Below are 114930 nucleotides of genomic sequence, written 5' to 3' on the forward strand. Positions count from 1 at the left end.
CTGCGAGAACTGCCCAACACGGTCCGGTGCATCTGCATATCGCGTACACTGCCTGGTGGGGGCGTGGCCGAACTCGCGCTCGCAGGCAAGCTGCCGGTCATCGGCCAGACCGCACTGGAATTCTCGGAGGACGAAGCACGCTGCCTCGTCGGCCTCAGGGAACCAGGCCATGAGAAGGGGATCGATGTCACCGCCGCCAGGGGGTGGGCGGTCGGCCTGGTCATGATCGCCAACCAATCAAGTGCCCCGCAGTTGATGAGCGCCATGCCTCTGGGGCAGGGAAACTTCCAGGAGGTGGTCGGCAGACTGTTCCTGCAGAACGTTCCAGGCGACGACCAGAACACCCTGCTGAAGCTTAATCTGCTTCCCGAAATCAATTCCGGTCTTGCCGACGCCTTGCTCGGACCCAGAGTCGGCGGCCCGGTGCTGGAGCGGCTCTTCCAAATGCAGCTGTTGGTTACCCGAACAGGCCTCGGAAGCGGAGGATTCCAGTTCCACGACCTCCTGCGCGATTACCTGTCCAGGCTCTTCGAAGCGCGGCTGCCGCCGGAAGAGCAGGCAAGTCTGCGCGAAAGGGCAGCTCGGGTCCTGCGCGACGCAGGATTGGTCGACGCTGCCGTATCGATGGCTCTCCAAGCAGAAGCCTGGCCGCTTGCCCGCGAGTTGGTTATCGAGCACGCCGAGGCGATGCTGTCCCAAGGCCGCAGGGCTACCTTGATCGAATGGGGCACCAGATTTCCTGCTGAAGAACTGGAAGGCTGGCTTCTCCACTGGATCGGGGCCGCTCATGTTCCTGACGACGCCGCAGCCGAGCGATGGTTCTCGCGGGCTTGGGAGGCGTTCGAGAAGGACGGCGATTTGCGGGGGCAGTGGCTGACCGTGATCCGCGCCGTGCTCGTAAAGACAAGCAGCTGGCGGACGCACGGGGGCCTGGACGGGTGGACGCGAAGGGCAGCCGCCATCCTTCGCGGAAGGCAACCCGATCTTGTCCCGAGAGAGCGGATGCTGGTTGGTGTCGGCATGTTGCGCGCGGTGGATTACGGGGAGGCCGACGAGGAGACCGCACAGGCAGGAGTGAAGATGGCCGACGAACTCCTGCAACAGCTGTCGAACCCGACTGGTGAAGTTCCGGTTGACCTGAGATTGCTTGCCAGTGAAGCCCTTGTTGATCATGCGGTCTGGTCAGGGCGGCAGGACATCTTCGAACAGGCGGTCGACAGCGTCGCTTCCGAATTGAACGACCCGAAGGTGACGCCTTGGGTGCTCGGCATGTGGTTGGTCTCTTTCGGCGCCGCCAGCGGAAGGTATTTTTCATTCTCGAGGCGCGGGTTTCCATATGCCTCGGCCGAAGACGCCCTTCGCAAGGCAATCGAGATGGGCGAGAGGGAAGCCCTGAGAAGCGTCGAGTTCAGCGGTCTCTACCATCTCCAGCTGCTGCTCAAGCTGCGTAACGATTTCGCCGGCTTCGCAGATCTCGTGACGAGGCTCAGCAAAATCGCGGACAGCCGCTTCACAACTCAGGTGGCTGTAGTCGCCGATTGCCGAGCCGCCATGCATGCGCGGCAAGGCAGCTTCGTCGAAGCCTACAGGGATTGCGACACGTTCATGACCGCGATCGAAGAGGCGAACGAGCCGATGGTCGAGCGCTGGCCGCATTATGTCACCAAATTCCAGGTTCTTCTCGCCGACAGAAGGCCCGCTGAGGCCGCCTCGCTGTTGGCAGATATCGTCGACCGGCTGGACGGTGGCCCGCGGGAACGGGTGAAGATTTGCATTCTTGCCGCTGCCGGTTTTGAAGAGAAATGGAGGGGCGGAGCCGGTTATGAAGAGAAACTGACGGAGTTCATGACAGCCCTGAGGACCGTCAACCCGTCTGCAATCCTACTCAACCTGCCCGATCTCCTCGCCGAATTGCTGGCCGATGCACTTGACCGCGGAATCGAAGTGGATCTCTGCCATTCGGTCATTCAGACGCGGCGTCTCGTCCCGCCAATGAGACGGCCTGCCAAATGGCCATGGCCACTGAAGATCTTTGTGCTGGGCGGCTTCAGGATCGAGCTCGACGGAACTCAGTTCGATCTCGGATCAAAATCGCCGACGCGTGCCCTCGACATCCTGCGGGTTCTCGCCCTGGCGCGCGACCAGACCTGTCCCCTCGAAAGCATTCATGACTGGCTTTGGCCCGACCTTGACGGGGATCAAGCCAAACCGGCGTGCGAGCAAGCCCTTCACCGCCTGCGCAAGACGCTCGGCAAGGGCGACTTCATAGTTCAGAGGGAGGGGCGCATCAGTCTGCCCCCGGACAAGGTGTGGGTCGACCTTGCCGATTGGGAAACCCGTCTCAACCGCGGTCTTTCCCGGAAAGGGGATACGACAGTCCCCGAAAAGGAACAGCTTCTGGCGAGATTCCCCGGCCCGCCACTGTCGCCGGGTTCTCTTCCGTCTTGGGCGATACCGGTGGCCGACAAGGTTCGGGACGGCTATATCGACCTGGCGATCAACGTCGGAAGACATTGGGAGAATGCCGGAGAAGGTTTCCGGGCGCGAGAAGCCTACCTGAGAGCACTCGAGTACTACCCGGATTCGGAAAGAGTGTACCAAGCCCTCATCAGGGAACGTCTGTCCAGCAGTGATCCTGCCGCAGCTGTAGACGACTTCTCGCGTTACGAGAGGGCGGTTGGAGCGAACGGGGAATACAAATCCTCTCACGTGATCCGCACGCTGGTGCGCCCGTATCTGAAATCCTGAACGCCCAAAGACCCGAAGCCACCCGTAAGCTGTGTCTTGCCAGCGTGCTCCGAACCTCTTCTTTGCACGGCCCGATAATTTCACGGGCAATCCCTGGCCGATCGTGTGCGGGGCGGTTTTGTCCAACCAGCAATCCGGGTCGGAAACACTGAGACCCCGGAGCGATAAACTCTGCGCTTGGGCAGCGTGCCTGCGTAATGCTGGATTCTACCCAGCAGCGTGCAGGACTACTCGCGCAGCGAGCGGGCGGGCAAGATAGACCGGCGGAATCGGGCTTTCGATACAATCCACTCGCTTGTGGTTTCTTCCTGAGCGAATGGATCCAAAAAATTTCGATCTGTAAGCCATCCGTAAGCTGCGGTCAGAGAAAGTCAATCCGTCGAAACCAAACAACCGCTTCGTCCGGCCCCTCGAGAGGCTACCCCGCTCGCGAAACCGCGCATGCAAGCAGCCCGATGAGGATCAAAAACATGTCTACATGGCAGGATAGAGCATACCGGATATTAAATCTTTTCGAGGGTTCGGCCGACGAAGCTGGTGACCGAACCTGGCAGATCATGAACCACGTTCTCGACGAGAACAATCAGGACGATTACATCAGCAGAGACTTCTACAACGTCCAGCAGACCGCAGGCGGGCTGCCGGAAGGCGTCACCTTCGAAGTCTTCCTGTCAGCGGTGTCCGGTCATGTCAGGGACGAGCTGCAGGGCGGAAGCTTCGACGAGGAGCTTGGCGATGATGACGTTCGCACGGCAGGCCTCTCTTTCGACGACAACATTCGCCGGCATATCCGGTTCCTCAACGGAGTGGTCCACCAAGGCGCTCCCGGCGAGGTTCATCTCGGACTATGGGAGAGAATTCTGCAGGCCCGCGACAATGGCCGGAGCATCCACTCGCTGTACCACGACTATCTCGTCGATGCCTAACCGGCCCAGACACTCACGGTTTTTGTCACAGGCACAGGTCCGCAGGAAGCCATCGCCCTAGCGACACGTGCCCGGAAGGGACAGCAGCAAACTTCGGCTGGGAGATGCTCGGCAGCCAAGGAGGCGGCTGGGCCCGGCAAGGACATTCCTGACCTGGTGATTGTCTGATCGGCCGATGTCCGAACGAGACGTAACTTGCTCTTGGGCCTGGGCTCTCGGATCGACGGAGCGCGGGCTTTGCACATCCGCAACCTGACGTTGGTCTTTCCCCCCGTCCGCGTGACGATCCATGGTCCAGCGCCGCAACAAACGAAACAAGGAGAGTTCTCATGCCTGGTAACGATCTTCAGGTCACCGGCGGCATCACGCAAGCACTGCTTGACGCGCTGAACCAGATACACACCGCCGTTGCGGCCCAGCTTGTGAATCCCGACGGCACGCCGTCTGGCTCGGCAGTCTACATGCACCTTCCAGTCGGCCAGCCGATTGACCCGAAGATGTATGCCAATCCCTGGACGCCGGCCGGCGGCAGCGCCTACGGCGCGGTTTCCACCACGGGCGCCTTCTCAGCACCACCCGCGCCCCCTTCGGCCGGAACGCCCGCGACGCAGGCCGGTCAGCTGTCCGCAATGCCGGCACCAGATCCCAGGCTGCAATTGGCGATCAGCAGCGCCTTCAACACGGCTCAGCGGGTTGATGACATGTTGATGGTCACCAACAAGGGGGTTGCGGTGTCGTGGCCTCAGCGCACCGTCAGTATCGAGTATTTCACAGCCCTGGCCGGCATGCAGGCGGAACCGATCCCTGAGCCCTCGACCGATATCAAGAAGCGCATCGCCGATGCCCAGAAGACATTGTATCTGATGGATGCCGACGGCAATTTTACCGGCTACACGCCGCGCCACACCGCCTACAGGCACAACCAGAAGGTGCTGGCAGATGCGCGCAGCGAGTTCGCGCTCGCTTACTCCCAAGCCATGTCCGATCCTATCCAGGGACAGGCATGGCCGGTCACCAGCGCCAGATACCAGAACGTCGTCGACCAAGCCTATAACGACTTCAAGGATATGGGCGGGCAACAGATCGACGACGCGATTGCAACCCTTCAGTCCGTCGGCGGCAGCGCCGCGGCCGCCCTGATTGCCAAGGCCCGCAAGATGTACGACGAGTATAGCGTTGGTCTCGGTGGCGCCGTGGCAATCAAGGTGCCCTGGTCGTATATCGATCCGGTCTCCTGGTGGGATCACACCAACGATGACTTCGGGGTGATGAAGATCACCGCCACATCGAAACAGTACCAGGCGAGCGGTGGCGGCGGCCAACACAGCTTCGGACACAGTTTTTACAACAACGAGTCGTCATCAACATCGGGGAGCGTCGGCTACAGCGTTCTGGGTTTCGGCGCCTCCGCCAATGCATCACATAGCGAGACCAGCCATAACGACGGGTGGAATGCCGACCAGTCCTCCTGGCAGTCGCATCAGGACAGCAGCTCTTCGGCAACTGTCACGTTCGAGTGGTTCATGGCCAGCATCGAACGGCCATGGCTGCTTGGCGATCTTTTCCACATGGACGGCTGGTATCTCGCCGGTCAGAAGAAGAATGCGATCAGCGACGGGACCATCGAAGGTCAGATCGGCGACGTGCCCAAGCTGCTCCCGATGATCCCGAAGGGTTTTCTGATTGTTCGAAACGTGAAGATTAGCGCTAATTCCTGGGGCAGCATGGGCAGCGCATTCCAGAGCGCCGTCGACAGCGCCAGCGGACACACTGAAAGCAGTTCCACCTCCTATGGCGGCAAGGTTGGTTGGTGCGGTATCGGCGGATCGGTCCAACATTCCAATTCGGACAGCAGCGGCGCATTCAGCAACCAGCACGATGCATCTCAGGGATTTTCCTTCAGCAGCAATGAACACGGTGGAACGCTTGAACTTTTCGGTTCGCAGATCGTGGGCTGGGTAGGCCAGATACAGCCGGCCGCGCCGCGCAAGGACGACCCTGCACTCAACGCCGGAGTCGTGGCCAACCCTGCGACAGCCGCCAATGCCGGGGCGCCTGTGACACCGGCCGACGCGCCCGCTGCTCCGCAAGGCTGAGGTGTCCCTGTGAGCACGAACAGCGATCAGCTCGCGATCCTTGGCCAGCAAGTGGTGGACACGTTAATCGCGACCTACAACCCCAACAATGACCCGTCGTTGGCGCTTGCCATTCATCCGGGGCAGGCGCTAGCCGATGGCATCGTCCAAAATGGCGTGACCAATCCGCTGCGGCTGTCGGAGTGGCTGGAAGACCAGTACGACTATCCGCTATGGCTGAAACGGTCCGATGCCTCCTTCGTTTCCGCCTCGTCTGTCGGCAGTCTTACCGCCAAGTCTGCCTATTTGGCGATGATCCCATGGGCGCAACCGGGGGTTCCGGTGGACGCTCCTTCCTATGCGCGCATCGCCGCGATGGTTGCCGAGGCACGAAAAGATATCGGGGACAATCCCGATGCGCTGCCATTCAGCTGCGAGCCGACAGATTTCGCCGAGCCCAGCTGCACGGCCTGGCATGTCTTCGATCAAAGGATATCCCGCACTGCCGCAACCACGACCGAGACACCCGGCGCGATTAAGGCAAACCCCCTCTTATGGAAGATGCGAGTGTTAACAAAAGAAGGGGTTTCGAACCTCACCGCAGTTTCCGAGGCGGTCGAACGGCGCAAGGCATTTGCCGCCGAATTAGCTATCGTGCCAAGGGTTCAGGCGGTCAGAAAGCTGCGCACGCAGCCACATCTCACGGACTACGCTACCCAGCCGGTCGAGTTTCTCGGTATCCAGGATGCAGCAGGCACCGCGGTCAATCTGAGCCAGTTCAGCGCGAACCATCTGGATGGTCTCACCGCTTCGCCGCTCCACGCCCGGGCGCTGGCCGCCAACCTGCCAAGATTCAGTCGAATTCGCGCTGCCCGGCGACACCTCACAGCCCAGGCAGATCAAGTCTCGCCGCCCAGAGAGCAGCCAAATGCTTCAAACACGCAAATGCAGTTGGACACGTCGCTCGTGAACCGATTGGCCACAATCCAGCTTCACGATCTCATTAGAAACCCCGTCGTAACGGAGGTAACTACCTCGGACAGTGAACTGCATGTGCATTTCGAGTACTGCATGCTCACCATCAGCCGGCGGATCGCCGGCACGAGATGGTGGCATCCCGACCTCATCGACGAGGAGGATTGGTACGTACCGGGAATGAAGCGCGGCGACATGATCAAGGCTTCGACCGACGACGCCTATGCGCATTGCCTGCCTCAGGGCCTGCTTCTGGTTCGAAACGTGGAATTCAGCGGCTCGTGGACCGCCGAAGCCCGCACGACGATGCAAAACGCCGTCTCGTTTCTGGGTCCCTTCCTGATGCAGGCGCCAACCAGCTCTACATCCAGCACGTCCGACCTCGAACAGATGAGTGTGCTTGGCGTGGGCGTTCAGGTAATAGGCGAGCTTTGTTTTCCATTGCCGCCGCTCCCGCCGATGGATGATCCAGCGGAATCGGAACGTCCCGTTGTCTAAGCAATCCACGACGCTCAATGAAGAGGGCAAATGCGTTGTGGCCGAGCCGGGACGACGTACCCTAGGCGACCGATGTCATTGCGCTGCACTCTGCGGTGCTGGCACGCTGCGAGCAACAACTAGACCAACTTCAAACAGGGCTTGCCAAAGGCATTGCAGCTGGCGATTCCGAGGCGATGCGTGACTTGATCGAAACCGTTACTGCGTTTCGAGATCCATCGAGGGCCGGCGGAATTGAAGTCGAAATCGCTGGGCCTCTCACCGTACTCCTGACGAGAATGCCGTTCCTTACGGCGTCGAAGGACAGTGGGGAAAGGTGGTCGCGAGAGCGCGCTGTCGCCTTTCCCACAACCATCAGATCGGCCGTTCCGGCTTCGCTGCCGCAACTGAACGAAACGGGTAGTTCCAACCGCGATCAGAGTAGGGCCTTCGCGGTTCGCTTAGATTTCATACTCCGCTTCGAGTGAACGTCAAGATCAAAGCGTGGCGAGCTACTCGAAAACCATCGGCGTATCTGATGGGACACTGAGCTGTTTGCCATTCACAAAGAGACGCAGAGCCCAGCCCCTGGATTTTCAGCTAATTTCTTCGCGCGTCGGGGGAGTTAAAGTGCTTGCGTTCAACAACTCGGCACGTTGTAGGAACAGGGCTCTGCGCGACGTCTCAGCTCTGCGGGCTGCACCAACGCGGAAAAAGGCGCTGTAATCGGTGGTGTTGGCGGTGCCGCGCTCGGAACAGCAGCTGGCGGGAACGACGTGCGAAATGCGGTCGTTGGCGGTGCAATCGGGGCCGTCGCCGGTACGTTGATCGGAGCGGCGGCCGACCGCCGCGGATACTGTCGATACCGGGATCGGAACGGGCGAGTCTTCGAGGCGCGATGCAGGTGATCGCGTTTCGTGTCTTGCCCCGCCGTGACGCTCGCAGGGCGTGAACGATGCCTGACCCGCCCGCGAACGCAATCAAGAAAAGCAGACCGGCGGTCAGCCCAACAACACGTGGAGGAGGAAATCGTCATGAAGGGTTTTTGTGAGCGCCATCGAAGAACTCACCGAAGAAACAACCACTACCGGCGCGTGCTCTATACGGCCAACAGGATGCATCCCGGCCGCGTCAGGGCAAACGGTCTAGATGTCGTTGCAATTCCGCTATCTGCTGCAAGGACACCGGTTGAGGCATAGATCGCAGCGGGCTCACCGCCAACGACCGACCCCGGCGCTATTGTGCAGTTCAGGGGGACTCGTCCGACTCCGGCAAACGATCGCGAATGGCTTCCTCGGTTTTGCTTGCCGTCGATTTTACGACTTCCCCGACGCGGTCGACCAACGTCTCGGCATCGCCGCTGGTGCCCTGTCGGTCAGCCTCTTCTTTTGCGGTCTCATAGGCTTCGGCGGCGACCTGCTTGGCCTGCTCCAGGCCCTTCTCGAAGACGTCCTCGGCACTGTCACGAAGCTTGTCACGGTAGGCGCCAAGTTGCTCGTCTTCCGTGGCGGTGTGAGGCAGCATCACGCCGATGGCGGTGCCCACCGCAAGGCCCACCGCGGCTATCGCCAGAGGTTCGCGCTGGAACAGGTCCTGCGCCGACTGACGCGCCCGTGCGGTCACATCGCTGGCGGCTGAGCCGAGCTGTCCTGCCGTGCTTCTCACTCCTTCTCTGGCGTTACCCGCAAGGTCTGCCACAGCTTTAGTGGCGCCGCCTGCAACGGAAGCAACCGAACCAGCGGCATCGGAGAGCGTGGTGCCGATTCCGGAACCTTCGCTCTCGGCACCGTACTCGTCGCCGCTCGAGCCCTGCCATCCCTCGCCGCCCAAGCTGCGCCGGTCAGAGAAATCCCTGGCGGGGTCAGGTCCTCTGCGGGTCTGATAGACACCTAGTGCTGAACTGTCCACGGACGTGCCCTTGCCGAGCATCAGCCAGGCCAGGCCGGCGCCGACCAAGGTAAGCGGCAGTGGATTGTCCCTGACCTGCGCCTTGAGGTTGGTGAGCATAGCGGATCCCTCACCGCTGAACATCCCGGTGAATTCGTCGATCAGCTGACCCGGTGTCATCTTGCTGCGGATCGAGTCTGCGGTATCTGCCACTTTGGCGCGGGCAATATCGGCATCGCGTTCCAGCTCGGCTGCGGATTTGTCGGTCATCTTATCTGTTCCTTGATCACGCGTGCGTCGCGCTTGAGTTGGTCTTGTGTGCGGTCGGGCGTCAGTTCGGAGGGAGCCATGCTTGCTTTGCCGGAGCGCAAGAGTATGACTCCCAGTATCGCCACCACGACGCCGACCAGCAGCGAAGACCATCCGGCTCCCAGTCCGGCGCTCGCCAAGGCAATCACCAGCGCCTGCAAAAGCACCATCAGGGCGGCGAGCAGGCAAATGGCGCCTCCTATCACCTCCACCGCGCCGGCGCCGGCCTTGCTCACCTTTTCCGACATTTCAGCCCGCAACAGCCTGCTTTCGGTTTGAAGCAGCGTTGTAACCTGCTGTGCCAGATCGCCGACAAGGGTTGTCAGGCTGCGAGTGTCCTGATTGTCGGTCATGGGTTTTGCTCCAGACTTGCATCGGCCCAGTCATCGCCGGACTGATCTGAGCGGGATAACGTAGGCTCAACTGGCTCTGCCGATCGCCGTCCGAACTCATTCGAGCTCGAATCCGTCTCGGACGCCCGGCCTGCTCCCGACTGATCCGGAGTCCCGGTCGAAGCAGATGGCGGCGAGCTCTTGATGAACCGTCCTAACGCCAAGCCAGCCAATACCGAGCCAGCGATCAGCGCCCCGGAGTTTTCACGGCCGAAGGACTGGATTTCGCCGAGCACCTCATCGAACGGCTTATCCTTTAATGAGGATGAAAGCCGCTCAAGCCCGCCTGCGGCATCGAGGGCGAACTTTGAAGCGGTCCGTTGATCATTATTGGCCAGATGCTCGCTTGCCGCGCGCAATGCACCGCTAAAGGCCTTCAAGTTGGCGCTCACGTCGCGTTGTGTTCCCTCTGCCTTATCGAACAATGCTTGCTTGGCTTCCGAAGCGTAATCGCTGGCTTTCCGAGTGACCTCGTCGCGAGCGTCATGTAGCGCCTCGGTCGCGGTCTGCTTTTCTCGTTGTAATCTTTCCGAAAGCTCGCTTTTGGCTGTCTCGAAATCGGCCGTCTGACGGCCCTGATCGTTTTGGTGCTGCATGGTGTCTCCTAGTGGAATCCGAGGAAGGAGAGGATCGCAAGCACGACGACGACAAGGCCGATGAGATAAATGACACTGTTCATGGCGCAATCTCCTCCACTTCGCACAGAACTTGCCTGGGCTTCCTGAGTTCCCTTCCGGCGAATCTTTTTTGGTAAGCGCTGCCTGACCGTTCTGAGGCCTGCTTCGCCCCTGCGAAACGGCGTCACGAAAGACGTTTTCTCGCGCCGTCCGCAATGCCTCTGCGAGGGCCGTGATCGGCAAGCCGTGGCAGCTGCCACGGCTTTTCTTCACCAGTCGATCGCAGGCCGCGCGATCATCAGCACCTCAGGTCCTTCGGAAACAAGGCGTGCACAAACCGAGGCACCGATGACCCCATTCTCCGGCTGCGAGAAAGCATCGTTCATCCCAGCCAGGAAAGACGCTACCGCGCCGTCGGCTACGACATTAATCTCTCACGTGCCGCAGAAGGTCTGGTGCACACGCTCGTGCGGTGGTGGTGGATCGGCGTAGTGTGCCATCACCGGCTGCTCCTCGAAGGGACGGGCCAGGACGCACTTCTTACGGAGCCCACTTGAAGGTCAGGCACGAATAGACTAAGTTGGATAGACTAAGTCATAGGGCCTGCAATGCACACCGTCAATATCCACGAGGCCAAGACGCATCTGTCACGCCTTATCGACAGGGCGGCCAAAGGCGAATCTTTCATCATCGCGAAATCCGGCAAGCCGATGGTGAAGGTCATTGCGATAGACGCTCCTGCGGCCGGCGAAACGCGTCGCGTCGGGTTTATGGCCGGGCAGTTTTCTGTTCCGGACGATTTTGATCACATGGCCGGTGAGGAAATCGAGAAGCTGTTCGGCGGCGACGCATGAAACTTCTGCTCGATACCCATCTTCTGCTCTGGGCGGCGGGCGAGCCCGACAAGCTCCCGCCTGCCGCTCTCACGCAGATCGAGAATCGCGACAACGACCTGATGTTCAGCGCCGCAAGTCTGTGGGAGATTGCGATCAAACGCGGTCTGGGCCGCGCTGACTTTACGGTCGATGCGCGGCTTTTACGTCGGGGCCTGATCGACAATGGCTATCATGAGCTGCCCATCACCGGCGAGCATGCCATTGCCGTGGAGGGGCTTCCACCCATCCACAAGGACCCCTTCGATCGGATTCTGATTGCTCAATCGATCGTGGAGGGCATTACATTGCTGACCGTCGACGATCTGGTCGCGCAGTATCCCGCGCCTATCCGCAGTCTTTAACGAACCTGCGCCCTCAGAGCGCGCGCGGGGCGATACGGATTGATCGTGCCGTCGCCTGCGGTCGGCTGCTGGAGTTACCCGGCGGGTCAGAAGGGCCTTGCCGCAGCAACGACGGCTATCTCGAAAGCAAGATCGTCGATGCGCCGACATTCGAAGGCCCGCACGCCGGCGGTGGGTTCACCATGAGGAGTGTGAAAACCGTACAGGTTCGAGCCTTGCTCGAATTTAGCGAAAGATCAGGTGCAAAGGCTGGAGCAACACCCCGTAGCGATTGATGTCCGTGAGCAAGACACGCCTGTTGTCCAGTTGTCTCTGACCCTGGGCCTGTAGGCTACACAAGCGCAATCCGCCTCGCGCTGAAGATAGCCGGCACCCATCGGGAGAGGGAGGAGGGCGGGAGATAGGTGCCGGCCTAGACGGGAATTCGGGTCCGCCGCCGCAACAGCGTAGCTGAGCCTTGGCTTGGTGAACGAACGGAGCCTATCCTGGACCTTCGCGCGCCGATTTTTTACTAGCTTCCCGCCAACGACAACCCAGTGGCGCGCTCGCATAGCAGGGCAAGCAATTCGCTGCGCCGCGCTTCCGGCGTGTCGACGGGCAACACGAAGCAAAGAGTCTTGTTGATGGCCCCGTTACCGTCGCGGATGGGCGCGGCCATGCACCACGTGAAGCGGTCGGCCAGAGCAGCCGTCTCGCTGAAACCTTGCTGGCGCGCAAGAGCGACATCGCCGAAGAACTCAGCTGGCGCAATGACGCGGCCGTCGGGAAGCGTGTAGTCGCCAGGCGGAATGAAGTCCCGTATTTCCTGCTCGCTCATATGGCCGAGCAGCAGTCTTCCGGACGCCGTCCACGGGATCGGCACCTCGACTCCGACATCGCTTGAAATCCGGAACGGGCCAGGCGAGTCCCGGCAATCAAGGACGACATATTTGTTCCCCCGCAGGCCGCACAGTTGGACGGTCTCGCCCGTCTCCGCGGCTAGTCTGTCCAGGGTTTCGATGATGCGCCGGTAATGGGCATTATGATGTGAGTAGGCCCAGCCGAACAGATGCATCGCCTTTCCGAAATAGACATAGCCTTCCGTTCCGACGTTCTCGAGCATTTCGGCTTCCAGCAGGCTGTTGACGATTTCATAAGTGGTTGAACGCGGCGCGCCGATCATCTTGGCGATATCGCCGACGCGCATCGGCGCTCGGTGCCGCAGAAGGGCCTCGAGTAGCATGATGACGCGGTCGATCCCGCGACGCCGTTCGCCATTGCGCGGCTCGGCGCCGGCTTGCGTTTCAATTAGACCAGTGACGCCATCGCTCATGTAGGCCGCACCCGCGCAAAAATCATTTCGGCCCTCGTCTCAAGACGCTTGAAAGATGTCAAGGCTCAGTCTAGCATCCCATTTGTCCGATATACAGGCTTATTGTCTGAAATATCGGACAATAACGAGCCAGGCGCAGAAAGTCCTGACGAGAAAACAGGCGGTTTCCGGGAAGCGGCAACCGGCGGGTTTTCTCGTCCCGACCCCGCACGTCCAGGCATAACTTCAGAAGGGAACAATCATGACGAAATCATCGTTTTTCGCGTCCGCCAGTGCCCTTTGCCTCGGTCTTCTCCTTAGCCTCGGCGCCGGTTCGCAGGCCAACGCCGCCGCTAAATGCATCAAGGGCGATCGCAAAGCGCCATATACGATCGGCTGGGCCAATATCTATTCAGTGCCGACCTGGATGAAGCAGACACAGGGCACGATCGAAGCCGAAGTCGAGACTTTGAAGAAGCAAGGCTTGGTCGACAAGCTCGTCGTGACCGATGCCCAGGGTGACGCCAACGTCCAGATTCAGCAGATCCAGTCGATGATCGATTCCGATGTCGATGCCATCATCTTGATCGCTGGTTCGTCGACCGCGCCGGCGCGCGTGCTGGCGGACGCCTGCGCCAAGGGCATCGCCATCATCAACTTCGACAGCCTCGTCGATACCGACCAGGTGACCGCCAAGGTCAACACCGATTCCTCACAGTGGGGCGATCAGGCGGCCAAGTTCCTGATCGACGCCATCGGCGGCAAGGGCAAGATCCTCATCCTCAATGGCCCAGCCGGCGTTTCGGTCAGCGACGACCGGCGCAAAGGCGCCGATGCCGAGCTTAAGGCCCATCCCGATGTGAAGGTGCTTGCCGAGACGAACACGCCCTACAATGTCGCGCCCGCCCAGGAGGCCGTCACCAGCCTGCTTTTCGCCAACCCCGAAATCGACGGCATCCTGTCGCTGGGCGGCGCGTTGTCGGCGGGCGCCGTGCTCGCGCTCGACAAGCAGGGCCGCGACCAGGTGCCGATCACCGGCGAGAATGCGCGCCAGTTTCTCGAACTGTGGAAGGAAAAGGGCCTGAAGAGCTGGGCGACGATGCAGCCGAACTGGCTCGGCGCCTTCGCCACCTACACCGCCGTCCATGCACTGGAGGGCGAGGATGTGCCGGCTTTCGTCAAGATCCCGCTGCCGGTGATCGACAATTCCAACATCGACGAATACCTCGCCCGGGCGAAGGATTTCCCGGCTGACGGTTACATCTATTCGCCGTACGATGAGGATCTATTCAAGAAGCTGCTAGCCCAGAAATAAGCCCTGAAGGGTTGTAGCATTGACAACCACGGCTCCGCTTCTCGCCGCGCGGGGGGTGTCGAAGTCCTTCTTCGGCAACCCCGTTCTGCGCAACGTTTCCATCGCTCTCCAGCCGGGCCGCGTGCATGCGCTGCTGGGCGAGAACGGCGCAGGTAAGTCGACACTGATCAACCTTTTGTCCGGCGCCTTGCGCCCGGACGGCGGGGCGATCGAGGTCGATGGGCGCCCGGTCTCGCGCATGACCCCCGCTAATGCGCGACAGTCCGGGATCGCCGTTGTCCAGCAGGAACTCAGCCTGACAGCCAGCCTGTCCATTGCCGAAAACATCGGGCTCGGCGCCTATCCCAAGCGGTTCGGCTTGATCGACTACAACGAGCTTGCCGTCCGGGCCAGGGCCGCATGCGATCTTGTCGGGCTTTACGAACCGCTATCTACGCCGGTGGGGCACCTGTCGCTCGGCCGCCGGCAGATGGTGGAGATCGCCAAGGCGCTTTACCGCCGGCCGCGCGTGCTCATTCTCGACGAACCCACCTCATCGCTATCGGCAACTGAGACAAAAATCCTCACCGACCTGCTGGAGAGGCTTCGGGGCGAGGGCATCGCTATTCTCTATATCTCACACCGACTGAACGAGGTGATGACGCTGTGCCAGCATGTCACCGTGCTCAAGGACGGGACCTGCACGGCGGACTGCTCGCTGGAAGGAACCGATGCCGCCGGGCTGGTACGGCTGATGGTCGGCCGCGACCCCGGCGATCTCTTTCCACGATGGCGGCCTTCGCCATCGCCGGCCGACGCCATCTCGGTTCGTAATTTTTCGGCCGGCCTGATGCGCGACGTCGATCTCGACATCAGGACGGGCGAGGTGCTTGGCATTGGCGGCCTGGTCGGGCAGGGGCAGGAAGATCTGCTGCTTGGCCTCTACGGCGCGATCCCCGCCAGGACGGTATCCGCGACGGTAAACGGTGTTCCGGGTTTGCCCGGCGGCGTGCCCAAAGCCAATGCGCTCGGCCTCGCTTATGTCCCGGCTGACCGCAAGCGCGAAGGCCTGCACCTGATCCATCCCATCATCACCAATATGATGCTGCCCGCCTTCGCAAGGCTGCCGGCGCTGAAGCTGCGCAGCCGGCGTGCCGAGCGCGATATGGCAAGGGGCCTCGCCGCCCAGCTTGCCATCAAGGGCGACCTCGACCGCCCGGCGCAGGCACTCTCAGGTGGCAACCAGCAGAAGGTCGCGCTGGCGAAATGGATGCCACACGATCCGCTTGTGCTTCTCCTCAACGACCCGACGCGCGGTGTCGATGTCGAGACCAAGCGTGAGATCTACATGATGCTTCGCAAACTCGCCGCCGCCGGCAAGGCGATCGTGCTGCTCAGTTCCGACACACCCGAACTGGTGCACCTTTGCGACCGTGTCGCCGTGGTCCGCGAAGGCCGCATCGTGGCCATGCTCGAGCGCGACGCACTGAGCGAGGAAGCCATAGTTTCCGCCGCAATGGGCGCCGAACAGCAGAAAGTTGCGGCATGAGCACGGTTGCATCCTCAAGCCAAGCCGGCGCACTCTACTGGCCGGTTCAGCTGCGCCGCAATGTCGGCGTGCGCAGCCTGTTCGCTGTGGTCCTGGCGTTCGTCATTGCCTACGGTTTCCTGTTTCCCGGCCTCTTGACAGCGTCCGGTTTCGCCAAATTCACCCAGAGCTGGTTTCCGCTGGCGCTGGTCGCCATGGCCCAGGCGATCCTCATGCTCACCGGCGGCATAAGCCTGGCCATCGGTGCAATGGTCAGCCTGGGCGCGGTGATCGCTGCGACGACGATGACCGGACCGCTGGGCGTAGCCGGCGGTGCCGCAGCGGTGGCGCTGACCGGTCTCGGCATCGGTGCCGCGATCGGGTTCATCGTCGTGAAACTTCGGTTGCCAGCGATTGTGGTGACGCTCGCTGGCTCCTTTATTGTCGGCGGCGCTGCGCTGCTCATCCTGCCGAGGCCGGGCGGCGCCATACCCGAGTGGCTGTCGGACCTGCTTGCCGGCAACACGCCGGCGGCATTCGTGCTGCTGGTACTCATCGTGCTTCTGTGGAAACTCTATCTCGCCACGCCGCTTGGTTTGAGCATCTATGCTGCAGGCGAAAATCCCGTCGGCGCCTACCGCTCCAGCGTGCCGGTCGACGGTGCCCGAATCGCCGCCTACGCGATTAGCGGCCTGCTTTGCACAGGCGCCGGCCTGTTCGTCGCCGCGCAAACGGGTTCGGGCGATCCAGTCATCGGCACGGCGTTCACGCTGAATTCCATTGCCGCCGCAGTGCTCGGCGGCATCGGTTTCCTTGGCGGCCAGGGTACCATGCGCGGCGCTCTTGCGGGCAGCCTGCTGCTCAGCCTGATGATCAGTGTCATGTTCTTCCTCGGCTTCACGCCGGTCGCCCAATATGTCGCCCAGGGCCTCATCATCATCGGCGCGGTCGCCATCCCGCAATTCCGCAAGGTGCAGCAATGACAGCACGGAAAGAGAGCGTGAGCGGCAGGCGCGCGCTGACGATTCTGCGCAGCCGGCCCTTCCTTACGATCGCTATAGTTGCGGCGGTGTGGATCGCGGCGAGCTTCGCTTCACCTGGCTTCGGCGCTTATGGGCATTTGCGCTATTTGGTTGAATTGGGCGCGGTGATCGGCCTGGTTGCGGCGGGCCAAACTTTCGTGGTGATTGCCGGCGGCATCGACCTTTCCGTCGCGGCGATCGTCACTGTTAGCGCTGTCAGCCTGCCGCTGCTTTCGTGGCAGGCGGATCCGACAGGGCTCACCGCCGTTCTTGCAGTTCTCACGCTGACGACCGCAATCGGCCTGGTGAACGGGCTGGGCGTGGCGCTGTTGCGCGTTCATCCGATGATCATGACACTGGCGATGGCGACATTCCTGCAAGGTCTGCTGATCATCATCGCCGGCGGCAGTGCCGTGACCGCCGAGAACCCGCTGGTCCGCTGGCTCGGCAATGCGCGGCCGGTCGGTATTCCGGCAGGCGTGCTTTTGTGGGTGGTCATTTCAGTTATCGTTCTGACCACGATGCATGCGACATCCCTTGGCGCCCGGATATTCGCAATGGGCGCCAATCCGCTCGCCGCGGCGCTGTCCGGGGTTCCCGTCGCCTCGACCACGCTCGCGGTCTACGGCATCAGCGGCTTCTGTTCGGGACTTGCCGGTGTGTTGGTCCTCGGCATGAACGGACAAGGCTATGTCGGTATCGGCGATCCTTATCTGCTCGCCTCGATTGCCGCCGTGGTGCTTGGCGGCACCTCGATCCTCGGCGGGCTCGGCACCTATGCCGGCACCATCCCCGGCGCCATCCTGCTGGTTACGATCACGGCGCTGATCACCGTCGTCAACGCATCGCCCGGCTGGCGCAGTATCCTGTTCGGGTCGCTGATCCTAGGGCTGCTGCTTCTCTCAGGCAGAGAGCAGGCCCGCCGATGACATATCGTCCAGCCGATAAATGCGCCGTGCATTGCCGTAGAACAGTGCCGTCTGCTCGTCCGCGGAAAGCTCTCCTGCAATGGCCTTGAAGCTGTCATACACCGCATCGAACGATGCATGCAGGCCGGCGACCGGAAAGTCGCTGCCGAACATCGCGCGCCGGGTACCGAAACAGTCGATGCAATGCATGACAACCGACCTTAGGCTGTCGAGCGTCCAATCATGATCGTAGGCGACCAGATCCGATATCTTGATGGCGACGTTCTCGCGCTCCGACAAAAGCCGCAGCCCTTCGCGCCACACCCGCATCCCGTCCGCATCGCGATCGATCGGGCTGCCGCAATGGTTGAGAACAAAGAGCTGGTCCGGAAAGGCCGCTGCGAGGTGCGCCGCGCCGGTGAGCTGGCGCGGAAACACCATCAGGTCGAAAACCAGCCGGTGGCGCCTAAGCAGGGACAGGCCGGCACGCCAGGCCGGATCGTCCATGATGCCGTCACGGGGGGCAAAACGACGGGCGGGATCCGGATCCCAGCTCAGTATGTCGCGTATGCCGACGACACGGTCGAATGCCGCCTGCGCCTCGACCAGCGTCGGCGCTTGGCGGTTCGCCAGTGGTACGTGAACGACATAACGGGCGGCCACGCCGCGCGACTTGTCGAGGGTTTCAAGCCACCGCGTTTCACCGGCGCAGTCATCCCCGGCCCAACCGGCTTCAACATGGACGGTGGCGACGACATTGTGCTGGCCGGCGTCGCGCAAATAATCTTCAGGAAGGTAGTTTCGCCGCAAGGGGCCAAGCTCGCCCAGACCGCCGCGTTCGCCAGCCGTGGGCGTGAGCCAGGGATGGCGGCCGAGGCCGAGATCCCAAAGGTGATGGTGGGCATCGATGATCGGTCCGGAGTAACGCTTTGGCACGCATCTCTCTCATGGTGTGGTGGCCGGCATCGAAAATCGATCCGGACTTCATCCTGCGAAAGCGAAAGGACTAGCATCGGATGACCGAAAACTCACCCGTACTGTCGCTCGCGACCCGTGAAAATTTCCTGCTCGACGATCGTATCCGCGGCGTGCCGCCTGGCACCCTCGGGCTGGACAGCAGCCTTGTCGCATCTGAGCGCTGGCATCCAGCGCATGGACGTATGTCGTTGCCGGTGTTGACCCTCGACGAGGAGGCCTTCATCGCCAATCGTGATCTGTTCCTGGGGTATGCGCGAGAACAGGGCGCCGTGATCGCCCCGCATGCCAAGACCCCGATGGCGCCTGACCTTGCCCGGTCCCTGATCGAGGCCGGAGCATGGGGCACGACCGTCGCCGACATAAGGCAGGCCACAGTGATGCTCAGAGCCGGGCTCTCTCGGCTGATCATCGCCAATGAGGTCGGCGGACCAGGTGGTGCGAACCGACTTGCTGTCCTTGTCGGCGCCTGGCCAAGCGCCGAGTTCTACGTTTTTGCCGACTCTTTCGACGCCGTGAATGCGCTTGCTGAAGCTTGGCGCGCCAATGCGACGCTGCCGCCATTGCGCGTGCTCGTCGAACTTGGTGCGGGGAGGGCAGGCGCCCGGACCACCGGCGAAGCCGAGGCGATCGCCGACGCGGTTGTAGCAGCCGGCGGGCGGCTGCTGATCGCCGGCGTCGCAACCTACGAAGGTGCCGCGGCGCAAGCCGATCCTGGCCGCACCGATGAGGCGATATCCGCCCTGTTGGCAATGACAGCCGATATGTTCCTGCGGCTCCGCGCCCGCGTCGGCGGCGACACCCCGCTGATCGTCACCGCCGGCGGCTCGGTGTACTTCGACAAGGTGGTCGCAGCGCTTTCGCCCCTCGTTTCCAGGGACGGCAATGCCACATTGGTGCTGCGCAGCGGCGCCATCTTCTTTCACGACCATGGCGTCTACGACAGGTCGCTCGGCGCACTCGATGCCCGCGACGGTTTTGCGATCGGCGGCGTCAGTGCTTCCGCACGAAATTCGTTCCATCCGGCTTTGCGCCTGTGGGCCGAGGTACTGTCGCGGCCGGAGCCCGGCCTTGCTATTTGCGGTATGGGCATGCGCGACGTGTCGTTCGACCAGGGCTTTCCGACGGTCGTGACCATCTTTCGTGCCGGCAAGCAGCTGCCGAAAGCGCGTGCCGAGGTCTTCAAGCTCAACGACCAGCACGCCTTCCTGACAATTGCGTCGGGCGACGATATTGCCGTTGGTGACGTCGTTGAATTCGGCATCTCGCACCCCTGCACCTGCCTCGATCGCTATCGCGTGATCTTCGGCGCCGACGCGGCCGGGTATGTCCGCCACGCCTTTCCTACCTATTTCGGCTGACCAGATATCGCGGCCACTTCCAACAAAGAGAACCTCGAAAGGATCTGATATGATCAAGTACTTCCAGTCCGGCTCCCGCATGTCTCAGGCGGTCGTCTATGGCGGCCTCGTGCACATCGCAGGCCAGGTGGCAGACGACCGCAAGGCCGGCATCGAGGGTCAGACGAGCGACGTGCTCTCCAAGGTCGAGGCGCTCCTTGTCGAGGCCGGCAGCAGCAAGTCGAGGCTGGTGGCGATCAACATCTTCCTGCCGCAGATCGCCGATTTCGATGCCGTGAACAGCATCTACGATGCCTGGGTGGATCCTGCGCGCCTGCCGGCACGCGCATGTGTCGAGGCGCGTCTCGCCGATCCCGACCTTCGCATAGAGGTCACTGCGATCGCAGCTGTCTGAGCCGCCGCCATGCACACCGGCCTCAGCCATACGCTCGACTTCGACCGGCACGGCAAGACGCTCGGCCATCTCAGCATTCCGTTTTCGATCGACCGTTCGCCCTATTTCCAGGTCAAGGTCCCGATCTGCCTTGTCCGCAACGGCAAAGGCCCGTCGGTGCTTCTAATGGCCGGCAATCACGGCGACGAATATGAGGGCGAGCTGTCGCTGGCAAAGCTGATCCGCCGGCTCGATCCGAAGCGGATCAAGGGCCGCGTCACCATCCTGCCGATGGCGAACGTGCCGGCGGTGATGGCCGCAAAGCGCTGCTCGCCGCTCGACGGCGGCAATCTCAACCGCGCCTTTCCCGGCGACCCGTCGGGCACGCCGACCAGCCGGCTTGCCAATTTCCTCGAGACGGAGCTGTTCCCCAGCCATGACGTGGTCTTTGACATCCATTCGGGCGGCACCTCGATGGAACATCTGCCGACCGCGCTTGTCGAGCGCAACGCCGATCCCGAACGCCACAGGCGAGGGGTGGAGCTGATGCTGTCGCTCGGCATGCCATACGGATTCGTGGCCGACAACGGCCAGGCCTCACCGACCTCCATGGGTGCGGCGCGCCGGGCCGGCGCCATCGGCGTCAGCGGAGAGTTCGGCGGCGGTGGCACTGTCACGGTCGATACGATGGAGATTACCGCCCGCGCACTCGACGCCCTGATGGTCGCCTTGGGAGTGGTTGAGGCGCCGGTTCTTGCACCGGCAACCAGGCGTTCGGCGCCGACGCGGCTTCTTTCGTTGTCTCGGCACAGTCAGGGCCTTTATGCCACAAGCCGTGGTTGGTTCGAGCCGGCAGTCAGGCTGGGCGACAGCGTGAGTTCAGGCCAACTGGCGGGCTGGAACCACGACCTCGAACGGCTCGACATCGCCGAGGAAGCCCTGCACTTCGCCGAAAGCGGCATTGTGCTTTCGCGCCGGCTGCACACGATGTGCGAGGCGGGAGACTGCCTCATGCAGGTCGCCGAGCCGGTCGACTGATAAGAAGCCCTCCGACCACACGCCCATGTCGGGATCAAGACTGAGGATAACCAATGCAACTATCCATGTGGACCTATCCTTGGGATGTCCAGGATCTGGGCTTGGAGACAGTCGAGCGCGATTTTGTCGAGCGTGCCGGGCTCAACATGATCAGTCTGGCGACTTCGTATCACGCTGGCCGGTTCCTGCAGCCGCGCAGCCCGCGCCGGAAAGCCTATTTTCCGGAAGACGGAACCATCTATTTCAAGCCAGACGCGGCACACTGGGCCGACCTTGCCATCCAGCCCAAGGTGGCGGATGTGATCTCCGAAGGCGGCGACGTGCTTGGCGAGCTTGTCCGCAGACGAGACGCCAATGGGCTGGGTGTTTCGTGCTGGACGGTCTGCCTGCACAATACCCGCCTCGGCATGCTTTATCCGCAGGCCGTCACCCGCAATGCCTTCGGCGATCCCAATTATTACAACCTCTGTCCGTCGCATCCGGATGCGCGCGCCTATGTCCGCGCGCTGGTCGCCGACGTTACGCACACTTACAAGCCGGACAGGATCGAGCTCGAAAGCCCGTCCTTCATGGGCTTCGCCCACGAATACCATCATGAGAAAGATGGTGTCGGGCTGACGCCGGAAGACGATTTTCTGTTGTCGATATGTTTTTGTCCGTCCTGCCTTGCGCGCGCGGCCGGGGCCGGCGTCGACGGCGAAGTAGCGCGCAAGCTCGTCGGGCAATGGATCGTCGAGACCTGCGAGCGCGCCGTGCCCGAACGGCGCTTTCCAGATTTTCCGGGGAGCGGCCTCGACACTTTTTTGCCATGGCCGGAACTCCATGGCTACCTGCTGTGGCGGTTCGAACCGGTGACCAGCCTGGTCGCCGAACTGCGCGAGGTGGCCGATCCGGCGACCCGCGTTGTCATCATCGATTTGAAAGACGGTTGGCTTGGCGGCTGCGATCTCTCGGCGCTCGGCAAGGTCTGTGACGGGGCAATCCTGTGTGCCTACGACATGCAGCCCGGCGATGTCGCCAGACTGATGGCGGCCGGACGCGCAGCCCTTGGCGCGGAAAAATTCCTCGGCGCCGGCTACCGGCTGTTCTATCCAGAAATGGCAGGCCCCGACATCCTCACCGCCAAGGTAAAACCTGCGATGGCGCCGGATGTCGACGGCATCAATTTTTACAATTACGGCCTTGTCCCTGCCGCACGACTCGATTGGGTGAGTGCCGCACGATCCGTTTGAAAAACCGATCCGTTGGCGCAGTCTGCTAGGACTAACCTCGCTTTGCCTTGGAGCTTTATGAGCGTGCCGACTATTCGCTTCGGTCACATTGGCCGGCGGCGGCCGGACAAGCTGAAAGCATGGCCGTGAAGGTCCATGCGGATCGAAGATTATACGCTCTAGCGCATTTTCGTCTTTATACGCTTCCGAGTATACGTAGCAGCGGTGCCGCCTTGGTCAGGCCGGACGGCTTTGTCGCGTGGCGGTCAACGCACGGTGTGCCTGATCCTGTACAGGTCTGATCGAAACACTTGATGGGTTCGGTTTCCACACACAGGCACACGAACACCATCGGTGAGCGGCGGCGAGTGCAGATGCCTCCCGCCTTCGGGCATGACTTGCTTGCTGATGCCATCACTGGGAATGACAGCGATGTCCAGGCACTTGCTCCTTTTCCTACTCGTTGTCGCCGAGTAGTGCCGCGCAAACCGCTTCGGTGACCTTGTCGGTGGTGGCGGTTCCGCCGAGGTCGGGGGTGTGCAGTGAGGCGTCCGCGGTCACGCGCTCAATGGCGCGCATCAGGCGCGCCGCGGCAGTCGGCTCGCCAAGATGCTCCAGCATCATCACCGCCGACCAGAACGTGCCGATCGGATTGGCAATTCCCTTGCCGGTGATGTCGAAGGCCGAGCCGTGGATCGGCTCGAACATCGACGGAAACCGCCGCTCGGGGTTGAGGTTCGCAGTCGGCGCGATGCCGATCGATCCGGCAAGTGCGGCCGCAAGATCCGACAGGATATCGGCGTGAAGATTGGTGGCCACGATCGTGTCGAGCGAGCGCGGATTGAGCGTCATGCGCACCGTCATTGCGTCGACCAGCATTTTTTCCCATGCGACATCCGGGAAATCGGCCGCGACCTCACGGGCGATGTCGTCCCACAGCACCATGCCGTGACGCTGGGCGTTCGACTTGGTGACCACGGTCAACAGCTTGCGCGGCCGTGACCGCGCCATCTCGAAGGCGAAGCGCATGATGCGCGTCACGCCGGTGCGGGTGAAGATCGCGACCTCGGTGGCGACTTCCTCGGCCAGGCCGAGATGCGAGCGCCCGCCCTGGCCGGCGTATTCGCCTTCCGAATTCTCCCGGACGATGACCCAGTCGAGATCGCCTGCCGCGACACCACGAAGCGGGCTCTCGATACCGGGCAAGATGCGGGTCGGGCGGACGTTGGCATATTGGTCGAAGGGCTGGCAGATCGCGAGCCGCAGCCCCCACAACGTCAGATGGTCAGGCACGTCGGGCGCGCCAACGGCGCCGAAATAGATCGCGTCGAAGGCCTTCAGCCGCTCAGTGCCTTCCTTGGGCATCATCACGCCGTTGACCTTGTAGTAGTCCGAGCCCCAGTCGAAGTGCTGCACTTCGAGATTGAAACCACCGTCGCGCGTGGCGCAGGCGGCCAGCGCACGAAGGCCGGCTGCTACGACTTCCTTGCCGATCCCATCGCCTGGAATGGCCGCGATTCTATAGCTTCGCATTGGTCCGGTCCTCCCCTTGTGCTGCTAAACTCCCATGGACCATCGTCCTGGCCGTTGGCAGTCGAGACCGAATGTCGCCGTTAAGGCAAATGGTCAATCAAGCCGTTCAGCAGGAGCAGCAGCACCCCGGCGGCCGCAGCCGCAGCCGCGTCGTCCAGCATGATGCCGGCCCCGCCCCTTACCTTGTCATGCGCGATACGGATGGGCCAAGGCTTGACGACGTCGAAAAACCGGAAAGTAAGGAAGCCTGCTGCCCACCAGAGCGGGTCGAGCGGGAGCATGGAAAGTGTCACGGCGGCGCCGAAGGTTTCATCAATGACGACGATCTGCGGGTCCTCCGTCCCGGTACGGGAGACAATATGCGATGACGCCCACACGCCGACGGCGAATAGGGCCGCATAGGCAAGCACGGTCAGCCAAGGCGATGCAGGTATCAGAGCCGTGGCAACGGCCACTCCAACCATTGCGCCGGCCGTGCCCGGCCATATTGGAGACAATCCCGCGCCGACAGAGGTTGCGAGCAGGTAGGCGAGCTTGGGTGGAAATTTATGCATCGAGTTTCGGCCGGCTTCCCACGGATGGCAAGCATCATAGTCACATCGTTCGGCTGCTGCCGCCAGACCGCCGGTCGATTTGCACAACCGTCACAAGGGCATTGCCCAAACGGTGAAATGCCATCGGGCAGTTGTCGCTGCGCCCGGACGTTCTGTTTCGCCGTCAGCTTGGCAAGCACCTTAATCCGTTGGCCGCATTCGCCAAAAGAAATCGCTGTTGCGGCGAGTTGAGAACGTTGCCGAGCCCGGTTCTGCGCCCGCGTTGACCAAGTCGAACGGTAGCGACGGTGGAACAAACCCGCAAATTGCTGGTAAAGCTCCGTGAAACGACATCATCAGAGGAGCCGAGTCATCCATGATCGCCGGTCTCATGAAAAGTCGCATCGACCCGCTGTGGGAGCAGGCCGCCTCTCCGCTGATCGCGATCGGCATGACACCGAACCAGGTTACGGCCGGCGGGTTCGTGCTCGTCGCGCTGTCCTCGGGTGCCTACCTGTACCACCAGTCAAGCTTGGCCTTCGGCCTGTGCCTGGCGTTTGCCTTCACCTTCGACGCCCTGGACGGCGCGGTCGCCCGCCGGAGGGATATGATCACCAAGGCCGGTGGCTATTTCGACGCAATGGTCGACCGGTACCAGGAACTGGCGGTCTTTGCGGCAATAGGCTGGGTCGCCGATCTGTGGGCGATCGCAATGTTCGCGTTCGCCGGCGGCATTCTCACGAGCTATGCCAAGGCGCGGACGGCGCTGGAAATCCCTGTCGAAAACTACGGGTGGCCGGATTTCTTCGAGCGGATGGAACGTCTGGTGTTCATTTGCGTGCTGCTCGCCGCCGACGGGGTCGCAACCGCCATGGGGGCGGCTTCGCCGTGGATTCTGGCGGGAGGGTTGGCGCTGTACGCGGTGCTGGCCAACGCCACAGCGCTGCAACGGATCAGTCGCGCATGTGCGATGCTCAAACGGGCGGACGGGAAGCAGCCGTGAGACCGCAGGAAAATACTTGCATTTGGCCTCACATGAGGCTATATCATGCTTCACATGAATGGAGAGCAGTGATGTTGGCATTTGGAAATATAGCCGACGTGCTGGGGCTGCCGCCCAAGGAGACGGCTGCACGGTCGCCATTCGGACTGATGGCTCGAATCGAAGACGGATTGCCGTTGGGTGCGCTTGAACGCGTCTCACAATTGCTGGCACCGGCCGATACCCAATTCAAATATCGCCTCGTCCCAAAGGCAACTTATGAGCGCCGCAAGAGAGGTGCTCTTCGACTCTCGTCGGAAGAGGGCATGCGGGTGGCGCGGGTGGCGCGCGTATGGAACCTGGCGCTCGACGTTTGGCAGATCGAAGGTGAGGCTCGTGACTTTCTGTTTCGGCCTCATCCCATGCTGGAAGACCGGCGCCCGATCGACGTGGTCATTCAAAGCGAGATCGGTGCCGAACTGGTGCTCGATATCCTTTCAGGCCTGAAGTACGGCACCGCTGCTTGACGGCGCAGATACTCGATCGCACTCTGCAGTGCTTCAGGATCGGTGATCCAGCCGGCACATATCCGATCTTCGATGCGACGGGCTCGACGATAGCGCCTGGCCGCTGGAACACGCCCGGCAGCCCGTTGATCTACACCAGCGAGCATTATTCGACGGCCTTGCTGGAAAAGCTGGTGCACGGCAGCGGCAGACTGCCGCCCAACCAGCATTACATCCAGATCATGCTTCCGCGCGGGCTGAGCTACGAAATCTTTTCTCAGCCGTCGTTGCCCGGATGGGACATGATGCCGGCAACGGTTAGCAAGGAATTCGGTGAGACATGGTGTGTCGAGCGCCGCAGCGCGATCCTGATCGTGCCAAGCGTCGTCGCTCGCCTCGACAACAACGTTTTGCTCAATCCGGCCCATCGGGAGTTTTCCCTGATCACAGCCAGCCTGCATCAACCCGTATACTGGGATAGCCGCCTGTTCGGCTCCTGAGCCGGGCAGAGGGGCAGGCTTCTACTCAACACATCGCGTTAGCGCCAACCCAAGCCCGGAGCGACATGGGTCAGGATCGCCTCGATGACATGGGCGTTGTAGTCGACGCCGAGCTGGTTAGGAACGGTAAGCAGCAGCGTATCGGCCTCCACAATGGCTTCGTCGCCCTTTAGCTGTTCGATGAGCACGTCCGGCTCGGCGGCGTAGGAGCGGCCGAACACGGCGCGCCTGTCTGCCTCGATGTAACCGAACTGATCTCCGCTCTCATTGCCGCCGAAATAGGCGCGGTCGCGATCGTCGACTAGGGCAAAAATGCTCCGGCTGACCGACACACGCGGCTCGCGCGTGTGACCGGCCGCCTTCCAGGCCTCATGAAAAGCCCGGATCTGTTCGGCCTGCTGGATGTGAAATGGCTTTCCGCCTTCGTCGAATTTGAGCGTGGAACTCTGCAGGTTCATCCCCAGTTTCGCCGCCCATTCTGCGGTGGCGTTTGTGGCGGCGCCCCACCAGATGCGCTCGCGCAGGCCCTCCGAGTGTGGTTCGACGCGCAGCAGGCCGGGCGGATTGGGAAACATCGGCCGCGGATTGGGCTGGGCAAAGCCTTTGCCCAGCAACAGTTCGAGCAGCACTCCGGTGTGTCTCCGGGCCATGTCGGCATCGCTCTCACCCTCTTGCGGGGCATAGCCGAAGTAGCGCCATCCGTCGATCACCTGCTCCGGCGAGCCGCGGCTGATGCCCAGCTGCAGACGCCCTCCGGCGATCAGATCGGCTGCGCCAGCGTCCTCGGCCATGTAGAGCGGGTTCTCATAGCGCATGTCGATGACCGCCGTGCCGATCTCGATACGGCTGGTCTTTGCGCCAACCGCCGCCAGCAGCGGGAACGGCGAGGCGAGTTGGCGGGCGAAGTGATGCACGCGGAAATACGCGCCGTCCGCACCCAGTTCCTCGGCGGCGACGGCCAGGTCGATGGACTGCAAAAGCGCGTCGGCTGCTGTCCGCGTCTGCGATTGCGGCGAGGGCGTCCAATGCCCGAACGAGAGAAAACCAATCTTCTTCATAGGAGAGCCAGCTTAGAGGGAGACAGATGCAGATTATGCTTCGGCGCGGAGCAAAGCATCCCAAAATTCCGCCCTGACGGGAATCTTCAAAGCCGCTCCGGCAGATTTGTGGAGAAGGGCAGGGGAGGAGTTTTGGCAGTTCTGAAGGCGAACGTGTGATCGCGAATGGCGGGATGAATGTGGATATGGCGGTTGAAATCCACCATGACCGGTAATACCTTGTTGGCTGTTGGTATTACCGAGGTGTGAACATGACCACCAAAGTCACAGCCAAGGGACAGGTGACCATCCCAAAGCCGGTTCGCGAACTGCTTGGGATTGTTCCGGGCAGCGGAGTCGATTTCCGCCGCGCCGATGACGGCAGCGTCGTGATAACGCGAAGTGACAAGAAGCAGCCCGCGAGCCGCTTCGCGAAATTGCGCGGCCATGCCGGCAAGGGCCTCGGTACCGCCGCGATCATGGCACTGACGCGTGGCGACGTGTGACGCTAGTCGACACCAACGTTCTGCTTGATCTTGTTACGGACGATCCGGACTGGGCGGACTGGTCGATCGCCCAGCTTGAGGCGCAAAGCCTGAATGGCCCGTTATTGATCAACGATGCTGTCTATGCAGAGCTTGCCGTCCGATACGAGCGCATCGAGGATCTCGACGCCTTTGTTGATGAAGCTGGTCTCGAAGTGGCTCCTATGCCACGGGCAGCACTGTTCCTCGCGGGAAAGGTTTTTACGCAGTACCGGAGATCGGGGGGATTGCGCACCGGCGTGCTGCCTGATTTCTTCATCGGTGCTCATGCCGCCGTCAATGGGCTGCCGCTACTCACGCGCGACGTTGGCCGCTACCGTACCTACTTTCCGTCGCTCAAGCTGATCACACCAAACTCGTGAATAGCCCGCCGAACACGGTCCGCTAGGAAGGTGCCGCGAACGCGAGCAATATCGCGATTAGGATCAAGAGCGGTCCCATCCATTTAAAGTGGGTCCCAAAGTTGGTCCACCATGCTTGCTGCTGGCCGGGTCGAGCTTGAGAGGGGTCCGCGAGAAATCCAAAGCCGACGCCAGCCATCCACAACCCGGCGCAGAACATGATGAACTCGTCGATGTAATCCGCGACCACTCTCTGAAACTTTCGAATTTATGCTGCCGCCACATGCGCCGAATTCGAACCGATATAGTTACGGATCGTTTCGATGATCCGGTCCTGGTCGGCCTCGCTCAGATAGGGATGCATCGGCAGGCACAGGATGCGCTTTGGCAGGTCTTCCGAAACCGCAAGACCGGTCGGCGTGCGCGGATAATCGCGATAGGCGAGCTGGCTGTGCAACGGTTTCACATAGTAGATGACCGACGGAATGCCCTTATCGCCGAGATGTGCCTTGAGCCCGTCGCGCTTCGGCGTTTCGATGGCGTATTGCGCCCAGGCCGAGCGGCCGCCGCCCAGATTACGCGCCGCCTTGACGATATCGCCGAGACCTTCGGCATAGCGATTGGCGACCGCTTGCCTTGCCACCATCTCGTCTTCGAGAATGGCCAGCTTCTCGATCAGGATCGCCGCCTGCAGCGTGTCGAGCCGCGAGTTGATGCCGACGCGGACATTGTCGTATTGCGTTTCGCCCTTGCCGTGGAAGGCGAACGAGCGCAGCTGTTCGGCCAGCGCATCGTCATTGGTGAACATCGCACCGCCGTCGCCGTAGCAGCCGAGCGGTTTTGCCGGATAGAAGCTGGTTGAGCCGACGGTGCCGAACGAGCCGCACATCTTGCCGTCAGCCGAGCCGCCGGTCGCCTGCGCCGCATCCTCGATGACCATCAGGCCTTCCCGGTTGGCGATGGCCACGATCGCCTCGTAATCGGCGGCGAGGCCGAACAGGTCGACTGGAATGATCGCCTTCGGCTTCAGCCGGCCTTCCGCCTTGATCATGGCGATCGCCGCCGCGAGACTGGCGATGTCGATATTGTAGCTGTCGGCATCGACGTCGACGAACACCGGTTCGGCCTTGGTCAGCGCCACCACTTCCGCTGTGGCGGCAAAGGTGAAGCTCGGCACGAACACCGCATCGCCCGGGCCGATGCCGGCAGCAAACAGCGGCAGCAGCAGCGCGTCCGTGCCGTTGGCGCAAGCGACCACATGCTTGGTGCCGATATAGGCGGCGAGCTTGTTTTCGAATTCGGTGACCTGAGGCCCCAGAATATAGCGGCCCTCGTCGACGACGCGGTCGATTGCCGCCTTCAGCCTGTCGCGGATGCGTTCGCGCTGCGCGCCAAGATCGATGAACTGCATGTCGGCCTCAAACGGTTTTAGCCAGATAACCGGCCGCTGGTAGCAGACTTGGCACGGCCGAGAAAGCCGCAGGGCAAAACCCAGAATTGCTCAAGTGTCGCAGCCTGTTACCTCTGATTTCCGATCTGCCCTCTTAAACGCGGGGAAATCCGGGATTCGGCCTGCTGATGTGGCCTTTGTATCCCGCCTCACCAGCTGGGCGAAACATAAAGTGATCGCCGGCAAGCAGTCCATGAGGCTGTTGTCAGCCGGTCAGGCGATTTCATGCCGCCACGGTGGGTTGGCGCCGGCCCGCGATACCGTCACCGCCGCGGCTTTGGCGCCGAGCGTCAGCGCCTTGTGGATGGCTTCTTCCGGCAGGCTGGCGATTGCCGTCTTCGATAGCAGGCCCTGCTCGTGCAAGGAGGCAAGAATGCCGGCATTGAACGTGTCGCCGGCGCCGACGGTATCGACCACCTTCACCTTGTCCGGCACGACCGTGACCCGGTGCTGGCTGCTGTAACCGACCGCGCCTTCGCTGCCGTGGGTGACGACGATCAGCTTTGGGCCGCGATCCAGCCAGTTGCGGACGACGTCCTCATGCGAGCCGGCTTCGCCGAACCAGTTCAAATCCTCGTCCGACAGTTTCACGATATCGGCCATCGCCATCATGCTGCGGATGCGCCTGAGGTGCCTGGCCTTGTCGGGAATGAAGTTTGGCCGGATGTTGGGATCGAGCATCGTCACGCGGTGCTCGTGCTCGCGCCGCATGAACTCCTCATAGGCCGATCCGGCGGGTTCCGAGATCAGGCTGATGGCGCCGAACAGCATCGCCTCGATCTCGCTGCCGAGTTCCGGCAGGTCCTCGATGGTCAGCATGCGCCCGGCCGTGTTCTCGTCGTAGAACGTGTAGGTCGCCTGGCCGTTGGTGAGCCGCACGAAGGCAAGCGTGGTCGGTCGTGGTGAGGTGTGCGCATAGGTCGAGCTGACCTTGCTGGCCCCCAGCGCCTCCCTGAGCTGGCCGCCGAACAGATCCGACGACAGGCCGGAGAAGAAGCCGGCCGGCGCGCCAAGCCGGCCGAGCGCAATTGCCGTGTTGAACACGGCACCGCCGACATAGGGGGCAAAGGCCGGCTCGCCGTCGGTTGTGGTGCGCGGCAGCATGTCGATCAGGGCTTCGCCGCAGCAGAGAATCATGAATTGTTGCTTTCCGGCGGATAGATCACGCCCTTGCGAATGATGATGTTGGCGTAGAGCCGCGGCTCGCTCGTCGCGACGATCGCGTGCGCGGCCTTGACCCGTGCATAGAAGTCGGGGCCGGCAAGCGCAACCACCTTGCGGCCCGGCGCACGTCTGGCGCAGATCGCTTCGATCTCATGATGAACCGGATCGGCGAGCAGGGGATCGCCTTTGGCCGAGGCGCGAAACAGCGCCTGCGGCACGGCGTCGTCGACAGGCAACACGCTCAATACGGCATCCAGCACCGGGACGAGATGATGACCGTCGGCGCGGATCAACCGTTGTGCCTGTTGCTCGGCCGGGTAGTTGCCGTCGACCAGCGCGATCTCGTCGCCATGGCCCATTGCGCGCAATATCGCCAGAAGCTCCGGGCCGAGCAGCGCCGGGATGCCGATCAGCATGCTCAGAAGCTCCGGGAAATCGTGGTCGAGCCGATGAGGAAGCGCTCCGATAGCGGCAGGCTGGCACCACCCAGCGCCCGCGCATGGATGCCGACCGTTCCCTCGCGAACGGCTGGAAGCCGCAGGCCTTCGCCGTCGATCCTGCCGATGGCCTGGATGACCGCATCGACAAGCCGCCTGCGCACGCCGAGCGGCATCCATCCGTCGATCACCGCGGCTTCGAAATCGATGACGGAGGACGCCGCAACAATGGCATAGGCGAGCGCCTGCGAGGCGCTTGCGATCCAGTCGTCGAGCTCGGCGCCGATCTCGCCCCAGTCCTGCGGCGAGGTCCACAGATGCGACGCCTCGACGCCACGCGCGTTGAGCGCCTTTTCCAGCGTGGCGATCGAGGCCACGTCGATCAATTGCGTCGGCTTGCCGTCCGGCCCGGGCACCGGCATCGAGCCCAGCGCGCCGGCATTGCCGGTTGGGCCGCCAAAAAGCCGGCCGTTCAGCACGATGCCGCCGCCGGCAAAGGCGCCGATATAGAAATAGACGAAATCGCGCGCCGCGCCCGCCGTCTGGCCGAACACGAGCTCGGCGCCGCAGGCCGAGGTGGCATCGTTCTGCAGATAGACTGGAAATTCGCATTGCGCCTGGATGTCGCCGCGAATATCGCGATGGCGCCATTCGTCCATGATTTCGCGCGGCGCGCCGGCGGTGTCGGCCCAGTTCCACAATTCGAACGGCATCGCGATGCCAAGCCCGGCAATGCGTTTGTCCTGCGCCGGGGTGAGTTCGCCGCGCATCTTCTTCATGCCGCTTGTGACGAATTCCACCGTCTCGCGCGGCGCCGGATAGCGGTAGGAATGCTGCAGCATCGAGCGTACGTTGCCGAGGAAATCGATCAGCACCAGCTCGGCGCTGCGGCGGCCGATCTTCAGGCCGATGAAATAGGCGCCGTCGGGATTGAGCGCCATCGGGATCGAGGGCTGGCCGATCTTGCCGCGCAACGGCGCCTGGCGGACGAGCAGGTCGTCCTCCTCCAGCTCGCGCATGATGACCGAGACCGTCTGCGCCGAAAGGCCCGTCATGCGTGCAATGTCGGATTTGGCCAAGCTGCCGTGCTGGCGCACCAGCGACAGCACCAGCCGCTCATTGTGGTCCCGCATGCCGCTCTGGTTGGTTCCGCGGTGAATATGGCTTTCGGCTGCCTCGGGCGAACCGTGCCTCGCAATGCCGGTCTCCACCCTGTTCCTCCGTCGTTACCCTCAATGCTTTTGGGTCAGAATGGGGGAACGATGCAAGGCTGTCAATAATAAATAAGAGTGATTTAATTATTGACAGGCGATCGCGATTGGTGTTTCGTCAGCACAAGGGCGCTCGACTGGGAAGAGTGCGCGAACGCCTGCATGATGGCTCCGGGTGGCCCGGTGCTGCATGGCTTGTCTGGGAGGAGTACCTTGATGAAAACGTCCGTACTGAAGTCTGCGTTGCTCGGCGCGACCGCAAGTGCCCTTGTTGTATTGGCCGCTCCTGCATACGCCGCCGACATCGGCGCCTGCCTGATTACCAAAACCGATACCAATCCCTTCTTCGTCAAGATGAAGGAAGGTGCCACAGCCAAAGCCACCGAACTCGGTGTCAGCCTCAAGGCCTATGCCGGCAAGGACGACGGCGACAATGAAGGCCAGGTCGCAGCGGTCGAAACCTGCATCGCGGATGGCGTCAAGGGCATTCTGATCACCCCTTCGGACAGCAAGGCCATCGTTCCGACGATCAAGAAGGCGCGTGACGCCGGCATCCTCGTGATCGCGCTCGATACACCGCTTGACCCGATCGATGCCGCCGACCAGACCATGGCCACCGACAACTTCGAAGCCGGCCGGCTGATCGGCGCCTACGCCGCCGCCAAGCTCGGCGACAAAGCCAAGGATGCCCGTATCGGCTTCCTCGACATCAATACCAAGCAAGTCACCGTTGACGTGCTGCGCGACCAGGGCTTCATGAAGGGCTTCGGCATCGACGTGAAGGATGTCAACGTGATCGGTGACGAGGACGATCCGCGCATTGTCGGCCACGACTATACCAACGGCAATCCGGAAGGCGGCCGTCAGGCCATGGAAAACCTTCTGCAGAAGGACCCCACGATCAACGTCATCCACACCATCAACGAGCCCGCGGCCGCGGGTGCCTATGAAGCTCTCAAGGCGGTCGGCAAGGAAAAAGATGTTCTCATCATGTCGGTCGACGGCGGCTGCCCGGGTGTGAAGAATGTCGCCGAAGGCGTCATCGGTGGAACCTCGCAGCAGTACCCGCTGCTGATGGCGTCGATGGGCGTGGAAGCCATCAAGAAGTTCGCCGACTCCGGCGAGAAGCCGAAGGTGACGGAAGGCAAGACCTTCTTCGACACCGGCGTCACGCTGATCACCGACAATCCGGTGGAAGGCGTTCCCTCGATCGACACCAAGGAAGGCCTGGCCAAGTGCTGGGGCTGATTTGACACGCGCTGACTAAGAGCGCGAATATCGTTTTCGTGCGGGAGGGCGGTCTCCAGGCCGCCCTTTTGCGCGAAGGAGGAAACAACATCGCGGGAGGAATCGAGATGACCGACGCATCGGCGAGCGCCGGGCGACCGCAAGAGTACGAGAAGGTTCTCGCTGACAGTGACGCGTCCGTGGCGAGCTTCGATACCCACAGCAAGTCGCCGATTGAAAAATTCCAGCATGCGCTCCATGCGAACCAGGCGGCTGTTCCGCTGATCGTGCTGGTGGTGTCGATCCTGATCTTCGGTATCCTCGCCGGTCCCAAATTCTTCAACTGGTTCGCGCTCACGCTGATCCTTCAGCAGGTGGCCATCACCGGCATCATCGGGGCGGCGCAGACCCTCGTCATCCTCACCGCCGGCATCGATCTTTCGGTCGGCGCCATCATGGTGCTGTCGTCGGTGGTGATGGGGCAATTCGCGTTTCGCTATGGCTTGCCGGTTCCGTTGTCCCTTCTCTGCGGCTTCGGTTGTGGCGCGCTGTGCGGTTTCATCAATGGCGTCCTTATTGCCTACATGAAGCTGCCGCCCTTCATCGTGACGCTTGGCACCTGGCAGATCTTTTCGGCTGCCAACTTCCTCTATTCCCGCAACGAGACGATCCGCGGCCAGGACGTCGAGGCCCAGGCTCCGCTTCTGCAATTGTTCGGCAACAAGCTCAAATGCGACGGGCACCTCTGGCAGAACTTCGTGTGCGACTACGTACCGCCGGTCAGATGGCTGTTTGACGGCCTGTCCCTCGTCGGGGCGACCATCACGCTCGGCGTCGTCACCATGGTGCTGCTCGTCTTGCTGCTCTGGTATATCCTCAATTACACGGCCTGGGGCCGCCACGTCTACGCGACGGGCGACGATCCGGACGCGGCCGATCTGTCCGGCGTGCGCGTGCCGCGCATGCTGGTCCAGGTCTATACGATCTCGGGCTTGATCTGCGCCTTCGCCGGTTGGGTGCTGATCGGCCGCATCGGCTCGGTGTCGCCCACGGCGGGCGCTTTCGCCAACATCGAATCCATCACCGCCGTGGTGATCGGCGGCACCTCACTGTTCGGCGGCCGCGGCTCGATCCTCGGCATGATCTTCGGTGCGCTCATCGTTGGCGTCTTTCAGCTCGGACTTCGGCTTATTGGCACCGATCCGCAATGGACGTTCTTCCTGATCGGAGTTCTCATCATCGGTGCCGTCGCGGTCGATCAGTGGATCAGAAAGGTTGCAGGCTAATGTCGCGCGAACCCATCCTCACAACCCGCGGTCTGGTCAAGCGTTACGGCCGCGTTACCGCGCTCGACAATGCGGATTTCGATCTCTACGCCGGCGAAATCCTCGCGGTGATCGGCGACAACGGTGCCGGCAAGTCGTCGCTCATCAAGGCGATCTCCGGCGCCATCACCGCTGATGAAGGCGAAATCCGTCTTGACGGCAAGGTTACGTCCTTCAAGTCGCCGATGGAGGCACGCGATGCCGGCATCGAAACCGTCTACCAGAACCTCGCCCTGTCACCAGCGCTCTCCATCGCCGACAACATGTTCCTTGGCCGTGAGATCCGCAAACCTGGCTTGCTCGGCCAATGGTTTCGGATGCTGGACCGCCGGGCGATGGAAAAGCGCGCCCGCGACAAGCTCTCCGAACTCGGCCTGATGACCATCCAGAACATCAGCCAGGCCGTGGAAACGCTCTCGGGCGGCCAGCGTCAGGGCGTAGCGGTGGCGCGCGCTGCCGCCTTCGGTTCGAAGGTCGTCATCATGGACGAGCCAACGGCGGCCCTCGGCGTCAAGGAATCTCGCCGCGTGCTCGAGCTGATCCTCGACGTCAAGAAGCGCGGCCTGCCGATCGTGCTCATCTCGCACAACATGCCGCATGTCTTCGAGGTGGCGGACCGCATTCATATCCATCGATTGGGCCGTCGCCTCTGCGTCATCGATCCCAAGCAATATACGATGTCCGACGCCGTCGCCTTCATGACCGGAGCGAAGCTTCCGCCAGAGGCGGTGCTGGCGGCCTGATGCATGTTGCCCAAAAGTGCGCAGCGGTTTTGGGACAACGACATGCAAAAACAAGAACGTGAAGCGCGTCGGTTTGGATCTCTGCGGCGCGCTTTAATTTGCCAAATTGCCGCGGGGTAAGCCGACCCGTCGCCGCCTAATCGATTGAACATATAGCGATATGCGCTAGCATGGGCTGGGAGGAACGGTGAAAGCCGGTATGATCATAGCAACCGCACGAGAGGCAGCATGACGCGCGCGATGACAACCGAAGCTCCTCTGCCCACACTCGAAAACCCGGATCCCAAGACACTCGCCGACGAAGTCTTGCAGGCCCTCAAATACAGGGTCGGCAAGGGCACCAGCGTTGCAACGCAGTACGATTGGCTCACCGCCTCGATCAAGGTTGTGCGTGACCGCATCGTCGATCACTGGATGCAGGCGACGCAAGAGGCCTACGCCCAGCAGGAAAAGCGCGTCTATTACCTGTCGCTGGAATTCCTCATCGGCCGCCTGATGCGCGATGCCTTCTCCAATCTCGGCCTGATGGACAATATGCGCGAGGCGCTGTCGTCGCTTGGCGTCGACCTCGACATCATTGCTGCGCTCGAACCGGACGCGGCCCTTGGCAATGGCGGTCTTGGCCGGCTCGCCGCCTGCTTCATGGAAAGCATGGCGACCGTCAATATCCCCGCGCATGGCTACGGCATTCGCTACGCCAACGGCATGTTTCGGCAGGAGATCCATGACGGCTGGCAGGTCGAACTGCCCGAGACATGGCTCGATCACGGCAACCCCTGGGAGTTCGAGCGCCGCGAGCGCTCCTTCGAGGTCGGCTTCGGCGGCTCGGTGGAATCGATCACCTCGAAGGACGGCAGGCTCGAGCGCCATGTCTGGAAGCCGACCGAACATGTTCTGGCTGTCGCCTACGACACGCCGGTGGTTGGCTGGCGGGCCAACCGCGTCAACACGCTGCGGCTGTGGTCCGGCATGCCGATCGATCCGATCCTGCTCGACAAGTTCAACGCCGGCGATCACATCGGCGCACTCGCCGAAAGCAACAAGGCCGATGCCTTGTCGCGCGTCCTTTACCCGGCCGATTCCCACAAGGCCGGCCAGGAGCTGCGGCTCAGGCAAGAGTATTTCTTCTCCACCGCCTCGCTGCAGGACATCGTCCAGCGCCATCTCAGCCAGTATGGAGACCTTAAGTCGCTGCCCGACAAGGCGGCGATCCATCTGAACGACACCCACCCGGCGATCGCCGTGGCCGAGCTGATGCGCCTGTTGATGGATGTCCACGGCATGGATTTCGACCAGGCCTGGAGTATCACCAAGCGCACCTTCGGCTACACCAATCACACGCTGCTTCCCGAAGCGCTCGAAAGCTGGCCGGTGCCGCTGTTCGAGCGGCTGTTGCCGCGCCACATGCAGATCGTCTACGCCATCAACTCCGAAGTGCTGCTCGAGGCGCGCGCCTCCGACCAGTTCTCGAACGAGCAGATCAGCCACATCTCGCTGATCCAGGAAAATGGCGAGCGCCGGGTGCGCATGGGCAATCTGGCCTTTGTCGGCTCGCACTCGATCAACGGCGTCTCGGCGCTGCATACCGAGCTGATGAAGGAGACGGTGTTTGCCGATCTCCACAAGCTCTACCCGGACCGCATCAACAATAAGACCAATGGGATCACGCCGCGGCGCTGGCTGATCCAGTGCAATCCCGGCCTCACGGCACTCACCCGCGAGGCGATCGGCGACGGCTTCCTCGACGACATCGACGAGATAAAGGGGCTCGACCCTTTTGCCGAAGACGCCGCCTTCCGCGACAAGTTCGCTGCGGTCAAACGGGCGAACAAGGCACGGCTGGCCAATCTCGTCGCCGACCGGCTCGGCATCAAGGTCGACCCATCGGCGCTGTTCGACATCCAGGTCAAGCGCATCCACGAATACAAGCGCCAGCTCTTGAACATTCTCGAAGCGGTCGCGCTTTACGACCAGATCCGCTCCCATCCGGAGCGCGATTGGATGCCTCGCGTCAAGTTCTTCGGCGGCAAGGCGGCGCCCAGCTATCACAACGCCAAGCTTATCATCAAACTTGCCAACGACGTCGCCAGGGTCATCAACCGCGACCCGGCGGTGCGCGGCTTGCTGAAAGTGGTGTTCGTGCCGAACTATAATGTCAGCGTTGCCGAGATCATGATGCCGGCCGCCGATCTTTCGGAGCAGATATCGACCGCCGGCATGGAAGCGTCCGGCACCGGCAACATGAAGTTCGCGCTGAACGGCGCGCTGACCATCGGCACGCTCGACGGCGCCAATGTCGAGATCAAGGAATGCGTCGGCGACGACAACATCTTCATCTTCGGCCTGTCTACCGATGAGGTCGCCGAGCGGCGCAACAATGGCTACGATCCGCGCGCCGTGATCGAGGGATCGCCTGAATTGGCGCAGGCGCTTGCCGCGGTTTCGTCCGGGGTCTTCTCGCCTGACGATCCGGACCGTTATCGGGACCTGATCAACGGCCTCTACCAGAGCGACTGGTTCATGGTCGCTGCGGATTTCGATGCCTACGCCGCCACCCAGCGCGATGTCGATGCCGTCTGGCGCAACAGCCCGGACTGGTACGCCAGAGCCATCCGCAATGTCGCCCGTGTCGGCTGGTTCTCGTCCGATCGAACGATCCGTCAATATGCGAAAGACATCTGGCACGTGCCCGCCTGATATGATTGCATGAGGCCACGAACAATGTAGCCCTAGTGGAGTGAATTTGACCCTTCGCATCCCATGGAGGGTCAGGCGGCATGCGAATGTCGAATTTCAAAACTTCATTAGAAATATACACTTGGTGCCCGGGGAGGGTCACTGCCTGATGAGCAAGCCGCGCGCGACCGTTGCGACAAGCGGGCCGGATGGACTGGCGCCAGCCGGCGATGTCGCGGCGATTGTCGCCGGCACGCATGGCGACCCGTTTGCCGTGCTCGGGGTGCATGAGGCGGAGAAGGGCTTTGTCGCCCGCTGCTTCGTCCCTCATGCAGAGTCCGTCACCGCCTATACGCTGACCGGCAAGAAGGCTGGCGAGCTGTCGAGGCGCGACGATCGCGGTTTCTTCGAAGGCAGACTGTCGCTGCGCAAACGCCAGCCGCTGCGCTATCACGCCAGGAATGCCGGCGCTGACTGGTGGCTGACCGATCCCTATTCTTTCGGTCCCGTACTCGGCCCGCTGGACGACTATTACATCGCCGAAGGGTCGCATCTCAGGCTGTTCGACAAGCTCGGCGCCCATCTCATCGATCATGAGGGTGCATCGGGTGTGCATTTTGCCGTGTGGGCGCCCAATGCAAGGCGCGTCTCGGTGGTCGGCGACTTCAACGAGTGGGACGGCCGCCGGCACACCATGCGCGACCGTCGCGATACCGGCATTTGGGAGCTGTTCATTCCCGACATCGGCGCTGGCCGCCCTTATAAATACGAGATCATCGGGCCGGATGGCGTGAGATTGCCGCTCAAGGCCGATCCGTTCGCCTTCAAGTCCGAGCTGCGCCCGGCAACCGCTTCAGTGACGGCGCTGCCGCCGGCGCATGAATGGGGTGACGAGGCGCACCGGAACTACTGGCGCAATGCCGACCACAGGCGCGAAGCCGTATCGATCTACGAGGTCCACGCCGGCTCATGGCGGCTTCACGACGATGGCAGCTTCCTGTCATGGGACGAACTCGCTGACCGGCTGATCCCCTATGTGGTCGAGACGGGTTTTACCCACATCGAATTCATGCCGATCTCCGAACATCCTTTTGACCCGTCCTGGGGCTACCAGACGACGGGTCTCTACGCGCCGTCGGCCCGCTTCGGCGATCCGGACGGTTTCGCCCGCTTCGTCGACGGCGCCCATCGTGCCGGCATCGGCGTCATCCTCGACTGGGTGCCGGCGCATTTCCCGGTTGACGAACACGGGCTGGCAAAGTTCGACGGCACCGCGCTCTATGAGCATGCCGATCCGCGCAAAGGCTTCCATCCCGACTGGAACACCGCGATCTACAATTTCGGCCGTCGCGAGGTGGTTTCGTTCCTTGTCAACAATGCGCTGTTCTGGGCCGAAAAATACCACATCGATGGTCTGCGCGTCGACGCGGTCGCCTCGATGCTTTACCTCGATTATTCGCGCAAGGCCGGCGAATGGATTCCCAACGAGAAGGGCGGGCGCGAGAATCTCGAGGCGGTCAGTTTCCTCCAGCGTATGAACAAGGAGGTCTACGGCCACCATCCCGGCGTGATGACGATCGCCGAGGAATCGACCTCGTGGCCGAAAGTCTCGCAGCCGGTGCATGAAGGCGGACTGGGCTTCGGCTTCAAGTGGAACATGGGCTTCATGCACGACACTTTGGAGTATTTCTCCAAGGAGCCGATCTTCCGCAAGCACCACCACAACGACATCACTTTCGGCCTGGTCTACGCCTTCAGCGAGAATTTCGTGCTGCCGCTGTCCCATGACGAGGTCGTGCACGGCAAGGGCACGCTGCTTAACAAGATGGCCGGCGACGACTGGCAGAAATTCGCGACGCTGCGCGCCTATTACGCCTTCATGTGGGGCTATCCCGGCAAGAAGCTGTTGTTCATGGGCCAGGAGTTCGCGCAGCGCCGCGAGTGGAGCGAGGCGCGCGCGCTCGACTGGAACCTGCTCGATTTCCGGCTCCACCGTGGCGTCTGGCAGACGGTGCGCGACCTCAACTATCTCTACCGCTCGCGCCCGGCGCTGCATGCCCGCGACTGCGAGCCGGAGGGCTTTTCCTGGCTGATCGTCGATGACAGCGCGAATTCGGTGTTTGCCTGGCTGCGCAGCGCGCCGGGCGGCAATCCGGTCGCCGTCATTTCCAACTTCACGCCGGTGCCGCGCGACAATTACCGCGTGCCGTTGCCGCAGCCCGGAAAATGGCGCGAGATCATCAACACCGATGCCACGGACTATGGCGGTTCCGGCAAGGGCAACAGCGGCGCCGTCGAGGCCCGGGCGGAAGCGGGAGGAGGCATTTCGGCGACGATGCTTTTGCCGCCGCTGTCGACGATCATGCTCGAATTCGTCCCGGACTGAGCTATGTCCTTGAACGAATAATGTGGGAGGATAAGAATGGCTGAAATAAAACGAACCCAGCCGCTGGCACGCGACGCCATGGCTTATGTGCTGGCCGGCGGCCGCGGCAGCCGGCTCAAGGAACTGACCGACCGCCGCGCCAAGCCGGCGGTCTATTTCGGCGGCAAGACGCGCATCATCGATTTCGCGCTCTCCAACGCGCTCAATTCCGGTATCCGCCGCCTCGGCGTCGCCACCCAGTACAAGGCGCATTCGCTGATCCGCCATTTGCAGCGCGGCTGGAACTTCCTGCGGCCCGAGCGCAACGAGAGCTTCGACATCCTGCCGGCCAGCCAGCGCGTCTCGGAAACGCAATGGTATGAGGGCACCGCCGATGCCGTCTACCAGAACATCGACATCATCGAGGCCTACGGGCCGGAATACATGGTCATCCTTGCCGGCGACCACATCTACAAGATGGACTACGAGCTGATGCTTCGCCAGCATGTCGAGGCTGGCGCCGATGTCACCGTCGGCTGCCTCGAAGTGCCGCGCATGGAAGCCACCGGCTTCGGCGTCATGCATGTCGACACCAAGGACACCATCATCTCCTTCATCGAAAAGCCCGCCGATCCGCCCGGCATTCCCGACAAACCGGATTTTGCGCTGGCCTCGATGGGCATCTATGTGTTCAAGACCAAGTTCCTGATGGAGCAATTGCGTCGCGATGCGGCGGAGCCCGGCTCGAGCCGCGACTTCGGCAAGGATATCATCCCCTACATCGTCGAGCACGGAAAGGCGATCGCCCATCGTTTCGCCAAATCCTGCGTGCGCTCGACCGCCGAGAACGAGGCCTATTGGCGCGACGTCGGCACGGTCGACGCCTATTGGGAAGCCAATATCGACCTGACCGACATCACGCCGGAACTCGACCTCTACGACCGCGACTGGCCGATCTGGACCTATGCCGAATTGAAGCCGCCGGCAAAGTTCGTCCATGACGAGGATGGCCGCCGCGGGTCGGCCGTCTCGTCCCTCGTCTCGGGCGATTGCATCGTCTCGGGCGCTTCGCTGAAGCGAAGCCTGATCTTCACCGGCGCGCGCATCAATTCCTATTCGACGCTGGAGGAGGTCGTCATGCTGCCCGACGTTCATGTCGGCCGCAACGCCAGGCTGAAGCGCGTGGTCATCGATCACGGCGTCAGGATTCCGGAGGGGCTGGTGGTCGGCGAGGATCCCGTCCTCGACGCCAAGCGTTTCCGCGTTTCGGAAAAAGGCATCTGCCTGGTCACGCAGGACATGGTCAACAGGCTGGGATCGTAGTGCATGCAGGTTCTGTCGGTGACGCCCGAGATCTTTCCGCTGGTCAAGACCGGCGGGCTCGCCGACGTAACCGGCGCCTTGCCCGTGGCATTGGCCGGCAACGGCGTCACCATGCGCACGCTCGTCCCCGGCTATCCCCAGGTGATGGACGCCTTCAGGAAAAAGAAGGCGGTTCAACAATATCCGCTGCTGCACGGCGGCAAGGCTTCAGTGCATGCCGTCCAGATCGCCGGGCTCGACCTGTTCGTGCTCGACGCGCCGCATCTTTTCGACCGTCCCGGCGGCCCATACGGCAATGCGACCGGCGCCGACTGGCCGGACAATTGGCGGCGGTTCGCGGCGTTGAGCCGGGTCGGCGGCGACATCGCCGGCGGCGCTATCTCGGGCTACCTGCCCGATATCGTCCATGCCCATGACTGGCAGTCGGCGATGACGCTCGCCTACATGCGCTACGGCAAGGCGGTCGGCACGCCGTCGATGATCACCGTGCACAACCTCGCCTTCCAGGGCCAGTTCGGCGCCAGCATCTTTGGCGAGCTTGGCCTGCCGGCGGCGGCGATGGCGCTCGACGGCGTCGAATATTATGGCGGCGTCGGCTTCCTCAAGGCCGGCCTGCAGGCCGCTTGGGCGATCACCACGGTCAGCCCGACCTATGCGCAGGAAATCCGCTTGCCCGAATTCGGCATGGGCCTCGACGGCCTGATCAACATGCGCTCCGTCGATCTCCATGGCATCGTCAACGGCATCGATACCGAGATATGGAACCCGGAAACTGACAAGCATCTGGTTTCCAACTACACGGCAAAGACGCTCAAGGCGCGGATGCCCAACAAGGCCGCGGTCGAGGATCGCTTCAACCTCGATCGCGACGACAGCCCGATCGTTTGCGTCGTCAGCCGGCTGACCTGGCAAAAGGGCATGGACATATTGGCGGCAGTCGTCGACGGCATTGTCGCGGCAGGTGCGCGGCTGGCGATCCTCGGCTCCGGCGATGCCGGCCTCGAAGGCGCATTGCTTGCCGCCGCAGCCCGCCATCGCGGTCGCATTGGCGTAGTCGTCGGCTATGACGAGGGGCTCTCCCACACCATGCAAGGCGGCTGCGACGCCATCATTATCCCATCGCGCTTCGAGCCTTGCGGGCTGACGCAGCTTTACGGCCTGCGCTATGGCTGCGTGCCGGTCGTCGCGCGCACCGGCGGCCTTGCCGACACGGTCATCGATGCCAACGAAGCCGCCATTTCGGCCGGCGTGGCGACCGGCTTCCAGTTTGCGCCGGCCAATGCCGGCGCCCTGCTGCATGCCATCCGCCGCCTTGTCGAGGCGCATGCCAACCCCACGGTCTGGACGTCAATGCAGCGGCAAGGCATGAAGGCCGACGTGTCGTGGGACAAAAGCGCCGAAAAATATGTCGAACTTTATCGCTTGCTGCTTTCGAAAAGGGCTGCCTGACGCATGATCCGCACTGTCGCTACCAAACCCTATACCGACCAGAAGCCCGGCACCTCCGGGTTGCGCAAGAAAGTCCCGGTGTTCCAGCAGGAGCACTATGCCGAGAACTTCATCCAGTCGATCTTCGACGCGCTGGAAGGGTTCGAGGGCAAAACCCTGGTGATCGGCGGCGACGGCCGCTTCTATAACCGCGAGGTCATCCAGAAGGCCATCGCCATGGCCGCGGCAAACGGCTTCGGCAAGGTGATGGTCGGGCAGGGCGGTATATTGTCGACGCCTGCCGCTTCGCACGTCATCCGCAAATACAAGACCTTCGGCGGCATCATCCTGTCGGCCAGCCACAATCCGGGCGGCCCGCATGAGGATTTCGGCATCAAATACAATGCCGGCAATGGCGGCCCGGCGCCGGAAAAGCTGACCGACACGATCTTCGAAAAAACCAAGGTGATTTCCAGCTTCAAGATCGCCGATATAAACACGGTCGATATCGATACGATCGGCACGGTGAAGGCGGGTGACATGACCGTCGAGATCATCGATCCGGTCGCCGATTATGCCGAACTGATGGAAAGCCTGTTCGATTTCGACGCCTTGCGGGCGCTGTTCAAATCAGGCTTCCGCATGCGCTTCGATGCCATGCATGCGGTGACCGGTCCCTATGCCAAGGAGATCCTCGAAAACCGGCTCGGTGCGCCCAACGGCACCGCCCGTAATTTCATCCCGCTGCCGGATTTCGGCGGCCACCATCCCGATCCCAATCTGGTCCACGCAAAACACCTCTATGACGAGATGATGGGACCGGACGCGCCCGATTTCGGCGCCGCCTCCGACGGCGACGGCGACCGCAACCTGATCATCGGCAAGGGCATTTTCATCACCCCATCGGATTCAGTGGCCATGCTCGCCGCCAATGCCCATCTGGCGCCGGGCTACAAGGCGGGGCTGAAAGGCATCGCCCGCTCGATGCCGACCAGCGGTGCTGCCGACCGGGTCGCCGAAAAACTCGGCATCGGCATCTATGAAACGCCGACCGGCTGGAAGTTCTTCGGCAATTTGCTCGATGCCGGCATGGCGACGATCTGCGGCGAGGAAAGTGCAGGCACCGGCTCCAACCATGTCCGCGAAAAGGACGGGCTGTGGGCCGTGCTTTTGTGGCTCAACATCCTTGCCGCGCGTGCCGAAAGCGCCAAGCAGATCGTTACTGAGCATTGGGCGGCTTATGGCCGCAACTACTACTCCCGCCACGACTACGAGGAGGTCGACACCGATCGCGCCAATGCGCTGGTCGACGAACTGCGCGCCAAGCTGGGCTCGCTGCCTGGCACCAGCGTGCGCGGCATGACGATCGCCAGCGCCGACGATTTCGCTTATCACGATCCGGTCGACGGCTCGGTCAGCAAGAACCAGGGCATCAGGGTGTTGTTCGAGGGCGGCTCGCGTGTCGTCTTCCGCCTGTCCGGCACCGGCACCTCGGGCGCGACGCTGCGCCTTTATGTCGAGCGCTACGAGCCGGACAAGAGTCGCCACGATCTCGACACCCAGGAGGCGCTTGCCGATCTGATTGCGGCGGCCGACGACATTGCCGGGATTCGCAGCCATACCGGCCGCGCCAAGCCGAGCGTGATTACGTGAGCCTATCCGCGTTGCCGATCGGAGGGCTGGTTTCCTGGCGCAGAAGCTTGACAGGTCGGATGTGCTTGCGCTGACGGATCGCACGCCTTGGAAATCGGCCAAAACGCCCATCGCTTCGTCATCCTGGGGTCTGCGCGACGGAGCTTCGCTCCTGCTTCGCCCAGGGATGACGAAGTTGGGAAGGCCTCGGCCAATCCCGAACCTTTGCGATGCTCCACAACAAGGTTGGCGCGCGTGAGCCAGCTCGGCGCAACCATCACCAAAGAAGGCATTCGCTTCGCCGCATGGTCCTCGTCGGCTCGGCGCATCTGGGTCTCGATTTTCGACGTGCGAGGCAACCGCGAGATCGACCGGCTTGAACTCCAGCCCGAAGGCGAGGGCGTGCATACGCTTTTTGTTGCCGGTCTCGCCGCCGGCACCCGATACGGGTTCCGTGCCGACGGCGACTACGCGCCGGAACAGGGTCTCTGGTTCGATCCCGACAAGCTGCTGGCCGATCCCTATGCCGTCGAGATCGACAGCCCCTACAGATATGACAGCCGGCTAGCCGCGCGCCGGAGCGAGGGGGCCGACACCGCGCCGCTGATGCCGAAGGCGATTGCCGGCGCCTTGCCGGAACCCTTGGCCGCCTTGCCGCCTCTGTTTCGGCCCGGCGGCCTCATCTACGAGGTCCCGGTGCGCGCCTTCACAAAGCTGCATCCGGACATTCCCGAGAAGCAACGCGGCACCATTGCAGCCCTCGCTCATCCCCTTGTTGTCGAGCATCTGCAAAAGCTCGGCGTCGCAGCGGTCGAGTTGATGCCGGTGACGGCATCGATTGACGAACGGCATCTGCCGCCGCTCGGGCTGCGCAATGCCTGGGGTTATAATCCTGTGACCTTCATGGCGCTCGATCCACGACTGGCGCCCGGCGGTCTGGCCGAGTTGCGCGGAACGGTCGTCGCGCTGCGCGACGCCGGCATCGGCACCATCCTCGACCTGGTGTTCAACCACACCGGCGAAAGCGACCGGCTCGGGCCAACGCTGTCGCTGCGCGGGCTCGACAACCGCGCCTACTACCGGCACGAGGCCGACGGCAGGCTGGTCAATGACACCGGAACCGGCAATACGGTCGCCTGCGACCATCCGGTCGTCCGGGAAATGGTCCTCGACACCCTTCGCCACTTTGTCCAGCACGCCGGTGTCGACGGGTTCCGCTTTGACCTGGCGCCGATCCTTGGCCGCGTCGACGGCATTTTTGACCCCAATGCGCCGCTGCTGAACGCCATTCGGAACGACCCTGTTCTTGGCGACAGGGTGCTGATCGCCGAGCCCTGGGACATCGGGCGGAATGGCTATCAGCTCGGCAATTTTCCGCGGCCATTCCTCGAATGGAACGACAAATACCGTGACGATATCCGCCGCTTCTGGCGCGGCGACAGCGGCATGATCGGTGCGCTGGCGACCCGGCTGGCGGGTTCGTCCGACGCCTTTGCCAAGCCAGGCCAGCCGACCAGCCGCAGCGTCAACTTCATCGCCGCGCATGACGGCATGACGCTGGCCGATATAGTTGCCTATGAGCACAAGCACAACGAGGCCAATGGCGAACAGAACCGCGATGGCCACGACGACAACCTGTCCTGGAACAATGGCGTCGAGGGCGAGACCAACGACCGGGAGATCGATACGGCCCGTTTCGATGACCGGTGCGCGGTGCTGGCGACGCTTTTTGCCTCGCGCGGCACGATCATGCTGACGGCCGGCGACGAATTCGGCCGCACCCAGCGCGGCAACAACAACGCCTACGCGCAGGACAATGACATCACCTGGCTCGACTGGGCCGGGCGCGATCAGGCGCTCGAGCAGTACACGGTTCTGCTTGCCGCTATGCGTCGTGCCGCGCCGGCGCTTTTGGACACAAGCTTCCTGACCGGAGAGCCGCCTGCGGGCTCGCAACTGCCAGACGTCGCCTGGGTCACGGAAACCGGCGTGCCGCTCGACGAGGCAGCCTGGGGCGACCCTAGGCGGCATCGGCTGGTCATGGTTCTCGGTGGCGATGAGGACAGTCGCCTTGCGGTGATCATCAATGGCGACCGCCGGGCCTGCATGTTCACGCTGCCGGAACGGGCGGGTTTTCATTGGCGCCCAGCCATCGAAACGAATAGTGGCGATATCCCACGGCCGGTGTCGGGGCGAACGGTCATATTTATGATTGAACGCAGCGCCGCGCGGGCGGGCGTAGGGGAGAGCCATGATGGCTGACAATGCCGAATGGTGGCGCGGCTGCGTCATCTACCAGATCTATCCGCGCTCCTTCCAGGACACGACAGGCGACGGCAGCGGCGATCTCAGCGGCGTCACCTCGAGGCTGGCCCATGTCGCATCGCTCGGTGTCGACGCAGTTTGGCTGTCGCCTTTCTTCAAGTCGCCTATGGCCGACATGGGCTACGACGTTTCGGATTACTGCGCCGTCGATCCGATGTTCGGCACATCAGAGGATTTCGACGCGCTGGTTGCCGAGGCGCACCGGCTCGGCCTGAAGGTGATCATCGACCAGGTCTTGTCGCATTCGTCGGATCGGCACGAATGGTTCGTCGAAAGCCGCACGAGCCGCGATAACCCCAAAGCCGACTGGTACGTCTGGGCCGATGCGAAGCCCAACGGTAGCGCGCCCAACAACTGGCTGTCGCTTTTCGGCGGTCCTGCCTGGGAATGGGATGCGAGCCGCAGGCAGTATTACATGCACAATTTCCTTGCCTCGCAGCCGGACCTGAATTTCCACAATCCGGACGTGCAGGACGCCTTGCTGGAAACGGTGCGGTTCTGGCTCGAACGCGGCGTCGACGGGTTTCGGCTGGATACGGTCAACTACTATGTCCACGACCGCTGGCTGCGCAGCAACCCGCCTTTGGCGGAAAGCGTCGCCGGCACCAATACGGCAACCAGCACCTATCTCTATCAGGAGCATCTGTTCGACAAGAGCCAGCCGGAAAACCTGGCTTTCCTCAGGCGATTCCGGGCGTTGCTTGACGAATATGCAGGCCGCGCCGCCGTCGGCGAGATTGGTGACGAAAGCCGTTCGTTACAGACGCTCGCTGCCTACACCGGCGGTGGCGACAAGCTCCAAATGTCCTACACGTTCGACCTGCTTGGCCCGCAATTCTCCGCGGCGCATGTGCGCGGCTGTGTCGAGGCCTTCGAGAGTACGGTGTTCGACGGCTGGGTTTGCTGGGCGTTCTCCAACCACGATGTCGTGCGCCATGTGAGCCGCTGGACAAGGCCGGGCAGCGATCCGGACAGGGTGGCGAAATTCTCGATTGTGCTGCTTTCTTGCTTGCGCGGATCGATCTGCCTCTACCAGGGCGAGGAACTCGGGCTGGACGAGGTCGAACTGGCGTTTGAGGATTTGCGCGATCCTTTCGGCATCCGCTTCTGGCCGGGGATCAAGGGGCGGGATGGATGCCGCACGCCGATGGTCTGGGAGGCTGGCGCCGACAATGCCGGCTTTTCAACCGGCAAGCCGTGGCTCCCAATCGCGGCAAGCCATCGCGCCCGCGCGGTCGACGTCCAGGACGGCGTGCAAACCTCCGTCCTGGCGAGCTACCGGGCGATGCTGGCCTTGCGCAAGCAGCATCCGGCGCTGGTTCGAGGCTCGATCCGGTTTTTCGATGCCGAGGGCGACGTCCTTGCCTTCATTCGAGAAGGCGGTGACGAAAAGCTGCTCTGCGTCTTCAATTTCGCCGACGAGCCGGCCAGCTGGCCATTGCCGCAGGATCTGGATGCGATAGAGCCGATAGATCTTGGCGGTACTGCCGGCGTCTTGCAGGAAAGAACTCTGTCGCTGCCGCCGCTCGGCTGCTTCCTCGGTCGGATCGGCTGACCTCTATTGATCTTATTGAACGAGTACGGAGCGCCCGCAAGTCGCACCGACAACCCGCACATCGGCCTCGCCGACATGCACGCCAAGCGCCGCAAGCACGTTATAGACCAGTGCGTCGACTGGCGCCGTCACGCCGTTCAGAAGCGTTACCACCGCCGGCTTCACTGTTCCGAGCAGCGCAGTCACGTCCAGCCCGAGGCCCAGCGCATTGACCGAGAGCGACAACCCGCTGACCAGTGACGTGGTGAGCGATTGCGTCAGGTTCTTTGTGGCAACAGTTTTTATCGTCTTGTTGGCGATATCGGTGCTGTCGAAGGTCAATGTGGTCGGGTCGTTGTTGGTAATAGCAAGTGATGAAGAACCCTTCACATCGACCAGATTGAGGGTGAGCAGCAGAAGCTTCACGCTTACCTGTGCAATCGTGGCATCGGAGAACGATTGCGGGTTGCTGAAATCGGCGAAGGCGGATGAGCTGTTGTCGGCGTCGCTGGCGGCAAGGTGCAGCGAGGCCACGCCGGGCTGCGCGGCAATGGAAACCTTCAGGCTTTCTGGCCGGCCCGTCGGACAGCTGATGTCGGTCAGCTTGGCTTCGGCATAGGCTACTTCGACATGCAGTGGCAGGTTGACCGACAGCAGGCTGATGCCGCCACCGAGGTTGGAACTGCCGATGCCGACGGTGGCGACCAGCTTGATTCGTGTCTGGGCGGTACGCACCACGGTGCCCTTTTCACCGACCGCCAGCCAGGGCGAGTATTGCATGGGTTCGCCGATGGCGATCGAAAGCGTGGTGGAGGTAAGCCCCGGAATCGTGGCACCGAGATTGACCTGGACCTGGTTTGAGCCATTGGCCAGCGCGGCGGCGGCGCCGAGCATGCCCATCGCGCTTGCGTCGACGGAAAAGCCGGCCGGCTTTTGCCCAAGGCCGAGGCTGCCGATCGAACCAAGATCGACAAGATGATTGAGCGGTATCTTGACCGTGTTGGTGGCCCTCGACGCGATCGTCTGCAGCACAAGTTTGCTCGAACTGCCTGACCCAGAAGCGTTGGCCATCGCGGTCGCGATCTGGCCTACCGTTGCTTTCGAGGCTAGCACGTCGGAATAGGTGACGCCGGTCAGTTGCAACTGCACCGCAAGGGCATCGATGAACGAAAGCACGTTGACGTCGGCCGAAATCAGCGCGTTGTAATCCATAACCGAGAGCGAGATGTTGCCGCCTAGCAGCCCACTGAGAAGCGCGTTGAGAATGCCGCCGTTGACGCTGAGAAGCCTGGATCCGACCGAGAACATCGCTTGCGGGGTCATGCTGGCAATGGCTTCGGTGCCGACAACCGGAGTAGGGATGAGCGAACTGGCGAAATACCGGGCGGGGATTTTGCGCAGAGTGACGCGAACGGCGTTGTAAGGTGTTTTGCCGGCTTCGAAGCGCTTGTCGACGCCGACGGAGGCCGCCGCTGAATATCGGCCGCCGGTGACCGACACGACGGTTTTCCCAAGCGTGGGAACGATTGTCTGACCCGGCTTTTGAACAATGATGCCGGGCATTCGGTTGTCACTGAGCGTGGTTACCGCCGCGGCTTCCATATTGTTGATGTTCGACGCCGCGGTGATCGCCGCCAGATCGGTCATCGCCTGGGCTTCCCTGCGCTCCGTGTAGATCGAACCTTCGTCGACAGCGAAGGCCGCTAGCCCCAGCGCGAATGGCGCTATCAGCGCCGTCATGACGGCAAAGTTCGCCTTCACGTCGCCAAGCATCGAGCGCCCGATCCGGCCGATGCCCCTCAGCAAGAACTGCGACATTTCAAATGCCTCCAATCCTGATGGTCGACCTGCGTGAGATCGTGGTTTGCGGCATCGCAAGGCTGGGCAACAGATTCCAGATCGGCAGGTTGCTGGCATCGTACTGGATCGACACGACGAACTGATTTCCGTCGGCCGTGCTGTCCGTCGCCTGATACGTCAGCTTGCCGGAATCGACGAACGGGTATCCACTGGCGTTATTTTTGACGAAGCCCGCCACCAGCGCTTGGCGCTCGGTCTGGTTCAATCCGGCAATTGCAGTGCGGGCGGCATCGGCGGCGATTTGCTGCAAGGAGTTGCTTGCACCAAAATAGATACCATATGCAACCATTCCGAGTACCAGCAGGATGAAAATCGGCGAAAGCAGGGCGAATTCGACCGCGGAAGTTCCGGATTCGTCTCTGATTTCGCGTAGATTTGCCCTTATTTGAGGTGCTATCTTACGCTTCAACGCGACAGTTTTACTGTCTATCTTGTTCATTGCCCTTGCCCACTGGAACATAAGGTCGACGTGCAGAACCCATCGAAGTTTGTAACCCTTGGTTGCCTAAGAACGGATTAAGACATTCCGGCAAACTGAAGTGATCGGCCAGATTATTTTCCCCGAGGTGAGCGGTTCCGGGCGAGGAAACCCAGCCAAGCTCATGGTTTCGATTAATGATTGGCCGGTTGCAAAGCGACTGTCCCGGCGCCTTACTTTGGGTTACCCCGAGAGTCTGTTGAAATAAAAAATCTCCACGTTACTGTTTGGCCACCAGCTACCGGAAAGGGAACCGGCTGCGCGCTCGAAAGGAACCAACCAATCGGTTTCGGGGCGTCAACACTTAGAGACGTGGCTGAAGGGCGACGTCATTAGGGAGAACTCCATGCTGAAACACATGCTGAAGGCGACGGTATTCGCCACGACCATGGTCTTGGCCGCCGGTGCGTTCTACACGCCGGCTTTCGCCGAAGTCGTCTATAACAGAGGCACCGCCGCCGAATCGGAGTCGGTCGACCCGCACAAGACCTCGACGGTCTATGAAGCCAACGTCTTGCGTGACCTGTTCCAGGGGCTGACCATGCAAGACCAGAAGGCCAACCTCATTCCGGGCGCAGCCGAGAGCTGGACGGTATCGGACGACGGCACCGTCTACACCTTCAAGCTGCGCAAGGATGGGCTCTGGTCGGACGGCAGCCCGGTGACCGCCAATGACTTCGTCTATGCTTTCCAGCGGCTTGAAGACCCAGCCACCGGCGCCGAATACGCTTCGATGCTCTATCCGGTGAAGAATGCCGAAGAGGTCAACACCAAGAAGGCCAAGCCGGAGGAGATGGGCGTCAAGGCGATCGACGCAAATACGCTGGAAGTGACGCTGAAGGCGCCGACGCCGTATTTCCTGGAGATGCTGACCCACCAGGCGACCTATCCGGTCAACAAGGCTTCCATCGAAAAGCTCGGCGCCGACTGGATCAAGCCTGGCAATTTGGTTTCCAACGGCGCTTACACGCTGGCCGAGTGGGTTCCCAACGATCACATGAAATTGGTCAAGAATTCAAAATTCTGGGACGCTGCAAACGTCAAGATCGATGTCGTCAACTACATCCCGACCGAAGATCGCTCGTCGGCGATGAAGCGCTTCGAGGCCGGTGAACTCGACAGCTATGACGATCTCCCGACTGAACAGCTCGCCGACCTCAAGACCAAATTTGGCGATCAGATCCACGTCGGGCCATACCTCGGCACCTACTACTATGCGATCAAGACCGACAAGGCGCCGTGGGATAATGTCGAGCTACGCACCGCCATCTCGATGGCGATAGATCGCGATTTCATCGCCGAAAAGGTCTGGCAGAATTCGATGCTGCCCGGCTATTCGATGGTGCCTCCGGGGATCGAGGGCTACACGCCGGCAATGGCTAAATACGCCGACATGTCGCAGATCGACCGCGAGGACGCTGCCAAGAAGATCCTCGAGAAACTCGGCTATACGCCTGAGCATCCGCTGAAAATGCAGATCCGCTACAACACTTCGGAGAACCACAAGAACACAGCGGTCGCCATTCAGGAACAGCTGAAGCCGCTTGGCGTCGAGATCACACTCCTCAATACCGACACCAAGACCCACTACTCCTTCCTCGAGCAGAAGGGCGACTATGACGTGGCGCGCGCTGCCTGGATCGCCGACTACAAGGATCCCGAAACCTTCCTCGGCATCTCCCGCAAGGCCAGCGGCAACAACTATTCGGTCTACAACAGCCCGCAATACGAAGCGGCGATGGACAAGGCGGCCGCCGCCGGCGGCAAGCCGGAAGAGCGGATGAAGGAACTCGCTGAAGCCGAGCGCATCCTCATCGACGAGGTCGGCAATATTCCGATCCTCTACTATAGCTATCACGACATTGTTTCGTCGAAGCTTCACGGCTTCGTCGACAATGTGATGGACGTGCATCCGTCCCGCTTCATCTCCAAGGATTGATCCTTGGCCAAACCGCCGCCTCGTTCGGGGCAGCGGTTCTGGTTGCCGGCGTATGACCACGAAAGTCAGAATCGAGTTTCGCTGGCGATCATGCGCAAATCAAAGTGCTGTGGCGTCTTTGCCTGTCCAAAAGGACGCGCGGCACGATAGGCAAGCGGGGCACCGATGCTGCGTTACGTATTCCGGCGGCTTCTGACCGCCATTCCGACGCTGTTCGTCATCGTGACCATGGCGTTCTTCCTGATACGCGTCGCGCCGGGCGGCCCGTTCAACCAGGAGCGGGGCCTGAGCCCCGAGATCAGGGCCAATCTCGAAGCTCAGTTCGGCCTCAACGATCCGCTCTGGTTGCAGTACGTCCACTATCTCGGCAATCTTCTGCGCGGCAATTTCGGCCCCAGCTACAACATGCCGGATTTCACCGTCGGCGAGTTGTTCAAGGAGGGCCTGCCGATCTCAATCCAGCTCGGCGCTTCGGCGCTCATTCTGGCGCTGCTCCTCGGCAGCGTGCTCGGCACTGTTGCCGCGCTCAACCAGAACAAGCTTGCCGACTATTCGGTGATCGCGCTGGCGACCGCCGGCAGCACCATTCCGACCTTCGTCATCGCCCCGGTAATCCAGCTTGTATTCGGATTGACCTGGAAGCTCCTGCCGATCGGTGGCTGGGGCGATGGAGCCCTTATCAACAAGATCGGCCCGGTACTGACGCTCGCTCTGCCGCAGATCGCCATCGTTGCCCGCCTGATGCGCGGCTCGATGATCGAATCGCTGCAATCGCATCACATCCGCACCGCGCGCGCTCTCGGCCTGTCCGGCTGGTCAGTCGTCGTCAAGCATGCGCTGCGCGGCGCCATCCTCCCGATCGTCTCCTTCACCGGTCCGGCAGCTGCAGCCCTTCTCACAGGCTCGATCATCGTCGAGACCATCTTCTCTATCCCGGGCATCGGCCGCCATTTTGTCGTTGCCGCGCTCAACCGCGACTACACACTGGTGATGGGGACGGTGGTGGTCATCGCGCTCTTCACCATTGTCTTCAACCTGATCGTCGACGTCCTCTATGGGGTCGTCGATCCGAGGGTGCGCTATGACTGATATCGCAGTTGCCGCACCGGTCGTCGGCCGATCTCTGTGGGGTGACGCCTGGGCGCGCCTCAAGGCCAATCGCGCGGCCATGTTCAGTCTCTATTATCTTGCTTTCATTGCCCTCATCAGCGTGTTCGGTCCCTGGTTCGTGCCGCATCAATACACAACCATCTATGCCGACTATGTCCGCACGCCGCCGAGCTTCTCCGCCTATCCGAAGATCGACATGATCGAAGGCGCTCTCGATGAGGCGATCAGGCGCATGCGCGTCGACATCAAGGATTGGCGGCAGGAAGGCGATCGTATCTTCGTCACCGTCAGGTCGTCCAAGCCGATCGACGACCGCAACATCCGCTACCTTGATCGTTCCGATACCTTCGACGGCACAAAGATCGAGAGCAAATCGCCGGATGGTCTCGAAATGGTGATGAGTGCATCGATCAAGCAGCAATATTTCCTGTTTGGCACCGACAACACCGGCCGAGATCTGTTGTCGCGAACGCTGATGGCCGGGCGCATATCGCTGGCCATCGGCCTGCTTGCCGGCGTTGTGGCCGTGGTCATCGGCGTGCTCTACGGCGCCACTGCCGGCCTTGCCGGCGGCAGGGTCGACGAGGTGATGATGCGTATCGTCGACGTGCTCTATTCTTTGCCGTTCATCTTCTTCGTCATCATGCTGGTGGTGTTTTTCGGCAGGAACTTCGTGCTGATGTTCCTGGCCGTCGGCGCGGTGCTGTGGCTCGACATGGCGCGCATCGTGCGCGGACAGGCGCTGTCGATCCGCAGGCAGGAATATGTCCAGGCGGCGGAGGCGATGGGCGTCGGCCAGCGCGGCATTCTGCTGCGCCACGTCATCCCCAATTTGCTCGGGCCGGTGGTGATCTACATGACGCTGCTGGTGCCGCAAGTCATCATCCTAGAGAGTTTTTTGTCGTTCCTCGGGCTTGGCGTCCAGGAGCCGATGACCAGCTGGGGCGTGCTGATCTCGGTCGGCGCCCAGAACATCGGCTCGGCCAACTGGTTGCTTTTGTTTCCGGCCTTCTTTCTCGTCTCGACGTTGTTCGCGTTGAATTTCGTCGGCGACGGGCTGCGCGACGCGCTCGACCCCAGGGATCGTTGAGATGGCTGCTTCCGAAACGATCCTCAGCGTCAAGGACCTTCGCGTCCGCTTCCGCACCCTCGACGGCGCGGTGGAGGCGGTGAAGGGCATCAACATCCACGTCAAATCAGGCGAGAGCGTTGCCGTCGTCGGCGAATCCGGCTCAGGCAAGAGCCAGACCATGATGGCGGCGATGAGCCTGCTGGCCTCGAACGGCGAGGCCACCGGGACCGTCGACTACCGCGGCCGCAACCTTTTGACGCTGAGCAAGCCCGAGCTCAACAAGATCCGCGGCCGCAAGATCAGCATGATCTTCCAGGAGCCAATGACTTCGCTCGACCCGCTCTATTCGATAGGCAACCAGCTGATCGAGCCGATCCGCAAGCATCGTGGACTTGGCGCCACCGAGGCACGCGAAGAGGCACTCAAACTTTTGCGGCTGGTCCATATTCCCGATCCGGAGCGGCGGATGAAATCCTACCCGCACGAGATGTCGGGCGGTCAGCGCCAGCGCGTCATGATCGCCATGGCGCTGGCCAACGACCCCGACATATTGATTGCCGACGAGCCGACGACGGCGCTCGACGTGACCATCCAGGCGCAGATCCTCATGCTGCTCGCCGAATTGCAACGCAAGCTCGGCATGGCGATCGTCTTCATCACCCACGATCTCGGCATTGTCAGGCGCTTTGCTGACCGGGTCTATGTGATGCGTTACGGCGAGGTGGTCGAGGAGGGCGAGGCGGAAGCGATCTTCGCCAACCCGCAGCACGCCTACACCAAGATGCTGCTCGCCGCCGAGCCGACCGGCACCAAGGCGCCGCCGCCTCCGAATGCCCCCATCCTGCTCGAAGGCAGGAACGTCGAAGTGACCTTCAAGATCGGCGGCGGCTTTCTTGGCGGAGAACCGCTGATATTGCGCGCCGTCGATCGCGTTTCGATCCGGCTGAAGCGCAACCAGACCATCGGCATCGTCGGCGAATCCGGTTCGGGAAAGTCGACGCTCGGCCGCGCCTTGCTGCGGCTCCTGCCCAGCGACGGCATCATCCGGCTTGGCGACCGCGACATCTCCCACGCCGACCGCCAGGCGATGCGGCCGCTGCGGCGCGAATTGCAGCTGGTCTTCCAGGACCCGTTCGGCTCGCTGTCGCCGCGCATGACCGTCGGCCAGATCATCACCGAAGGGCTACTGGTCCACGAGCCCAATTTGTCGGGCAGGCAGCGTGATCTCCGCGCGGTAGAGGCCTTGCTCGAAGTCGGGCTCGACCCCAACACGCGCAACCGCTATCCGCACGAATTCTCCGGTGGTCAGCGGCAGCGCATCGCCATTGCGCGTGCCATGATCCTGAAGCCGAAAGTGGTGGTGCTGGACGAGCCGACCTCGGCGCTGGACCGCTCCGTGCAGAAGCAGATCGTCGAATTGCTGCGCAAGCTGCAGGCCGACCACGAGCTGTCCTATCTGTTCATCAGCCATGACCTCGCCGTCGTGCGCGCCATGGCCGACTACATCATTGTCATGAAGCAGGGCAAGATCGTTGAAGAGGGGCCGGCCGAGGCGATCTTCAGCAATCCGCAAGCCACCTACACCCAGACGCTGATGGCCGCGGCTATCGACGTGACGCGGTTTCGCCTGAGCGCATAGCGCGATTGGTCAGAACTACAGCGGATGGGGGTTGTTTCGGGAACAAAAACAGCTAAGCCGCTGTTTTTTCTGGTCGGAGTGGCAGGATTTCAGCCTGCGTTCCCAGCGGCCAAACGAGTGTTGCTCACCGGCCGTTCAATAGTATCAGTCACTTACACGCGTCGTCTCACCCTTTTTTCCGGTTCACACTGAGCGAAAAACAGTGTTTTCGGGCGCTTTCTGGGCGAAAGGTTCGGCGCTACGCTTTGGAAATCGGGATGGCGACCATAGGTCTTTTCCAACTGCTTGACGGTCGTGCCAACATTGTCGGCGACCTACCAGATGTCGACGCCGCGCTGCATCAGCCAGGCGATGTAGGTGTAGCGAAGTACATCCGGGACGACATCGTCGCCCAGCCCGGCTGCCACGCGGCAGGTGCGGAACGCCTTCTCAATTCGCTTGATAGGTTCGCCGAGGCTGCCATGGACGACCGGCCCGTGATCCCGATCAATATGCTTCCATCGGCGCATATGGGCAATCAGCCGTGGCGGCAGCTGCTCCAGCAGCCGCCGTTTCTTGCTCTCTCTTGCGCGATGGAATTTGCGATGGAGCACGCCGCGCTGAAGGTCTGGCCAGCTTCCGCTGATCTCGGCATTCCAATTGAGCTGCAGGATCGAACGATGCCGGCCGCCGGTATAGAGGCCGATGATGACAAAGCGGCAGAGATGAGCGTACTGCCCATGCTTCCGGCGCAGCCGCAAGGCCGCGCGCAGCAGTCCCGCCGCTTCCTGGCGCGTCAGCCAGCGTTCGCGCTCTGCTGGTTTGTCTGGCAAGGTGACGGACGGCTTCGGATCGAGACCGTATTCCCTGGCATAGAAGTTGATCGCCGAGCGGAGATCCTCAAGATCGCGACGTGGGCCTGACGTAAAGTCCTTGTCCTGCCACGGCGGCAGTCTCGCACTGCGGGTCGCCATTGCGGCGGCGTTGAGTTTGACGACGCGCTCGCGCTCTACCCGGTTGCGCTCGCGCGAACGGTGCTCGACATAAGCGCGGCAGCGGTCGCTATTGATGCTGGCGACCGGTTCGGTGCCGAAGAATTCGTTCAGAAAACGGATCCTGGCGAGAAATTCCTTGCGACCGGCAATCTTGGCCTGGCGCGCATCGACATAGGCGGCGAGGATGTCACAGACTGTCAGGCTACGGGCGTCGGTCCGGCAGACCGGCGGCTGGTATTTGCCGGCGATGGCAGGCCCGAGTGGGGTGCGCAGCATACCTGCACCGCTGGACACCGCTCCCTTGCTGGCGTGATGACGGGTCGTCACGATGGCCCCTTTTTCTCGCTGTGAACTGGTTCGTCTTGCGGCCGGGGATGAATAAAAGAGGCAGGAACACCGGTTTTGCAACAAGCAAACTGGGCGATGGTGCGGCGACGTGCAGAGACTTGCGAGATGCGGTGCAGGAGTCGCACCGGCTTGGCTATCCCTCCGGCAAAGAGTTTGGCGAGTTCGGGGAGGGGTGACTCACTGCCGCACCGATATGATGGCCACGGGCCATCCCATGTTGCGCTTGCAGCTGAGGTGTTGATCCCCATGCCGGCCTTCGCGGGGCGATTTGGCATTCCGAAGCGGATTGAGGATTCCGATGCCTTGGAAATCCCTCCCGTTGTCGGTGACGACGAGCATCCGCTCGCCTCGGCAATGGCCGCGATCCGAGCCACTGCGGGCAACCCCTTGGCCTCTCCTCGGCCAAACCTTCCTTCTGGTCGAATGCAAGGCGGCGACTTGCAAAGAGAGCCTGTAGGCTCTCCGGGCCGTGAACCATGTCTCCGGGTCGGACATGTTTTTTCTGGTCGGAGTGGCAGGATTTGAACCTGCGACCCCATCGTCCCGAACGATGTGCGCTACCAGGCTGCGCTACACTCCGTGACCAGACCGCGGGCTTATAGCCGCCGCGTTTGGTTCCTGCAAGCGCCAATGGCAGCGCTTCCGTCGCATTTCTTTCGCTTTCGCCGCAACGTCATACAGGTTTCAGTTTCCTGTCGCACAAACACAGCTTAAAGGCTTCCTGGCAGGTAACCGTCCACTTGCCTCGAAACATTGATTCAGCCGCTTGGAGTTCGCAGTCTTGTCGATGAAGATCGTTAGCCATGCCAGACCAAACACATTCGAGTTCGAAACCTCGGCGTTGATCAAGCCGTCCGGGTTTCGCGAATATGATGCACGCTGGTGGTTCGGCCATCCGGGCTCGAACGAGCCGCCGGAACTCAATCTGATCGGCGTCCAGGCGCTCGGCATGGGGCTCGGCACGCTGATCCGGCGCCTGGGTGCCGGACCCGACATCGTCACCGGCCATGATTTCCGCGCCTATTCGCTTGCCATCAAGCTGGCGCTGGTTTCCGGGCTGATGGCCGCCGGCGCGCGGGTCAAGGATGTCGGGCTGGCCTTGTCGCCGATGGCCTATTTCGCCCAGTTCGCGCTCGACACGCCGTCCGTCGCCATGGTCACCGCCTCGCATAACGAGAATGGCTGGACCGGCGTCAAGATGGGCGCGGCGCGTCCGCTGACCTTCGGTCCCGAGGAGATGAGCGCGCTGAAGGCGATCGTGCTGTCAGGCGATTTCGACCTTGTCGGTGGCGGCTCCTACGCCTTTGTTCCCGATTTCCGCAAAACCTACCTTGACGATCTGACCAACGGAAAACGCATATCGAGAAAGCTCAAGGTGGTGGCTGCCTGCGGCAACGGAACCGCCGGCGCTTTCGCCCCCGAAGCGCTGGCGCGGATCGGCTGCGAGGTGATCCCGCTCGACGTCGAGCTCGATCATACGTTTCCCAATTACAATCCCAACCCCGAAGACATGCAGATGCTGCACGCCATTCGCGACAAGGTGCTGGAAACGGGCGCCGATGTCGGGCTCGGTTTCGACGGCGATGGCGACCGTTGCGGCGTGGTCGACAATGAAGGCAACGAGATCTTCGCCGACAAGGTCGGCGTCATGCTCGCGCGCGACATCTCGCACCTCTATCCCGGCTCGACTTTCGTCGTCGACGTCAAGTCGACCGGATTGTTCATGACCGATAAGGTGCTGCGGGAAAATGGCGCGGTCACCGACTATTGGAAGACCGGACACTCCTATATCAAGCGGCGCGTCGCCGAACTCGGCGCCGCCGCCGGTTTTGAGAAATCGGGCCACTTCTTTTTCAATCCTCCGATCGGCCGCGGCTATGACGATGGCCTGGTCACGGCCATCGCCATTTGCCAGATGCTGGACCGCAGCCCGCAAAGCAGCATGGCCGACCTCTACCGCGATCTGCCGCTGACCTTCGGCACGCCGACCATGTCGCCACATTGCGCCGACGAGCTCAAATACGGTGTCGTCGAGCGGGTCGCTGGCGATTTTCGCGAGATGAAGGACGAGGGCGCGGTCTTCGCCGGCCAAAAGATCGCCGAGCTGATCACCGTCAACGGCGTCAGGGTCGTGGCGGAGGATGGTACCTGGGGGCTGGTGCGGGCATCATCGAACAAGCCGGAGCTTGTGGTGGTGGTGGAGAGCCCGGTATCGTCCGAGCGGCGCCGGCAGATGTTCGAAGCCGTCGATGCGGTGCTGCGCCGCAGCCCCGAAGTCGGCGCCTACAATCAGACCTTTTGAATGCGGGCTTGTTTTCATGACCGAACGGATCGTCAGTTTTGTGATGAGCGGCGGCGTCGGCTCGCGACTATGGCCGCTGTCGCGCGAGGACAATCCCAAGCAGTTCCATGATTTCTCGGGCGATGGTTCGATGCTGGCCAAGACGCTGCGCCGGCTGACCGCGCGGCCGGAAGGCGAAACGCCGGTTTTTCTGATTGCCTCGGAAAGGCACGCCGACCGCGTTCATGCCGATATTGCCGGCCACGAGCTTTCCGGCGGCGGCCCGTTGTTCGAGCCGACCGGACGCAACACTGCCGCGGCCGTTGCCTTGGCAAGCCTGCGCACGCTGTCGGAATTCGGCGACAGCCTGGTGCTGGTGGTGCCGTCCGACCATGAGATTGCGACCGCGCAGCAATTCTGGCGGAGCGTCGAGGCCGGCACTGCGGCGGCGCGCGAGGGCAGGCTGGTGGTGTTCGGCATCAAGCCCGCGCAACCCGAGACCGGCTATGGCTACATCGAGGTGGCCGGCGAGCGGGATGGCATCTACGACGTCTCGCGTTTCGTCGAAAAACCCGATCTCGCGACCGCGCAGAGCTATCTCGAGGCCGGCAATTTCTACTGGAACACCGGCATTTTCCTGTTTCGCGCCAGCGCCATGCGCGATGCATTCATGGCTTTCCAGCCCGATATCTGGAGCGCCACCGAGGCTGCCTACCAGGCGGCGACATCAGATCTTTCCGGCCTCTATATGCCTCTGGAGCTCTATGCCGCCATCCCGTCGACATCGATCGACTACGCGATCATGGAGCGCGCCAGCGGCATTGCCATGGTGCCGGCCGGCTTTCGCTGGAACGATCTCGGTTCCTGGCAGTCGCTGCTCGACGTCGGGCCCTCCGACACGCAGGGCAACGTCATCGTCGGCGACGTCGTCGCCATCGACTGCGAGAACTCCTATATCCGCAGCGACGGCCGCCTGCTGTCGGCCATCGGGATGAAGGACGTCGCCATCGTGTCGACCGCCGACGCCACTTTCGTGGCTCCGGTCAGCCACAGCCAGAACGTCAAGAAGATCGTCGAACAGCTCGAAAAGAGCGGCCGCCTGGAAACCAGGTTCACGCCCGCCGACGATCGCGTCATCGAAAGCGGCGCCTGGCAGCGCCGCGTGCACCACTGGCTGTTCGAGGAGACGGTGCCGCTGTGGTCGACTGTCGGCGTTGACGAACGCCATGGCGGGTTCCACGAAGCGCTCGGCTTCGACGCCACCCCGCTGATGAAACCCAAGCGCATGCGCACGCAGGCCAGGCAGATCTACGCCTTCGCCGTCGCCAAGGCGCGTGGCTGGAACGGCCCGGCCGATCGGTTGATCAGCCACGGCATCGAATTCATGGCGAGGAACGGCCGCACCGACAATGGCGGCTGGGTGCGCACGCTCAACATCGACGGCACCGTCGCCGACGCTGCGGAGGATGCCTACGACCATTCCTGCGTGCTTCTGGCGCTGGCGCATGCCCATATGTGCGGCAATCCGGACGCATTGCGGCTTGGCGAGGAAACCTTTGCGTTCCTCGACGCGCATCTCGAGGACCAACGCCTGACCGGTTTTCTCGAGACCTCGAGCGGCGAGGGCGAGCGCCGCTCCAACCCGCACATGCATCTGCTCGAGGCGTTCCTGGCCTGGCATCAGGCGACGGGCGAGCGCGCCCATCTCCGCCGCGCCGCGCGCATCGTCGATCTGTTCCGCAGCCATTTCTTCGATCCTGAGAGCTGGACGCTTGGCGAGTATTTCGACCATGAATGGCGGCCGGCTCCCGGCGAGAAAGGCACCTGGACGGAACCAGGCCATCATTTCGAATGGGCCTCGCTGCTGGTCGACTTCGCCGGCCGCAGCGGCCAGAGCGGCTTGACCGGCCTCGCCAGGAAACTCTACGCGTCGGCGATCGCCAATGGCCTCAACCGCGCCACCGGCCTCGCCTACGGCGCTGTCTCGCGGCAAGGCCTGCCGCTCGACCGCGTCTCGCGCAGCTGGCCGCAGGCCGAAGCGATCAAGGCGGCGATCGCGCTGGACGGTTCGGGCGGTCCCGACCTGAAGCCGGAGATCGAGGCTCGGGTCGGCCGGTTGTTCCGCTGGCACATCAATCCGGCACCGCTCGGCCTGTGGATCGACCGCATCGACGAGCGTGGCCGTTCGCTGGCAAACGAGGTGCCGGCCAGCATCTTCTACCATCTGGTCTGCGCGCTGACGCAATATCTGGACGGCACGGCCCGCAAGGATCAGTACGGGCTGGCGACGTCCCCGGTCTCGACATAGACCGACTTCAGCTGTGAATAGAGTGCCAGTGCCGCCAGCGAATTCTCGCGGCCGATGCCGGACTGCTTGAAGCCGCCAAAGGGGATCTCGACCGGCGTCAGATTGTAGGCATTGATCCAGCAGGTGCCGGCCTGCAGCTCGGCGATGACGCGGTGGGCGCGCTGCAGGTCGCGCGTGAACACGCCGGCAGCGAGGCCGAATTCGGTGTCGTTGGCGCGCTCGACCACCTCGTCCTCGCCGTCGAATTTCAGCACGCTCATCACCGGCCCGAAAATCTCCTCGCGGGCGATGCGCATCGTGTCGGTGACACCTGTGAACACAGTCGGCTCGACGAAGAAACCGCCCTGGAAGCCCTGCAGCGAAGGCACGTTGCCGCCGCAGGCGAGCACGGCACCATCCTGCCTGCCGGCCTCGATGTAGGAGACGACCTTGTCGTGCTGCGCCTTCGAGACCAGCGGCCCCATCTGCGTTTCCTGGTCGAGCGGATCGCCGATACGGATCTTCTTGGTCCGCTCGGTCAGCCTTTCGACGAAACGGTCATGGATGCTGCTCTGCACGAAGACCCGCGTGCCGTTGGAGCAGATCTGGCCGGTCGAATAGAAATTGCCGAGCATGGCGCCGCCGATGGCATTTTCGAGATCGGCATCGTCGAAGACGATCAGCGGCGACTTGCCGCCAAGCTCCATCGTCGCGTTCTTCATCTTCGAGCCGGCGAGCGACAGCACCTTGCGGCCGGTCGGCACCGAGCCAGTCACCGAGACCTTGGCGACGACATCGTGGCCGACAAGGCCGGCGCCGACATCGCCAAAACCTTGCACGACGTTGAACAGCCCATCGGGCAGGCCGGCCTCGGTGTAGATTTCAGCGAGCGCCAGTGCTGAAAGTGGCGTGTTCTCCGACGGCTTGAACACCATGGCATTGCCCATCGCGAGGGCCGGTGCGGATTTCCAGCCGGCGATCTGGATCGGGTAGTTCCAGGCGCCGATGCCGACGCAGACGCCGAGCGCCTCGCGCCTGGTATAGGCAAAGGGACCGCCGAGATCGACGGCCTCGCCATTAAAGGCGGCGACCGCACCGCCGAAATATTCGAGGCAATCGGCGGCCGACGGGGCGTCTGCGACCAGTGTTTCCTGGATCGGCTTACCGGTGTCGAGGGTCTCGATGCGCGCCAAATCGGCATTGCGGGCGCGCAAAATGTCGGCGGCGCGGCGCAGGATACGGCCGCGTTCGACCGGCTTCAGCCGCGCCCAGGCGGGTTGTGCCGCACGCGCGGCCTCGATAGCGAGCTCCAGCACGTTCGGTGTCGCCGAGCGCAGCATGGCGATGGTCTCGCCGGTCGCCGGATAGATGACCGGCAGCGGCGCGCCGCGCTCGTCCTCGATATAGCGGCCGTTGACATAGTGCGATGCCGTTGGCTGGGCGCGCATGGCTGTTCTCCAAATCGTCTATCGCGGCATGCGGGAATATGCGTCCGCCGGATCATGGCCTATCTGTCCGACGCCTGCCAGCGCGGATTGATCCATGGTTCCTGGTTGGAGGGCGCCAGCGGCGAGCGTCCGAGAATGTGGTCGGCGGCCTTCTCGCCGGTCATGATCGACGGCGCGTTGAGATTGCCATTGGTGACGCGCGGGAAGATCGAGGAATCGGCGACCCGCAGCCCGTCGACGCCGATGACGCGGCATTCCGGGTCGACGACGCTCATCGCATCGTCGGCACGGCCCATCTTGCAGGTGCCGCAAGGGTGATACGCGCTTTCGGCGTGGTCGCGGATGAAGGCGTCGAGCTCGTCATCCGATTGCAAATGTGAACCCGGCGACAGCTCCTTGCCGCGGTAAGGATCGAAGGCCGCTTGCCCGAAGATCTCACGGGTCAGCCGGATGCAGTGGCGGAACTCCGTCCAGTCGTCCGGATGCGACATGTAGTTGAAGCGGATCACCGGCTTCGATTTGGGATCGGGCGAGCGCAGCGTGACCGAACCGCGCGACTTCGACCGCATCGGCCCGACATGCGCCTGGAAGCCATGCGCCTTCGCCGCCGCCTTGCCATCATAGCGGACCGCCGCCGGGATGAAGTGATACTGGATGTCGGGATAGTCGACGCCGGCGCGCGAGCGCACGAAGGCGGCCGCCTCGAAATGATTGGTAGCGCCGAGGCCGGACTTGAAGAACAGCCACTGCGCCCCGATCAATGCCTTCGAGAACGGGTTCAGCACCGAGTTCAGGGTGATCGGCTTTGTCGATTCCTGCTGAATGTAGAGCTCCATATGGTCCTGCAAATTGCGGCCGACGCCGGGCCGGTCGGCGATCACCGGAATGCCGTTCTCTCTGAGGTGCTGGCCGGGGCCGATGCCGGACAGCATCAGGATTTTGGGCGAATTGATCGAGGACGCGGCAACGATCACCTCACGCCGGGCTCTGACCACCTGAACCTGTTTGCGCGTTTCGATCTCGACGCCGATGGCGCGTTGATTCTCGATGATCACCCGTCGGGCGAAGCCCTTGACCAGGCTGACATTTTTCCGCCTGAGTGCCGGCCTGAGATAGGCGCTCGCCGCCGACCAGCGACGCCCGCCGCGAATGGTCTGCTCCATCGGCCCAAAGCCTTCCTGCTTCGCGCCGTTGTAATCATCGGTCAGCTCGAAACCGGCCTGACGGCCTGCCTCGACAAAGACGCCGTAGAGCGGATTGGTCCGCGAGCCGCGCTGTACGGTCAGCGGGCCGCCGTGGCCGCGCCAGCCATTCTCGCCGCCATTGCTGTCCTCCATGCGCTTGAAATAGGGGAGCACGTCGGCAAAGCCCCAGCCGGCCGCGCCCTGTTCGGCCCAATGGTCAAAATCGCGGGCGTGGCCGCGCACATAGACCATGCCGTTGATTGAGGATGAGCCGCCGATGACCTTGCCGCGCGGCGTCGCCAGCACGCGGCCGCCGAGATGCGGCTCCGGTTCGCTGGCAAAGCCCCAGTCGTAGAGGCTCATATTGAGCGGTATCGATAGCGCCGATGGCATCTGGATCAGCGGCCCGATATCGCTGCCGCCATATTCGATGACGATCACCGAATGCTTGCCGTCCTCCGACAGCCGGTAGGCCATGGCCGAACCGGCCGAGCCGGAGCCGATGATGACGAAATCCGCTTCAAACATGGGTCATGTGCGCCATGAAATCGGCGAGCGAGACGTTGCCGCCAGTTGCGATCACGAGAACGGTCTTGCCGATTACGTCGACCTTGCCGCTGAGCAACGCCGCCAGCGAGGCAGCGCCGGATGGCTCAAGCACCAGCTTCATCCGCTCGAAGGCGATGCGCATCGCCCGCCGCACCGACACATCGTCGACAGTTATGCCGCGAACGCCGGCGGCCTTCACCGCTGCGAACGGCGCGTCGCCGGGCCGCCGCGACATCAGCCCGTCGCAGATCGATTTCGGCCCGGCCGGCATCGTCTCGATGGCGCCATGCGCCAGCGACGCGCCCATGCCGTTGAAACCTTCCGGCTCGACGCCGATGATCTCGGTCGCCGGCGATAGATAGTGGAAGGCCAGCGAAACCCCACCGATCAGCCCGCCGCCGCCGACCGAGCAGAACAACAGATCGGACTCCGCTCCCATTGCGGCGAGCTGGTCGAGCGCTTCCAGTCCGGCGCCGGCCTGGCCGGCGACGATCTCCGGATCGTCGAACGGGTGCAGCAGCGCCAGGTTCTCGCTCTCGGCGATCTCGCGCGCCTTGGCAGCGGCGACCTCCTCACGCGCGCGCTCGCCATGGTCGGTCAGCACGACGCGCGCGCCATAGCCTGATGTGGCGTCGCGCTTGGCGGCAGGTACGTCGATCGGCATGACGATGGTGACGGGAATGCCGAGCGCTTGGCCGGCGGCCGCCAGCCCTTGCGCGAAATTGCCGGAGGAATAGGCGACGACGCCCTTTTTGGCTTCATCGGGCGACAGTCGCTTCAGCCGCCAATAGGCGCCGCGCACCTTGAACGAGCCGGCCCATTGCAGCGATTCCGGCTTGACGAAGACCCGGGCAGCGCCGGTCTCGCCGGCGAGTGCCGCCGATTCCAGCAGCGGCGTGATCTGCGTCGCCTTGGAGGTGACGGCATAGGCCTGCCTGAGATGGTCGAGCGACGGGACGAGACTGTCGGCCATCATTCGCCTCGCGGAAAGCGCTTCTGCTCTTCGAGCAGGTCGAGGTTCATGTGGTTGCGCATGTAGCGTTCCGACGCCTTCTGCAGCGGCTGGAATTCCCAGGGATAATGGGTGCCGTTGCGCAGCGCCGGGTAGACCACCCAGCGGCGGGCTTGGCTTGCACGCACCGCGGCATCGAACGCCGCCATGTCCCAGCGCGCCCGCACCTTGTCGGTGAAAGCGCTCACCAAAGCCGCATTGGCCGGATCGACGGCGAGATTGGTCAATTCCCGCGGATCCGATTCCAGATCAAACAGTTGCGGCGGATCGATCTCGCAATGGATGAATTTGTAGCGACCCTCGCGCATCGCCGCCATCGGCGCGTTGGAGCCTTCGGCAGCATATTCCATCAGCACCGGCGCGGAGCGTTTCTTTCCGTTCAGCAGCGGCAGCAACGACTGGCCGTCGGTCCACGGCGCAATCGCACTGATGTCGATGCCGGCGAGGCCGCAAAGCGTCGGCGTCACGTCGAGGTTGGAGACCGGCGTGTCGATCAGGCCGGCGGCGATGCCGTTGCCGGCGATCATCAGCGGCACCCGCGCCGAACCTTCGAAGAAGCACATCTTGAACCACAGACCGCGCTCGCCGAGCATGTCGCCGTGATCCGAGCAGAACAGGATGATCGTATCGTCGAGCATGTGCGTGTGGTCGAGCACCGACAGCAATTCGCCGAGCTTGTCGTCGAGATAGGAGATGTTGGCGAAGTAGCCGCGCCGCGCGCGGCGGACCTGCTCCGCCGTGATCTCAAAGCTGTCATAGTCGCTGGCGCGGTAGAGCCGCTGCGAATGCGGATCCTGCCTGTCGTAGGGAATAAAGCCGATCTCGGGCTCGAGCGCCGGGCAATCCTCGTAGAGATCCCAGTAGCGCCGCCGCGCGACGTACGGGTCGTGCGGGTGGGTGAAGGAAACCGTCAGGCACCAGGGCCGGCGCGCCACATCGTCGGAGACGCGGGCGAAATCGTAGAGCTTTTGCACCGCGTGGAAGGCGACCTCGTCGTCATATTCCAGCTGGTTGGTGATCTCGGCGACGCCGGCGCCGCTCACTGAACCCAGATTGTGATACCACCAGTCGATTCGCTCGCCGGGCTTGCGATAGTCCGGCGTCCAGCCGAAATCGGCCGGATAGATGTCGGTGGTCAGCCGTTCCTCGAAGCCGTGCAACTGGTCCGGACCGACGAAATGCATCTTGCCGGAGAGGCAGGTGTGATAACCGGCGGCGCGCAGATGATGCGCAAAGGTCGGGATCGAGGACGCGAATTCGGCGGCGTTGTCATAGACCCCGGTGCGTGACGGCAATTGGCCGCTCATGAATGCGGCCCGGCCCGGCGCGCAGAGCGGCGATGCGGTGTAATTGTTGCAAAAACGCGCCGAACGCGCGGCGAGCGCCTTCAGATGCGGTGCGTGCAGGAAGTCCGCCGGCCCGTCTGGAAACAGCGTTCCGTTGAGCTGATCGACCATGACGATCAGGATGTTGGGTCGCTTGGATGTCACTGCTGCTGCCGTCCGCTGAGTTTAGTTTCGAGATAGTCCTCGACCAGTGCGATCGCGGTCGCGGCATCGGGAACGCCGTCCTTCAGCGCGCGCCTGATAAAGAGCCCGTCGATCAGCGCCGCCGTCGCTTCGGCAACCCGGTCGGCCTCGCTTCTCGGCAGGATGCCGCTCAGCCCACTGAGCAGATTGGAATGCAGCCGCCGCGCATAGACCTTGAGCAGCCGGCGAAGTGCTGCCGACTTCTGCGCCTCGACATAGAAGGCGAGCCAGGCGGCGATCGTTTCCGGCCGGAACTGGATATCAGAGAAATTGACCGCGACCACTGCCGAGACGCGCTGGCGCGCCGTGCCGGCCGCGCGAAGCGCGCGGCGCGTATCGGCGGTGAGCTCGCTCAGGATGTGCCGCATCGTCGCCAATAGCAATTCGTCCTTGGCGCCGAAATAATGGTGGGCAAGCGCCGAGGACACGCCGGCGCGCCCGGCGATTTCCGACATCGTCACATCAAGCGAACCACGCTCGCCGATCGCCGAGATCGTTGCGTCAATGAGCGCCCTGCGGCGCAACGGCTCCATTCCGAGTTTCGGCATACTTGCTCCGGCCTGTTGTGACGAGATTATTTTTTATTGACGCATCAATCAACAAAAAATTCAGCCTGATTTGCTGGCAAAAGCCAGACATTATGACCAGATATCAAGATCAAGCGATTGTGCGGTTCTGGCCCCTTCACGAAGTCGGAGGAACGGTTCATGGTTGAACAATGCCGAGCCGCTGCGACATCGCGTAGCCGGGCCTGCAGGATGGAGATCGCCATGACAGCATGCATCGTCGGTTGGGCGCATTCGCGCTTCGGCAAACTCGAAGGCGAGACGCTGGAGGGCCTGATCACCAAGGTGGCAGTCGAGGCGCTTGATCATGCCGGCATCGGTCCAGATGAGGTCGACGAGATCGTGCTCGGCCACTTCAACGCTGGGTTTTCCGCCCAGGATTTCACCGCGAGCCTGGTTCTCCAGGCCGACGACCGGCTGCGCTTCAAACCGGCGACCCGCGTCGAGAACGCCTGCGCCACCGGCTCGGCGGCAGTCAGGCAAGGCATCCGCGCCATCGACGCCAATGCCGCCCGTATCGTGCTGGTGGTCGGCGCCGAGCAGATGACGACGACGCCTGGTCCGGAGATCGGCAAGAACCTGCTCAAGGCCTCGTATCTGCCGGAGGACGGCGAAACGCCGGCAGGCTTCGCCGGCGTCTTCGGCAAGATCGCCCAAGCCTATTTCCAGCGCTACGGCGACCAGTCGGACGCGCTGGCGATGATCGCCGCCAAGAACCACAAGAACGGCGTCGACAACCCCTATGCGCAAATGCGCAAGGATTTCGGCTACGAGTTCTGCCGCCAGGAAAGCGAAAAAAACCCCTTCGTCGCCGGCCCGCTGAAGCGCACCGACTGCTCGCTGGTGTCGGACGGCGCCGCCGCCCTTGTCCTCGCCGACACGGCGACGGCGCTGAAAATGCGCCGCGCCGTCGCGTTCCGCGCCAACGAGCATGTGCAGGATTTCCTGCCGATGTCGAAGCGCGACATCCTCGCCTTCGAAGGCTGCGAGCAGGCCTGGAACCAGGCGCTGAAGAAAGCGGGCGTGACGCTCGGCGACCTGTCCTTCGTCGAGACGCACGACTGTTTCACCATCGCCGAACTGATCGAGTATGAGGCGATGGGCCTGGCCAAGCCGGGCGAGGGCGCCAAGCTGGCCTTGGATGGCGAGACGGCGAAGGACGGAAGGCTGCCGGTCAATCCGTCCGGCGGGCTGAAGGCCAAGGGCCATCCGATCGGCGCCACCGGCGTATCGATGCATGTGCTGAGCGCCATGCAACTTGTCGGCGAGGCCGGCGGCATCCAGGTGCCGGGAGCAAAGCTCGGCGGCGTCTTCAACATGGGCGGCGCGGCGGTCGCCAACTACGTTTCCATTCTCGACCGGATCAGATAAAAGCGGCCCCGCATTTCACGGGGAATTCATGACAAATCCGGTTCTGGTCGAAGTTTTGCGCGGCGCGATCATCGAGAGCGCCCATCGTGGCGCTGTTGCCGTCTTCGACGCCGACGGCAAGCCCGTCTGGGAGATCGGCGACACGGCACACCCGGTGTTCCCGCGTTCGGCGGTCAAGGCGATTCAGGCGTTGCCGCTGGTCGAGAGCGGTGCCGCCGATTCCTACGGCTTCGGCGACCGGGAACTGGCGCTGGCCTGCGCCTCGCATTCCGGCGAGCCGGCGCATGTCGAGCTGGCGCGCGCCATGTTGGCGAAAGCCGGCCTCGACGACACCGCGCTCGAATGCGGCGCGCATTGGCCGTCGAACCACGGGGCGACGCTGGCGCTCGCGCGCGCCGGCCGTGCGCCGAACGCCTTGCACAATAATTGTTCCGGCAAGCACTCGGGCTTTCTCTGCACCTGCGTTCACAGCGGCATCGCTCATCGCGGCTACGTTAAGGCGGGCCATGCCTCGCAGGAGATGGTGCGCGACGCGATGCAGGCAGTGACCGGCGCCGCCCATGACGCCGATCACCGTGGCACCGACGGCTGCTCGATCCCGACCTATGCCGTGCCTCTCCGCAGTTTCGCGCTTGGCTTTGCCCGCATGGCGACGGGCGCCGGCTTCGAGCCGGTGCGCGCCCGGGCGGCCAAGCGGCTGCTTTCCGCCTGCATGGCCGAGCCGTTTTTCGTCGCCGGTACGGGCAGGGCGGATGTCGCGCTGATGGCGGCCGCCTCCGGCCGGATTTTCGCCAAGGGAGGGGCCGAGGGCGTCCATTGTGCCGCCCTTCCGGAGCTTGGCCTTGGCATCGCGCTGAAATGCGATGATGGCGCTGGCCGTGCCGCCGAAGTGGTGGTCGCGGCCGTGCTGGCAAAGCTTTTGCACGCGGACCAGGCGCTGGCGGCAAAGCTGATCGAACAAGCAAATCCGCCCATCGAAAGCCGGATCGGCGCCAAAGTAGGCGCGCTCCGGCCCACCGCCGCACTCAACTGACGTGGTTGCGCTCGACGGTCAGATGCGCATAGCCGGCATTGCCTGAGGCGGCGAGGTCGCCGGTCACCGGCTCGGCCCAGCGCTGGCCGATGATCGCGCCCTTATGGACCCCGTCGATGACATTGTCCGAAATGATTGCCGTCCCGGCACCTTCGACCACGGTGACGACGATGCCGGTTCCGGCTTTGCGGATGATATTTCCCGTCGCGATCACGTTGCGCATGAATGGTCCCCAGCCGATCTGCATGCCGTAGAGCGGCGCATTCTCGACGACATTGGCGGAAACGGTGGTGTCCGCCTCGACGCTGATGCCGACGCCGAAACCGGGCGCGTCGGCAGGGTAGGGACCGCTGGTCGCCAGGTTGCGGACGATGTTGCCGGAGCACACGCCCATGCGGCCGCCTTCGTTGAAATTGACGATCGAAATACCATTGGCGGCGCCATCGACGATGTTGTTGCTGATGACGGCGCCTTCAAACGAGAATTCGGAATACACGGCCGTCTCGCCCGAACGCGAGCAGGTGTTGCCGGTGATCTGCAAATTGCTGGAACTGTTGGCGCGGATCGCCGAGAACGCGCAATCCGAGACAATATTACCGGAGATGATGACATTGCCGGCGCGGAACGCATTGATGCCGTTGCCGTTCTGGCCGGTTCCGCCACTGCGCGCCTGGATGCGCTCGATCCGGTTGCCGCTGACGATGGTGCCGTCTTCGTCCGCCTGCCAGCGGTGCACGAGAATGCCACCATTGGCGCAGTCGGAGACGCTATTGCCTGATATTTCCAGGCCATTGGCCTCGACCGAATAGATGCCGGCGTCGGCTGCGCGGGAAATCTCCGAGCGCTCGATGCGGCCCGAGGCGTGCTCGAGCGCCAGGCCGTTCTTGCCGCTGCCGGTAAGCTGGCAATTGTCGACGACCAGATGGGCGATGCGGCGCAGATCGAGCAGGCCTTGCGTGTAGTCGCCCATCCAGCGGTTGCTGCCGTCGAACACCAGCCCGCTGAGTTCGATGTGCTCCGCCTGTTCCGCCATGATGAGATGGCCATTGCCGCCGTAGACGATCCGCGATGCGCCCGGCACGCCGGACAGGCGCACGCGGCCGGGCAGCGACAGGTTGGAAACGATATAGGTCCCCGGCGGCAGGAACACCGGCATGTCGCGGTCGTGCGCATCGCGCAGCAGCTTGGCGAAAGTCTTGCTCTGGTCGTCAAGCGCGCCGGGCCGGACGCCGAGCTCGGTTGCGTTGATCGCCCCGCGCATCGCGGCTTTCTCGATGCCGGGCAGGTTTTTCGCCGCTGCTTTCCCGAGCGAAAGCCCCATGACCGCAAAGCCGGCGGTCTGCGCAAGCAGCGTTCTTCTGTTCAACATCGGCACAGATCCATTGCGTTCAACGGTCACGCGGCAGGATTCGTGCCAGACTAGCCCGGTCGAACTCGTGGTGAAAACCTGAAGCTTGCTCGCCAAGACGGAATATCGCTTGCGCCCTTCTGTGGGCGATCAAACGAAGCCCCTTTTGGCCTCTATTCGATCCTCGTCGGTTCAGCGAACACCGCATTTATCCCGTTGAAGGCAAGTTGCCGGAATGTCTGGTCGATCTCCGTGGGGGACAGCTTCGTATCCCTCTCAAGCCACCAGTGCATCACTTCAAAGAACGCGCCAACGATGAAGCGTGTGGCGATCTCAAGTCTGGCTCCGCCGTCATCACCTTGGATATTCGCCAATTCGTGGCGAACCTGCTTGCTTATCCAGCCACGGATCTCTTCTGGCATTTCGCGCTTTTTCCCGCCCATCAGCGCACGGTGCATCTCCCGCGTGGCATGAGCATGCTCGAACACCGGACCGCTGAAGGAAAAACCCTTGGCATTTCTCTGCGAATGGCGTTCGGCACCGCGTGCCTGCAAGCCCTTCATATGCTCGTCGATCGTTGCTTTCCTCAAGCAGTCCTTGTCGGGATAGTGCGTATAGAAAGTCGAGCGGCCGACATCGGCGTCCCTGCAGATGTCCTCGACCGTGATCGCCGTATACCCCTTCTCGGCGGTCAGTCTGAAAAGCGCCTGCTGCAGTCGGCTGCGGGTCCTGGCGATCCGACGGTCGATCGATCCGGCTGGCATCGGCAACATCCTTTTTCCGGTCATAGGACACCAAACCGTCCAGTATTGGGCGGACCGGTGCGATCTGGCCAGTGAAACCGATACTGGACACACTGTCCAGTATCATATGCTGTTGCGAAAGTCCCAGCGCGGGGCCGGCTGGCAGGAGATAAAGCAATGCACCAACGGCTTTTTGGAACAATAGTTGGCGGGCATGCGCTAGTCGCGCTCGTCAAAGTGGCCGTGGTGCTTGCGGCATTTTTCTCGTTGGGACAGGCAAATGCGGTCTTTTCCTTGGGAATTCCCGTCCTTCTGCTTCATGCTGGTGTACTCGTCGTGATCGCAAGCCTATTGATTTGGCAAAGCGCTCACGGGCGGCTGTCCGCCAAGGTCCGCAGACCGGCCGCCGCAGACGAGAAGGCGCCGCATGTCGGCATCACGCTTCATTCCGCCGCCCTATACGACACGCTCGCGTGGCTTCTGACTTTCGGCCGCGAACGTACTTTTCGCGAAAGGATACTAAGCTTTGCCAAGCTGAAACCGGGAGAAGTGGTCCTGGATGTCGGGTGCGGCACCGGCACCACCGCGCTCCTCGCCAGACAGAAGGTGGGGCCGGAGGGGCGTGTGAACGGCGTCGACGCCTCCGTCGAAATGGTTGCGCGCGCAGCGGCAAAGGCCCGGCGAGCCGGGTTACAAGTCGGGTTCTCGACCGCCACCGCTCAGGAACTGCCTTTCAAGGATGGGGAATTCGATGTCGTCCTCAGCACGCTGATGTTCCACCATCTTCCAAAGAAAGGCCGCGAGGAATTCGGCAGAGAAGCCTTCCGCGTCCTGAAGCCGGGCGGTCGTGTGCTTATCGTCGATTTTGCAAAACCGCCACGCCAGAGGAGCACCTTTCGGCTCCACCGGCATGGTTACGTCGATTTGGACAAAGTTGCAGCGGATCTCGGCCGGCACGGCTTCAATACCGTTGAGCGAGGCGACGTCGGAACCAAGGGGCTCCGTTATCTAATAGCGCAACCGGACCTTAGCCTTGCGGCCCTCGGCGCGCGATAGGTATGTCAAGTTGGGGCATTCGCATGGTCCGCTTTCCACCCCCAAGCAACTGTCTAATCTCGGGTGTTGAGCTCAGATCTTCACCACTAGGCTCTTCTTCAGCAATGGCTTGTGGAGTTGCCATTCCGAGCCTAAGTTCATCGGATGAGCAGGGCTTTCACCCGCGAGGAAGACAGCGAAAACGCCATCGCCGGCATCGGCGAGCGGCCGATCAGTCAGCACCGCAATCTTGTGACGGAACGCGGCCTGACGCTGATCGACGCCGAACTGGCTGCCCTGCGCGATGAACTGGGCAGAGCGGAGAAGAGGGCCGACCGCGAGCGCATCGCGCTCATCTCGCGCGACCTGCGCTATTGGACCGCGCGACGCGAAAGCGCCGAGCTTTCCGTGCCGGAGCCGGGTAGCGACCTTATTCGCTTCGGCATGGGCGTCACGCTGGAAAGCGATGACGGCAAAAAGGTACATTGGAAGATCGTCGGCGAGGATGAGGCCGATCCGGCCAAGGGCACAATTTCCCATGTTTCGCCGATGGCCTTGGCCTTGTACGGCAAGAGGGTCGGCGAAATTGCCGTGGTCAACGGCAAGGAGTGGGAAATCGTCAAGCTGACTGCCAGTTAGGCCTCGATCTTGACGACATGGTCGCGGAAGAACGCCGCGGCACCAGCCTCGTCGATCTCGCCGGCGGCAACGCCCATGACGAATTCGTAGATCGTGCCGTTGTCAGCCGTCAGGGCATTACCGTTAACGATCAGAAATGCGCCAGCCGCGACAATGGCGGTGCGCTTGTTGCCGTCGACAAAGGCGTGGTTCCGGGCGATGCCGAAGACGTAGGCAGCAGCGAGATCTTCAATCGACGGATCTCCGTAGTTGGCCTTGTTCTCGGCGCGGGCGAGCGCCGATTCGAGGGCATTTTCATCCCTCAAGCCTTGTGCTCCGCCGTGTCGGCGCAACTGCTCGGCGTGCATCGCTTCGACTGCACGCCGCGTCAGAAACTCACAGCTCATTCGGCGAGCTTCTGAAGCGCGATCTTGTATTTGTCCATGACCTCGCGGGCAGCTTTCATTTGCCGCTCGAAGCTATCGTCCACCGGCTTCAGCGCAAGACCGTCACCTGTTTCAATGATTTGAAGCTGGTCGCCGGCCTTCAGGTTCAGACGATCGAGAAGCTCCCTCGGCAGGATGACGCCTTCGGAATTGCCGATCTTGCGAATGGTCGTGTTCATGGTGAGACATCCTGTTGCAACGCTAATTATAACTCAGCGCGACGGCCGTTGCAACAGACATTATAACCCGCGTCAGCCGGCCTGCAGCAGCCGGTCCATCAGCCGGTCCGCCGCTTCCGGGATGACCGTGCCGGGCGGGAAGATTTCGGTGGCGCCTGCCTGCCGGACTGCATCATAATCCTGTGGTGGGATGACGCCGCCGGCGACGATCAGCATATCGTCGCGGCCGAGCTTCTTCAGCGCATGCTTGAGTTCGGGAATGAGCGTCAAATGGCCGGCCGCCAGCGACGAGGCGCCGACGATGTGCACGTCATGCTCGACCGCGAGCTTGGCGATCTCGTCCGGCGTCTGGAACATCGGCCCGACGGTAACGTCGAAGCCGAGGTCGGCAAAGGCGGTGGCGATCACTTTCTGGCCGCGATCATGGCCGTCCTGGCCCATCTTGGCGACCAGAATGCGCGGCTTGCCGCCGGACTTTTCCTCGAACGCTACGATCTTGTCCTGCAGCCGGTCGACCACCGGATTGTCACCGAGTGCCTTGCGATAGACGCCGGAGATCGTCTGCACCGAGGCGACATGGCGGCCGAAGACCTTTTCCAGCGCCAGCGAAATCTCGCCGACCGTGGCATTGGCGCGTGCGGCCCGGATTGCGAATTCCAGCAGGTTTTTGTTACTCCCAGCAGCACGGGTCAGCGCATCGAGCGCGCTCTCGACGGCGGCGACGTCACGCGTGCCTTTCAGCCGTTGCAGCTTCGACAATTGCCGCGCTCTGACTTCGGCATTGTCGATCTTCAGCACGTCGACATCGATGTCCGTCCCAGGCTGGTGGGCGTTGACGCCGACCACGATCTGTTCGCCGGAATCGATCCGCGCCTGGGTGCGGGCGGCAGCCTCTTCGATGCGCAGCTTCGGTATGCCTTTTTCGATCGCCGCGGTCATGCCGCCGAGGCTCTCCACCTCCTCGATATGGGCAAGCGCGCGCGCCGCCAGATCATGCGTCAGCCGTTCGAGATAGGCAGAGCCGCCCCACGGGTCGATAATCCGCGTCGTGCCGGATTCCTTCTGCAGGATGAGCTGCGTGTTGCGGGCGATGCGGGCCGAATGGTCGGTGGGCAGCGCCATTGCCTCGTCGAAGGAATTGGTGTGCAGCGACTGCGTGTGGCCCTGCGTCGCCGCCATCGCCTCGAGCATGGTGCGCATGATGTTGTTGTAGGGGTCCTGCGCCGTCAGCGACCAGCCCGAAGTCTGGCAATGGGTGCGCAGCGACAGCGAGCGCTCGTCCTTCGGCGAAAAATTCTTCAGCATCAGGCTCGACCACAAAAGGCGCGCTGCTCTCAGCTTGGCGACTTCCATGAAGAAGTTCATGCCGATCGCCCAGAAGAACGAAAGGCGCGGCGCGAAACGGTCGATGTCGAGGCCGGCCGCGATGCCGGCGCGGGCATATTCGATACCATCGGCGATCGTGTAGGCGAGTTCGAGATCCGCCGTCGCACCTGCCTCCTGCATGTGGTAGCCGGAGATCGAGATCGAATTGAACTTCGGCATATGCTTCGACGTGTAGGAAAAAATGTCCGACACGATCCGCATCGAAGGTTTTGGCGGATAGATGTACGTATTGCGCACCATGAACTCTTTCAGAATGTCGTTCTGAATGGTCCCGGTGAGATCCTTCTGCGCGACGCCCTGTTCCTCCGCCGCCACGATATAGAGCGCCATGATCGGCAGCACCGCGCCGTTCATCGTCATGGATACCGTCATCTCATCCAGCGGGATGCCGTCGAACAGCTGGCGCATGTCGAGAATGGAATCGATGGCGACGCCGGCCATGCCGACATCGCCGGCGACGCGTGGATGATCGCTGTCATAACCACGATGCGTGGCGAGATCGAAGGCGACCGACAGACCCTTCTGGCCGGCGGCAAGGTTGCGCCGGTAGAAGGCGTTGGATTCCTCGGCCGTCGAGAAGCCGGCATATTGCCGGATTGTCCAGGCTTGCTGGACATACATCGTCGGGTAGGGTCCACGCACGAAGGGCGGCAGGCCGGGATACGTGTCGAGATGCGGCAATCCCTTGAGATCGCCCTGGTTGTATAGATGCTTGACGGCGATGCCTTCCGGCGTCATCCGCTGGCCTTTGATCTCGACCGGCGCCAGACGTGGGGGCGACCAGCCGATCTGGCTGAAATCCGGGATCATGGTGCGGCTCCGATCGCCTGATCGATGCGGATCGGAAACAGCGGCTCGCACACCGCAACGCCTCCGGTGAACGCTGGCCGCCGCTCCGCCGCCAGCGTCTCGACCGGACGCTCGGTTTTCGACGGGTGCAGCGTCGTGCCGACGATCGCCCGCTCGCCCGCCTGGTAGGCAGTGTTGCGGCGGGCGGAAGCTGCCTGGACGCGTTTCTGGATATGGCCCTGCTCGAGGCTGGACAGCACGCCGCCTTCCGCCTCGATCTGCTGGAACTCTTGCCAGGCCGCCGCGCAGAGCTCCGAAGTCAGCGCCTCGACGGCGCCCGAACCGCAAGCCGGATCGGCGACGTGGCCGATGTGGCTTTCATTGGCCATGATCAGTTGTGCGTTGCGGGCAACGCGGCGGGCAAAACCCGCCGGCAGACCGTGCGCGATGGTGTGCGGCAGGATGGCGATCGAATCCGCCCCGCCGGCTGCCGCGGCAAAAGCGGCGATGGTGGTACGCAGAATGTTGGTTTCCGGGTCGGCCGCCGTCATCATCCGGAAGGAGGTTTCGGCATGGATGCTGGCGGTGGAGGGCGGTATCGAACAGGCCTCCTGGACACGCGCCCACAGTCCGCGCAACGCCCTGACCTTGGCCATCGACACGAACTGGTCCTGATCGACGCTCAGCGCAAAACCGATATGCGGCGCCGCATAGACGAGCGGCTGGCGCGCCTTCTCGAACAGCCTCAAATAGGAGACCGCCGAGGCGAGCATGGTGCCAAGCTCCTGCGCCTCGGTTGCGCCGGCATTGTGGAACACCCGCCCGTCGGCTTCCAGCAGGACGCCGGGCACGCCCATCGAAAAGAAATGCGCGAGCGACTGCGGCATCGAAGCCTGCAAAGCCTCGATCGACATGCGCAGCCTGCCGGTCCCGGCAAATATCGCCGCCGGATCGATGCCGAAGGAGAGGTTGAGCTTTGCCGGGTCGGAACGGCGCTTGGTCAAAAACGCCACCAGCCAATCGGCCACGGCGCGGCTCCAGGGATGGGCGTCGATGCGAATCTGGATGCGGTTGAGCGGCACGCCGTCGAGCACGGTCTCCAGCGCCTCCGCCGTTCTCGGCAAGCCATAGCCGAACGCGTTGGGCGCACCTTCGAAGACGAGCGACAGTCCGGTAGCACCCTGCGCGACGTCTTCCTGCGCCTGCGCCCTGGCGCGGTCTATGTCCGGATCGTCGACACGCTGGCTGACGATCCACGGTGATCTCGGGTTGGCGCGCACCACGGGCTCCGCCGTGACCGAAGGCTCGTAGAGCGGCTCGATGCGGATGGCGTCGTCCGTATGCGAGACGAGCTTTTCCTCGAAGGAGCCGCCGGCCAGCGCCTTCTCCGCCAGCGCCAGCCATCGTTGCCGGTCGGCGTTCGGAATTTCGGCATCGTGGGTCAAGGCACCGGCGCCCATCCGTTCTCCTCGTTCTAGCGGCCGCATCAGCCTATGATGTCAGTCTACGGTCCCCGGTCCCATATCACAATGCAGCACACTTCCCGTGCAACACGCCTTCCGTGACGGTGACCGTCAACCGATTGCCAAATATGGGCAGCTTCCGCAAGCTCCAAAAGCCATTTTCGACGATGCCCATTGTCGCTCCGCAACGGCCTCACTATACCTGCGGCAGGGTTCCCTTTTCTTCAAGGGATCAGGGCTTTCAACCCTATAGGTTTGCGGAGACCGGACACATGGCTGACGACACCAGTATCTTCATAGGAGCCAGCCGCAAGCCGGACGACAGCTATCAGCGGCCCGAACAGCTTTTGCTGCAATATGGAAATCGTCACGGCCTGATCACCGGCGCGACCGGCACCGGCAAGACGGTGACCCTGCAGATATTGGCCGAGGGTTTTTCCAACGCCGGCGTGCCGGTGTTCTGCGCCGACATCAAGGGCGACCTGTCGGGCATCGCCATGATGGGCACGGCGCAGGATTTTCTGGTCAAGCGGGCCGAGCAGGTCAAGCTCGATCCTTACGAATTCCAGGAATTCCCGGTCATCTTCTGGGATCTCTTCGGCGAGCAGGGCCACCCGATCCGCGCCACCATCTCGGAGATGGGGCCGCTGCTTCTGTCGCGGCTGATGAACCTCTCCGAGGCGCAGGAAGGCATCATGAACATCGCCTTCCGCATCGCCGACGATGAAGGCCTTTTGCTTCTCGACATGAAGGACCTGCAGTCACTGCTCGCCAACATCGCCGATCGCGCCGAAGAGATCGGCGCTCGCTACGGCAATGTGACGAAGCCTTCGGTCGGTGCGATCCAGCGCACGCTGCTGGTTCTGGAGCAACAGGGAGCGACCAATTTCTTCGGCGAGCCGGCGTTGCGGATCGCCGACATCATGCGCACCACGCGCGACGGACGCGGCGCCATCAGCGTGCTCGCCGCCGACAAGTTGATGATGAATCCCCGGCTTTATGCGACGTTCCTTCTGTGGCTGATGTCGGAGCTGTTCGAGGAACTGCCCGAGGTCGGCGACCCGGACAAGCCGAAGCTTGTCTTTTTCTTCGACGAGACGCACCTTCTGTTCGACGACGCGCCGAAGGTGCTGATCGACCGCGTCGAGCAGGTGGTCCGGCTGATCCGTTCGAAGGGCGTCGGCGTCTATTTCGTCACGCAAAATCCGCTGGATATCCCTGAAACGGTTCTGGCCCAGCTCGGCAACCGGGTGCAGCACGCACTTCGCGCCTATACGCCGCGCGAACAGAAGGCAGTAAGGACAGCCGCCGAGACCTTCAGGCCCAATCCCGACTTCGACTGCGCAACCGTGATCACCCAGCTCGGCACCGGCGAGGCGCTGGTCTCGACGCTGGAAGCCAAGGGCGTGCCGTCCATGGTGCAGCGGACGCTGATCCGCCCGCCATCGTCGCGGCTTGGCCCGATCACGCCCGACGAGCGCCGCAAGCTGATCGCCGAAAGCCCGGTTGCCGGACAGTACGACCAGACCATAGACCGCGAATCGGCTTTCGAGATCCTGCAGAAAAAGGCCAAGGACGCCCAGGAGGCGCAGGCGCAGCAACAGGACAGCGGCCGCTCGCGCTGGACCATTCCCGGCTTCGGCAATGACGATTCCCAGCCAGCCGGCGGCCGCCGCGCGCCGCGGCAGTCCAACCGCCAGACGGTGGCGGAGGCGGCAATCAAATCCGTCGTGCGCTCGGTCGGCTCGTCGGTCGGACGAGCGATCGTCCGCGGGATTCTGGGGAGCTTGTCCAGAGGGCGGTAAACAGCGTCGGACCCAAGGGCCGGCGTCGGCGTTGGCAAATTCTGTCTTAGGCATCAAGCGCCGGCAGCCAAATTTGGAGGGCAACGGACGGCGGCAATGCTGCCCAAGAGCGGACATTGAACAGGCTCGAGATATTTGCCCGTCGGCGACTTCGAGTCCGGCGCCGCAGATAGCGCCTCCTGGTCTTGCCAGTCCCCTTGTGTGTGACTGGAACAGCGCTATCGCCTCGGTTTTGCTTGGCGGGGGCAAGCATCTGCTCGCCCCGGCCACTTGCAAGAACATCGATCGACGCCGCCGGCTCAGTCCGCGCCGCTGAGTTCGTCGGTAAGCACGCGTTCGTTGGGATCGATCGGACCCAAGTTCTTCACGACCCTGAATCGACCGCCCTGTGCCTGCGCGATGTACATGCTCATGCGAACATGGTGCTGGCCGGGGACCATTTCGGCTGGGCCACCCGGTCCCTCGCTGATCCGGGCGTGATCGAGCGCCCGGATGACCGCGTCGCGCTCGACCGTGCCGGCTTCGTTCACCGCCGCTTCCCACATTTTGATCGCCCGGTAGTGGCCGGTGCACCCGCTGCCCGCGGTCAACATCGCGCTGCCGGGAAATCGGTCCTGGTAGCGGCGCAAGAGCGCGCGGCCAAACGGATCCTCGAGTTCCTGATAATAGTCGAGGCAGCTGTAGAGGCCCTCGATCTGCTCGGACGGCACGAGATTGAAGAAGTTCTCATCGAAGTAGGTGCAGATGATCTTGCCGCCCCGCTTGCCGAAGCCGGCCTTGTGCAACTCGTCGAGGAACGGCGTCAAGCCCGGCGGAACGAGGGTGTTGAATACCACCTCGGCGCCGCTCGCCATGATCTGCTCAACCGTCCGCCGGAAGTCGATGGTATCGAGCGGGAAATACTCCTCGCCGACGATCTTGCCGCCGTTGGCGCGCACCACCCGGCTCGCCGCCTTGTTCAGCAAATGAGGCCAGATGTAGTCGGCAGAAGGCAGGTAGAACTTCTTCGCCCCGGTGCTCTTCATGAACCAAGGGATCAGCGGCTCGACCTGCTGCGCGGGCACTGGACCCGTGCAGAAGATCAGGGGATCGTTTTCCTGTCCCTCGTACTGCTCGGTGTAGATGTAGAGCCTCCTGCCGCGTGCGACCGCCTCGCTCTTGATGGCTTGGCGGGTCGAGCTGTAGATGCCGCCGACGACCAGATCGACTTTGTCGACGTCTATCAGTTTCGCAGTCTTCGCCTTGGCGACGCTGTCGGTGGTCTCGCCGTCCTCGATGACGACCTTCACCGGTCGGCCCAGGAGGCCGCCCTCGGTGTTGATGTCGTCGACGAGCATGGTCGTGAGGTTTGCGTTGGCGATGCCCATGAAGGACAACGGGCCGGTGAGTTCGGCGACAAGGCCGATCTTGATGGGTTTCTTGTCCATCTCATTTCTCCGATCTTGGGGTTTCGTGGGGCGCGCCGCCGCCGGTGGCAGGCGGCGCGAAGTGCACGTCAGGCCTCATAGTGGCCGAGCAGCATCGCCGCCTGCGGCTTGCCGACGTGGCCGGCTTCCTGCAGGATCGCCGGCACTTCGGGGTCCGACACGAAGTTCTTCCAGCCCTCGGCGTCCCAGTCGAAGATCGCCCACACGCGGTCGGGCTCGCTGGGGTCGCGGAACACGGTTGCGCCGTTCGAACCGTGCAGCCGGCGCTTGTCGGCGCCCTTGGTCGAAAAGATACGGATGAAGCGGTCGACATCCGCCACCTTGGTCGTTGCGAGAAGCATCTGATTTTCCTCCTGTCGGTCGCGGCCACCATTGGTCCGTCGACAGGATCACGATGCGCGCCTCGGAGCAGGCGCACATGGGGAGGATTCCCTATGCCTGTGTCTCGCCCGGCCGGACAAGGCCATGCTCGACCGCATAGAGTGCCGCGGCGGCGCGGGTGGTCACACCAATCTTGGAATAGACGCTCTGGATATGATGGTCCGCGGTCTTGGGCGAGATATCCAGCTTCCGCGCCGCTTCCTTCGCCGTAAGGCCGGCGGCGATCAGGCGCAACACCTCGATCTCACGCGGCGTCATTCCGGCCAGCGGCCGGTGCGGCGCGCGGCGCGACGGCTGCCCGGCGAACGACAGCACGGCCTCGGCGGCGTCGGGGCAGATACAGCCCTCACGAACGGCGGCGCGCAACTGGGTTGCCGCCGCCTCGCTGGACAGTGCCCTGCGGTGAGGACGTTCCTCTCGGGACGTCTGGAATGCTTCGGCAGCGGCCAGGATCCTCGCCGCCGGGGACAGATCGGAGCCGCCGACCTTGCGATGATAGCCAGAGCCGTCCAGGCGTTCGTGATGGCGCAGGACGAGCGCGGCCATCGCCTCGCCCTCGCGGCCGAACGAGACCAGGGCCCGCTCGCCGTAATAGGCGTGCAGCTGGGCTGCGTCGCGCTCACGGACCGACAGCGGACCATTGCGCATCCAGGTCGCCACCGGCACCACGAGCTCGCCAATGTCGTGGATGCAACCCGACCAGCGCAGCGCACGGAGGTCGGCGGCGGGCAGCTTCATCTGTCCACCCGCTCCCTCAGCCAGTTCCGCCACCATCCGTGAATGGCCGTAGGTAAGTGGCATGCGCATGTCGATCATATCGGCGATGGCGAGGAACGCCTCGTCGCAGGCTGCCTCGTCCAGCGTCACCGGCGGATCGGGCTCGAGCGCGAGGATCGTCTCGCGGTCGACCGTCGCGCCGATGCCTTCCATCAGCGCCGACGCGTTGGCCGAGACGAGCCGTGCCAGATCCGCTTCGTATGGGCCGTCGGCGCGGCTGGCGATGATTTCGGCCATTCCTTCGATACCGACGGCATCGCTGAGCGCAATGGCGTCCTGCGCCAACGTGATCAGGCGCACGGCCGGCAGGACATCTGCGCCGCTCAGCCCACGCGGCAGACCCTTGCCGTCCCAGCGTTCGTATATCTGTCCAAGATTGCGCCGCATCTCCTCGGACAGGCCCAGCCGCTCGCCGATCCGCTGCGCGACCTCGCAATGCGCGGTCAGGACAGGGCGGCTCACCGCGACCGCCTGCGATAGCCCGGCCTCGATCGCCTTTGCCTGCGCGGCGGGCTCGAGATCGTAGTAGAACCGCTTGAAAGCCTGTACGAAGACTCTGCCCAGTTCCGCACGGTTGCCCATGTCGAGACCGACGAGATCCTGGCGGAGCGCGATTTCGTCGCCGAAGGCGGCCGCCATGAGATCCGTGTCGGCGTTGCAGCCGACATAGCGGAGCATCGACTGGTGGTAGGCGTTGCGCCGATCCTGCTCGGAAACTCCCGCAAGATCGGCGATCCGCATCGCAAGCACGCAGGATTTCAGCGCGAAGTCGCGAGAATGGCCTGTGGCAAGGTCCGACGCATAGGCGAGGACCATCATGAAGTCCGCCCGGCGGATCGAGACGTTTGTCATCGCCCACCTCCCGGTGAGCATGTTAATCCCGCGTGCCGTTAATACCTAAGGGAAAGATTTTACGCCCGATGCGCTGTCCCGCGAGAAAACTTCCGCTTCGGTGACATGAGCTGTCACTGGTGGCGTCTGCACACAGCGCGGCAAAATCCGCTGCTCGGCGTAAGCATCGGACCTGAAGGCGGGCACCGGTACGGGCACGCCGACGCGCAGCAAAACCAGCGGGAGCGAGGAAGATCCCGCCCCAGTGCTTTCGACCAGCTCAGAAGATCGAGTTCGTTACCGCTTTTATCGGGCCGAGCAGGATCGATCCTTCCGGCACGCCAGCGTCGATCGGAATGGCTTTGCGGTTTGCTGTCGCCACCATCGGCTGGCCGATATCGGCCGTCACCACGACCGGGGTCTTGTTCGGCACACGATCGTAGAGATCGATAATGTCTTGGTTCATCAGGCGCACGCAGCCCGACGACACCGACTTGCCGATCGACCGCCATTCCGGCGAACCGTGCAAGCGGTAGAGCGTGTCCTGGTTGCCCTGGAAGAGATAGAGCGCCCGCGCGCCGAGCGGGTTCTTGAGTCCGCCGGGCATGCCGCCATTATCGGCGCTGTACGGTTTTAGTTCGGGCTGCCGGGTGACCATTTCGTCCGGCGGCGTCCATTTCGGCCATTTCTGCTTCCATTGGACCACGGCATCGCCCGACCATTCGAAGCCGGCGCGGCCGAGGCCGACACCATAGCGGATCGCCTGGCCGCCCGGGCGCACCAGGTAGAGGAAGTGATTGGTGGTGTCGACGACGACGGTGCCCGGCTGCTGCCCGGTCGGATCGTCCACGATCTGGCGCAGGAACTGCGGGTCGATCTTGTCGACCGGTATGGCCGGCAGCTCGAAGCCGCCATCGGACATCGGCCCATACATCGTCACATACTCGCTGAGCGGCGGCTCGACATAGGTCGGCGGCGGTGGCTCGACCGGCTGTTGCGACAGCGTGGTGCAACTGGAGACCGCGACCGAGGCGGCGCCAAGCGCTGCTGCGTTGAGGAAACCGCGACGGCTAAGGCGCAGAGAGGACGATGGGGGTGTGAACATGATTGCCTTTTTTAAGTCTCAAATCGCAACAAAGCATGAATGCGCCCGGTTGCGCGGTTACCCGAGCAATGCCCGGCGCGATAGGCGGTTGCAATTCTGGCCGCAGGGTGGACAAACAAAGGCAAAGCTGTGGCTGGATCGTCACTGTTGCGCCGAGGCAACATGTCCGGCCGTCAAACCCCGGAGATCAGACCATCGAGGGACGGCAAGATCAGGGCCGGTGGAAAATCCCGGTATTCCTCAGGCTGGTTCGTGCGGTTGATCCACACCGTCCTGAAGCCGAATTTGGTGGCGCCGGCGACATCCCAGCGGTTGGAGGACTGGAAGGAGACCGCCCCCGGATAGAGACGCCAGCCCGTGGTGACCATGTCGTAGACCGACGGGTCGGTCTTGAAGCGCCTGACGCTGTCGACGGAATAGACGTCGTCCAGGACCTGGTCGAGCGCCGCGGACTTGACGGCCGCTTCCAGCATTTCAGGCGAACCATTGGACAGGATCGCCAGCCTTGCTCCCGATGCCTTGAGCGCCTTGAGCACGGCCGGTACCTCCGGATAGCAGTCCAGCCGCCAATAGGCCTCGAGCAGCTTCGCCTTCAGCCCGGCATCTGCGGATGGAACCTTGCGCAGGGCGAAATCGAGAGCCTGCTCGGTGAGCTGCCAGAAATCGGCATAGGCCCCCATCAGCGTGCGCACCCAGGAATATTCCAGCTGCTTGGCGCGCCAGATCTCGGACAGCAGCTGGCCGTCCGGTCCGATCTGGTCGGCGTGACGGCGCACGGCCGCATGCACGTCGAACAGCGTGCCGTAGGCGTCGAAAACGTAAGCCGCATGGTGCATGCAACAGTTTTGCGGCTGCGCAAGGCAAGGCGCAAGCGCTGATTGCAATTCGCCATCCCGCTGGCCTCAACAAATCTCGGCCATGCCGGTTGACGGCAGCCGCCAAGCATCTTCCAATGCGCCGTAAGAAGCATCGAACGGAACCTGGCAATGACACTGGCGACTGCGGCGCAATCCGCGACATGGACCTTCGTCGACGGCGACTGGTATGAGGGCAACGTCGCCATCCTCGGGCCGCGCAGCCACGCCATGTGGCTCGGCACCAGCGTGTTCGACGGCGCCCGCTGGTTCGAGGGCGTCGCCCCCGATCTCGACCGCCATGTAGCAAGGGTGAACGCCTCGGCGATCGCGCTTGGTCTGAAGCCGACGATGAGCACCGACAAGATCGTCGGCCTGACCTGGGACGGGCTGAAGAAGTTCGACGGCAAGACGGCGGTCTACATAAGGCCGATGTATTGGGCCGAGCATGGTGGCTATATGGGCGTGCCGGCCGACCCGGCCTCGACGCGTTTCTGCCTTTGCCTCTACGAATCGCCGATGATCTCGCCGGCGGGTTTTTCGGTGACGGTGTCGCCGTTCCGGCGCCCGACCATCGAAACCATGCCGACCAACGCCAAGGCCGGCTGCCTTTATCCCAACAACGGCCGTGCCATCCTTGAAGCCAAGATGCGCGGCTTCGACAATGCGCTCGTGCTCGACATGCTGGGCAATGTCGCCGAGACCGGAACCTCGAATATTTTCCTGGTCAAGGACGGCCATGTCCTGACGCCCGCGCCGAACGGTACCTTCCTGTCCGGCATCACCCGCGCGCGCACCATGGCCCTGCTTGGCGAATACGGGTTCACGACGACGGAAAAGACGCTGTCGATCCGCGATTTCCTGGAGGCGGACGAAATCTTCTCGACCGGAAACCATTCGAAAGTCGTGCCGGTCACCCGCATCGAGGGCCGCAATCTGCAGCCCGGACCGGTGGCCAAGAAGGCGCGCGAACTCTATTGGGAATGGGCGCATTCGACTTCGGCCAAGTGACCCGCTAAAAAGCGCACCGGCGCTTCGTTTCCGGAGTTGTTCCAGACCAATCCAGTCCTATGTTAGTCCGGTATCGACACCGGATTTTTCCACGAGGGAGTACGACCGATGGCTTTTGAATTGCCCGCCTTGCCCTATGACTACGAGGCCTTGCAGCCTTATATGTCCAAGGAAACGCTGGAGTATCATCACGACAAGCACCACAAGGCCTATGTCGACAACGGCAACAAGCTGGCTGCCGAAGCGGGCATGGGCGATTTGTCGGTCGAAGACGCCGTCAAACAGTCCTTCGGCAAGAATGCGGGGCTCTTCAACAATGCCGCCCAGCACTACAATCACATCCATTTCTGGAAATGGATGAAGAAGGGCGGCGGCGGCAACAAGCTGCCCGGCGCCTTGCAAAAGGCGGTCGACAGCGATCTTGGCGGCTACGACAAGTTCAAGGCCGACTTCATCGCCGCCGGAACCACCCAGTTCGGTTCGGGCTGGGCCTGGGTCTCGGTCAAGGACGGCAAGCTGGCGATCTCGAAGACGCCGAATGGCGAAAACCCGCTCGTCCATGGCGCGTCGCCGATCCTCGGCGTCGATGTCTGGGAACACTCCTATTACATCGACTATCGCAACGCCCGGCCGAAATATCTCGAAGCCTTTGTCGACAGTCTCATCAACTGGGACTACGTGCTCGAACTCTACGAAAAGGCCTGATCCGTTCCAGAAAAGCCCCGGCAGAACCGGGGCTTTTCTTTTTCAGCACAGAACGACAGTTGCAAAAATTCACGCAAGCGTGAGGCGAAGCGTCGGAATTTTTAAGCCATCCTTGCCGTTATCATCGGGGTGGGACCGTCCAGAATTGCCTTCAATATGGAGCCAAGCGAATGAGAAAGCTTATCCTCGCCATCTCGATGCTCGCCTTCGCCGGTTCGGCGGCGTTTGCCGAACCGGTCGCTGACCGGCAGGCCCTGATGAAGGAACGTGGCAAGATCGCCGCCGGATTGTCGAAAGTGGTCAAGGGCGAGACGCCTTACGACGCCGCTTCCGTGCTGACGGCGTTGCAGGCGCTGCAGGCCAATGCCGAGAAATTCCATGCCGGCGTCGACACGCTTTTCCCGGCGGGCAGCGACACCGGCGACACCGCGGCTTCCCCCAAAATATGGGAAGACATGGCCGGCTTCAAGACGGCCGAGGGCAAGTACCTCTCCGACGTCAAGGCAGCGGTCGCTGCGGCGCCTGCGGATGCCGATGCGTTGAAGGCACAATTCAACACAATTGGCGGCGACTGCGGCACCTGCCACAAGGGCTACAGGGTGAAAAAAGGCTGATCGCGGGCGATGCCCTTGCAGAAGAAACTCGTCGGCGCCGCCCTCGTTCTGGGCGGCGTCGTCGCGATTGCGGGCTGGTTCCTGTTGGCTCCGGCCAGGCTCGATGCTGCCACGCTGGCGCAGCTTGGCCCCGGCGACGCCGCCAAGGGCAAGCGCATCTTCTACGCCGGCGGCTGCACATCCTGTCATGCCAAGCCCGGCTCGCAAGGCGACGCCCGCCTTCAGCTGGTCGGCGGCCTCGAGCTCAAGACGCCGTTCGGCACCTTCGTGCCGCCGAACATCTCGCAGGACGCCAAGGACGGCATCGGCGCCTGGTCGGTCGACGACCTTGCCAACGCCATGCTGAAGGGCGTGTCGCCGTCGGGCGAGCATCTCTATCCGGCATTTCCCTATACTTCCTACGCGCGCATGAAGCCGGCCGACATTGCCGATCTCTATGCGTTCCTGAAGACATTGCCTGCGGTCGCCGGCAAGGCGCCCGCCAATTCGCTGGGGTTTCCGTTCAATGTCCGACGTGGCCTCGGTCTGTGGAAATTGCTCTATTTGAGCGAGCAGCCGGTCGTTTCCTTTCCCGACGGTACGCCCGATCCGGTGCTGGCAGGCCGCTATCTGGTCGAAGGCCCCGGTCATTGCGGCGAATGCCACACGCCGAGAGACTTTACCGGCGGCACCAAGAAGAGCCAGTGGCTGGCAGGCGCCGCCGCCGCCGAAGGCAGCGGCATCGTGCCGAACATCACGTCGGGCGAGGGCGGCATCGCGGACTGGTCGGAGGCCGACATCGCCAATTATCTCGAAACCGGCTTCACGCCGGATTTCGATTCCGTCGGCGGCGCGATGGTCGACGTGCAAAGGAACATGGCCGCGCTGACGCCAGAGGACCGAGCGGCGATCGCCGCCTATTTGAAGGCCGTGCCGCCGCATCCCAACGGCTATCCGGCGCGCAAGAAGCCGGCGAGCTGACGGCTGTTGGGTCAGCGGTCGCCGAGAAAGTCGAAGCCGGTTTCGAAGAAGTGATTGTAGTCGCAGGTCATTTCCTCGCCTGGCGCAATGTCGCGCAAGGCATAGGTCTCCTCAGGCTGCGAGACGTCGCAATTCGGATCGTCGGCATGGTTCATGTAGCGCGCATCGTCGGCTTCGAAGACGATGTAGTTCGGGTCGCGCCGGTCCGGGTAGGCGTAGCGGTCGAGATAGGTTCTGACCGGCCCGGTTTCCTGCTCGTAGTTCTCCACTTCGATGCGCCGGTCGTATTTGGGATCGAGCTTCCAGACCAGCGTGCCGCGGGCAATGTGGTTCTTGGCAAAGACGCCGATGCCCTGGATGGGCGATTTGTCGAGATAGACATCGACGAGCAACATGGCAAATCCCTTGGTGATTGGGGGTTGGCGGCGGCTGTGAAAAGGCCGCGCACTGGGTAGCGCGCGGCCTTTGCAATTGCGAGCGGAAAATCAGCTGTGCCTGCCCATGATTCGAAGCCTCGTACGGCTCGTCGCCTGTCGAGACCCTAGCGCTGTTGCAGCGCCAGCCGGATGCCTAAGGCGCAATAGATACCGCCGACAGCCTTGCCTTGCCATCTCAGCACCGTCGGGTTTCGGCGCAGGAATGCACCGAGGCCGCCCGCACCCACGGCGAAAACCACCGTGCTGAAGAGGCCCAGTAGAACAAAGATGATGCCCAATATCGCCAGTTGAAGCATCACCGATCCGTTTTCAGGCCGCACGAACTGCGGAAGAAATGCGAGGAAGAAAAGCGCGGTCTTGGGGTTGAGCACCTCGGTCAAAATAGCCTGCCGAAATGCCTTGGCAGCGGGGATGGCAAGTGCGCCGGCGGCCGGATAGGCCGGCGTTTTCTCGATGATCGCGTGAATGCCGAGATAAACGAGGTAGGCCGCGCCGATGTACTTCACGATGCTGAAAAGCGCCGCCGACGTGGCAATGATCGCCGAAATGCCGACGATCGCCATGAAGGTGTGAACCACGTCGCCGGCCGCGATCCCGGCGCCGGTCGCAATGCCCACCCTGGTTCCGGAACTGGTTGCCCGCGCCACCGTCAGAAGAGTGGCGGGACCCGGGATGAAGACAAAGCCAAGCACAACCGCGACATAAGCTATCAACGTGGCGAGATCGATCATTGGTGGGCGTCTCCGCAACTCTCACCGCCAATGAAGCCACGTCGCGGAACGGAAGGCAATGACCGCTCATCCGCCGGTGTTCACGCCGCAAGCTCGGCCTTGCCCGTCACCTTGAGCGCGAAGGCGTAGGTGAAGGCGATTTCCTCCAGTCTTGAAAACCGGCCGGAGGCGCCGGCATGGCCTGAATCCAGGTTGATCTTGAACAGCACCGGATTCTCACCTGTCTTGCGGTCGCGCAGCCGCGCCACCCATTTGGCCGGCTCCCAATAGGTGACGCGCGGGTCGGTCAGGCCGGCCAGTGCCAGGATCGGTGGATAGTCGAGTGCGGCGACATTGTCGTAGGGCGAGTAGGCGGCGATGGTCCGGTAATCCTCCGCCGAAGCGATCGGATTGCCCCATTCCGGCCATTCCGGCGGCGTCAGCGGCAAGCTGGCGTCGAGCATGGTGGTGAGCACGTCGACGAAGGGAACCTCGGCGACGATGCCGCCGAAGCATTGCGGCGCCATGTTGGCGACCGCGCCCATCAGCATGCCGCCGGCCGAACCGCCTTGCGCAACGATGCGGTCATGCTGCGTATAGCGTTCGGCGACGAGGTGGTGGGCGGCAGCGACAAAATCGGTGAACGTGTTCATCTTGTTCGCCCGCTTGCCGTCGTCGTACCAGCCACAGCCCTTGTCCTTGCCGCCGCGAACATGGGCTATCGCGTAGACAAGGCCGCGGTCGACCAGCGAAAACAGATTGGTGTTGAACGCCGCCGGCACGGCTATGCCGTAAGATCCGTAGCCGTAAAGCAGGCAAGGCGCCGATCCGTCGAGCGGCGTGTCGCGGTGGTGGAGCAGCGAGATCGGCACCAGTTCGCCGTCGGCGGCAGGCGCCATCAGCCGGCGCGTGACATAGTGCTCCGGGTCGTGGCCGGAGGGCACTTCCTGCGTCTTGAGCAGCACCCGCTCGCGGGTGCGCATGTTGTAATCGAAGACCTGCGCCGGGGTCGTCATCGACGAATAGGAAAAGCGCATGATCTCGGTGTCGTATTCGTAGGATCCCGACAGGCCGAGCGAGAAGGCTTCCTCGTCGAAGGAGATCAGGTGCTCCTCGCCGCTCTTGCGGTCGCGCACGACGATGCGCGGCAGGCCTTCCTTGCGCTCGAGCCTGACCATGTGGTCCTTGAAGCCGATTACCGAAAGGATCAGCCGGCCCGCTTCCTGCGGCACCAGCTCCTGCCAGTTGGCGCGCACCGGATCGTGGGACGGCGCCGTCATGATCTTGAAGTCCTTGGCGCCATCGGCATTGGTGAGGATGAAAAAGATGTCGCCGCCTTCCTCGATGTCGTACTGCAAGCCGGTCTCGCGCGCCGCAACCAGCTTCGGCTCTGCGAACGGATCGGTGGCGCTCATGATGCGGTATTCCGAGGTCTCATGGTCGTTGATGCCGATCATGATCCACTCGTTGGAGCGCGTGCCGCCGACATCCATGAAGAAGCCGGGATCGGTTTCCTCGTAGATCAGCCGGTCGTTTTCAGGACTGTCGCCAAGCGCATGGAACAGCACTTTGGAAGGACGGTGGTTGGGATCGAGGCGGGAATAGAAAAAACCGTCATTGCCGGCATCCCACACCCCGCCGCCACCGGTGTCCGGGATCCTGTCCGCCAGATCGTTGCCGCCGGCGAGATCGCGGATGCGAAGCGTGTAGAACTCGGAACCCTTGTCGTCGAAGGCCCAGAGAAGCTTGCGGTGGTCGCCCGAATGATCAACGCCGCCCAGCCGGAAATAGGCCTTGCCCTCGGCCTCGGCATCGCCGTCGAGCAAGATCTGCTTATCGCCACCATCGCGCGAGGTACGGAAATAACGCGGCTGCTGGCCGCCAAGCTTGAAGGAGGAGCCGTAGGCATGGGGCCCGTCCTTCATCGGCACGGAAGAATCGTCTTCCTTGATACGTCCCTTCATCTCAGTGAAAAGCTGCTTCTGCAACTGGACCGTATCGGCCATCAGCATCGCCTGATAGGCGTTTTCGGCTTCGAGATGGGCGCGGATTTGGCCGTCCAGCAGGGACGAATCGCGGAACATCTCCTGCCAATTCGCGGCCCTCAGCCAGGCATAGTCGTCCGTCCGCGTCATGCCGTGATGCGTGTCGAAGATCGGCCGCTTCTCCGGCTGCGGTGGGGTGGCGGTCGGAAACACTGGGGGTCTGGTCATTGCGTCTCGCTGTGGAAGTTACTTGAATGGCGAATGAACACGCCGATCAGCGCGGGTTCAAGGGCTACGATCTATTGTCATTGTGGCTCGAGAAGATGGGCCGGAGGAAAGGACAATGAATATTTTTTTTCGGACTGCCGCGCCCTCGCCGTCGCTTCGATGACCCTGGCCCATGCCGGTCAATCTCATGCAACTGCCTTCGCTGCTTGGCAAGTGGCCAATGTGCCGTTCGGCGACACGCTCAATGTGCGCAAATATCCTTCAGGAACTTCGCAGAAGCAGGCCGCCTATCCCAACGGGACGGTTCTGCAGATGACCGGCAAATCCACCGGCGGGATAAACCTGCTCGACATTGCCAATCAGCCGCACTGGAACGAGAAACAGAAGATCCGCAATCGCTGGTGCGAACTCTGGCACGATCCCGCACAGAACGGCCATTTCGTCACCGGTTGGGTCTATGGAAAATACATCGTCCCGTTTCAGGGATAGGAACGCGCCGCTCCGGCTTCCGGTTCACGAGCAATAGCAGCGCTTCGCAACCTGCGATTTTGCTGAATCCGCCAATCACCCACCCTGTAATGCCGTCAGCATAGCAAGCATCGAGCTCTATTTGCCCGATGCCGCTTGTGTAATGGCGGCCTGACGCCGCGTCAGTCGATGCTGGTCTGACCAGGAAAGAACGGCGAAGTTACGCTCTGCACGAAAGAGTGAAGCTGAATGAGGAATATTTGACTTGTATCGCTGAATAGAGCCCAAGAAGCGAATTGACTTACTTGGCGCGTCGGCTCATTAAGATGCCGCGACGCGAATCGCGGAGGCTTTTTCCTGCACAAGTTCGCGCGCGATGCCCCGCCTGCCAAAATAGGGCGTAGACAGAAACAATTCTCGTTGGGACCTGAACACCATGGATATTATCGAAACACCTTCCAGAAACAGCGATGCGCTGATCGAGCTGACCGCCGATGTGGTGGCTGCGTATGTCAGCAATAATCCCGTGCCGGTCGGCGAACTGCCGAACCTCATTGCCGATGTCCACGCTGCTCTCGGGCGCGTGGGCGGGGCCACCGAGCAGCCGCCTGCCGACAAGCAGAAGCCGGCGGTAAATCCGAAGCGTTCGGTGCATGACGACTACATCATCTGTCTTGAAGACGGCAAGAAGTTCAAGTCGCTCAAGCGTCACTTGATGACCCACTATGATCTGACGCCCGATCAGTATCGTGAAAAGTGGAACCTGGATCCGAGCTATCCGATGGTTGCGCCCAACTATGCGGCCGCCCGTTCGCAGCTGGCCAAGAAGATGGGTCTCGGCCGCAAGCGCAAGGGACGCTGACAAGCGGCTCTTTTCCGGTTTGACGATCCAAGCGGCGCCTGCGGGCGCCGTTTTGCATTGTAGGTCGATAGTTTGCATTATAGGTCGATGGTCGGCTGATATACGAACCCGCCATACTGCCGGCAATGCCGTCCGGTCAGGCGGTCTGCTTCAGGGCTACCTCGGCATCACGCTTGATACGCTTGACCATCGAGCGAAGACCATTGGCGCGCTGCGGCGACAGGTGCTCGTCAAGTCCGAGCGCCTTCAATGTGGCTTCTGCGTCGGTCCTCTGGATTTCGCTGGCGGGCCGTCCCGAAAACAGCGCCAGCATGATGGCGACCAGGCCGCGCACGATATGGGCGTCGGAATCGCCCTTGAAGGTGATAACGGGGTTGGCACCCTCGCCTTGCTCGGTGGTCAACCAGACCTGGCTGACGCAGCCGGGCACCTTATTGGCTTGTATGCGTTGCTCGTCGGGAAACGGCGGCAGCGCTTCACCCAGTTCAATCACATAGCGATAGCGGTCTTCCCACTCGTCGAGCAGAGCAAAGTCGTCGCGGATGGTCTGGATCGTCGTGGTCATTCCCCCGGATATAGTCATCCGGCGCTGCCGCGTCACGGAAAAAGAGGAGAGACGCCGCAGGCGCCGAGAGCGGGGAGCCTTGCGGTTTAGCGATGAATTCGGCCGAAACAGTCTCAGTTTGTTGCCGGCAAGTGGACTTTCGCCGGCAAGTCGACTTTCGCCGGCAAGACGATTTCCTCGGGCACGCTGCCGGTGGTTGTCGCCGTATCGGGTTCAGCGGCCTTGTCGTCCAGCATGGCGGCCGCGATCTTGGCGGTCTCCTTTGCCCGGGCGGTGATGGTGTGCATTGCCGATTTGCCGGTCTCGCAGACGTCCGGCTTGCGCTCGCAGATGCCGGCGATGTCGCCGACGGCTTCGCGCGCTGCAAACAGCGCCTGGAGCGGGCCGACGCTTTCGCGGCCCGCATCATCGGAGCCGACACCCAGCGGCAGCGCCAGAAGCACCAGCGAAAACCAGAAAGCCGCTCTTATCAGAAAGCCCATCTGTCTGTCCTTTATGACGGTCATGCATCCGAACCGCACAACACTTGTAACGCGATATTGGCACAGACGCGCAAAGGACGGCTTGTCCAGAAAGCAACAGTTTTCCTCAAATTTTAGGCAGATTCGAAACGAAGCGTTTTGAAATTCATTTGCCTCGAACGGCTCAGATTTTATTCAGTAAATGGTAACCATCCAACCCTTTGTTTTTCCTGCTCATTTTTTGAATCGGCGACATTTTGATGCCCTCGGCCGCAAGTCCAGGCGCGGGCGGTCCGGATAACGCTCCGTTTACTATGGCGGCAATTGCCCCGGTTTTTCCCCGCCGGTATCCCGATATTTGCAGCCGGCCGGGGGACGATCGACCCAGCCTTATCCATTCCTTAAACGCTGGATGCGAGTTTCGGATCGACAAAAGCCGCCTGCAAAGCAGGGCCGTTCACGACCGGGTGCGTTGAGTTGAGTGCGATCAAGGCCAGATACGCCGAGTTGCCGGGCGCGATAGCCGCCGGTTGCGAACGGATGGTTCATCCGTTCGTCCTCGGCCAGAGCGATCGCCGCCGCCACAGCCGGTTCATTGGCGTCATGCTGGCGGCTCCTTTCTTCAGCGCAGGTGCAGCTGTGACGCTGGTCACGTCGGGTATGGGCGCGGCCGTGACTGTGGCTGCGATCTTTGCGGCGTTTGGCCTTTGCTGGTTCGCCGCTCTGCTGGTGGCTGCATCGGGCAAGATGAGCCTGGCCGGCCAACTCGCTTTGGTCGTGGGCGGTGTTGCCCTAGGTGCCCTTATCGCTGCCGCCGGCGGCCTGGCCTCGCCGGTTGCCTTGCTTGCGGTGGCGCTGCCGTTTGAAGCCTGGTGGATCGGCCAGTCGCGCCGTGCCGTGATCTGGGGCGCCATATCGGCCCTTGTCGCTGTCCTGCTGCAATCTTTCGCCGTTTCCGTCTTGCCGCTCGGCCAGACCGAAATCGCCGCATGGCATTGGCTGGTTCCCCTGGCCTGGGCGCTCACGCTTGTTCCGCGTGTCGCTCCACTTCGTGGCGCCGCCAACGCACAGCTCGATCCGGCCGGTAGCGACCGGCTCGAAGACCTGATCGACGCCGTCGTGCTGCAAATCGCGGCGCATGGCGAGGTTCTGGACGCCTCGGCGAAGGCGCGCACGATCCTCGGGCTGGCGCCGGAACTGCTTTTCGGCACCGGGCTTTTCGATCGCATCCATCTGTCCGACCGCGTCCCCTACCTCAGTGCGCTGGCCGATATGCGCGATGGCGCCCTGTCGCGCCGGCTCGACCTTCGCGTCCGGCTGCCGCAAAACAGCGGCGTGACGGCCGACAATTACCGGCCGTTTTCACTCGAGATGATGCGCGCGCTGGGGCAGGAGACTGTCTTCACGCTCGTTCTGCGCGAGAACGATGAGCTGGCCGGACTGCGCCAGGAGCTTGCCGCCGCCAACGAGGCGGCTGCCTCGGCCGAGGTGGCGAAAGGACGCTTCCTTGCCGTCGTCAGCCACGAGCTGCGCACCCCGCTCAATGCCATCATCGGTTTTTCCGACATGCTGCTGCACGAGATGTTCGGCACCTTCAAGGATCCACGCCAGAAGGAATATGTCGGGCTTGTCAGGGATTCGGGCCAGCACCTGCTTGCCGTCGTCACCTCGATACTCGACGTATCGCGGATCGAATCGGGTGCCTATGCCACTGAGCCGGAACCGTTCCGCTTCCGCGAAGCGGTCGAGATGTGCCAGTCGATGATGCGCCTGCAAGCCGAGGCAAAGACCATCGATCTGCAGGCCCAGATCGCGCCGGACGCAGGCGAAATAAACGCCGATCGCCGTGCCGTGCAGCAGATCCTGATCAATCTCGTCTCCAACGCGATCAAGTTCACGCCCAAAGGCGGCAATGTCGTCATCGGCGCCAAGCGGATCGGCTCGCGGCTGCATTTCTGGGTCCGGGACACCGGCATCGGCATCGCCGAGGAAGATTTCGCCAATCTCGGCAAGCCGTTCATGCAGATCCACAACGACTATACCCGCCGCTTCGAAGGTACCGGGCTTGGGCTTTCGCTGGTGAAAGGGCTGGTGGCACTGCATGACGGCACCATGTCGATCGAAAGCATGCCGGGCGAGGGCACCACGGTGACGATCAGCCTTCCCGTGAACGGCCCGACGGGCCACTCGGCGGAGAAGACCGGCGTGGTGCCGATGTCAGTCGCCAAAGCCAGAGCGGACGGTGGCAAAGGGGAGAGCAATGGGTCGCTCCGCAAAACAGCCTAACGCGGCCAAGCGCCGCGGCAATGCCTTCGAGCACGGAGCGATGGCTCTGGGCAGCCTGATCTCGCGCAATCCTGTTGTGATCGGAAGCTCCACCGCATTCCTGGTGACGCTGTTCTACGTTTCGGCGAACGCCCTTTGGTACCAGCCCTTTCCGCATGCCGGCGCGTTTTTCGCCACCAGGAGCATCGAGGGTTTTCCTCGGGCGGACAGCGACGAGCCCGAAACCACCATCAATATCGTGCGTCCGGCCGCTGCGCCGATCAAGAGCGACCCGGTCGTCGAGCAGGTCCAGGGCATATTGAAGGATCTCGATTTCTATTCCGGCACGGTCGACGGCATTCCCGGACCGAACACGCGCAAGGCCATCCAAGCCTATCAGCAGAAGGTTGGATTGAATGCCTCTGGCGAGATCGACAGCGTTTTGCTGGATCAATTGGGCGCCACGCCGACGACCGCAGCCGTGGTGCCGCACCCCGTGCCGCGGCCGGTTGAAACGACCGCTGTTCCAGCCGCCATTCCGGCGTCCGCACCGGCAAATGCGGCAGCGCAAGCGCCTGACCCCCGCATCGTCAAGATCCAGGCCGGACTGAAGGCGTTCGGCAATGACGATATGCAATTGGATGGCGTGGTCGGGGCGCGCACCAGGGCGGCGATCAAGGAATTCCAGGCGCTGTTCGGCCTGCCTGAGACCGGCGAGCCCGACGAGGTCGTCTACGTCAAGATGCGTCAGATCGGCCTCACCAACTGAGGGCTGTGACGACCACTCGGCGGTCACTCGGCAAAGACCGGTTACGGTCTTCCGGCCAATGCTGTAAGGACCGCCGCATGTCCAGGACTTCTCCATGCGGGTAACCACCGATCTGTGGGTATCGGCGCTGTTGCGCCGGGTTTTCAGCGCTGGCGGTTTTGCCGCCGTGGTTAAGCGCGGCGCGACGGAAGCCGGCGCGGTTTTCGTGCTGGCGCGGGGCAGGCGGGGGGAGATGGCGCTGTTCGGGCCGGCGCCGCAGACGAGCTACGATTCGGCCAGGCCGGACGACCGTTTCTTCAGCCTTCTCGGCGAGGGCGACAATGCTGCCATCTTCGACGCGCGGCTGGAGCGCGAGAAGAAATTCGATCCGGATATCTGGGTGGTCGAGATCGAGGCGGGCGCCATTCCCGTTGAGGAGCTTATCTCGGTCAAGACGCCGTAACGGCAAGCCTTCAGACGCGACGCGCCCTCGAGCTGGCGGCAGCATCGGCGCTGTTCGGCTTGCGCAGGTCGGCGTTTGCGGCGACGCGGCCGGGCTTGCGAACGACTTTCGACACGGTGTCGGCCTTCCAGCCGCGGAGCCTGTCCAACGCCGCGTCGCGGTGCAGCAGGCGGTAGCGGTCGAGGAAGATGCGGATCGCTTGCGGGTGCGGAAACTCGGTCGGATAGATGGCGGCTGTGATCAGGAACGCCTTGTCTTCGCTAAGGTCGAGCGCGCGCAAGGCGGCCAGCAGCGGTGTGTAATTGTGGCTCGCGGTAAGCGTCCGCGCCGTCGAAAAATCGACTTCGAGCGCATCGGCGAGCGCTGTCTGGAAAAATGCCGCATTGCCGGTCAGCGCGGTCTCGCGCAGCTTGACGTAGGTTTGCGTGTCGACGAACGGACCGATGGTGGTGCCGCTCTCGGCGCGCATCATGGATCGCAACCGGCGGCGTACAGTTTCGGCGGCGGCATCGGCCGCCTCTTGCCTGTTGGCATCGATCGCAACCATTTCGGCGTTTTCGGGCACGGCGTTGGCAGTTGCTTCGGGCTGCTGCGACCGCACCAGCGTCGGCCTTTCAAGCACCCTGATCAGATCGGCGATCGTTTGATTGAGATCCTTGCGGCGGGCAATGGCACGGGCATGCGGCAGGCCGTGGCGGCCGATCAGCGCAATGAGGTCGACGTCGCTGAGGGCGCGCGAGCGGATGAGCAGCGGGGCGGCGATGTCGACCCGCTCCTGGCAAAGCCGCCGCACCAGCGCGGCGGGCGCATATTCGCATTCGGAAAGGGCTGCCGCGACGTAGCGGCGCGATTCGACCGAAACGTTGTCGAAAAGCGGCAGCGTCAGGTCTTCGAGTTGCGCGATCTCCCGGCGCGAAGGGCGGGTGAGCGAACAGAACGCCGATACCGCGGCGCGGAACAGCCTTTCGGCCTTTCCCGGTTCAGCTCCTGCTGCGATTTGCCTGAAATCCGAAGCTGACACGAAGGATACGCCCGACACTCGACACGATCTGGACTGCGCTCTGCCGGGCTGTACCGGTTTCGCGTTTCCCAAGAACAAAGATCAATTTAGCGGCGATCCGTTAGCGCTCCGTTAACCTACTACCGCCTTAATCGACTATGGAGGCGTTGCGTTGTGCTCCGGGGCAACCGAGAGGAATACGCGAACCATGGGCATGGTACTGTCTTTCGTGCCGCGAACGGCGGCAACCAATCGAGCACAGCAAGCCACCGGAACGGCGGCGGCGGTGATCATTTTTCCCGGCGTCCGCTACGAGCAGCGGCCGCTGACCGGCGAGACGCGGCCGACCGGTCCTGACAAGCCGGGGCCTTCGGGGACTTTGCCGGTACCGCATCACTGAGTCCCGGTCGAAGGTCGCTAAAGTGCGTCGCCCTTGAACGGCCTCTCGCCACGCGATTTAAGTTGTTGCTTTTGCATGTCGTTATCCCAAAACCGCTGCGCACTTTCGGGCGCCATGCATCAGGCTTCGGCGATCATTGCGATCGAGACCTTCAGCCTGGGCATGCGGACAGGGAGCTTGGCTCCTTGCCGTGCCGGCGGATCGGTCGGAAACCACTTCACCCATTCTTCGTTCATGCCCGGAAAGTCATCCTCGTCGGCGAGAATGACGGTGGCACTGACGGCCTTGTCGAGCGTCGTTCCGGCGGCTTTCAGAATTGCTGTGATGTTACGCAGGGCTTGCGCTGTCTGCTCTTGTATCGTCTCGCCCACAATCATGCCTGTCGCATCGTAGGCGGCTGTCCCTGAGACAAATACCAATCCTGCACACTTTACCGCGTGACTGAAAACGGGTGGGGCCTTGGGCAGGTCATCGCCGGATATAATGGTCCGTGACATATCGATGCTCCTCCCTCTGACGACTGGCTCCTTGCACCTGATCGCAACGACAATCAAGACTATCGGAACGGGATGTTCCACCATCGACTTTCAGAACAGGTCTAAAAATCCTGCAGTTCGCAGGAACTCTGTTCGAGAACCCGCGAGACGATCGGCTTCCAGCTGTCGTCGGGCACGAACGAGCGGATGACGAACATGCCTTCCTCAATCGGCGCCTCGACGAAGATGGCCCCTTGCAGCTCTTCGGGAAGATCCTTGCGGACCTCGATCATCTGTGCCGGCGTCAGCACGACGGTGTCCAGCACGCCTGCGGTCGCGCTGTGGTCGTTGAACGAGTAGATGTTGTGGCCGCTCCGATCATAGACCGATATCGACCAGAACGGTACCTTTCCCGGCGCCTTGACTCGCACCATCCCCTCGGCAAGGTCGAAGCGGCAAGCCGCCGCATAAAACAGCGGATCGACTGATTTCACCACCGGCGCGCCGCCGGCTTCCGCGTCGAGCCTGGTCATCTTGTAGAGATCCGAGGCCATGGCCAGGCGCGACCACGCGTCGCGTTCGGAAAACTCCGGGACGAGCAGCAGCACCACGATGTGCACGATGCCGGCGCCAAGCAGGCCGAGCAGCACGACATGCAGCAGGCTACGCATTGCAGCCGACCTTCTTGATCTGCGGCAACGCGACGTCCGAGAGACCGGTGCTGCTGGCGATCGGCGTATCGTAAAACGTGAGCACGAAATACATCTTGCCGGCGCCGCTGGTCAGCAACCAATTGCTGGGCGCCGGGCGGTTGCCGACGGAAATGACCACCGAATTGTCGGCTTGGCGCAGCACCTGGTAGGACTGCAGCGCAGCCAATCTCGGCTTGCCGGTCTCGATTACGCCGAGCGACTGGTCGGCGGCATACAGGGTCCAGAACCGGGCGGTGGGAAAGCCGCCCTCGATATTGTAGGCACATTGCCGCCTGAGCTGCTCGCCGCCGGAATCGTGGTCGGCGATGAAGGACAGTCCTTCCGCCTGTCCGAGCGCCAGCACGCCTTCGCGCGCCACGCGGGCCTTCGAATAGGGATCCGCCGTCGGCGTGCCGATATCGGGAAAGGCGGTCCATTGGCCGATCCTGATGGCGCCGGCGCCGTCCTGCAGCTTCAGCGCGTACCAGACGCTGCCGCCACCGCCGACGATGGCGATAGCAAGCGAAAGCAGTGTCAGGAAGGCGTTCTTGAGCATGAGGAGCCGGGAACCGAAGGCGGGGGACAGAAAATTGCTGCTCGGGGATATCGCGGCGCAGGGGCTTGTGGCAAGCGGCGCGCGGAATTGGCCGCTCAAAGCGCCGACAGGGTCTCCGGTGCAGCGGGCGAGAGCACGGGTGCGGTCTGGAACAGCTTCGTGAGTTCCTTCAGGGTCTGGGTGGTCCGGCTGGACAGCACCGGCGGACGCTCGGCTGCGGCATCGGCTGCTGCCTGTTCGGCGTTCTTCTTTTCCGCTTCCTCGGCCTTGGCAGCGATTTCGGCATCGACGAAGGGGTGATCGAGACCGGGGATCGGTTTGAGGTCGATATTCTGGTGCGCATAGAGCATCAGCCGCTGCCACACCATTGCCGGCAGCGTGCCGCCGGTCATCTTGTTGGTCGCGGTGAAGTCGTCATTGCCGAGCCAGACGGCGGCCGTGTAGTTGCCGGTAAAGCCGACAAACCAGGCATCGCGATAGGACTGGGTCGTGCCGGTCTTGCCGGCGATAACGATGTTTGGAAGGGCCGCGCGCCGGGCCGTGCCGATCACCGGAACCGCCGCCAGCATGGTGTTCATGTATTTGAGCGCCTGCTCCGACAGCACCCGGTGCGGCGGCGGCGCGTCCTTGGCGAAGTCGTAGACCATGTCGCCGGTACGGGTGAAGAGTTGGCTGACGCCATGCCGGGTTCCGGCAAAGCCGTTCTGGGCGAACACGCTGTAGCCCGTCGCCTGGTCCATCACGGTCATGCCCGATGTGCCGAGCACCATGGTCTTGTGCGATTCCAGCGGCGATTCGACGCCCATCGCCTCGGCAATCGCCTTGATCGGCTTGATGCCGAGATAATCCTTGGCCAGCCGCACCGGCACGGTGTTGATCGATTTGGCCATCGCCGTGATCAACGTGACTTTGCCGGCCGACCCGCCATTGTAATTGTGGGGCGACCAGCTGCCCCAGGAGATCGGCCCGCCGGAAACCACCGAATCCGGCGTGAAGCCATGCTCCATCGCCGTTGCATAGACATAGGGCTTGAACGAGGAGCCGGTCTGGCGAAGCGCCTTGGTGGCGCGGTTGAACTGGCTGGCGCCGTAGTCGCGGCCGCCGACGATCGCCCTGACCGCGCCATTGGTCTCGATGACGACGATGGCGCCCTCGGTGACGTTGTATTCCTTGCCGAACTGGCGGAGGTGGAACTCCATCGATTCTTCGGCCGCCTTCTGGATGTTGCCGTCGAAGGTGGTGTGGGCGACGAGCGAATGCTGGCCGCTTTTGGCGGCGATCTTCTTGACCTCATCGAAGGCCCAGTCGAGGTAGTAATCGGGGCTCTTCTGCTCGCCGCGATCAACGATTTCGGCCGGGTGTAATCTTGCCTGTAGCACCTGGCCTTCGGTCATGAAGCCGGAATCGACCAGATTGGACAGCACCACATTGGCCCGCGCCCGGGCAGCGGGCAGGTTTATGTGCGGCGCGTATTTGGTCGGCGCCTTGAACAGGCCGGCCAGCATCGCCGCCTCGGCCAGGTTCAGGTCCTTGACGCTCTTGCCGAAATAGAAATCGGCCGCCGCCTCGATGCCGAAGGTGCCGCCGCCCATATAGGCGCGGTCGAGGTAAAGCTGCAGGATTTCCTTCTTCGACAGATTGGCTTCGAGCCACAGCGACAGGAAGGCTTCCTTGATCTTGCGCTCGAACGTCCGCTCATTGGTCAGGAACAGGTTCTTGGCCAGCTGTTGGGTGATACTCGAGCCGCCCTGGACGACGGAATTGGCTCGTACGTTCTCGAATATAGCGCGCGACAGGCCAAGCACGTCGATGCCGTAATGGTCGAAGAAACGCCGGTCCTCGGTGGCCAGCACCGCCTTGATGACGTGGTCGGGCATCTCGTCGACCGGCACCGAATCGCGTTGGATGATGCCGCGCTGGCCGATCTCGTTGCCGTAGCGGTCAAGGAAGGTGACAGCGAAGTCGCCCTGCGTGCGCCAGTCGCCGGCGGTAATCTGGAAGGCCGGCAAGGCCAGCGCCAAAAGGACGACGATACCGCCGGCGCCGAGCGTGAACCCTTCACTCAACAGTTCGATCATGCCGCGGCGCCAGCCGCCGACGCGGAAGCGCCGCGAGAAGATGGTGGCCGCTTCCCAGAACTGGCGCGCCTTGAAACCGATCTCGTAGACCGAGGAATCGATCCAGGCATCCACCGCCAGCAGCCTTGCGGCGATCGGACCTCTTCTCTTGCGTGGTTCCAAAGGACTGGTCATTCCAGGATCCGGCTGCAGCGATGCCGCCAACTGAGAAACGCATGCCGGCAATTTCAGGGCGGCGCGCCGTTCAAGACTATTCGTCCATTTTGGTGCTGCCTACAAGGGCTACGCGGGAGGTTTGAGGCGAGAACCGCGCCCGCAAGCTGCCATCACCGCGCGGCGATGAAGCGCATGAAATGCGCGACGTCGGCCTCGCTCGGTTCCTGCCCGGTGAAACTGCGCAAATAGGCGGCGAGATGGCTGACCCTTGCCTCGACCGGCTCCTTGATGTCGAGCACGTAATAGCCGATCTGCATGTAGTAGAGTACACGGGCACGGATGAAGGCGTCCTCGTCATCGTAGCCATGCCGGCGGTACATGTCGCGGATTGCGCTCAGGCGGTCGTTGTCGGCCTGGTCGATGGCGCGGCGCACGTCGTCGGAACGGCGCGCCCATTCGCGGATGGCAAAGTCGAGCCTGGGATCGAACAGGCGCTCGTCAGCCCAGCATTCGAACACGTTCATGACGCCCATGATGATCGAAGCGGCCGGGCGCTCCGCACGTTCGACGATCGCCTTGGTATTGGTGTCCCGCCAATGGGCAAGCAGCTGGTCGAGCAGGTCCTGACGGCTCTGGAAATACCAGTAGAAGCTCGAGCGCGAGACGCCGAGCTTCTGGCCGAGCGGCAAAACGCGCACGCTTTCGACGCCGTCCGAAATGAGCGTCTGGAGGGCAAGATTGATCCAGTCCCAGCGCGTCACCTTGATGTTGCCGGGCGCTGGCTCGTCGTGCGGAGCAATCATGATCATGGGCGCACAATAGGCATGCGCGTCAGCTCCGTGCAAGGCGTGTGGACAGCTATGTCTACACTCTAGACACACATGTACAGTACGTATATGGTGACCGTCTCCAACAAGCTCAGGGGGATGGCCGTGAAGTCGCATTGCCGCGCAGTCGTCATCGGGGGAGGCGTGGTTGGGGCGTCGGTGCTCTATCATCTGGCGCGCTTCGGCTGGACCGACATTGCACTGATCGAACGTGCCGAACTGACCGCCGGTTCGACCTGGCACGCAGCGGCCGGCTTCCATGCGCTCAACGCCGATCCCAATGTCGCGGCGCTGCAGGACTACACCATCAAGCTCTATCGCGAGATAGAGGCTGAATCTGGCCAGGATGTCGGCCTGCACATGACCGGCGGCGTCAACATCGCCAGTGATCCTTCCCGTTGGGAATGGCTGAAATCGGCCTGGGCGGTGTTCCAGTCGGTCGGCATCGAAACGGCGCGGCTGGTGACGCCGGAAGAAATCAAGGCGATCTGTCCGATCGTCGACGTGAGCGGTGTCCTTGGCGGCCTCTACGATTCCAACGAAGGCCATCTCGACCCTTACGGAACGACGCATGCCTATGCCGGTGCTGCGAAGAAACGCGGCGCCGATGTCATTCTGCGCAACCGCGTTCTCGACCTGAAGCCGCGTGCCGACGGCAGCTGGGACGTCCTCACCGAGCAGGGGACGATCGTTGCCGAGCATGTCGTCAATGCCGGTGGTCTCTGGGCAAAGCAGCTCGGTCGCATGGCCGGCGTCGACCTGCCGGTAACGCCGATGGAGCACCATTACTTCGTCACCGAGGACATCCCCGAGGTCGCGGCGCTCGACAGAGAGATCGGCATTGTCGTTGACCTCGAAGGCTTTTCCTATCTGCGACAAGAACGCAATGGGGTCCTGCTCGGCATCTACGAACAGGATCCGAAGCACTGGAACATGGACGGCGCGCCGTGGGACTACGGCATCGAGCTGATCCCGGAAAACATCGACCGTATCAGCCCCGAACTCTCCAAGGCCTATGAGCGCTTTCCCTGCCTGGCCACGGCCGGCATTCGCAAATGGGTCAATGGCGCCTTCACCTTCACCCCGGACGGCAACCCGATCGTCGGCCCGGTGCGCGGCCTCAAGAACTACTGGGTCGCCTGCGGCGTCATGGCCGGCTTCAGCCAGGGTGGCGGCGTCGGCAAATCGCTGGCCGAGTGGATGATCCATGGCGAACCGCAAGCCGACATCTTCGGCATGGACATCGCCCGCTATGGAGCGTTTGCGGCAAACCGCGAATATCTCAGGCAGACGACGCACCAGTTTTATGCGCGCCGCTTCGTCATGACCTTTCCCAACGAGCGCCTTCCTGCCGGAAGGCCGCTGAAACGCCCCGGCGCCTATGACGGCATGACGGCGGCGGGAGCCGAATGGACATCTTCCTGGGGGCTGGAAATCCCCGCCTATTTCGCACCGATGGGCTTTCGCGAAAACACCACGCTGAAACGCTCCAACGCCTTCGATATTGTCGGCGACGAGGCGTTACAGGTCAGGCGTGCTGCCGGTCTCGTCGATACCTCGGCCTTTTCGCGTTATGCCGTATCCGGTCCGGGCGCGGAAGCCTGGCTCGACCGGCTGCTGGCCTCAAAACTGCCGAAACCCGGGCAGGCGAAGCTCGCGCCGATGCTGGGCGATGACGGCCGTCTGAAGGGCGATCTCACCGTCTTCAACTGGGGCGACGGCAAGTTCTGGCTCATGGGCTCCTACTATCTGCGCGAATTCCATATGCGCTGGTTCGAGGCTCATACGGCGGACGGTGTTCTCGTCACCGACCTCTCCGATGCGATGGCCGGGTTCCTCGTCACCGGGCCGAATGCCAGGACCATCGTGGCGCGCACGACGCATCAGGACGTCTCGGCAAGCGCGCTGCCGTTCATGGCTTGCGGCGAGTTCGACATCGGCATGGTGCGGGCGCAGGTGGCGCGGCTGTCGATCGCCGGCGAGCTCGGCTTCGAGATCAATTGCCCCTTTGCCATGCATGCCGGCCTGCGCGAAACGCTGCTTGCCGCCGGCGAGGATCTCGGCCTTGCCGAAATCGGCTTCTACGCGCTGAATACGCTCAGGCTGGAAAAGAGCTTTGGCATCTGGTCGCGCGAATTCACACAAGGCTATACGCCGGGCCAGACCGGCCTCGATCGCTTCGTCGCCGTCGCCAAAGGCGACTTCATCGGCCGCGAGGCGGTGCTGAAGGAGCGCAATGGCGCCCGCCGAGAACGATGCCTCGTGACACTTGAAGTCGACGCCGTCGATGCCGACGCCAGCGGCTTCGAGCCGGTCTGGCATAATGGCCGGCGCATTGGCTTCGTCACCTCCGGCGGCTATGGCTACACGGTTGGCAAGAGCCTGGCGCTGGCGCTTGTCGAGCGCGATTTTGCCCGTGAAGGCACGGCCTTGTCGGTGCACATCGTCGGCGCCGAGCGGCCGGCGCGGATCATCCCCGCTTCACCCTACGATCCCCTGGGCAAGGCGATGCGGCAATGAGGAGGATTGGCCATGGTCGATGACGCCGCACGTGAAATCAGGCGCGAACGCCGGCGCGGACGAGCCGGCGAGGCCGGCAGCGAGAGCAGCCGGCGGCCGGATTATCGCTCGCTGAAGAACCCGTTCCTGCCGCAGCCGGTCTTTTCGGCCGACCAGGTCGCCGCGATCCACGACACGGCACTGCGCGTGCTGGAAGACCTCGGCATCAAGGTGCTGCTGCCCGAGGCACGCACCATTCTTGCCCGCGCCGGCGCCTTGGTCGACGAGGACAGCCAGATGGTGCGTATCGGCCGCGACATCGTCGCGGCGGCACTCGCCTCGGCGCCGAAATCGATCCGGGCGCATGGCGGCGACCGTGTCCGCGACCTGACGCTGGAGCTCGGCTCGCTCACCTTCCTGGCTGGCTCGGGTGCGCCCAACGTCACCGATCTCGAACGCGGCCGGCGGCCGGGAACGCTTGCCGCGTTCGAGGATCTCATCCGGCTGGTGCAGCATTTCGACGTGCTGCACATGCTAGGGCCGTGTATCGAACCGCAGGACATCGACAATCGCTTCCGCCACTATGCGGTCAATCGCGCGCAGCTGACGCTGTCCGACAAGTTCCCGTTCATCTTCGCGCGCGGCACGCCGCAGGTCGAGGACGGCTTCGAGATGCTGCGGCTGGCGCGCGGCCTGTCCGAGGATGAGTTCCGTTCGGGCGCTTATTGCTACACCGTCATCAACACCAATTCGCCGCGCCAGCTCGACATTCCGATGGCGCAAGGCATCATCGACTTTGCCAGGGCCGGCCAGGTGCTGATCATCACGCCGTTTTGCCTGGCCGGCGCCATGGCGCCGATCACCGTCGCCGGCGCGCTGACGCTGCAGCATGCCGAGGCACTGGCCGGGCTGGCGCTGGCGCAGATCGTGCGGCCGGGTGCGCCGGTCGTCTACGGCTCGTTCTCATCCAATGTCGACATGAAATCCGGGGCGCCGGCCTTCGGCACGCCCGAGCACGTCAAGGCGACGCTCGGCGCCGGCCAGCTTGCGCGCTTCATCGGCCTGCCATGGCGGTCCGGCGGCGGCAGCGCCGCCAACGTTTCCGATGCGCAGGCAGCGCACGAGACGCAGTTTGCGCTGTGGGGCACAGTGCTTGCGGGCGCTACGGTGTGCATCCATGCCGCGGGCTGGCTCGAAGGCGGGTTGAGCGTGTCCTTCGAGAAGCTGATCACCGATGTCGAGGCGCTGCAGACTGTCGCGGAACTCTGCGCGGCAACCCCGGGCGACGAGGATGCGATCGGCTTCGACGCCATTGCGGAGGTGCAGCCGGGCGGTCATTTCTTCTCGGCCGGACACACCATGGCGCGCTACCGCACCGCTTTCTACGAGCCGCTGGTGGCCGACTGGTCGAATTTCGGCAATTGGACACAGGCCGGCTCAAAGACCGCGACCGAGCGTGCCACCGGCATCTGGAAACGGCTGCTGGCCGACTTCCGGCCGCCGGCTTCCGCCACCGCCACGTCAGGCATCCTCGACGAAATCATCGCCCGCCGTACCGAGCAGGGCGGGGCAGCACCGGTGTCGTGAGGCAACTCGACCGGGCCGAACAATCCGGATGGAGGGGCGGGGCGTGGTGCCGAGCGTTGCTCGGCGATCCTTCGTCCGACGTTGCGTCCTCAAGGCGCTCAAGTTGATAGCGGCATAGAGCTTCCCTTTTTGGGAAATTGCCTCTTGTTCCCATTTTGGGAATTTGCTGTGTACGGCCGTGCAGATCGTCAGCAAGAAGACCCTTGTCGACTTCTGGTCCAGGCACCCGCAGTTGAAGGGTCGCTGACGGCTTGGTATCAGGTGGTCGCCAAGGTCGAGTGGAAGACACCCGCCGACGTCAAGACCCAGTTTGGTGCGAACGTGGACTTCGTCAGCGACAATCGCGCGATTTTCGACATCGCCGGCAACAAATACCGGGTCATCGTTCACGTCAGCTATACCTACAAGCGGGTGCTGATCAAATTCGTCGGCACCCATGCCGAATACGACAGGATCGATGCGGAGACAGTGTGATGGAAAATATTCGTCCTCTTAGAACCGAAGATGACTACGACTGGGCCATCGCCGAGATCACCAGATACTTCGAGAGCGAGCCCGAGGTCGGCTCGCCCGACGGCGATCGTTTTGACGTGCTGACCGATCTCATCGAGGCCTACGAGGCCAGGCACTATCCGATCGAGGCGCCGGACCCTGTCGCGGCCATTCGCGATCATATGGAAATGGCGGGTCTCAAACAGGCGGCCCTGCCGAGGTTGTTGGCTCCGCTTCCAGAGCCTCGGAAATCCTGAACCGGAAGCGCTTGTTGACAATGGACATGGTGCACCTGATCAACAAGAATTGGCACATTCCGGCAGAGGTGCTTATCCGGCCTTACCATCTGGCAGCTGATGAAAAGGCCCAGGGTCGGCGGCGGGCACGCGCGGCCGCAGGATAAGCACGTCTACGTCATTGCGCTGGCTTGGGCCGCCGCCACCGCCGGCATCCTCGATGAATTCATAGCGCGGCGCACCGAGCAGGGCGGGCAGCACCGGTGTTGTGAGCGTCAGCGAAGGATGCTGACTGCCCTGCGCGAGTAGGTGGTGTCGTTGAGCTGGCCGAGCATGAAGGCCGCGACGTCGGCACGCGCCAGCGTCGGCAGCAGCGACGCCGACCGGATGCTATTGCCGTGGCGGAATTCACCGGTTGCCGCTCCATTGCTCAGCTTGGGTGGCCGCACGATGGTCCAGTCGAGACTGGATTGGACGATGAGCCTTTCCTTCGCCTCATGGTCCGCCACCTCATGGCGCAGAACCAACGGTACGATGACGCCGCCAAGTAGCGGCCCCAGTTGCCGCCGGCTGTCGCGAACCCCAAGGAATGAAAGATAGATGAGCCGTTCAGGGCCGGCCTGCGGCATGGCCGCGACGATGAAGCCGATGCCGGCGACCACGGCCGGGTCGCGTTTCAGCGGCACGCCGACCCCGAGACAGCTGAAAACCGCATCATGCCCTGCAACTGCACGTTCGACCGCCTGTCGATCGGCGACATTTCCGACGATCACCTTCAGATTTTCGTGGCTGATGGCAAGCTTGCCCGGCGTGCGGACGAAGGCGGTCACAGCATGGCCCTTCGCCAGGGCCGCCGAGACAAGCACACGACCGGTCGCACCCGAGGCGCCGAAGATCAGCAGTTTCATCGTCCGCCTCCCTGGAAACCGTTAGCCCGGCTTGCGCCCGGCGACGAAGGCGACAGGCGCCCCGGTCGGGCCGGGCAGCAACCGGCTATCGGCATAGCCGCACTGGTCGACCAGATCCTGGGCCGCGCCTTGTTCGAACACCGTCCCACCCCACATTGTGGTGCGAAAGCGGGCGAGGGCCTCTCCCAGTGCATCCGGTCCGGGATTGACCATTGCCAGCAGCAGCCACCCGCCGGGCCGCAACGCGGCATGGCTGCGCTTGACGATGACCCTGACATCTGGCTCGGGGATGAAGGCGCTTGGCACGAAGACCAGGTCGAACGCGTTCTTGTCCGCGATATCCTGCCCCAGGCCGGTGCGCAGTTCGATGCGATGTTCGAGCCCGGCCGCCCTGACGTTGGCGGCGGCCTGCGCGATGGCTTCAGGCAGGGGATCGACACCGACCGCCTTCAGGCCGGGCCATTGCCGAAGCATCGACACCGACAGCGCGCCGACGCCGACGCCAATATCCAGGAAGGCTGCGCCCGATGCGGCGAGCCTCTCCGGCAAACCGGCAAGTTGTGGCGCGATCAGCCGCTTCATCAGCGCCGGGAAGCCAGATGAAACGTCGCCGAGGGCCTGCCGTAAACCAGCTTCCAGAGCCTCGGCGCTTTCGGAGGATTCCGACAGCAGCTTGCCGCCGGACAGCAGGTCGACCCGGATGCTGGCCAGCACCGGCGCAAGTTCGATGACGCTCGCACTTGCCACGACGTCGGAGGCGCCGAGTTCGCCGAGCACGGCTTCTGTGCGCTGGGCGGCACTGCCATCGAGTGGCGTGCGGGAAATACGCGCCTCCATCGCCAACCCGAGCGCCACAAGCGCATTGGCCGACGTCGCGTGCCGCGCCACCATCGTTCGCAAACCTTCGATGTCCATCGATCGCTTCCCTGAATTGGATCAGGCCTATTCTCGCGCGGACGACACGTTCAGGCGATTTGCAATTTCCGAGCACGCTTGTGCAAAACTGCACAGGCGTGCGGCGGGGAATTGATCTAGAATAGGTTCGTGATCAAGACAGGCGAACCGGACTGGAACGATTTGCGCTACTTTCTCGCTGCCGCCCGCGCGGGAACGTTGTCGGGAGCAGCGCGTGCATTGGGCGTGCGTCACACGACGATCAGCCGGCGCCTGGCTGCTCTTGAAGAGGCGCTCGGGGTGTCGCTTGTCGTGCGAAGGCGGCATGGCATTGAGGTCACGCCGCTTGGCCAGACATTGCTGCCGCTCGGCGATGACCTTGAACGTACCATGCAAGCACTGACGGTCCTTGTGCGTTCGGGCAAGAATAGCGTTCGGCTCGCACTGCCGTCGGGTCTCAGCCCTCTTTTTGCCGAGCGTATGGCGGCGTTCCATAAGGCCCATCCAGACATCAACCTGGAACTGACGAGCGGCAGCAGGCCGGTGGACTTGCAGCACGGTGAGGCCGACCTTGCGGTCAGGATCGGCACCGTTGCCGACGACGATTTGATCGCGCAGAAGCTTTGCGTTGCGGGCTGGTCAATTTATGCGTCCCAGCGCTACCTCGACCGTCACCCAATGCCCATCGATCCTCGCCAGCTGGCCGGACACGAGATCATTGGATTTCACGCAAGCCTTGCCGGCGTCCCCGGCGCCAAGTGGGTGGAGGCGCACGGCGCCGGCGCGACAATTGTCTTTCGTGTTGCCGAAATGACGGAAATGCTGGCGGCGGCCCTGAGCGGCGCCGGTCTGGCAGTAATGCCCTGCATGTTGGCCGAAGCCGAACCGCGGATGGTGCGCCTCGCCCCCGACATTCTCGGCAGTCATCCGGTGTCGCTCGTCTATCGCCGGGAAATCGGGGCGGAGGCGCCGGTGCGCGCCGTCATCCGCTTCGTTGCTACCGTCATCAAGGACCATGCCGCGCTGATCAGCGGCGAGACGCGATAAGGGCCTGGTGCCGCGCTTGCGCGGGGGTGCCGGGGAATGGCAGTCGTCACATGGGACGCTTGTCCGCGATCTTTTTCGGGTCGCGGCCTATCGTGCCGGCGTCGGCTTTCCTGTGCTTGTCGGCAAGCCTGCGAATGCGATCGAAGCGGCTTTCCTCGGCCACTTTGGTCTTCGCCGCTGCATTTGGCTTCGGGACGAATGCGATCATGGATCGATCTCCTTGCCGATGGTGCGCGCCGGGGAAGATACCCCGGCGGCTGTCTTTCAGGCCTGTTTCCGGCAGCGGCTGGTCAATAGCCCATGCCGCCGGTCGAAGCAGCGGCTTCCTTGGCCGGAATGTCGGTGATCATGGCTTCCGCAGTGATCAGGAGCGCCGCAATGGAGCCCGCGTCCTGCAGCGCCGTCCGCACCACCTTCGCCGGGTCGACGATGCCGGCCTTGATCATGTCGACATAGACCTCGTTCTGGGCATCAAAGCCCTGATTGTGGTCCTTGCTGTCGGCGAGCTTGCCGACGACGATCGAACCTTCGACGCCGGAATTCTCGGCGATCTGCCGGATCGGCGCTTCGAGCGCTCTCGACACGATCGAAATGCCCGCCGTCACATCGGCATTGGCTCCGGTCAGCCCGTTCAGCACAGCCTTGGCGCGCAGCAACGCGACGCCGCCGCCCGGAACGATGCCTTCTTCGACGGCCGCGCGCGTGGCGTTCAGCGCATCGTCGATGCGGTCCTTCTTTTCCTTAACCTCGGATTCGGTGGCGCCGCCTACGCGGATGACGGCAACGCCGCCCGCCAGCTTGGCGAGACGTTCCTGCAGCTTCTCCTTGTCATAGTCGGAAGTGGTTTCCTCGATCTGCCCCTTGATCTGCTGGACGCGCGCCTGGATGGTGGTCTTCTCGCCGGCGCCGTCGATGATCGTGGTGGTGTCCTTCTCGATCAGCACGCGCTTGGCGCGGCCGAGCATGTCTATGGTGATGTTCTCCAGCTTGATGCCGAGATCCTCGGAAATCATCTGTCCAGCGGTGAGCACGGCGATGTCTTCCAGCATCGCCTTGCGGCGGTCACCGAAGCCAGGCGCCTTGACGGCCGCGACCTTGAGGCCGCCGCGCAGCTTGTTGACGACCAGCGTCGCCAGCGCTTCGCCCTCGACGTCCTCGGAGATGATCAACAGCGGCCTGCCGCTTTGCACCACGGCTTCGAGGATGGGCAGCAGCGCCTGCAGATTGCCGAGCTTCTTTTCGTGGATGAGGACGTAGGGGTCTTCCAGCTCG

At 62.6% G+C, this 114930-nt stretch carries 103 protein-coding genes, 1 tRNA gene and 3 pseudogenes (1 of these 107 cut by a window edge); 57 read left to right on the plus strand and 50 right to left on the minus strand.

Annotated elements, in window-relative coordinates; translation table 11 throughout:
* The 5 genes and pseudogenes from NKJ94_RS13345 to NKJ94_RS13365 all read left to right on the plus strand — a co-directional run.
* Positions 1–2748, plus strand: the 3' portion of a protein-coding gene (locus tag NKJ94_RS13345) for an AfsR/SARP family transcriptional regulator (protein ID WP_352525548.1). The gene continues 81 nt to the left of window position 1, outside the view; 2748 of the gene's 2829 nt are visible here — the last part of the coding sequence; the start codon falls outside the window, past its left edge; the stop codon is at positions 2746–2748.
* 470 nt (positions 2749–3218) lie between these two features.
* Entirely contained in the window at positions 3219–3674 is a 456-nt protein-coding gene (locus NKJ94_RS13350; RefSeq protein WP_352525549.1) for a hypothetical protein, read from the plus strand.
* 329 nt (positions 3675–4003) lie between these two features.
* On the plus strand, positions 4004–5770 hold the full coding sequence (locus tag NKJ94_RS13355; RefSeq protein WP_352525550.1) for a hypothetical protein: 1767 nt from the start codon (positions 4004–4006) through the stop codon (positions 5768–5770).
* A gap of 9 nt (positions 5771–5779) precedes the next feature.
* Positions 5780–7222: a hypothetical protein gene (locus NKJ94_RS13360; RefSeq protein WP_352525552.1), complete on the plus strand. Its 1443-nt coding sequence runs from the start codon at positions 5780–5782 to the stop codon at positions 7220–7222.
* Between the two features lie 683 nt (positions 7223–7905).
* Positions 7906–8109: pseudogene (locus NKJ94_RS13365) on the plus strand (glycine zipper domain-containing protein); the annotation flags it as partial.
* Between the two features lie 340 nt (positions 8110–8449).
* Here the strand turns inward: NKJ94_RS13365 and NKJ94_RS13370 are convergent.
* Genes NKJ94_RS13370 through NKJ94_RS13380 form a run of 3 tightly spaced genes read right to left on the minus strand, consistent with a single transcriptional unit; the run spans position 8450 to position 10385 of the window.
* Entirely contained in the window at positions 8450–9358 is a 909-nt protein-coding gene (locus tag NKJ94_RS13370; RefSeq protein WP_352525553.1) for a hypothetical protein, read from the minus strand.
* The gene (locus NKJ94_RS13375) at positions 9355–9750 is read right to left on the minus strand and encodes a phage holin family protein (RefSeq protein ID WP_352525554.1); all 396 of its coding nucleotides are present in this window, start codon (positions 9748–9750) and stop codon (positions 9355–9357) included. Before NKJ94_RS13375 ends, NKJ94_RS13370 begins: the two co-directional genes overlap by 4 nt.
* Positions 9747–10385, minus strand: a complete 639-nt coding sequence (locus NKJ94_RS13380) for a hypothetical protein (protein ID WP_352525555.1) — start codon at positions 10383–10385, stop codon at positions 9747–9749. The genes NKJ94_RS13375 and NKJ94_RS13380 overlap by 4 nt, the downstream gene beginning before the upstream one ends.
* A gap of 629 nt (positions 10386–11014) precedes the next feature.
* On the opposite strand from NKJ94_RS13380, the gene NKJ94_RS13385 reads away from it, so the two are divergent.
* The gene (locus NKJ94_RS13385; RefSeq protein WP_352525556.1) at positions 11015–11260 is read left to right on the plus strand and encodes a type II toxin-antitoxin system Phd/YefM family antitoxin; all 246 of its coding nucleotides are present in this window, start codon (positions 11015–11017) and stop codon (positions 11258–11260) included.
* Positions 11257–11643, plus strand: a complete 387-nt coding sequence (locus NKJ94_RS13390; protein WP_352525559.1) for a type II toxin-antitoxin system VapC family toxin — start codon at positions 11257–11259, stop codon at positions 11641–11643. The genes NKJ94_RS13385 and NKJ94_RS13390 overlap by 4 nt, the downstream gene beginning before the upstream one ends.
* 511 nt (positions 11644–12154) lie before the next feature.
* Here the strand turns inward: NKJ94_RS13390 and NKJ94_RS13395 are convergent.
* A complete protein-coding gene (locus NKJ94_RS13395; RefSeq protein WP_352525560.1) occupies positions 12155–12955 on the minus strand; it encodes an IclR family transcriptional regulator in 801 nt (266 codons plus the stop codon).
* A 241-nt stretch (positions 12956–13196) separates the two neighbouring features.
* Between NKJ94_RS13395 and NKJ94_RS13400 the strand changes: the two genes are divergently transcribed.
* The 4 genes from NKJ94_RS13400 to NKJ94_RS13415 are packed head-to-tail and all read left to right on the plus strand — an operon-like array spanning position 13197 to position 17707.
* A complete protein-coding gene (locus NKJ94_RS13400; protein ID WP_352525562.1) occupies positions 13197–14249 on the plus strand; it encodes an ABC transporter substrate-binding protein in 1053 nt (350 codons plus the stop codon).
* 19 nt (positions 14250–14268) lie between these two features.
* Positions 14269–15777, plus strand: coding sequence for a sugar ABC transporter ATP-binding protein (locus NKJ94_RS13405; protein WP_352525563.1), 1509 nt, complete (start codon positions 14269–14271; stop codon positions 15775–15777).
* The gene (locus NKJ94_RS13410) at positions 15774–16739 is read left to right on the plus strand and encodes an ABC transporter permease (RefSeq protein ID WP_352525564.1); all 966 of its coding nucleotides are present in this window, start codon (positions 15774–15776) and stop codon (positions 16737–16739) included. The genes NKJ94_RS13405 and NKJ94_RS13410 overlap by 4 nt, the downstream gene beginning before the upstream one ends.
* On the plus strand, positions 16736–17707 hold the full coding sequence (locus tag NKJ94_RS13415) for an ABC transporter permease (protein WP_352525565.1): 972 nt from the start codon (positions 16736–16738) through the stop codon (positions 17705–17707). Before NKJ94_RS13410 ends, NKJ94_RS13415 begins: the two co-directional genes overlap by 4 nt.
* On the opposite strand, the gene NKJ94_RS13420 is transcribed toward NKJ94_RS13415, so the two are convergent.
* Complete coding sequence (locus NKJ94_RS13420) at positions 17681–18622, minus strand: amidohydrolase family protein (protein ID WP_352525566.1); 942 nt, start codon at positions 18620–18622, stop codon at positions 17681–17683. The two genes, NKJ94_RS13415 and NKJ94_RS13420, sit on opposite strands and share 27 nt — an antisense overlap.
* 80 nt (positions 18623–18702) lie before the next feature.
* Between NKJ94_RS13420 and NKJ94_RS13425 the strand changes: the two genes are divergently transcribed.
* The 5 genes from NKJ94_RS13425 to NKJ94_RS13445 are packed head-to-tail and all read left to right on the plus strand — an operon-like array spanning position 18703 to position 22946.
* Complete coding sequence (locus NKJ94_RS13425) at positions 18703–20022, plus strand: alanine racemase (RefSeq protein WP_352525567.1); 1320 nt, start codon at positions 18703–18705, stop codon at positions 20020–20022.
* Between the two features lie 49 nt (positions 20023–20071).
* Positions 20072–20416 (plus strand): RidA family protein, encoded by a 345-nt coding sequence (locus tag NKJ94_RS13430; RefSeq protein ID WP_352525568.1) that lies wholly within the window; start codon positions 20072–20074, stop codon positions 20414–20416.
* Positions 20417–20425: 9 nt separating this feature from the next.
* On the plus strand, positions 20426–21433 hold the full coding sequence (locus NKJ94_RS13435) for a succinylglutamate desuccinylase/aspartoacylase family protein (RefSeq protein WP_352525569.1): 1008 nt from the start codon (positions 20426–20428) through the stop codon (positions 21431–21433).
* A gap of 53 nt (positions 21434–21486) precedes the next feature.
* Entirely contained in the window at positions 21487–22665 is a 1179-nt protein-coding gene (locus tag NKJ94_RS13440; RefSeq protein ID WP_352525571.1) for a hypothetical protein, read from the plus strand.
* Positions 22666–22712: 47 nt separating this feature from the next.
* Positions 22713–22946, plus strand: coding sequence for an aromatic-ring hydroxylase C-terminal domain-containing protein (locus NKJ94_RS13445; RefSeq protein WP_352525572.1), 234 nt, complete (start codon positions 22713–22715; stop codon positions 22944–22946).
* Between the two features lie 154 nt (positions 22947–23100).
* Here the strand turns inward: NKJ94_RS13445 and NKJ94_RS13450 are convergent, their stop codons facing one another.
* Positions 23101–24177 (minus strand): tartrate dehydrogenase, encoded by a 1077-nt coding sequence (locus NKJ94_RS13450; RefSeq protein ID WP_352525574.1) that lies wholly within the window; start codon positions 24175–24177, stop codon positions 23101–23103.
* Positions 24178–24257: 80 nt separating this feature from the next.
* Positions 24258–24731 carry a phosphatidylglycerophosphatase A family protein gene (locus NKJ94_RS13455; RefSeq protein WP_352525685.1) on the minus strand — a complete coding sequence of 158 codons (474 nt, stop codon included), beginning with the start codon at positions 24729–24731 and terminating at the stop codon, positions 24258–24260.
* A gap of 355 nt (positions 24732–25086) precedes the next feature.
* Here NKJ94_RS13455 and NKJ94_RS13460 point away from each other — a divergent pair, with 355 nt between their 5' ends.
* The 3 genes from NKJ94_RS13460 (at position 25087) to NKJ94_RS13470 (ending at position 26698) form a co-directional block, all read left to right on the plus strand.
* On the plus strand, positions 25087–25713 hold the full coding sequence (locus NKJ94_RS13460; protein ID WP_352525575.1) for a CDP-alcohol phosphatidyltransferase family protein: 627 nt from the start codon (positions 25087–25089) through the stop codon (positions 25711–25713).
* A 71-nt stretch (positions 25714–25784) separates the two neighbouring features.
* Positions 25785–26219, plus strand: a complete 435-nt coding sequence (locus tag NKJ94_RS13465) for an antitoxin Xre-like helix-turn-helix domain-containing protein (protein WP_352525686.1) — start codon at positions 25785–25787, stop codon at positions 26217–26219.
* Complete coding sequence (locus NKJ94_RS13470) at positions 26216–26698, plus strand: RES family NAD+ phosphorylase (RefSeq protein ID WP_352525576.1); 483 nt, start codon at positions 26216–26218, stop codon at positions 26696–26698. The genes NKJ94_RS13465 and NKJ94_RS13470 overlap by 4 nt, the downstream gene beginning before the upstream one ends.
* 38 nt (positions 26699–26736) lie before the next feature.
* Here NKJ94_RS13470 and NKJ94_RS13475 read toward each other — a convergent pair whose 3' ends face one another.
* Entirely contained in the window at positions 26737–27756 is a 1020-nt protein-coding gene (locus NKJ94_RS13475; protein WP_352525577.1) for an LLM class flavin-dependent oxidoreductase, read from the minus strand.
* A 251-nt stretch (positions 27757–28007) separates the two neighbouring features.
* On the opposite strand from NKJ94_RS13475, the gene NKJ94_RS13480 reads away from it, so the two are divergent.
* Both NKJ94_RS13480 and NKJ94_RS13485 read left to right on the plus strand, forming a co-directional pair.
* Positions 28008–28241 carry an AbrB/MazE/SpoVT family DNA-binding domain-containing protein gene (locus tag NKJ94_RS13480; RefSeq protein WP_023679294.1) on the plus strand — a complete coding sequence of 78 codons (234 nt, stop codon included), beginning with the start codon at positions 28008–28010 and terminating at the stop codon, positions 28239–28241.
* Positions 28238–28642 carry a type II toxin-antitoxin system VapC family toxin gene (locus NKJ94_RS13485; RefSeq protein WP_352525579.1) on the plus strand — a complete coding sequence of 135 codons (405 nt, stop codon included), beginning with the start codon at positions 28238–28240 and terminating at the stop codon, positions 28640–28642. The genes NKJ94_RS13480 and NKJ94_RS13485 overlap by 4 nt, the downstream gene beginning before the upstream one ends.
* Before the next feature lie 22 nt (positions 28643–28664).
* Here the strand turns inward: NKJ94_RS13485 and NKJ94_RS13490 are convergent, their stop codons facing one another.
* From NKJ94_RS13490 to NKJ94_RS13510, 5 genes are all read right to left on the minus strand, one after another.
* Positions 28665–28871 carry a hypothetical protein gene (locus tag NKJ94_RS13490; protein ID WP_352525580.1) on the minus strand — a complete coding sequence of 69 codons (207 nt, stop codon included), beginning with the start codon at positions 28869–28871 and terminating at the stop codon, positions 28665–28667.
* An 18-nt stretch (positions 28872–28889) separates the two neighbouring features.
* A complete protein-coding gene (locus NKJ94_RS13495) occupies positions 28890–30032 on the minus strand; it encodes a DegT/DnrJ/EryC1/StrS family aminotransferase (RefSeq protein WP_352525582.1) in 1143 nt (380 codons plus the stop codon).
* 252 nt (positions 30033–30284) lie between these two features.
* Positions 30285–31208: a carbohydrate kinase family protein gene (locus tag NKJ94_RS13500; protein WP_352525584.1), complete on the minus strand. Its 924-nt coding sequence runs from the start codon at positions 31206–31208 to the stop codon at positions 30285–30287.
* Positions 31205–31651 carry an RbsD/FucU family protein gene (locus tag NKJ94_RS13505; RefSeq protein ID WP_352525585.1) on the minus strand — a complete coding sequence of 149 codons (447 nt, stop codon included), beginning with the start codon at positions 31649–31651 and terminating at the stop codon, positions 31205–31207. Before NKJ94_RS13505 ends, NKJ94_RS13500 begins: the two co-directional genes overlap by 4 nt.
* A gap of 2 nt (positions 31652–31653) precedes the next feature.
* On the minus strand, positions 31654–32883 hold the full coding sequence (locus tag NKJ94_RS13510) for an ROK family transcriptional regulator (protein ID WP_352525586.1): 1230 nt from the start codon (positions 32881–32883) through the stop codon (positions 31654–31656).
* 216 nt (positions 32884–33099) lie between these two features.
* Between NKJ94_RS13510 and NKJ94_RS13515 the strand changes: the two genes are divergently transcribed.
* The 10 genes from NKJ94_RS13515 (at position 33100) to bglA (ending at position 49482) form a co-directional block, all read left to right on the plus strand.
* Positions 33100–34131 carry a sugar ABC transporter substrate-binding protein gene (locus tag NKJ94_RS13515; protein WP_352525588.1) on the plus strand — a complete coding sequence of 344 codons (1032 nt, stop codon included), beginning with the start codon at positions 33100–33102 and terminating at the stop codon, positions 34129–34131.
* 107 nt (positions 34132–34238) lie between these two features.
* Positions 34239–35396: an ABC transporter permease gene (locus NKJ94_RS13520; protein ID WP_352525589.1), complete on the plus strand. Its 1158-nt coding sequence runs from the start codon at positions 34239–34241 to the stop codon at positions 35394–35396.
* The gene (locus tag NKJ94_RS13525) at positions 35396–36178 is read left to right on the plus strand and encodes an ATP-binding cassette domain-containing protein (protein ID WP_352525590.1); all 783 of its coding nucleotides are present in this window, start codon (positions 35396–35398) and stop codon (positions 36176–36178) included. The genes NKJ94_RS13520 and NKJ94_RS13525 overlap by 1 nt, the downstream gene beginning before the upstream one ends.
* A gap of 228 nt (positions 36179–36406) precedes the next feature.
* Positions 36407–38875: a glycogen/starch/alpha-glucan phosphorylase gene (locus tag NKJ94_RS13530; RefSeq protein ID WP_352525591.1), complete on the plus strand. Its 2469-nt coding sequence runs from the start codon at positions 36407–36409 to the stop codon at positions 38873–38875.
* Between the two features lie 148 nt (positions 38876–39023).
* Entirely contained in the window at positions 39024–41240 is a 2217-nt protein-coding gene (glgB, locus tag NKJ94_RS13535; protein ID WP_352525593.1) for a 1,4-alpha-glucan branching protein GlgB, read from the plus strand.
* Positions 41241–41276: 36 nt separating this feature from the next.
* Positions 41277–42542 (plus strand): glucose-1-phosphate adenylyltransferase, encoded by a 1266-nt coding sequence (gene glgC, locus NKJ94_RS13540; protein ID WP_352525595.1) that lies wholly within the window; start codon positions 41277–41279, stop codon positions 42540–42542.
* A 3-nt stretch (positions 42543–42545) separates the two neighbouring features.
* Positions 42546–43991: a glycogen synthase GlgA gene (glgA, locus tag NKJ94_RS13545; protein ID WP_352525596.1), complete on the plus strand. Its 1446-nt coding sequence runs from the start codon at positions 42546–42548 to the stop codon at positions 43989–43991.
* A gap of 3 nt (positions 43992–43994) precedes the next feature.
* Positions 43995–45623 (plus strand): alpha-D-glucose phosphate-specific phosphoglucomutase, encoded by a 1629-nt coding sequence (locus NKJ94_RS13550; RefSeq protein WP_352525597.1) that lies wholly within the window; start codon positions 43995–43997, stop codon positions 45621–45623.
* A gap of 234 nt (positions 45624–45857) precedes the next feature.
* Complete coding sequence (gene glgX, locus NKJ94_RS13555) at positions 45858–47864, plus strand: glycogen debranching protein GlgX (protein ID WP_352525598.1); 2007 nt, start codon at positions 45858–45860, stop codon at positions 47862–47864.
* A complete protein-coding gene (bglA, locus tag NKJ94_RS13560; RefSeq protein ID WP_352525599.1) occupies positions 47854–49482 on the plus strand; it encodes a beta-galactosidase BglA in 1629 nt (542 codons plus the stop codon). Before glgX ends, bglA begins: the two co-directional genes overlap by 11 nt.
* A gap of 12 nt (positions 49483–49494) precedes the next feature.
* Here bglA and NKJ94_RS13565 read toward each other — a convergent pair whose 3' ends face one another.
* Together NKJ94_RS13565 and NKJ94_RS13570 are read right to left on the minus strand one after the other, a co-directional pair.
* Positions 49495–51279, minus strand: coding sequence for a pilus assembly protein TadG-related protein (locus NKJ94_RS13565; RefSeq protein WP_352525601.1), 1785 nt, complete (start codon positions 51277–51279; stop codon positions 49495–49497).
* A gap of 1 nt (position 51280) precedes the next feature.
* Positions 51281–51760 (minus strand): TadE/TadG family type IV pilus assembly protein, encoded by a 480-nt coding sequence (locus NKJ94_RS13570; protein ID WP_352525602.1) that lies wholly within the window; start codon positions 51758–51760, stop codon positions 51281–51283.
* A gap of 385 nt (positions 51761–52145) precedes the next feature.
* Between NKJ94_RS13570 and NKJ94_RS13575 the strand changes: the two genes are divergently transcribed.
* The 4 genes from NKJ94_RS13575 (at position 52146) to NKJ94_RS13590 (ending at position 57559) form a co-directional block, all read left to right on the plus strand.
* Positions 52146–53738, plus strand: coding sequence for a peptide ABC transporter substrate-binding protein (locus NKJ94_RS13575; protein ID WP_352525603.1), 1593 nt, complete (start codon positions 52146–52148; stop codon positions 53736–53738).
* Between the two features lie 165 nt (positions 53739–53903).
* Entirely contained in the window at positions 53904–54827 is a 924-nt protein-coding gene (locus tag NKJ94_RS13580; RefSeq protein ID WP_352525605.1) for an ABC transporter permease subunit, read from the plus strand.
* The gene (locus tag NKJ94_RS13585; RefSeq protein ID WP_352525606.1) at positions 54820–55938 is read left to right on the plus strand and encodes an ABC transporter permease; all 1119 of its coding nucleotides are present in this window, start codon (positions 54820–54822) and stop codon (positions 55936–55938) included. The genes NKJ94_RS13580 and NKJ94_RS13585 overlap by 8 nt, the downstream gene beginning before the upstream one ends.
* 1 nt (position 55939) lies before the next feature.
* On the plus strand, positions 55940–57559 hold the full coding sequence (locus NKJ94_RS13590; RefSeq protein WP_352525607.1) for an ABC transporter ATP-binding protein: 1620 nt from the start codon (positions 55940–55942) through the stop codon (positions 57557–57559).
* A gap of 314 nt (positions 57560–57873) precedes the next feature.
* On the opposite strand, the gene NKJ94_RS13595 is transcribed toward NKJ94_RS13590, so the two are convergent.
* The 3 genes from NKJ94_RS13595 to NKJ94_RS13605 form a co-directional block, all read right to left on the minus strand.
* On the minus strand, positions 57874–58860 hold the full coding sequence (locus NKJ94_RS13595) for a site-specific integrase (RefSeq protein WP_352525608.1): 987 nt from the start codon (positions 58858–58860) through the stop codon (positions 57874–57876).
* Positions 58861–59058: 198 nt separating this feature from the next.
* On the minus strand, positions 59059–59220 hold the full coding sequence (locus NKJ94_RS13600) for a hypothetical protein (RefSeq protein WP_352525609.1): 162 nt from the start codon (positions 59218–59220) through the stop codon (positions 59059–59061).
* A 164-nt stretch (positions 59221–59384) separates the two neighbouring features.
* Positions 59385–59461 (minus strand) — tRNA-Pro (locus NKJ94_RS13605).
* A gap of 207 nt (positions 59462–59668) precedes the next feature.
* Here NKJ94_RS13605 and NKJ94_RS13610 point away from each other — a divergent pair.
* Positions 59669–61183: a phosphomannomutase/phosphoglucomutase gene (locus NKJ94_RS13610; protein ID WP_502900667.1), complete on the plus strand. Its 1515-nt coding sequence runs from the start codon at positions 59669–59671 to the stop codon at positions 61181–61183.
* 16 nt (positions 61184–61199) lie between these two features.
* Positions 61200–63470 (plus strand): AGE family epimerase/isomerase, encoded by a 2271-nt coding sequence (locus tag NKJ94_RS13615; protein ID WP_352525612.1) that lies wholly within the window; start codon positions 61200–61202, stop codon positions 63468–63470.
* Here the strand turns inward: NKJ94_RS13615 and betB are convergent.
* Genes betB through NKJ94_RS13645 form a run of 6 tightly spaced genes read right to left on the minus strand, consistent with a single transcriptional unit; the run spans position 63434 to position 69943 of the window.
* A complete protein-coding gene (gene betB / locus NKJ94_RS13620; RefSeq protein WP_352525613.1) occupies positions 63434–64897 on the minus strand; it encodes a betaine-aldehyde dehydrogenase in 1464 nt (487 codons plus the stop codon). The genes NKJ94_RS13615 and betB overlap by 37 nt on opposite strands.
* 59 nt (positions 64898–64956) lie before the next feature.
* The gene (betA, locus tag NKJ94_RS13625; RefSeq protein WP_352525614.1) at positions 64957–66609 is read right to left on the minus strand and encodes a choline dehydrogenase; all 1653 of its coding nucleotides are present in this window, start codon (positions 66607–66609) and stop codon (positions 64957–64959) included.
* Positions 66602–67603 carry a threonine/serine dehydratase family protein gene (locus tag NKJ94_RS13630; RefSeq protein WP_502896002.1) on the minus strand — a complete coding sequence of 334 codons (1002 nt, stop codon included), beginning with the start codon at positions 67601–67603 and terminating at the stop codon, positions 66602–66604. Before NKJ94_RS13630 ends, betA begins: the two co-directional genes overlap by 8 nt.
* Complete coding sequence (gene betC, locus NKJ94_RS13635) at positions 67603–69132, minus strand: choline-sulfatase (protein ID WP_352525616.1); 1530 nt, start codon at positions 69130–69132, stop codon at positions 67603–67605. The genes NKJ94_RS13630 and betC overlap by 1 nt, the downstream gene beginning before the upstream one ends.
* The gene (gene betI, locus NKJ94_RS13640) at positions 69129–69719 is read right to left on the minus strand and encodes a choline-binding transcriptional repressor BetI (RefSeq protein WP_352525617.1); all 591 of its coding nucleotides are present in this window, start codon (positions 69717–69719) and stop codon (positions 69129–69131) included. The genes betC and betI overlap by 4 nt, the downstream gene beginning before the upstream one ends.
* A gap of 44 nt (positions 69720–69763) precedes the next feature.
* Positions 69764–69943, minus strand: coding sequence for a hypothetical protein (locus tag NKJ94_RS13645; RefSeq protein WP_352525618.1), 180 nt, complete (start codon positions 69941–69943; stop codon positions 69764–69766).
* Between NKJ94_RS13645 and NKJ94_RS13650 the strand changes: the two genes are divergently transcribed.
* Both NKJ94_RS13650 and NKJ94_RS13655 read left to right on the plus strand, forming a co-directional pair.
* Positions 69942–71108, plus strand: a complete 1167-nt coding sequence (locus NKJ94_RS13650) for an acetyl-CoA acetyltransferase (protein ID WP_352525619.1) — start codon at positions 69942–69944, stop codon at positions 71106–71108. The two genes, NKJ94_RS13645 and NKJ94_RS13650, sit on opposite strands and share 2 nt — an antisense overlap.
* A gap of 28 nt (positions 71109–71136) precedes the next feature.
* Complete coding sequence (locus NKJ94_RS13655) at positions 71137–72141, plus strand: asparaginase (RefSeq protein ID WP_352525620.1); 1005 nt, start codon at positions 71137–71139, stop codon at positions 72139–72141.
* On the opposite strand, the gene NKJ94_RS13660 is transcribed toward NKJ94_RS13655, so the two are convergent.
* The gene (locus NKJ94_RS13660; RefSeq protein WP_352525621.1) at positions 72134–73510 is read right to left on the minus strand and encodes a TIGR03808 family TAT-translocated repetitive protein; all 1377 of its coding nucleotides are present in this window, start codon (positions 73508–73510) and stop codon (positions 72134–72136) included. The genes NKJ94_RS13655 and NKJ94_RS13660 overlap by 8 nt on opposite strands.
* A gap of 152 nt (positions 73511–73662) precedes the next feature.
* Positions 73663–74253: a TetR/AcrR family transcriptional regulator gene (locus NKJ94_RS13665; RefSeq protein ID WP_352525622.1), complete on the minus strand. Its 591-nt coding sequence runs from the start codon at positions 74251–74253 to the stop codon at positions 73663–73665.
* Positions 74254–74409: 156 nt separating this feature from the next.
* Here NKJ94_RS13665 and NKJ94_RS13670 point away from each other — a divergent pair, with 156 nt between their 5' ends.
* The gene (locus NKJ94_RS13670; protein WP_352525624.1) at positions 74410–75288 is read left to right on the plus strand and encodes a class I SAM-dependent methyltransferase; all 879 of its coding nucleotides are present in this window, start codon (positions 74410–74412) and stop codon (positions 75286–75288) included.
* Positions 75289–75432: 144 nt separating this feature from the next.
* Positions 75433–75906 (plus strand): GreA/GreB family elongation factor, encoded by a 474-nt coding sequence (locus tag NKJ94_RS13675; protein ID WP_352525626.1) that lies wholly within the window; start codon positions 75433–75435, stop codon positions 75904–75906.
* Here NKJ94_RS13675 and NKJ94_RS13680 read toward each other — a convergent pair.
* The 4 genes from NKJ94_RS13680 to NKJ94_RS13695 all read right to left on the minus strand — a co-directional run bounded on the left by NKJ94_RS13680 (position 75903) and on the right by NKJ94_RS13695 (position 80145).
* Positions 75903–76292 (minus strand): type II toxin-antitoxin system death-on-curing family toxin, encoded by a 390-nt coding sequence (locus NKJ94_RS13680; RefSeq protein ID WP_352525627.1) that lies wholly within the window; start codon positions 76290–76292, stop codon positions 75903–75905. The two genes, NKJ94_RS13675 and NKJ94_RS13680, sit on opposite strands and share 4 nt — an antisense overlap.
* Entirely contained in the window at positions 76289–76510 is a 222-nt protein-coding gene (locus tag NKJ94_RS13685) for an AbrB/MazE/SpoVT family DNA-binding domain-containing protein (RefSeq protein ID WP_352525628.1), read from the minus strand. The genes NKJ94_RS13680 and NKJ94_RS13685 overlap by 4 nt, the downstream gene beginning before the upstream one ends.
* Positions 76511–76582: 72 nt before the next feature.
* Positions 76583–78706 (minus strand): methylmalonyl-CoA mutase, encoded by a 2124-nt coding sequence (gene scpA, locus NKJ94_RS13690; protein WP_352525629.1) that lies wholly within the window; start codon positions 78704–78706, stop codon positions 76583–76585.
* A complete protein-coding gene (locus tag NKJ94_RS13695) occupies positions 78703–80145 on the minus strand; it encodes a methylmalonyl-CoA mutase subunit beta (protein WP_352525630.1) in 1443 nt (480 codons plus the stop codon). The genes scpA and NKJ94_RS13695 overlap by 4 nt, the downstream gene beginning before the upstream one ends.
* A gap of 275 nt (positions 80146–80420) precedes the next feature.
* On the opposite strand from NKJ94_RS13695, the gene NKJ94_RS13700 reads away from it, so the two are divergent.
* Positions 80421–81953, plus strand: a complete 1533-nt coding sequence (locus NKJ94_RS13700; RefSeq protein WP_352525632.1) for a helicase HerA-like C-terminal domain-containing protein — start codon at positions 80421–80423, stop codon at positions 81951–81953.
* A gap of 299 nt (positions 81954–82252) precedes the next feature.
* Here the strand turns inward: NKJ94_RS13700 and NKJ94_RS13705 are convergent, their stop codons facing one another.
* From NKJ94_RS13705 to NKJ94_RS13725, 5 genes are all read right to left on the minus strand, one after another.
* Complete coding sequence (locus NKJ94_RS13705) at positions 82253–83380, minus strand: substrate-binding protein (RefSeq protein WP_352525633.1); 1128 nt, start codon at positions 83378–83380, stop codon at positions 82253–82255.
* 68 nt (positions 83381–83448) lie between these two features.
* Entirely contained in the window at positions 83449–83721 is a 273-nt protein-coding gene (locus tag NKJ94_RS13710) for a hypothetical protein (RefSeq protein ID WP_120018142.1), read from the minus strand.
* Between the two features lie 91 nt (positions 83722–83812).
* The gene (locus NKJ94_RS13715) at positions 83813–85390 is read right to left on the minus strand and encodes an HD domain-containing phosphohydrolase (RefSeq protein WP_352525634.1); all 1578 of its coding nucleotides are present in this window, start codon (positions 85388–85390) and stop codon (positions 83813–83815) included.
* A gap of 259 nt (positions 85391–85649) precedes the next feature.
* Positions 85650–86474: a L,D-transpeptidase gene (locus tag NKJ94_RS13720; RefSeq protein ID WP_352525636.1), complete on the minus strand. Its 825-nt coding sequence runs from the start codon at positions 86472–86474 to the stop codon at positions 85650–85652.
* A gap of 173 nt (positions 86475–86647) precedes the next feature.
* Positions 86648–87310 (minus strand): haloacid dehalogenase type II, encoded by a 663-nt coding sequence (locus NKJ94_RS13725; protein ID WP_352525638.1) that lies wholly within the window; start codon positions 87308–87310, stop codon positions 86648–86650.
* A 150-nt stretch (positions 87311–87460) separates the two neighbouring features.
* Between NKJ94_RS13725 and NKJ94_RS13730 the strand changes: the two genes are divergently transcribed.
* From NKJ94_RS13730 to NKJ94_RS13745, 4 genes are all read left to right on the plus strand, one after another.
* Positions 87461–88339: a branched-chain amino acid aminotransferase gene (locus tag NKJ94_RS13730; protein ID WP_352525639.1), complete on the plus strand. Its 879-nt coding sequence runs from the start codon at positions 87461–87463 to the stop codon at positions 88337–88339.
* Between the two features lie 108 nt (positions 88340–88447).
* The gene (locus tag NKJ94_RS13735) at positions 88448–89044 is read left to right on the plus strand and encodes a superoxide dismutase (protein WP_352525640.1); all 597 of its coding nucleotides are present in this window, start codon (positions 88448–88450) and stop codon (positions 89042–89044) included.
* A gap of 170 nt (positions 89045–89214) precedes the next feature.
* On the plus strand, positions 89215–89658 hold the full coding sequence (locus NKJ94_RS13740; protein WP_352525642.1) for a c-type cytochrome: 444 nt from the start codon (positions 89215–89217) through the stop codon (positions 89656–89658).
* 9 nt (positions 89659–89667) lie between these two features.
* On the plus strand, positions 89668–90618 hold the full coding sequence (locus tag NKJ94_RS13745; RefSeq protein ID WP_352525644.1) for a cytochrome c: 951 nt from the start codon (positions 89668–89670) through the stop codon (positions 90616–90618).
* Positions 90619–90629: 11 nt separating this feature from the next.
* Here NKJ94_RS13745 and NKJ94_RS13750 read toward each other — a convergent pair whose 3' ends face one another.
* From NKJ94_RS13750 to NKJ94_RS13760, 3 genes are all read right to left on the minus strand, one after another.
* Positions 90630–91013 (minus strand): SET domain-containing protein, encoded by a 384-nt coding sequence (locus NKJ94_RS13750; RefSeq protein WP_352525645.1) that lies wholly within the window; start codon positions 91011–91013, stop codon positions 90630–90632.
* Between the two features lie 146 nt (positions 91014–91159).
* The gene (locus NKJ94_RS13755) at positions 91160–91786 is read right to left on the minus strand and encodes a LysE family translocator (protein ID WP_352525646.1); all 627 of its coding nucleotides are present in this window, start codon (positions 91784–91786) and stop codon (positions 91160–91162) included.
* Between the two features lie 80 nt (positions 91787–91866).
* Positions 91867–93978 carry a S9 family peptidase gene (locus NKJ94_RS13760; RefSeq protein WP_352525648.1) on the minus strand — a complete coding sequence of 704 codons (2112 nt, stop codon included), beginning with the start codon at positions 93976–93978 and terminating at the stop codon, positions 91867–91869.
* 159 nt (positions 93979–94137) lie between these two features.
* Between NKJ94_RS13760 and NKJ94_RS13765 the strand changes: the two genes are divergently transcribed.
* Positions 94138–94467 carry an SH3 domain-containing protein gene (locus tag NKJ94_RS13765; protein WP_352525687.1) on the plus strand — a complete coding sequence of 110 codons (330 nt, stop codon included), beginning with the start codon at positions 94138–94140 and terminating at the stop codon, positions 94465–94467.
* A gap of 415 nt (positions 94468–94882) precedes the next feature.
* On the plus strand, positions 94883–95308 hold the full coding sequence (locus NKJ94_RS13770) for a Ros/MucR family transcriptional regulator (protein WP_352525650.1): 426 nt from the start codon (positions 94883–94885) through the stop codon (positions 95306–95308).
* Positions 95309–95444: 136 nt separating this feature from the next.
* Here the strand turns inward: NKJ94_RS13770 and NKJ94_RS13775 are convergent, their stop codons facing one another.
* A complete protein-coding gene (locus NKJ94_RS13775) occupies positions 95445–95873 on the minus strand; it encodes a SufE family protein (protein WP_352525689.1) in 429 nt (142 codons plus the stop codon).
* Between the two features lie 113 nt (positions 95874–95986).
* Entirely contained in the window at positions 95987–96355 is a 369-nt protein-coding gene (locus NKJ94_RS13780; protein ID WP_352525690.1) for a DUF5330 domain-containing protein, read from the minus strand.
* A 519-nt stretch (positions 96356–96874) separates the two neighbouring features.
* On the opposite strand from NKJ94_RS13780, the gene NKJ94_RS13785 reads away from it, so the two are divergent.
* The 3 genes from NKJ94_RS13785 (at position 96875) to NKJ94_RS13795 (ending at position 99810) form a co-directional block, all read left to right on the plus strand.
* Positions 96875–98620: an ATP-binding protein gene (locus NKJ94_RS13785; RefSeq protein ID WP_352525691.1), complete on the plus strand. Its 1746-nt coding sequence runs from the start codon at positions 96875–96877 to the stop codon at positions 98618–98620.
* The gene (locus tag NKJ94_RS13790) at positions 98595–99368 is read left to right on the plus strand and encodes a peptidoglycan-binding domain-containing protein (RefSeq protein ID WP_352525651.1); all 774 of its coding nucleotides are present in this window, start codon (positions 98595–98597) and stop codon (positions 99366–99368) included. The genes NKJ94_RS13785 and NKJ94_RS13790 overlap by 26 nt, the downstream gene beginning before the upstream one ends.
* Before the next feature lie 94 nt (positions 99369–99462).
* Entirely contained in the window at positions 99463–99810 is a 348-nt protein-coding gene (locus NKJ94_RS13795; protein WP_352525652.1) for a DUF1491 family protein, read from the plus strand.
* A 10-nt stretch (positions 99811–99820) separates the two neighbouring features.
* Here NKJ94_RS13795 and NKJ94_RS13800 read toward each other — a convergent pair whose 3' ends face one another.
* On the minus strand, positions 99821–100831 hold the full coding sequence (locus tag NKJ94_RS13800; RefSeq protein ID WP_352525654.1) for a DUF2336 domain-containing protein: 1011 nt from the start codon (positions 100829–100831) through the stop codon (positions 99821–99823).
* Positions 100832–101018: 187 nt separating this feature from the next.
* On the opposite strand from NKJ94_RS13800, the gene NKJ94_RS13805 reads away from it, so the two are divergent.
* Positions 101019–101210 (plus strand): hypothetical protein, encoded by a 192-nt coding sequence (locus tag NKJ94_RS13805; protein WP_352525655.1) that lies wholly within the window; start codon positions 101019–101021, stop codon positions 101208–101210.
* A 119-nt stretch (positions 101211–101329) separates the two neighbouring features.
* Here NKJ94_RS13805 and NKJ94_RS13810 read toward each other — a convergent pair whose 3' ends face one another.
* The 5 genes from NKJ94_RS13810 to NKJ94_RS13830 form a co-directional block, all read right to left on the minus strand.
* Entirely contained in the window at positions 101330–101791 is a 462-nt protein-coding gene (locus tag NKJ94_RS13810; RefSeq protein ID WP_352525657.1) for a RidA family protein, read from the minus strand.
* Positions 101792–101808: 17 nt separating this feature from the next.
* Positions 101809–102357, minus strand: a complete 549-nt coding sequence (locus NKJ94_RS13815) for a DUF1254 domain-containing protein (protein WP_352525658.1) — start codon at positions 102355–102357, stop codon at positions 101809–101811.
* Positions 102350–102934 (minus strand): DUF1214 domain-containing protein, encoded by a 585-nt coding sequence (locus tag NKJ94_RS13820; RefSeq protein ID WP_352525660.1) that lies wholly within the window; start codon positions 102932–102934, stop codon positions 102350–102352. Before NKJ94_RS13820 ends, NKJ94_RS13815 begins: the two co-directional genes overlap by 8 nt.
* A gap of 95 nt (positions 102935–103029) precedes the next feature.
* Positions 103030–105186 (minus strand): transglycosylase domain-containing protein, encoded by a 2157-nt coding sequence (locus NKJ94_RS13825; protein WP_352525661.1) that lies wholly within the window; start codon positions 105184–105186, stop codon positions 103030–103032.
* Between the two features lie 152 nt (positions 105187–105338).
* Entirely contained in the window at positions 105339–105977 is a 639-nt protein-coding gene (locus tag NKJ94_RS13830) for a TetR/AcrR family transcriptional regulator (RefSeq protein WP_352525663.1), read from the minus strand.
* A gap of 123 nt (positions 105978–106100) precedes the next feature.
* Between NKJ94_RS13830 and NKJ94_RS13835 the strand changes: the two genes are divergently transcribed.
* The 4 genes and pseudogenes from NKJ94_RS13835 (at position 106101) to NKJ94_RS13850 (ending at position 110976) form a co-directional block, all read left to right on the plus strand.
* The gene (locus NKJ94_RS13835; RefSeq protein WP_352525692.1) at positions 106101–108515 is read left to right on the plus strand and encodes a GcvT family protein; all 2415 of its coding nucleotides are present in this window, start codon (positions 106101–106103) and stop codon (positions 108513–108515) included.
* Between the two features lie 12 nt (positions 108516–108527).
* On the plus strand, positions 108528–110081 hold the full coding sequence (locus NKJ94_RS13840) for a trimethylamine methyltransferase family protein (protein WP_352525664.1): 1554 nt from the start codon (positions 108528–108530) through the stop codon (positions 110079–110081).
* Positions 110082–110259: 178 nt separating this feature from the next.
* Positions 110260–110555, plus strand: a pseudogene (locus tag NKJ94_RS13845) (type II toxin-antitoxin system HigB family toxin).
* A pseudogene (locus NKJ94_RS13850) lies at positions 110555–110976 on the plus strand (helix-turn-helix domain-containing protein). The pseudogenes NKJ94_RS13845 and NKJ94_RS13850 overlap by 1 nt, the downstream one beginning before the upstream one ends.
* A gap of 108 nt (positions 110977–111084) precedes the next feature.
* Here NKJ94_RS13850 and NKJ94_RS13855 read toward each other — a convergent pair.
* Entirely contained in the window at positions 111085–111717 is a 633-nt protein-coding gene (locus NKJ94_RS13855) for an NAD(P)-dependent oxidoreductase (RefSeq protein WP_352525665.1), read from the minus strand.
* A gap of 21 nt (positions 111718–111738) precedes the next feature.
* A complete protein-coding gene (locus tag NKJ94_RS13860) occupies positions 111739–112632 on the minus strand; it encodes a class I SAM-dependent methyltransferase (RefSeq protein ID WP_352525666.1) in 894 nt (297 codons plus the stop codon).
* 129 nt (positions 112633–112761) lie between these two features.
* Here NKJ94_RS13860 and NKJ94_RS13865 point away from each other — a divergent pair, with 129 nt between their 5' ends.
* Entirely contained in the window at positions 112762–113658 is an 897-nt protein-coding gene (locus NKJ94_RS13865; RefSeq protein ID WP_352525668.1) for a LysR family transcriptional regulator, read from the plus strand.
* 46 nt (positions 113659–113704) lie between these two features.
* On the opposite strand, the gene NKJ94_RS13870 is transcribed toward NKJ94_RS13865, so the two are convergent.
* Positions 113705–113866 (minus strand): hypothetical protein, encoded by a 162-nt coding sequence (locus NKJ94_RS13870; RefSeq protein ID WP_352525670.1) that lies wholly within the window; start codon positions 113864–113866, stop codon positions 113705–113707.
* 82 nt (positions 113867–113948) lie between these two features.
* A partial coding sequence (gene groEL / locus NKJ94_RS13875; protein WP_352525671.1) for a chaperonin GroEL occupies positions 113949–114930 on the minus strand: 982 nt, incomplete at its 5' end.

Origin of the sequence: Mesorhizobium sp. M0060, from assembly GCF_040323155.1 — a bacterium.
In the GTDB taxonomy this organism is placed as follows: Bacteria; Pseudomonadota; Alphaproteobacteria; order Rhizobiales; family Rhizobiaceae; genus Mesorhizobium.

Bases quoted from the DNA above. Each gene is read 5' to 3' on its own strand.
- NKJ94_RS13350 (WP_352525549.1), top strand. From the start codon at position 3,219: ATGTCTACATGGCAGGATAGAGCATACCGGATATTAAATCTTTTCGAG.
- NKJ94_RS13355 (WP_352525550.1), top strand. From the start codon at position 4,004: ATGCCTGGTAACGATCTTCAGGTCACCGGCGGCATCACGCAAGCACTG.
- NKJ94_RS13370 (WP_352525553.1), bottom strand. From the start codon at position 9,358: ATGACCGACAAATCCGCAGCCGAGCTGGAACGCGATGCCGATATTGCC.
- NKJ94_RS13375 (WP_352525554.1), bottom strand. From the start codon at position 9,750: ATGACCGACAATCAGGACACTCGCAGCCTGACAACCCTTGTCGGCGAT.
- NKJ94_RS13380 (WP_352525555.1), bottom strand. From the start codon at position 10,385: ATGCAGCACCAAAACGATCAGGGCCGTCAGACGGCCGATTTCGAGACA.
- NKJ94_RS13385 (WP_352525556.1), top strand. From the start codon at position 11,015: ATGCACACCGTCAATATCCACGAGGCCAAGACGCATCTGTCACGCCTT.
- NKJ94_RS13390 (WP_352525559.1), top strand. From the start codon at position 11,257: ATGAAACTTCTGCTCGATACCCATCTTCTGCTCTGGGCGGCGGGCGAG.
- NKJ94_RS13395 (WP_352525560.1), bottom strand. From the start codon at position 12,955: ATGAGCGATGGCGTCACTGGTCTAATTGAAACGCAAGCCGGCGCCGAG.
- NKJ94_RS13400 (WP_352525562.1), top strand. From the start codon at position 13,197: ATGACGAAATCATCGTTTTTCGCGTCCGCCAGTGCCCTTTGCCTCGGT.
- NKJ94_RS13410 (WP_352525564.1), top strand. From the start codon at position 15,774: ATGAGCACGGTTGCATCCTCAAGCCAAGCCGGCGCACTCTACTGGCCG.
- NKJ94_RS13415 (WP_352525565.1), top strand. From the start codon at position 16,736: ATGACAGCACGGAAAGAGAGCGTGAGCGGCAGGCGCGCGCTGACGATT.
- NKJ94_RS13425 (WP_352525567.1), top strand. From the start codon at position 18,703: ATGACCGAAAACTCACCCGTACTGTCGCTCGCGACCCGTGAAAATTTC.
- NKJ94_RS13430 (WP_352525568.1), top strand. From the start codon at position 20,072: ATGATCAAGTACTTCCAGTCCGGCTCCCGCATGTCTCAGGCGGTCGTC.
- NKJ94_RS13435 (WP_352525569.1), top strand. From the start codon at position 20,426: ATGCACACCGGCCTCAGCCATACGCTCGACTTCGACCGGCACGGCAAG.
- NKJ94_RS13440 (WP_352525571.1), top strand. From the start codon at position 21,487: ATGCAACTATCCATGTGGACCTATCCTTGGGATGTCCAGGATCTGGGC.
- NKJ94_RS13450 (WP_352525574.1), bottom strand. From the start codon at position 24,177: ATGCGAAGCTATAGAATCGCGGCCATTCCAGGCGATGGGATCGGCAAG.
- NKJ94_RS13455 (WP_352525685.1), bottom strand. From the start codon at position 24,731: ATGCATAAATTTCCACCCAAGCTCGCCTACCTGCTCGCAACCTCTGTC.
- NKJ94_RS13460 (WP_352525575.1), top strand. From the start codon at position 25,087: ATGATCGCCGGTCTCATGAAAAGTCGCATCGACCCGCTGTGGGAGCAG.
- NKJ94_RS13465 (WP_352525686.1), top strand. From the start codon at position 25,785: ATGTTGGCATTTGGAAATATAGCCGACGTGCTGGGGCTGCCGCCCAAG.
- NKJ94_RS13475 (WP_352525577.1), bottom strand. From the start codon at position 27,756: ATGAAGAAGATTGGTTTTCTCTCGTTCGGGCATTGGACGCCCTCGCCG.
- NKJ94_RS13480 (WP_023679294.1), top strand. From the start codon at position 28,008: ATGACCACCAAAGTCACAGCCAAGGGACAGGTGACCATCCCAAAGCCG.
- NKJ94_RS13495 (WP_352525582.1), bottom strand. From the start codon at position 30,032: ATGCAGTTCATCGATCTTGGCGCGCAGCGCGAACGCATCCGCGACAGG.
- NKJ94_RS13500 (WP_352525584.1), bottom strand. From the start codon at position 31,208: ATGATTCTCTGCTGCGGCGAAGCCCTGATCGACATGCTGCCGCGCACC.
- NKJ94_RS13505 (WP_352525585.1), bottom strand. From the start codon at position 31,651: ATGCTGATCGGCATCCCGGCGCTGCTCGGCCCGGAGCTTCTGGCGATA.
- NKJ94_RS13515 (WP_352525588.1), top strand. From the start codon at position 33,100: ATGAAAACGTCCGTACTGAAGTCTGCGTTGCTCGGCGCGACCGCAAGT.
- NKJ94_RS13520 (WP_352525589.1), top strand. From the start codon at position 34,239: ATGACCGACGCATCGGCGAGCGCCGGGCGACCGCAAGAGTACGAGAAG.
- NKJ94_RS13525 (WP_352525590.1), top strand. From the start codon at position 35,396: ATGTCGCGCGAACCCATCCTCACAACCCGCGGTCTGGTCAAGCGTTAC.
- NKJ94_RS13530 (WP_352525591.1), top strand. From the start codon at position 36,407: ATGACGCGCGCGATGACAACCGAAGCTCCTCTGCCCACACTCGAAAAC.
- glgB (WP_352525593.1), top strand. From the start codon at position 39,024: ATGAGCAAGCCGCGCGCGACCGTTGCGACAAGCGGGCCGGATGGACTG.
- glgC (WP_352525595.1), top strand. From the start codon at position 41,277: ATGGCTGAAATAAAACGAACCCAGCCGCTGGCACGCGACGCCATGGCT.
- glgA (WP_352525596.1), top strand. From the start codon at position 42,546: ATGCAGGTTCTGTCGGTGACGCCCGAGATCTTTCCGCTGGTCAAGACC.
- NKJ94_RS13550 (WP_352525597.1), top strand. From the start codon at position 43,995: ATGATCCGCACTGTCGCTACCAAACCCTATACCGACCAGAAGCCCGGC.
- bglA (WP_352525599.1), top strand. From the start codon at position 47,854: ATGATGGCTGACAATGCCGAATGGTGGCGCGGCTGCGTCATCTACCAG.
- NKJ94_RS13565 (WP_352525601.1), bottom strand. From the start codon at position 51,279: ATGTCGCAGTTCTTGCTGAGGGGCATCGGCCGGATCGGGCGCTCGATG.
- NKJ94_RS13570 (WP_352525602.1), bottom strand. From the start codon at position 51,760: ATGAACAAGATAGACAGTAAAACTGTCGCGTTGAAGCGTAAGATAGCA.
- NKJ94_RS13575 (WP_352525603.1), top strand. From the start codon at position 52,146: ATGCTGAAACACATGCTGAAGGCGACGGTATTCGCCACGACCATGGTC.
- NKJ94_RS13580 (WP_352525605.1), top strand. From the start codon at position 53,904: ATGCTGCGTTACGTATTCCGGCGGCTTCTGACCGCCATTCCGACGCTG.
- NKJ94_RS13585 (WP_352525606.1), top strand. From the start codon at position 54,820: ATGACTGATATCGCAGTTGCCGCACCGGTCGTCGGCCGATCTCTGTGG.
- NKJ94_RS13590 (WP_352525607.1), top strand. From the start codon at position 55,940: ATGGCTGCTTCCGAAACGATCCTCAGCGTCAAGGACCTTCGCGTCCGC.
- NKJ94_RS13600 (WP_352525609.1), bottom strand. From the start codon at position 59,220: ATGCTCGTCGTCACCGACAACGGGAGGGATTTCCAAGGCATCGGAATC.
- NKJ94_RS13610 (WP_502900667.1), top strand. From the start codon at position 59,669: ATGAAGATCGTTAGCCATGCCAGACCAAACACATTCGAGTTCGAAACC.
- NKJ94_RS13615 (WP_352525612.1), top strand. From the start codon at position 61,200: ATGACCGAACGGATCGTCAGTTTTGTGATGAGCGGCGGCGTCGGCTCG.
- betB (WP_352525613.1), bottom strand. From the start codon at position 64,897: ATGCGCGCCCAGCCAACGGCATCGCACTATGTCAACGGCCGCTATATC.
- betA (WP_352525614.1), bottom strand. From the start codon at position 66,609: ATGTTTGAAGCGGATTTCGTCATCATCGGCTCCGGCTCGGCCGGTTCG.
- NKJ94_RS13630 (WP_502896002.1), bottom strand. From the start codon at position 67,603: ATGGCCGACAGTCTCGTCCCGTCGCTCGACCATCTCAGGCAGGCCTAT.
- betI (WP_352525617.1), bottom strand. From the start codon at position 69,719: ATGCCGAAACTCGGAATGGAGCCGTTGCGCCGCAGGGCGCTCATTGAC.
- NKJ94_RS13650 (WP_352525619.1), top strand. From the start codon at position 69,942: ATGACAGCATGCATCGTCGGTTGGGCGCATTCGCGCTTCGGCAAACTC.
- NKJ94_RS13645 (WP_352525618.1), bottom strand. From the start codon at position 69,943: ATGGCGATCTCCATCCTGCAGGCCCGGCTACGCGATGTCGCAGCGGCT.
- NKJ94_RS13655 (WP_352525620.1), top strand. From the start codon at position 71,137: ATGACAAATCCGGTTCTGGTCGAAGTTTTGCGCGGCGCGATCATCGAG.
- NKJ94_RS13660 (WP_352525621.1), bottom strand. From the start codon at position 73,510: ATGTTGAACAGAAGAACGCTGCTTGCGCAGACCGCCGGCTTTGCGGTC.
- NKJ94_RS13665 (WP_352525622.1), bottom strand. From the start codon at position 74,253: ATGCCAGCCGGATCGATCGACCGTCGGATCGCCAGGACCCGCAGCCGA.
- NKJ94_RS13670 (WP_352525624.1), top strand. From the start codon at position 74,410: ATGCACCAACGGCTTTTTGGAACAATAGTTGGCGGGCATGCGCTAGTC.
- NKJ94_RS13675 (WP_352525626.1), top strand. From the start codon at position 75,433: ATGAGCAGGGCTTTCACCCGCGAGGAAGACAGCGAAAACGCCATCGCC.
- NKJ94_RS13680 (WP_352525627.1), bottom strand. From the start codon at position 76,292: ATGAGCTGTGAGTTTCTGACGCGGCGTGCAGTCGAAGCGATGCACGCC.
- NKJ94_RS13685 (WP_352525628.1), bottom strand. From the start codon at position 76,510: ATGAACACGACCATTCGCAAGATCGGCAATTCCGAAGGCGTCATCCTG.
- scpA (WP_352525629.1), bottom strand. From the start codon at position 78,706: ATGATCCCGGATTTCAGCCAGATCGGCTGGTCGCCCCCACGTCTGGCG.
- NKJ94_RS13695 (WP_352525630.1), bottom strand. From the start codon at position 80,145: ATGGGCGCCGGTGCCTTGACCCACGATGCCGAAATTCCGAACGCCGAC.
- NKJ94_RS13700 (WP_352525632.1), top strand. From the start codon at position 80,421: ATGGCTGACGACACCAGTATCTTCATAGGAGCCAGCCGCAAGCCGGAC.
- NKJ94_RS13705 (WP_352525633.1), bottom strand. From the start codon at position 83,380: ATGGACAAGAAACCCATCAAGATCGGCCTTGTCGCCGAACTCACCGGC.
- NKJ94_RS13710 (WP_120018142.1), bottom strand. From the start codon at position 83,721: ATGCTTCTCGCAACGACCAAGGTGGCGGATGTCGACCGCTTCATCCGT.
- NKJ94_RS13715 (WP_352525634.1), bottom strand. From the start codon at position 85,390: ATGACAAACGTCTCGATCCGCCGGGCGGACTTCATGATGGTCCTCGCC.
- NKJ94_RS13720 (WP_352525636.1), bottom strand. From the start codon at position 86,474: ATGTTCACACCCCCATCGTCCTCTCTGCGCCTTAGCCGTCGCGGTTTC.
- NKJ94_RS13725 (WP_352525638.1), bottom strand. From the start codon at position 87,310: ATGCACCATGCGGCTTACGTTTTCGACGCCTACGGCACGCTGTTCGAC.
- NKJ94_RS13730 (WP_352525639.1), top strand. From the start codon at position 87,461: ATGACACTGGCGACTGCGGCGCAATCCGCGACATGGACCTTCGTCGAC.
- NKJ94_RS13735 (WP_352525640.1), top strand. From the start codon at position 88,448: ATGGCTTTTGAATTGCCCGCCTTGCCCTATGACTACGAGGCCTTGCAG.
- NKJ94_RS13740 (WP_352525642.1), top strand. From the start codon at position 89,215: ATGAGAAAGCTTATCCTCGCCATCTCGATGCTCGCCTTCGCCGGTTCG.
- NKJ94_RS13745 (WP_352525644.1), top strand. From the start codon at position 89,668: ATGCCCTTGCAGAAGAAACTCGTCGGCGCCGCCCTCGTTCTGGGCGGC.
- NKJ94_RS13750 (WP_352525645.1), bottom strand. From the start codon at position 91,013: ATGTTGCTCGTCGATGTCTATCTCGACAAATCGCCCATCCAGGGCATC.
- NKJ94_RS13755 (WP_352525646.1), bottom strand. From the start codon at position 91,786: ATGATCGATCTCGCCACGTTGATAGCTTATGTCGCGGTTGTGCTTGGC.
- NKJ94_RS13760 (WP_352525648.1), bottom strand. From the start codon at position 93,978: ATGACCAGACCCCCAGTGTTTCCGACCGCCACCCCACCGCAGCCGGAG.
- NKJ94_RS13765 (WP_352525687.1), top strand. From the start codon at position 94,138: ATGACCCTGGCCCATGCCGGTCAATCTCATGCAACTGCCTTCGCTGCT.
- NKJ94_RS13770 (WP_352525650.1), top strand. From the start codon at position 94,883: ATGGATATTATCGAAACACCTTCCAGAAACAGCGATGCGCTGATCGAG.
- NKJ94_RS13775 (WP_352525689.1), bottom strand. From the start codon at position 95,873: ATGACCACGACGATCCAGACCATCCGCGACGACTTTGCTCTGCTCGAC.
- NKJ94_RS13780 (WP_352525690.1), bottom strand. From the start codon at position 96,355: ATGGGCTTTCTGATAAGAGCGGCTTTCTGGTTTTCGCTGGTGCTTCTG.
- NKJ94_RS13785 (WP_352525691.1), top strand. From the start codon at position 96,875: ATGGTTCATCCGTTCGTCCTCGGCCAGAGCGATCGCCGCCGCCACAGC.
- NKJ94_RS13790 (WP_352525651.1), top strand. From the start codon at position 98,595: ATGGGTCGCTCCGCAAAACAGCCTAACGCGGCCAAGCGCCGCGGCAAT.
- NKJ94_RS13795 (WP_352525652.1), top strand. From the start codon at position 99,463: ATGCGGGTAACCACCGATCTGTGGGTATCGGCGCTGTTGCGCCGGGTT.
- NKJ94_RS13805 (WP_352525655.1), top strand. From the start codon at position 101,019: ATGGGCATGGTACTGTCTTTCGTGCCGCGAACGGCGGCAACCAATCGA.
- NKJ94_RS13810 (WP_352525657.1), bottom strand. From the start codon at position 101,791: ATGGTGGAACATCCCGTTCCGATAGTCTTGATTGTCGTTGCGATCAGG.
- NKJ94_RS13815 (WP_352525658.1), bottom strand. From the start codon at position 102,357: ATGCGTAGCCTGCTGCATGTCGTGCTGCTCGGCCTGCTTGGCGCCGGC.
- NKJ94_RS13820 (WP_352525660.1), bottom strand. From the start codon at position 102,934: ATGCTCAAGAACGCCTTCCTGACACTGCTTTCGCTTGCTATCGCCATC.
- NKJ94_RS13825 (WP_352525661.1), bottom strand. From the start codon at position 105,186: ATGACCAGTCCTTTGGAACCACGCAAGAGAAGAGGTCCGATCGCCGCA.
- NKJ94_RS13830 (WP_352525663.1), bottom strand. From the start codon at position 105,977: ATGATCATGATTGCTCCGCACGACGAGCCAGCGCCCGGCAACATCAAG.
- NKJ94_RS13840 (WP_352525664.1), top strand. From the start codon at position 108,528: ATGGTCGATGACGCCGCACGTGAAATCAGGCGCGAACGCCGGCGCGGA.
- NKJ94_RS13855 (WP_352525665.1), bottom strand. From the start codon at position 111,717: ATGAAACTGCTGATCTTCGGCGCCTCGGGTGCGACCGGTCGTGTGCTT.
- NKJ94_RS13860 (WP_352525666.1), bottom strand. From the start codon at position 112,632: ATGGACATCGAAGGTTTGCGAACGATGGTGGCGCGGCACGCGACGTCG.
- NKJ94_RS13870 (WP_352525670.1), bottom strand. From the start codon at position 113,866: ATGATCGCATTCGTCCCGAAGCCAAATGCAGCGGCGAAGACCAAAGTG.